The sequence below is a fragment of the uncultured Kushneria sp. genome (genome assembly GCF_947497025.1).
In the GTDB taxonomy this organism is placed as follows: domain Bacteria; phylum Pseudomonadota; class Gammaproteobacteria; order Pseudomonadales; family Halomonadaceae; genus Kushneria.
Genome location: NZ_CANMFC010000006.1, coordinates 226624 through 313417, shown reverse-complemented (window position 1 = coordinate 313417; position 86794 = coordinate 226624). Strand labels below are relative to the sequence as shown.

The following is an 86794-nucleotide window of genomic DNA, read 5'->3' as shown; positions in this document are numbered from 1 at the left end:
GCGATGATCTACCTGATCGGCAGTCCGGTGGGCCGCCTGCTCGATCAGGCCAAATCCACATGAAGTGACGAAGAACCATTTTTTTTGCTCCTTTTCTCGAGCTCTAAAGCGCTGACCTGTTTTGAAATCAGACCAAATCATGTTAAACGTCGGTTGTTTATTGTCAGAAATACTAAAAGTCTAATGATAATGAAGTTTTTTCCGATTAAGTGAAAAGTATGCGCCATACCACCCAATCTGCACATATACATCTCTAATGTAAGCGTTATCATTTTGTGAAAAACAATGAAAAGGCATTAATACAGGGGGGTCATGACAGTCTTTAGTCTGTTCTTTTAATGTCAATTGACCTGTAAAAACCTGATTGATGATGATATGCACGGATGAAACGCTGCTTCTTGAGCATTTGATGCTTATGCCGTGCAGGCATGATGGACGTCTCATATCAGATCACCGCTGATGAGATGCGCCGATTCATGCTGCCCGTGGTAGCTGGAAGTGGCTTTTGTCTGGCAGGGGCCGGGAGCCTGAAAAATGCCGAAAGGCATGATGGTACTTGTATCGATAGCCATATTGCTGCTCTGTTGCGGCCAGGCGGCGTATGCTCAGGAATCGGTGGTTTTGATCGCCAACCCATCGATCCCTCCAGGCAGCATGACCCGGGAAACCGTGCGTGCCATTTTTGCCATGCGCCAGCGCACCCTGCCCAATGGCGAGGCGGCACATGTTTTTGTGCTGCCGGACAAGCATCCTCTGCACGAGCGCTTTACCAAGGAAATTCTTGGCGTTTACCCCCACCAATTACGCCTGTCCTGGGACCGGCTGGTCTTTTCCGGCACGGGACAGGCGCCCAATGAAGTTGGTTCGATTGAAGAGATGCGACAACGTGTGGCCAGTACCCCGGGCGGGCTGGGCTATCTGGATAAAGGAGCCGTGGATGATAGCGTCAGCGCTTTCTCAGTGGAGTAATTGCGGCTGGCGCGCCCTGTATGCCTCCACATTGGTGATAGGCGCCATGGCCGCCGGCACTGCACCGGCGCATGCCGATGTTCTTGATACCGTTCAGGTGCACGGCTTTCTGAGTCAGGCGCTGATCGTCAGCCGGCACAACGATTTCTTTGGCCCCAGCAGCCAGGATGGCGGCAGCCTTCAATACACGGAAGTTGGCGTGAATGCGTCAATGCGTCCGACCAATAATTTACTAATCTCTGCTCAGGTTCTAAGTCGGCGAGCAGGTGATGATAATAGCCATTATGAGCCCAAACTGGATTACGGGTTACTGGATTATCAGTTCATTACGGGTAATAAGCGTGTAGCCGGTGTGCAGATCGGGAAGTTGAAACAGCCCTTTGGCATTTACAACCAGACGCGCGATGTTGCCTTCACAAGGCCCAGCATACTTCTACCTCAATCAATATATTTTGATCGTACCCGTGCGCCGGCCCTGTCTTCAGAGGGAATTTCCGTTTACGAGGAAGAGCATTTGCCTTCCGGCATTCTTCATTTTCAGGCAGGCGTCGGCAAGGCCAATACGGATCGTAACGTCAAGGAAACCATCTGGGGATCGCGAGTTCCGGCCTCGATCGATGGTGCCTTGTCTTCGATTGGTCAGGTTGCCTATGAGCATGGTTCAGGCAGCATCGTGGCCGCCCTGACCGTGGCAGAGGCCAATATAGATATTGATGGGCCGCCTGGTGCTCCTGACCGGTATTCCTTTCAGCCAATTATCATGTCGCTTCAATACAACCATGGTTATTGGAGTATCACTGGTGAATATGCGCTAAGGCGTCAGTCTTTTGAGGGCGGCGCTTCTGACCAGAGTATTACTGGAGAAAGCTGGTACCTCCAATATACCCAGCGTTTTCTTGAAGACTGGCAGTGGCTCTTGAGATATGACTCTCTCGTTAATGATCGAGCCGATCCAAAGGGAAAGAAGTTTGAATCTGATGGCAGAGGAGTCGACCACTCACAGTTTGCCAAGGACTGGACTCTGGGACTGCAATGGAATGCCACGTCCGATTTGTTACTTTCGACCGAATATCATCATGTCGATGGCACAGGCTGGCTACCCAGAAATCAGGACGAATCAGACAGGTATTGGGATATGCTTCTTTTCCAGGCTTCATGGCGCTTTTAAAAGTCGTTATTCATGAAGGCGTATTTAACTGCCACAGACATTCTGAGAGAGTCATATGAATTTCAGTCTAAAGTGGCGCGCCATTATATTGACCAGCCTGGTAATGGTGGGCCTGGCAGGTACCTTTACGTTATTTAGCTACCAAAATCTTTCGGAGCAGTTTACATCTGCACAAAGAGCCAGCTATAGCAAACGCATCGAAGATATTAATATGGCTCTCGATCGTTCCTTCAACGATCTTCAAAAGATTGCCAGCATTGTTGCCTCATCCAATAATCTTGGACAGGCCCTGAAAAGCAGAAACTATTCCTTCGTTGATCAAACACTGCATTCTCAGTGGCCAACGCTTCAAATCGAAGTGGGAATTGAAAGCCTTTCCGTTCTGAATATGGAAGGCCAAAGCGTTTCTACCTTTGGCAATCCACAGGAAGGCATCCCCGGTGATTCAATGAGGGCGTGGGAGCAAAATGTCATCCTTGATGAAATGCCTGCCAAAACCCTGATTTGTACAGATGTCTGCCGTCAGTATATTGCTGTACCGGTCCTCGAGGACGGCGAAAGCGTCGGTATTGTGGTGGTTACAAGTTCAATGATTGATGTCATCTTGTATACCAACAAGAGTTCGGGGGGAGATGTCGCTCTTTTAATCAATGGTGGAGAGGCTGGAAGTCGTTCACATTATTTGCCCTCTTGGAAAAGCTCTATTATCGCTCTTACGAACGAAAAAAAGGAGTTGCCGCTTATTAGAAAGGCGGCTCGTTCAAACTCTCTTGAATCAATGACATCAAGATCTGTTCGTCTGGATCTCGATCATGGGAACTACGAAATATTCGCCATGCCGCTTGAAAGCTTCCAGAGCAGTGGTGATGTTAGCCATCTTTTGTTGATATCCGACATTACCCCTCAGGTAAAGGGGATTATGGAGAATACGAGAAGCACTTTTATTATTGCAGTGTTGGGCTGGCTGGTGGCTGAAATATTTATTTTCATGATCCTCTGGAAACCCATGGCTAGACTCAGACACTTGTCAGGTGTTTTACCTTCTCTCGCGCTTGGCGAATTTGATCGAGTCAGACGCAAGACGAAAGTAAAGGATAAAAAATGGAAAGACGAAATAGATGTTTTGGACAAGGCCGCTTTTGACCTTGCCGGTCAGTTGGAAAACCTTGAAGACAAGGTGTCCGCACGTGACCAGGAATTATCGGAACGCTTAAGAGAACTTGCACGTGAAAAGGACTTTATCGGCGGACTTCTTGATAATGCTCACGTGTTAATACTGACCCATGACAGGCATGGAAATATTACGTTGGTCAACCGTCACGCTCAGGAAGTAATGGGTAAGCAACGTACGCTGAAAGGGGCATCCTTTGAGCAGGTTTTCAATCTGAGAATGCGTTCTGCAATACGGCTATCGGGCGGGACCCGACAGCAGGAAAGCACAATAAGGACCCACGGCGGTGCAGATATTATCGTTGCCTGGGTTCATGCTCCGTTGGAGCCCGATGCCAATGAAGCCACTTTTATTTCGGTCGGGCTTGATATTACGGCTCGCAAGCAGGCCGAAAAGAGACTGGCCTGGCTTGCCAATCGTGATCCTCTGACAGAGCTCTATAATCGTCGCTTTTTTGAAAACAAGTTAAAAAGCGTTATGGGGGACAAGAATAATAAAGGGGGCGTACTTTATCTCGATCTTGATCAGTTCAAGGATGTTAACGAACTGGGAGGTCATCATTCCGGTGATCAACTGTTAAAGCTTGTCGCTCAGGCGTTGATTGAAGAAGTCGGTGACAAGGATGTTGTGGCCCGTCAGGGGGGGGACGAGTTCTCGATTTTGCTTGAAAACGCCAGTGTAGATGACGCATGTCATATGGCCTCCCGAGTGTCCCGCAAGCTCGAAAATATTGTTTTTTATGAAAACGGTCGTCGCCATCGTGCCATGGCAAGCATTGGCGTGGCGCTTTATCCAGCGCATGGCACCGATCATGTAAAGCTCATGGCCAATGCTGATTTCGCAATGTATAAGGCAAAGGAGGCAAGCGGCAATAAGTGGTATCTGATTCCCGATGAATACGATACCAGTGAACTACAGGAGCGTGTTTATTGGCAGGACGAAATACGTCGGGCATTGAGCGAAAAGCGATTTGAGCTTGCGGTACAGCCTATCGCAAGTATCGAAATGAACACCATACAGCACTATGAAGTATTGCTTCGTATGCGAGATGAACATGGCAAACTTGCCATGCCCGGTCTTTTTATACCTGCTGCTGAAAGAAGTGGCCTTATTGTTGAAGTCGATAGGTGGGTCTTGAATGAAAGTCTCGATTTACTGAAAAAACTACAGGATCAGTCTGTCAATCTTGCTGTCAATATCTCTGGAACAACGCTTCAGGATGAGAGCTTTAGAGCTTTCGTGGAACAGGCGTTGAGTTCCAGAAGTCTTGATCCGGCTCGTCTTATTCTGGAAGTAACTGAAACTGCCGCTGTTACCGATTTTTCGACTGCCAATAATCTTTTGAAAGGGGTTCAGGCGCTGGGTTGTAAAATTGCGCTGGATGATTTTGGTGTTGGGTTCAGCAGTTTTCATTATCTTGGGCAAATGCCGAGCGACTACATCAAGATAGATGGCTCGTTTGTCAGCACCATGCTCGAATCACAGGAAAATAGATTGGTCGTCAAGGCCATTGCCGATGTGGCAAAAGGGTTTGGGAAAAAAGTGATTGCCGAATTTGTTAGTGATCCTCTGATTCTTGAATCGTTAAAAGGACTAAATGTTGATTATGCACAAGGATATTATATTGGACTACCTGTCAGGCCAGAAGAAGCATTTAGTATGTTAAAAGAATCGAGAGACGCATGAACAGGGAAAGTTTTTCAAATGATTACAATGTCATTTTTGCCGTAAGTGAAGAAGAGAAAAAAAGGGTTTATTCGTTAAGACATGCTGTTTATTGCGAAGAATTGGGTTTTGAGCCTGTCAATATCAGAGAAGGCATTGAAAAGGACGACTTCGATGAAAGATCGCTGCATTGCCTGATCGAAAGAAAGGATAATCAACAGGCCGTTGGCTGTGTCAGGCTTGTCTTGCCTTCTAGAGATAAAAATTCGGTCTTTTACCAGATGCCGCTTGAGAAAAAATTTGCCGCCCTGCTTGAAGACAACGAGCAACATCCAAATCTTTTAAAAAGACAGGAAGTTTGTGAAATATCCAGAGTAGCCATACTGAGTGATATCAGGCGAATCAGTAGTGCAAGGTCCCATACAAGTGATGTTGCCGAGGCCATTAAAACGGCGTCTCTTTTAAAAGCAGGTCTGTTTTTATCTGTTCTGGCGTTGGGCAAGATATCCCGACGTCGATATGGTTTTGCGATGATGGAACCGTCTTTGGCAAGACTTCTATCATATTCGGGCTTCAAGTTTTCAAGAGTCAGTCAATATCTGGACTTTAACGGTAAAAGAGCCATTTATTATAGCGACTGGCAAGAAGCAGTGGGAAAACTGCATCCTGAAATGTATGAGTTGTACGAGTATATTGTTGAGTGTTTTAGCCTCAGTATTGTCAATCATACCCGGGATATTGCAGAGATCGCCGAATGGCAAAATGCCTGAGCCTGCCAGCCGGCGATCGATGAAACTCTAGCGCGTCAAAAAAAGATCCTTGTACTGATGCGGCTGCGAGCGCAAATACTGACTTGGCGCAGCCACCTGAGCCCCTAATGTCGCAGCGGCATGCCACGGCCAGCGCGGGTTGTATAGCATGGTTCGAGCCAGTGCGACGGCATCGGCGTCTCCGGTCGCCACAATGGCTTCTGCCTGTTCCGGCTCGGTAATCAGCCCTACTGCAATGGTAGGCATGTCAACGACCTCACCAATGGCGCGTGCCAGCGGTACCTGATAGTTTGGGCCTATCGGAATCTGTTGGGCTGAGGTCAATCCGCCACTCGAGACATGAATGAAGCTGCAGCCGCGTGCATCGAGCTCGCGGGCCAGCATCTGGCTCTCTTCTACACTCCAGCCGCCGTCGGCCCAGTCCGTCGCGGAAATACGGATGCCTACCGGGCGCTCCTGTGGGAAAACATCACGGACCGCATCGAAGACCTCGAGCGTCAGGCGCATGCGGTTTTCCAGACTGCCCCCATACTTATCGCTGCGCTGGTTGGAGAGCGGCGATAGAAATTGATGCAGCAGATAGCCGTGGGCAGCATGAATCTCGATCGCCTCGATGCCCAGGCGCGCCGAGCGCTCGGCCGCCGCTCTGAACTGCTCACGAATTCCGGCGATCTCTTCGATGGAAAGCGCCTGCGGGGCGTTTTCTTCCTCGCTGTAGGCGACACTCGAGGGGGCGACGGTCTGCCAGCCGCGCGGTGCATCCGGTGCAATCTGGGCGCCGCCTTCCCAGGGCACATGAGTGGAGGCCTTGCGTCCGGCATGGCCGAGCTGAATGCCCAGCGGCATGTCTGAATGTGCCCGTACGGCGTCCAGGGTCCCTTTCAGAGCCTGTTCGTTATCATCGTTCCAGAGTCCAAGATCGTCAGGACTGATACGCCCTTCCGGTGACACGGCCGTGGCTTCAAGAATCAGCAGCCCGGCGCCTGACAGCGCCAGATGGCCGAGGTGAATGGTATGCCAGTCGGTGGCGTTGCCATCGCATGCCGAGTACTGACACATCGGTGCGATCAGAATGCGGTTGGCAAGCTCAAGCTTGCCGAGCGTCAGGGGTTCGAAAAGGCGAGGGGAGGGCATTACAGTTCTCCTTGGAATGGGGGAGCCAGCAGAGGGTCAGGAGTCTGGCACAGACCAAAGCCATTAGCACGCTATCAAAATCGATAGGAGGCATCGAAAATTTTTTGCCTCTATCAGGAACTCTTCACCACAGGGGGACTCAAAGTCAGTGTTCCCTTGAATGATCCCTTGCAAGAAGTATTCTTGTCGCCTGCCATCCTCTGGCAGGCTTTTTTTTGCCTGTTTTTTGGCTTGCCCTGTCTAACCACGGTGTCTTGGACGCGTGGGCATACGCTGTGTGCCAGTCCAGTACCTGACCGTTGCATCACTGGAGCTCCACTGATGATTCAATCCTCGCTGCTGTCCGACATACCATCGATTGCACACGGCTTCGGCCATCGGCAGATGCTCACGCCCGAGGTGCTTGTCGAGTTCGAATCAGCGCGACCGAAAAAACAGCAGGAGCACGGCACGCGCATTGTCACGGTCAGCACGCCGGACCAGGCGTGCGGACGTGCGGACGGATTTCTGACCGACCGGCCCGGCATTCCCGTATCGATTGTCACGGCAGACTGCCTGCCGATTCTGTTCGCCCACCGCAGCGGGCGCTATATCGGCGCTCTGCACGCCGGCTGGCGTGGCCTGCTGGATGGCATTGTCGAGGCGATGCTGGCGAAAATCATGGTCCAGCACTGGGGCGATCTTTCCGAGTGGGCGGCAGTGGTCGGGCCGGCCGCCGGCCACCAGGCCTATGAGGTCAGCGAGGCGCTGGTCAATCGGTTCAGGGCGGCTCTGGCGGTGCCGGAGGCGGTCATGTCGCCGCGTTCGTGCCATCTGGCGCTCGGCGCCATCGCCTGTCACAAGCTCGAGGCGGCAGGGGTGGGGGAGATTGTCCATCTTGATCAGTGCACGATCACTACGCTGGTCGACGGCAGTACCGGGCCGCTGGACGGTTCTGACCCGGGGGCCTATCGATTTCAGAGTCATCGGCGCCATACGCTGACCCATCCCGACCCCGAGCAGCGGCCCAAACTGCCCAATCAGCATTCGGGGCTCGTAATCCTGCCCTGAACCCGGATGTTTCACGTGAAACAATGCCGCTGTTCTTGAGGACTTCAAAACGACGAGCCAGGGGTGGTCAGAAAGGCCGTTTCTTCCAGCGTACTGGTACGGCCCAGAGTGTCATTACGATGCGGGTAGCGGCCAAAGCGCTCGAGAATCGCCAGGTGGCGATGCTCCACGTCGAGGTGGCGTTCAAGCCCGGGCTGATCGAACAGCCGCACGGCGTCTCGATGAATGACCAGGGATTCACTGTGCATCCAGGGCATGTAGAGAAAGGGGCGCTCCCTGAGCGACAGCCGTCGGTCACAGCACAGGCGCACGGCTTCCTGAGCCAGCACCAGCGCCTGCGGGTCATGGGAGAAGGCGCGTGGATCATTGCGATACACGTTGCGAGAAAACTGGTCGATGACGATGATCTCGGCCAGGCGTCCGCGGTCGCTGTTACGCCAGTGAGAAAGTTCGCCCTGGCGTGCTGCCGCCAGCAGCGCGCCAAAGCGTGCGGCAATGGTGTTGTCCAGAGCCTCATCGCGTCGAAACCACTGCCCGGGCGTCAGTTCCTCAAACCAGAAGGTGAGGACGTCATCGCTGTCGTGACGATGCGTCATGGTCCGTGGACCCCTTGCCGGTGGTCAGCGGCTGACCGGTGGCCAGTGACATCATGAAGCGCTTGACCGGCCCCATGCGGTCCGCCCCTCTTAACCCTCTTTCTGCCAGCGTGCGCAAGGGGGCAAACGGCAGGGTGAAAAGATGGTGAAGCTGCTCGACACCGGTCAGCATGGCAGCGTTGCGCGGCCACTGGCGGCGCTGATAGCGGCTCAGCGCCTGGTCGTTGCCCGGATCACTTTCATGCTCAAGGGCCTCGGCCAGCGAGACCACATCGGCCAGTCCCAGATTGATGCCCTGGCCGGCCATGGGGTGAATGACGTGGGCAGCGTCGCCGATCAGTGCCACACGCTTGCCCACGTAGCGCTGGGCATGAAGACGGCGAATCGGGAAACGGCCGCGCTCGATGATGGCCTCGATCTGTCCAAGGCGTGTTGGGAAGGCCTCGATGATGGCCGCACGCAGCGTGTCATCACTCATGCTCATGCGCTTTTGAATCTGTCCCGGACGGTCATACCAGATAAGGGAGGCCTGTCGGTCATGCAGCGGCAGCAGGGCGACCGGGCCGTCGGGCGTAAAGATCTGCCAGGTGGTGTGACCCGGTGATTCGGTCAGGCGCACGTTGATGATCATGGCCTCCTGGGCGTAGTCGCGTTGCTGGCTGCTGATACCGGCCAGATGGCGCACATGAGAGCGCGCGCCGTCGGCGCCGATGACCAGGCGGATGTCCAGCGCCCGACCATCATCGAGCAGACCGTCAACGTGGTCGTCATGGCGCTGAAGCGATGACAGACGTGCTTCGCTGATGAGGGTGACCTGCGCCATCGTGGTCAGCGTCTGCCACAGCGCCGCCCGCAGGCGGTCATTTTCAACAAAGACGCCAAAACGGGGGAGGTTGATGTCCTCGGCGCTGAAGCTCAGCGCATCCGGTGCGTCGCGGCTGCCGGCTTCGAGTCGATTGAAGTCGGTGAGAAAGCGCGCCGGCAGATGCGCCATGACGCCGGCCTCTTTCAGCAGATTCAGCGCCGCGCTATTGAGCGAGGTGGTGCGAAGCTGCAGCGCATCATCAGGCATTTTGGGGGCATGGTCACCGTCGAGCACCGTGATGGTGAACGTGGTGTGCGTCGCCAGGCGGGCAGCCATGGCCAGCCCTGCAATGCCGCCGCCGACAATGACGATGTCGGATTTGATCGTGCTGGTGTCTGTCATGGTTGCGCCATCCGTGTAAATAATGCCGTATGAAGTCAAGGCTCAAGTATAAACGACGCCTGCCGACCTCGCGTGGAGCGTGCGCGTCGGTGCCGCAAGCCGTTACTGACGGCCGTTACTGACCAGAGGCGGTCATGGCCGGATCATCGGAGAGCAGCCGATTGGCAAAATCGAGCAGCGAATCGGCAATCACGACGTCGTCGGGGCGGTCGAGCTGGTCCAGATCTCCCCGGGTGATTTCCCCCTTGCCGGTCAGCACCAGCGCCGTTCTGCATCCCGCGGTCTGGCCGGCCTGCAGATCGCGCAGGCTGTCGCCGACCATCCAGGCCTCATCCAGGCACTCGAGCCGGCACAGATCGCGAATCTGATACAAGAGCCCCGGTTTGGGCTTGCGGGTGTCACTGTCATCCTCCGGGCCATGGGGGGAGTAGACGACATGATCAATCTTCCCACCGGCCGCCTCGACCTCGCGATGCATTCGCGCATGCATCGCCTCAAGGGTCTCTTCGGTGAAGTAACCGCGCGCAATGCCGGACTGATTGGTGGCCACCGCCAGCGTCCAGCCGGCCTGATGCAGGCGGGCAATGGCTTCCAGTGCCTGGGGGAAGGCCAGCCACTGCTCGGGGCTTTTGATGAACTCGATGGAATCCTCGTTAATCACGCCATCCCGGTCGAGAATAATCAGTCCTGCACTCATGTCGTCACTCTCTGCAATGATCCCCGAAATCGGGTGTTGGTGTGAAATCGCGAGGGTCTCCGACACTGCGTTCACAGTTGGTTTCTGGACGCCCTGCAATGACTACATTACATTGAATCAAATTCTTTTTTCGGAGTTCACCATGAAAAAGCCTGTTTCGATGCTTGGCGCGGCGCTCATCACGGCCGGCATGCTGGCCGCCCCAATGGCCATGGCCGGCAGTCAGGGCACTTCGCAGGGCCAGCAGCAGGCACCTGCGCAGATGCAGCAGCCCCAGCCCGTTGAGTCTGGCACACTGTCAAAGCAGTACAAGGATGACGAACTGCGCTCGTTTCTGGACGTCAATCGCGACATGATTCCGGTCATCAAGAACCTCTCCACTCAGGACGTGCAGGACCAGCAGCAGGCGCAGTCGTTGATGCAGGAGTTCCAGAGCAAGACGGAAGATTCCCTCAAGGAGCATGACCTGTCCGTGCAGCAGTATCAGCAGATCGGTACTGACGCCTCGCGTGACAAGGCACTGGAAAAGCGCTTGATCGATATGGACCCGCAGCTCTACAAGCAGCTTCAGTCCATGCAGTCGCAGGCGCAACAGCAGCCGCCGGCACAGTAACGCTTGATACCCCTGCGGGGTAGTACGTTGCAGCAGGGGAAGTAAAAAGCCGGCCCGCCATTTGGCGGGCCGGCTTTTTTGAGCCTGATTCACGGCTTTTTGAGTCCGGTCCAGACCATGAATCGATTACGCCGGCAGGCGGGCCTCATGGCGATGCCCGCGCCACCAGATCGCAAGCCCCACAAGACTTGTGATCACCCCGAAGGCCGTGACCCCGGTCCAGCCGCTGTGACCGTAAAGCCAGGCCGAGGCCAGCGAGCCGGTGGCCCCGCCCAGAAAGTAGCTCACCATATAGGCGGCATTGAGACGGTTACGGGCGTTCGGGTCGATGCGATAGACCATGTTGAGATTGGTGATGTGGACCAGCTGCACAGCGATATCCAGTACCAGCACGCCGATGATGATCGCCACCAGGGAATGTTCGGCCCGAAACAGCGGCAGCCATCCCAGCAACAGCAGGACAAGCCCCGACGTGGTGGTCAGCCGCGCCCGCCCGCGGTCTACCTGACGGCCGGCCCAGGGGGCGACCAGGGCCCCCGCCGCGCCCAGAAGCCCCAGAAGGCCGATGGTGGCGTCACTGAACTGCCAGGGCGGCGCCGAAAGTAGAAAGGCGACCGGTGTCCAGAAGGCGGCAAACAGCATAAAGGTCAACGCCCCCAGCGCAGCGCGCAGGCGCAGCGCTGGATGCGTTGCCAGCAGTGTGCCGACCGAGCGAATCAATGCTGCATAGCCAAGTCCTGCATGGGTGTTGAGCCTGGGCAGGGCACGCCAGAGCAGCAGGGTCGTGATCAGCATCAGTACAGCGGCCACCATGTAGACCAGCCGCCAGTTGCCCAGTGTCGAAAGCGCTCCTGCAAAGGTGCGCGCCAGCAGGATACCGATCAGAAGGCCACTCATGACGGTGCCCACGGCGCGACCGCGCTGTTCCGGAGCGGCAAGCGTTGCCGCAAAGGGCACCAGCACCTGAGCGACCACCGAGAAAACGCCGGTAATGGCAGTGCCCAGCAGCAGCACGGCGAGATTGGTGGAAAGGGCGCTGACCACCAGACCCGCGGTGGCCAGCAGCATCATGGTGACCACCAGCCGGCGCCGCTCGATCATGTCGCCCAGCGGTACCAGCAGTAAAAGCCCGGCGGCGTAACCCAGCTGCGCGGTGGTCACGATAATGCCGGCCCCCGACCAGCTCAGATCGAGCTGTTGGGCAATGGTGTGTAACAGCGGCTGAGCATAGTAGTTGCTGGCCACCGAGATGCCGGTGGCCACGGCCATCAAGAGCAGCAAGGGGGTGGGCAGGCCCCCTGGGGTGTTATCCCGGGATGTCACGGCAAACGCCTCTTTTAGTCGAAACTGAACAGGAGTGGCGCAGTGTGAGCCGGTTTGAATCCGGGCGCAAAAGAAGAATGGGCCGACAATGTCAGCCGCATGGGCTATGACCGCCGGGCATGCTCGGGCAGCGGATAACGCCGGCTTGAGCGCCCGGCCTTCACTACCTGGCCCGGCACCTCATGACCCACCAGATCAGGCAGGGTGCCGGAGACCGCCAGCAGGGCGTCGAGATCCACGCCGGTCTCGACACCCATCTCCTCGAACATGTGAACCAGGTCCTCGGTGCAGACGTTGCCGCTGGCGCCGGGAGCAAACGGACAGCCGCCCAGCCCGCCCAGCGCCGCGTCAAAGCGGGTGACCCCGGCCTGCCAGGCCGCGAAGGCGTTGGCCAGGCCCATGCCGCGGGTGTTGTGCACATGCAGGGTGAGGGCAAGCTCGGGCCAGCGGGTGAGAACCTGCTCACACAGTGCCCTGACCTGCACCGGGTTGGCCATGCCGGTGGTATCGCAAAGCGACACGCCGCCAATGCCCAGCGTCGTCAGCCGCTCAACGATCTCGATCACCCGTAAGGCGGGCACCTCGCCATCAAACGGACAGCCAAAGGCGGTCGAGATCGAGGCGTTAATGAAGACCTCATGGCCACGCGCCCGCTCGACGATCGCTTCAAAGCGCTCAAGCGACTGCCAGGGTGTCATGCGCAGATTCGCCAGACCATGCCCGTCACTGGCCGACATCACCAGGTTGAGTTCATCGGCGCCGGCGGCCAGCGCCCGCTCGGCGCCACGCTCGTTGGGCACCAGCGCCACGTACTCCACGCGCTCATGGCGGGTGATGCCGGCCATTACCTCGGAGGCATCGGCCAGATTGGGAATCGCTTTGGGCGAGGTAAACGAGGTGGCCTCGATTTTTGCCACACCGGTGCGGGAAAGGGCATTGATCAGGGCGATCTTTTCAACCGTGGGCACGAAACGCTGCTCGATCTGCAGACCATCGCGCGGGGCGACTTCCTGAATATAAACGCGCTGGCTCATGTCACGCTCCCTTTTTCGCATGGGGTGATGTCGGCGTGTCGGTGTCATGGAGCACGCCGCGCTCAAACAGCGCCTGCTGGGTGTCGGCATCAATGCCCAGCTCATCAAGCACATCACGCGTATGCTGGCCCAGCCACGGGCCACCGCCCTCGATGCGCCCCGGCGTGCGGCTGAGTTTTGGTATCACACCCGGCACCTTCAGCTGGCGTCCTTCGGCGGTAATGATGGTCTGGATCATCTCGCGGGCCTGATAGTGCGGGTCATTGACGATATCGCGTGCGGTATAGGGAAAGCCCACCGGCACCCCGACAGCGTCCAGCGTGCTCAGCACATGCTCGCGTTCATGACGGGATGTCCAGTCGGCAATGGCGCCATCGATACGCTCGGCGTGGCGCGAGCGGCCATCGTTATGGGCAAGCTCGGGGTCATCGGCCAGATCGGGACGCTCGATCGCCTGCATCAGTCGCCGATAGATGCTGTCACCGTTACCCGCGATCAGCACATGTTCACCGCCCCGGCACGGGTAGGCATTGGACGGCGTGATGCCGGGCAGGGCGCTGCCGCTGGGTTCACGGATCACATCGGCGCCATCGTATTCGGGAATCAGGCTTTCCATCATGGCAAACACCGATTCATACAGTGCGACATCGATGTATTGCCCCTGGCCGCTGGCGTGGCGCTCCTGTAGTGCCAGCAGTGCCCCGATCACGCCATAGAGCGCCGACAGGGAATCGCCCAGACTTACCCCCACGCGCACCGAGCGCTCGCCGGGATGACCGGAGAGGTAGCGCAGACCGCCCATGGCTTCCCCGATGACGCCAAAGCCCGGACGGTCACGGTAGGGGCCGGTCTGGCCGTAGCCGGAGATGCGCACCATGATCAGCCCCGGATTGGCCGCACTCAGCGCCTCCCAGCCCAGCCCCCATTTCTCCAGCGTGCCGGGACGAAAGTTCTCCACCACGATGTCGGCCTCACGGGCCAGCCGGCGCACGATCTCCTGACCCTCCTCGCTTCTCAGATCAAGAGAGAGCGAGCGCTTGTTGCGGGTCTGGACGTGCCACCAGAGCGAGGTGCCCTCCTCGACAATGCGCCAGCGGCGCAGCGGGTCACCGGTGCCGGGCGGCTCGATCTTGATCACGTCAGCGCCGAATTCGCCGAGCAGCTTGGTGGCAAACGGGCCGGCAATCAGCTGGCCCAGCTCCAGTACCTTCAGGCCGGTCAGAGCATGGGGCTGTTCGGTGGCAGAGGTGGCGTCATGGGCTGTCATGGGGTGTCCGCTCCCGGGCATGGTGATGACCATGAGGATGGCCGAGCGGTCCTCGGCGTCACAATTGGGGTTTGACCAAGGCAGTGTTCGCAACCGGCGAAGACAGTGTCAGACTGTCAGGCCGACCGAGCGGATCCCCCATGAAGCGTCTTGATTTTGTCACCCTGCGCCTTTTCGTGGCGATTGCCGACGAGCGCAGCCTGACCCGCGCGGCCCACCGCGAGCATCTGGCCCTGGCAGCGGTCAGCAAGCGCATCAGCGATCTGGAAAATCAGATCGGCATTTCGCTGCTCTATCGCCGCCCGCGAGGGATCGAGCTCACGCCGGCAGGTCACGCCTTTTTGCATCACGCCCGGCTGCTGCTCGAAGGGCTCGCGCGTCTTGACGCCGACATGAGCGAATACAGCGTCGGCATCAAGGGTCATATCCGCCTGCATGCCAACACCTCGTCGGTCATCGAGTTTCTGCCGGATGATCTGGGCGATTTCATGAACCGCTTCCCGCAGATCCGCATCGACATGAAGGAGCGGCTGAGCCATGAAATCGTGACCGCCGTACGCGACGGTCTGGCCGACATCGGCCTCTATGCCGGTCATGTGCCGGCCGAGGGGCTGGATGCCCGGCTGTGGCGCCGCGACCGGCTGGTGCTGGTCGTGCCACAGCAGCATCCACTGGCTGAAATGCCGGCAGTGGCGCTTGAACAGGCCCTCGATAACGACTTTATCGGCCTTGAGCAGGATGCCTCGCTGCAGGCGCTGTTACAGGACGGGGCGCGTCGCTTTGATCGACCGCTGCGCATGCGCATTCAGGTGCGAAGCTTTGAAGGCATCTGTCGCATGATCGATCGTGGCATGGGCATCGGCGTGCTGCCCTGTCGAGCGGTCGAGGCCGAACGCCTCGGGCTTCATCTGGCCACGGTACCGCTGACGGATGGCTGGGCACTGCGCGAACTGCACCTGGTCATGCGCGACTACCACGGCCTGGCCGTGCCTGCCCGTCAGCTGGTGGATCATCTGCTGCGCTGTGGCGAGCGCGACTGCCACGCCGAGTCATCGGGTCAGGGATAGCCGGGCCTGCGACCAACGTCGTGGCGCTTCGCCACTGGCGAAGCCGCGCTTGTTCAATGATCAATATTCAGCTCTGGTGAGCGCTCGCTAGAGTCCCTTCTGGACCCTGTCCGTCGCGCCCGCGACGGGATCACTGCCCGGGAGAGCGTCTCATGAAACCCAGAATGTCCGAGCCCGTTCGAAAGCGTCGTGTCTGGATCGGCTTTATCGTGCTCTTTGTGCTCATCAACCCCTGGTACTTCGCCAGTGACGCCGGCTCGACGCTGGTCATGGGGATTCCGGTGTGGGCACTGACCGTTCTGGGGGCGTCACTTCTGCTGTCGATCTTCATCACCTGGACGATCAGAACCCAGTGGCAGACCGACAGCGACGAGCTTTATGGCTGTGGAAATAAGGGCGGCCGTGGAAAAGACAGCGGCTGTGGAAAACAGAGCGGCGATGGTGGCCATGACCACAGCAGCGGCGTCCGCCGTGGCGAGGAGGTGTAATCATGGAAGTCGAACTGGCGTTCAGCGGCTGGTCAGGCATCCTGGTGCTCGCCCTTTATGGCGCCCTGATGCTGGGGGTGGGCGTGTTTGCCTATCTGCGCAATCGCGGCATGCGCGAAAGCCTGGATGAGTACTACCTGGGCGGGCGCGGCCTTGGGGTGATGGTACTCTTTTTCACCTTCTTTGCCACCCAGTACAGCGGCAATACCGTCATCGGCTATCCGCCGACGGCCTATCGCATGGGCTATCAGTATCTGGTGTCGGTGCCGTTTTTCATCATGATCATTATGGTGTATCTCTTCTTCGCACCCCGTCTTTATGCGCTGGGGCGGCGCTTTTCACTGCTCACGCCGGTGGACTGGATCGAACTGCGCTTTCGCTCCAAAAGCGTCTCGATTCTGGCGGCCATCCTGATGCTCTATGGCCTGGCCAACTATCTGCTCGAGCAGTTCGTGGCGATCGGGCAGGGCGTGTCGGGGCTGACCGGCGGCACCATTCCCTATCAGGTCGGCGTGATCTTTTTCATTGTCATCATGGTGGCCTACAGCTGGCTGGGCGGCATGCGCTCGGTGGCCTACACCGACACCATTCAGGGCATCGCACTGCTGTTCGGGGTGTTTACGCTGTTGATCGGCTCGCTGTATTACTTTGGCGGTCTGCCGTCGGCGGCGGAGTACATGCAGGCCAACTCCCCCGAGAAGCTCAATCCGCCTGACGCCGCCGGGCTGACCCGCTGGTTCAGCCTGCTGGTGCTGGTCGGTATCGGGGCGGCGATCTATCCCCACGCGGTGCAGCGCATCTTCTCGGCGAAAAGCGAGATCACGCTCAAGCGCTCGTTCATTCGCATGGCCTACATGCCGTTTCTGACCGCAGGCGTGGTGTTCACGGTCGGCATCATCGGGATTGCGGCCTTTCCGGGGCTCTCCACGGCGGACTCCGAGCAGCTGGTCGGGATCATGGCCAATGCGCTCGCCAATCAGAACACGTTCTTTTACTGGGCGATGGTGCTGCTGTTCGGGGGCGTGATCGCCGCCATCGTCTCGACGGCCGACTCGGTGCTGCTGACGTTTTCCTCGATCATCTCCAACGACCTGTACGGGCGCTATATCAAGCCCGATGCCAGCGAGTATCAAAAGGTGCTGGCCGGCAAGCTGGTGGGGCTGGTGGCGGTAGCCATTCTGATCGTGATCGCCTGGTATCCGCCGGCCACGCTCTATCAGATTTTCGTGCTCAAGTTCGAGGTGCTCATCCAGGTCGCGCCGGCGCTGATTCTGGGACTCTACTGGACCCGTCTGAACGCTCGTGCCGTGTTTATCGGCATGCTGGCCGGCGCCGTCATGGCCGGTGTGTTCACCTTCATGGGCTATCGGCCGCTGGGCATCTACAGCGGGCTGTGGGGCCTTGTGCTCAATACCACGATCTGTGTGGTTGGCACGCTTCTGGCAGGTGTTGATACCGCCAGCCGCGAACACGCGCGCAAGGTCATCGGCTTCGAGTATTGAGCCGTACGGCGATTCCACAACATCCCGACCACGCGCGTCGGGTGAGGAGCGTGTCATGGCACGGACATTGACCCACAAGCTGATCGAGGATCATCTGATTTCCGGGCACGCACGGCCCGGAGAAGAGATTGCCCTGCGCATTGATCAGGCCCTGTTACAGGATGTGCTGGGCAGTCTGGTCATGCTGGAGCTGGAGGCGATGGGGGTGGAGCGGGTCGTGACCGCGCCCAGCGTTCAGTACATCGACCATGCTCTGGTGCAGGCCGATGGCCTCAACGCCGAGGCCCATCTGTTTCTGGAGCGGGCCTGCCAGCGCCTGGGGGTGATCTATAGCGGTCCGGGCAACGGCATCAGCCATCCGGTGCACATGGAGTACTTCGGCCGTCCCGGCGAGACGCTGGCCGGCTGTGACAGCCATACCACCGCAGCCGGGGCGCTGGGCATGCTGGCACTCGGTGCCGGCGGCATCGAAATCGCTCTGGCGATGGCCGGTGAGCCGCTCTATATCACCATGCCGGAGGTGATGGGGGTGTATCTGGAAGGCACGCTGCCCGACTGGGTCAGCGCTCGCGATGTGGTGCTGGAGCTGCTGCGTCGTCATGGGGTGGCCGGGGCCAAAAACTGCATCCTTGAGTACTACGGCCCGGGACTTGCCGGTCTCTCGGCAATGGATCGACATGTTATGGCCAACATGGGCACCGAGATGGGGGCTACCAGTAGCGTCTTCCCCAGTGATGAGGCGGTGCGCACCTTTTTGAAGGCGCGCGGCCGCGAAGCGGATTTCCGGGCGCTGGCCGCTGATGACGGCTGTCGGTACGACCGCCATGAGCGTATTGATCTCTCAATGCTCGAGCCGCTGATCGCCCGACCTTCAAGTCCGGATAACGTGGTGCCGGTTCGCGAGGCGGCTGGCGAGCCGCTTTATCAGGCCTATATCGGTTCATCGGGCTGTCCGGGCTATCGCGACTTTGCCATCACCGCTGATATCGTGCGCGGTCAGATGGTCGCCCCGGGGGTATCGCTGGACATCAATCCCTCGAGCCGTCAGGTGCTGGCGACCCTGACCCGTGAAGGGTATCTGGGCGATCTGATCCAGGCGGGTGCGCGTCTTCATCAGGCTGGCTGCAATGGCTGTATCGGCATGGGCCAGGCCCCGGCCGCCGGTCGCAACAGCCTGCGTACCGTGCCCCGCAATTTTCCCGGACGCTCCGGCACGCGTGAAGACAGCGTCTTTCTATGCAGCGCCGAAACGGCGGCGGCCTCGGCCTTGACCGGGGTGATCACCGATCCTCGCACGCTGGGGCGTCCGGCGCCGCGTATCGAAGAACCCGGCGAGATGGTGGTCGATCCGCGCATGTTCGTGACCCCCCCCGAGGTCGGCGTGACTCGCCCGGTCATGCTGGCTACCACGCACACGCCAGCCCTGCCAGAGATGGCAGCCCTATCCGCGCGTATTGAAGCGCCGGTGCTGTTGCGGGTTGGCGACAACATCTCCACCGACGACATCATGCCGGCCGGTAACCGCGTGTTGCCGCTGTGGAGTGACGTGCCGGCTTCGGCGGCCTTTACCTTTGAAGCCGTAGACAGTGGCTATGCCGAGCGTGCCGGTGCCGGCTCATCGGGGCATGTCATCGTGGCCGGCCACAATTACGGTCAGGGGTCGAGCCGCGAAAACGCCGCACTGGTACCGCGCTATCTTGGCCTTGAGGTGGTCATCGCCAAAAGCTTTGCGCGGATCCACTGGCAGAATCTGGTGAGTTTTGGCGTGCTGCCGCTGACAGTAAGCGATGACGCCGATCATCAGCGTCTGATGGACAGTCGCGATGTGACGATCGAGTCACCCGGCGAACAGATCGAACGGGGCACCACCGTCGAGGCGTATTTGAGTGACGGGACAACCGTGACGCTTGAGCATCAGCTCAGCGAGCGTCAGCGCGATATCCTGAGAGCAGGCGGGGTCATCAACCATCTGAAGATGAAGCGAGAAGAGACTCGGGTCTGATGTGGAAGGCTTGGGTGGTATGGGGGAGGGGGCGGGTGTTTCACATGAAACACCCGCTTTTTTTGAGGACAGCCCTTGGAGCTGTCTCAGTCCAGCGTTTTCTCAAGCACGACAAAGCGCAGGTCATCGCGCTTTGGCGTCCCAAAGCGCTCATCGCCGTAGGGAAAGGGCAGATACTCACCGGTGCGGTGATAGCCCCGACGCTCATACCAGGCGATCAACTCCAAGCGCACATCGATCACCGTCATACGCAGTCGTTCAAGGCCCAGTTCCTCACGCGTCATCCGTTCAGCCTCTGCCAGCACGGCCTGACCGATGCCATGGCCCTGAAGCCAGGGGCGCACGGCAAACATGCCGAAATAGCCGGCATCCTCGTCACGGGCCACATGGGCACAGGCCACCAGCTCATGGGTGCTGTCCCCCGGGCGCTCGGCGATAATGACATGGCTGTCAGGGCGCTCGATGTCGGCACGCAGCACCTCCGGCGCAATACGTTCACCATCGAGCAGATCCGCCTCGGTGGTCCAGCCGCTACGGCTGGACTCGCCCCGATAGGCGGACGTCACAAGACTCGTCAGCGCTGCCACATCGCTTGAGGTGGCTCGGCGAAAACGGATGGTGCTGCTCATGACTGACCCAGCAACGCGATATCGGCGACTTCGAGGAAAAGTCCCTGAAGACCGGCCAGCAGAGCCAGACGGTTGCGCCTGAGCGCCTCGTCATCGCTCATCACCATGACCTGATCAAAAAACGCATCGACCGGTGCCTTGATGCTGGCCAGCGCGTCCAGCGCACTGGCGTAGTCGCGTCGGGCGATCAGCGGCGCAGTCTCCTCGCGCTTAACGGAAATGGCATCAAACAGTGCCTTTTCAGCCGGCTCGGCAAGGTGAGTGGTATCGACCTCGGCCGGCACGTCGCCGGACTGCTTGGCCAGAATGTTGGCCACACGCTTGTTGGCCGCGGCCAGCGCCTGCGCTTCTTCACGATGGGTGAAGGCGTGCACGGCGCGCAGACGACGCTCGAAATCGAACGGGTGGGTGACGGGGCGGGCCCGCACGGCCAGGTAGGTCTCCGCGCTCATGCCGGCTTCCAGTGCCCAGGCACGGAAACGGTCCAGCATGTAGTCCTGTACTTCATCGACCAGTGCCGTCACATCGGTAACGCTTTCGTGCTGGCCGGCGGCGACGGTCAGGAGCTCGCGCAGATCGAGATCCAGCTCGGCCTTGACCATGATGCTGATCACACCGATGGCAGCGCGACGCAGGGCGAAGGGGTCTCGCGTGCCGGTAGGCCGCTGACCGATGGCAAATATCCCGGTCAGGGTATCAAGACGATCGGCAATGGCCAGGGCCTGGCCGGTCGGCCCGGAGGGTACTTCATCGCCGGCAAAGCGGGGCAGATACTGTTGATAGATGGCGCTGGCAACGGCCTCGTCCTCACCATCAAAGCGCGCGTAGTAGGCGCCCATGATGCCCTGCAGCTCCGGGAACTCGAGCACCATTTCGGTGACCAGATCGCACTTGGCAAGCGTTGCGGCACGACCGGCCTGGTCACTGTTGCCGCCCAGCCTTTCAGCGATGGTCCGCGACAGCACTTCAACCCGGGCGCTCTTGTCGGCCAGCGTCCCCAGCTTTTGCTGGAAGACCACGCTTTTAAGCGGTTCGATGCGAGCCGCCAGCGGTCTTTTGCGATCGGTTTCAAAGAAAAACGCGGCATCGGCCAGGCGCGGACGAATGACGCGCTCATTGCCCTCGATGACCTGACGCGGGTCGCGGCTTTCAATGTTGCTGACAGTGATGAAGGCCGGAATCAGGTTGTCCTGCTCATCAAGCAGGTGGAAGTACTTCTGATTGGCCTTCATCGATGAAATCAGACATTCGGCCGGCACTTCCAGAAAACGCTCGTCAAAGCGCCCGGTCAGCGCCACCGGCCATTCGACCAGGCCCGTGACCTCATCCAGCAGGGTGTCTTCGATCACGGCCGTGGCCCCCAGTGCCCGCGCCTGCTCGCGGACCTGCTCGACGATCATGCTGCGCCGCCTGACCATGTCGACGATCACGTGGCCCGGGGTTTCGAGCTTTTCGACATACTCATCGGCATGAGACAGCTCGATGGGCTGATTGTAATGATAGCGGTGACCGCGGGTGGTACGGCCGGACTCGAGCCCCAGCAGTTCACAGGGGACGACCTCTTCACCGTAGAGCATCACCAGCCAGTGTACCGGCCGCGAGAATTCGACCCGCGAGGCGCCCCAGCGCATGCGCTTGGGGACCGGCAGGGCATCGACGGCGCGACGCACAATGTCAGGCAGCAGTGCCGTGGTGGCCTCACCCGGCTGGGTGTAGCGATGGCCCAGTCGCTCGCCCTTGTCGGTCTCAAGGCGCGAAAGCTCACCCACTTCAAGACCCAGCGAGCCGGCAAAGCCCTGGGCGGCCTTCGTGGGGTTGCCTTCCTTGTCAAAGGCAGCCGCTACAGCCGGACCGAGGCGCTCGATCTGCTGGTCGGGCTGATATTCGGCCAGGCGGGTGATGCTCACGGCCAGGCGGCGCGGGGTAGCCAGCGGCAGCACTTCGCCGTACTGGACACCGGCATCACGCAGGCCGTTTTTGACGCCGAGGGCCAGCGCATCGACCAGCCCGGCCAGGGCGCCGGGCGGCAGCTCTTCACAGCCCAGTTCGATCAGAAGCGTTCGGGTGGATGCCACGGCGTTGTTGGCGGCCATCGTGTTGTCAAAAGCCATCAGATCGCTTCCTTCTGACCGAGAATTTCAGCACGCACTTCAGGCGAGGCCAGCGGGAAACCGGCCGCCTCGCGTGAGGCGTAATAGGCATGGGCCACGTCGCGGGCCAGTGTGCGTACGCGCAGGATATAGCGCTGACGCTCGGTCACCGAGATGGCGTGACGGGCATCGAGCAGGTTGAAGGTGTGCGAGGCCTTGAGCGTTTTTTCATACGCCGGCAGCGGCAGGTTGGCCTCCAGCAGTGCCCTGCAGTCGCGCTCAAGGTGGTCGAAATCGGCAAACAGCGTCGGCACATCGGCGTGCTCGAAGTTATAGGTCGACTGCTCGCGCTCGTTTTGCAGATAGACGTCGCCATAGGTGACCGTCGAGCCGTCGGGCGCGCGGGTCCAGACCAGGTCATAGACGCTGTCGACGTCCTGCAGGTACATGGCGATCCGCTCAAGTCCGTAGGTCAGCTCGCCCATGACCGGGTAGCACTCGATGCCGCCGGCCTGCTGGAAATAGGTGAACTGGGTCACTTCCATGCCGTTGAGCCAGATTTCCCAGCCCAGCCCCCAGGCGCCCAGCGTGGGGGATTCCCAGTTGTCCTCGACAAAGCGGATGTCGTGGACGAGCGGGTCGAGTCCGAGATGGGCCAGCGAGCCCAGATAGAGTTCCTGGAAGTTCTCCGGCGACGGTTTCATCACGACCTGAAACTGGTAGTAATGCTGCAGACGGTTGGGATTTTCCCCGTAGCGACCGTCGGTCGGACGGCGCGAAGGCTGCACATAGGCTGCGTTCCAGGACTCCGGACCGATGGCGCGCAGGAAGGTCGCCGGGTGAAAGGTACCCGCGCCGACCTCCATGTCCAGCGGCTGCATGATGACGCAACCCTGCTGCGCCCAGTACTGTTGCAGGGCCAGAATCAGGCCCTGAAAGGTTTTTACGTCTGGCGTTGACGCATTTGTGGATGAAACCGTCATCGGGGAACCACCGTTGGCCCATGAATTCAATAGCCCACAAGTATACAATCAGCGCCATGCGGGTTATAGGGCTGCGTCGATTCGACGATGCCCATGCCATGGCAGACGAGCCGGATATCCTGTCTCTGGAGCGCTACGCTTGTCACAGGTCGACAGGCGCCTTCGGCGTCGCTGCCTTTTGAATTCAATGCAGGAGTACGTTTCATGATCGTCGTTACCGGCGGGGCCGGCTTTATTGGCGCCAATCTGGTCAAGGCACTCAATGCACGCGGTCGCGAGGATATTGTTGTCGTTGACGACATGACCGAGGGCACAAAATTTCGCAATCTGGCCGACTGTCAGATTCAGGACTATCTCGACAAGGACGACTTCCTTGAGCGGGTCCGACGCGATGCCAGACTGCCGCGGATCGAGGCCATCTTCCATGAGGGCGCCTGCTCGGCCACGACCGAGTGGGATGGCAAGTACATGCTGGAGAACAACTTCGAGTACTCGAAGGTACTGCTCGAGTACTGCCAGACTCACCGGATTCCCTTTCTCTACGCCTCTTCTGCCGCGACCTACGGGGGCAGCGACGTCTTTATCGAGGCGCGCGAGCACGAAAAGCCGCTCAACGTCTACGGCTACTCCAAGCTATTGTTCGATCAGTACGTGCGTGCGCGCTGGGATCAGCTGACCACTCAGGTGGTAGGCTTTCGCTATTTCAACGTCTATGGACCGCGCGAGCAGCACAAGGGGTCGATGGCAAGCGTCGCTTATCATCACTACACCCAGGTCATGAACGGGGAGAACCCAAAGCTGTTCGGGGCGTATGACGGCTATGATGCCGGGATGCAGAGCCGGGATTTCATTCATGTCGATGACGTGGTGGATGTGAACCTGTGGTTTCTCGACCACCCCGACCGGTCCGGCATCTTCAACCTGGGCACCGGGCGCGCCGAACCCTTCAAAACGATTGCCGAGACGGTGATCGAGATGACCGGGCGCGGCGAGATCGAATTTATCGACTTTCCCGAGCACCTCAAGGGGCGCTACCAGAGCTATACCTGCGCGGACATTTCGCGGCTGCGCGAAGCCGGCTACGACCGGGAATTCCGCGGCCTGGCCCAGGGCGTTCAGAACTACATGCACGCGCTGGGCGTGACGGGGAACCAGGGTTCGTGAGTGATCTGTCCCCACGCAGTACCACCGGTGAGCGCATTCTGGTCGTCGGCCCCTCGTGGGTCGGCGACATGGTCATGGCGCAGAGTCTTTTCATCACCCTGAAAAATCATGATCCCGACTGTGTGATCGATGTCATGGGGCCGAAGTGGTCAGCGCCGATGCTTGAGCGCATGCCGCAGGTGCGCCGGGCCATCGTGCTCGAGACCGGCCACGGCCAGACCGGCCTGCGCACGCGCTGGCGGCTGGGGCGTTCACTCAAGGGGGAGTACGATCGGGCGATCGTGCTGCCGCGTTCGCTCAAGTCCGCGCTGGTGCCGTTTTTTGCCGGCATTCCCCGCCGGGTCGGTTTTACCGGCGAGCAGCGCTATGTGCTGCTCACCGAGCGACGTCGGCTCGACAAGGCGGTGCTGGATCAGACCGTCAAGCGCTTTGTCGCGCTGGGGCTACCGGTGGAGGGCACATCGGACGCCATTCCGGAACCGCATCTGCAGGTGGACGCTGCGCGACAGCAGGCGCTGCGGGAGGCACATGGTCTCAATCAGGCGCTGATCGCGATGATGCCCGGCGCCGAATATGGCCCGGCCAAGCAGTGGCCGCTGGCCTATTTTCGTCAGGTCGCCGAGGCGATGATCGAGCGCGGTTATCAGGTGATCGTGCTGGGCGGGCCAAGGGATGTCGACGCGGGGGAAGAGATCGGGCAGGACCTCGAGGGCGTGATCAATCTGTGCGGTCAGACCACGCTGACGGATGCCGTCGATCTGCTGGGGGCCTGTGAACAGGCGGTGAGCAATGACTCCGGGCTGATGCACGTCGCCGCCGCTGTCGGCACCCATGTGCAGGCCATCTATGGCTCCTCCACGCCCAACTACACCCCGCCGTTGACGCAGGCCCGGGATATTCACTGGCTCAACCTGTCATGCTCGCCGTGCTTTGAGCGCACCTGCCCGCTGGGCCATACGCGCTGTCTCAATGATCTGGCGCCGTCGCAGGTCATCGAGACGTTAACCGTTGACTGACCGGGAGCGTCGATTGACCGGCGCCCGGACCGGCAAGTGAGCCGTCGAACGCCTCAGCGGGTCACGGTCAACAGGCGCAGTCCCAGACCGATAAAGACCGTGCCCAGCAGCTGATTCATCCACTGCGTCAGACGCGGCCGGCGGCGTAGCCCGTCGGACAGGCGCGCCGCCCCCAGGATGATGGCCAGCTCAATGGGGATCGCCACGGCCACCGTCAATGTGCCCAGCGCCAGTAGCTGCGCGGCCACCGGACCGGCCTCGGGGCGCACGAACGGGGGCAGAAAGGCCATGAAAAAAAGTGCCGTCTTGGGGTTGAGCAGGTCTACCAGTACGCCCTGTCGAAAGGCGCCCCATGCCCCGATGGCCCGTCCACCTGTGGCAGGCGGCTGAAACTGGCTGCCGGCGCTGCGGATCGCCTGTACACCGAGATAGAACAGATACAGTGCGCCCGCCAGCTTGATGGCGGTAAACGCCGTGGCGGAAGCCATGACAATGGCGGAAAGCCCCAGTGCGGCGGCCAGTACATGCATCATGGCGCCGCACCACAACCCGGCGCCGGCGGCCAGCCCCTCACGCCGACCGCCGCTGGCACTTCGGGCCATGAGATAGAGCATGTCCGGACCCGGCGTCAGATTGATCATTAGCGCCGCGCCCAGAAAAAGCCCCCACCAGGTGATGTCCATGGCCGTCTCCCGTGATGGCCCATCAGGCAGGCCATGGCCTGTTCGTGTCTCAGTCGTGGCGGTTGCTGTCCAGCGCCTGATCGCGGGTGTGGCGCTCAAGAGCCAGTTCGATCAGGCGCGTGACCAGCGCCGGATAGGCCATGCCGCTGGCCTGCCAGAGCTTGGGATACATGCTGATGCGGGTAAACCCGGGAAGCGTGTTGACCTCATTGATGATCACGCGATTGTCCGGCGTCAGAAACACATCCACGCGGGCCAGGCCCGCGCACTCCAGCACTTTGAAGGCCTCCAGCGCGATGCGGCGAATCTCGTCGCTGGCGGTGGCGTCAATATCGGCCGGTACGGCCACGGCGGCCCCGGACTCGCTGATGTATTTGGTGTCGTAGGAGTAAAAGCCGTCATCATTGAGCACGATCTCGCCGCACACGCTGGCCTCGGGGGTGTCGTTACCGAGAATGGCGCACTCGATCTCGCGTCCCTGGATGGCCGATTCCACCAGCACCTTGTGGTCAAAGGAGAGCGCCAGTGCCAGTGCCTTTTGCAGTGACTCGGCGCTGTCCACGCGGCTGACCCCGACCGAAGAGCCCTGGTTGGCCGGCTTGACGAACAGCGGTGTGCCCAGCTGCTCGCACAAAACGTTGAAATCGGCGCTGGCGGCACTCTGGCGGGTGAGGGTGACAAAGGGGGCCACGGCAAGGCCGGCGTCCCGCAGCAACCGCTTGGTGACATCCTTGTCCATGCTCACCGCCGAGCCCAGCACGCCACTGCCGACAAAGGGCAGATTGGCCATGCGCAACAGCCCCTGCAGCGAGCCATCCTCCCCGAGCGTGCCGTGGACAATCGGGAAAATGACGTCGAGCTGTTCCAGCGCTGCCTGACAGTCGGGCTCGATCAGCTGATCACGCGCGCGACCGGGCATGACCGCCAGATCACGCTGTGAGTGATGCAGCGCGATGCGGGCCGGGTCATCGGCATTATCCAGATAGCGGTCGGCATCGTTGACGTGCCACTGCCCCTGCTTGTCGATGCCGATCAGCGTGACGTCAAAGCGCTCGCGGTCCAGCGCATCGACGATATTGCGGGCGGACTGTAGTGACACTTCATGCTCGGCCGATTTGCCGCCAAAGATGACCCCAACCCTGATGTTTCCCATGATCCCTCCCGATAAGCCTTCGTCTTCACTGCGCGCATGATGCCACGTTCAGGCACCGGTGTGCGTGTTCGGCGCGCGCGAGCCGCCTCAGGCCGTATCGGTGCCGAGCAGCCGCGTATAAAGCGTGCGGTACTGGCTGGCCATGGCCTCGGGGGTAAAGGCTTCCAGCCGCTGGCAGGCGCCGCGGGTCAGGCAGGCGCCGCGGGCCGGGTCACCTTTAAGGGCCAGCACCGCATCGTGCAGGGCCTCACTATCGTTGGGGGGAATCAGCACGCCGCTTTCATTATCGATGACGATATCGGGAATGCCGTCGACATTGCTTGCAATGATCGGCACCTCGGCGTCCATGACGTCCAGCAGTGTCGAGCCCAGCCCCTCGTTACGCGACGGGAAGACGAACAGGTCCATTGCGGCCAGATAATCGCCCACATTGGACTGAAAGCCTTCCCAGATGACATTGTCGAGCCCCTCGCTTTCGCGCTTGAGGCGCTGCTCATCCTCGCCGCTGCCCAGCAGCAGAAACACGATGTCGGGATGGGTGTCGGCCAGCCGGCGAGCCGTTTCGATGATCAGGCGCTGGCCCTTGTGACGATCCACCAGCGCGCCCACATGGCCGATGACATAGCGCCCTTCAAAGCGCTGACGTAGTGTCTCGACCACGGTTGTATTGCGGGTAAAGTGCGACAGGGCACTGGGGATCCGCGTGACCGGGCACCAGTGGCGCGCCTCGAGATGGGCCTCGATGGGTGAGGAGATGGCCACTGCCGTCGCCGCCCCCCGGTAGGTCTGACGATTGAACCACTTGTCCCTGACGGGCTGCGGTACGCGGCGGGTCAGAATGTAGGGCGTGCCGTTGAACCGGGCGTGCAGCCAGGCCCAGTGGACGGCGCGGGCCTCGTGGGCGTGCACCAGATCCACCGGGGGCACGCGCCGGTGGCCGACCCACATCTGATCGGCGGCCACCATGCTCAGGTTTTCGACGCCGGACAGGGCCTGACGCAGTGGAGAATCCTGGCGGCATACCAGCGTCTGGACAATGTCATGGGCGGCCAGTTGCTCGATCAGCAGCTGGGTCTGGCGCTCGCCGCCGCGAAAGTCTCGCGCCAGATTGACGTGACAGATATGCAAGGGATCACTCACCTGTAAAGGAATCGATGGGCCAAGGGTGGCGCATGAAGGGGCAGCAGGGCCAGTGATGATGCAAAACGGCGTCGATCGGGTAACCCCATCGTCGCCGCAGCAGGGGAGGAATTACCAGACCCGGTTGAAGTCCTCGCGCTCACGCACCTGCGGGTCGCGCTGAAACTCCAGCAGCTTGGCGTACTTCAGATAGGCATTGACGCCTGCCGACAGCGATACCGACAGGCCATCAGGCCCTGCCATGAAGCCACGCTGAAACAGATACTTGCGCACAAAGGCGTTGGCACCGTGGATAAACGGTGAGCAAGCGTTCACTTTTTTGCCCTTGAGATACATGATCTTGGCGGCGCGGGTAGAGAATCGGCCGCCGGCCTTGGTGAAGAGCTCGGCCAGATTGGCAAAGGAGTAGTGCTCGATATCGGCGTCCAGACGCGCGGGGTGGCTGGCCTGAACGCTTGAGTGCTGGCGCGACTCGGAAAAGCCCGTGCGCTCGCGGTCAAAAAGCCGGAGGCAGTAATCGGGATACCAGCCGCAGCGCTTCACCCAGCGTGAGCCGATAAAATTGCGTCGGCGCAGGGCAAAGCCATCATGCTCGGTGGTTGAAAGCGACAGCGCCTGTACCGTGCTCACGGCCTGCTCGGTCAGACGCTCATCGGCGTCCAGCGACAGCACCCAGCGATGGGTAGCGGCCTTTGGACCCACGTTCTTCTGCGGCCCGTCGCCCAGATAGGGCTGCTCGATCACCCGGGCACCGAAGGCTCGAGCGAGCGCGCAGGTGTCATCCGTGGAACCCGAATCCACCACGATCAGCTCATCGCACACGCGCGCCAGTGAGGCCAGGCAGGCCTCGATGTTCGCTGCTTCATTGAGCGTGATCACCACACCGGTGATCGGCGTGCGTGAGGTGGCCGTCATGTTCATGGGTTCTCCTCCTCGTCATTGGGGAGGGCGGTGGTATCACGTTCGGTCGGGTCAACGCTGTCATCGATGGCCGGTCCGTCGTTCCGGTCGCGCTGGGTGGCGGCTTCACGGGCCTCGGGTACCGGGGTGGCGGGCTCGCCCATCAGCGTTTGGCTGTCGCTGTCCTGCGGATGGAGAACGGCGGTCTGATCGGTGTCGGTGGCGATATCGATGCCCACGCTTGCCATCAACAGTACCGGCATCAGCAGCACCAGACTCCAGACCGGGAAGGTGATGCGTCGCGCGCGGGCCATGATGCGCCAGGAGAGCCACAGCTCGACCAGAGCGATCAGCACAACGCCACCACCGGTGATGGTCCACTGTGCGATGGACAGCACCGGCTTGTTGTCACCCGACAGAGCCACCAGATGCTCGCCGACGGCGCTGAATATCCGGGTGTCCATCCACAGCGCGCCCAGCCCCAGCGTGCCCAGCACGGCACATGGCCAGATCAGCATGCGACGCTTCAAAAACAGCGACAGCACTGCCGGCAGCAGCCAGATCGCCACGGCCAGGGTGCCAAAGCCGCCCAGCCAGGCGCAGGCCAGCCAGAGGATGCCCATCCCCTCCTGGGGCATCTGGACGATCGGCAGATAGCGCAGCGACAGCAGCCATATGAAAATCAGGTTAAAGAGGGCAAAAAAGGCCGTGGCGCGTAGTCTAAACCGCAGGGAATCTTCACTTGAACGAGGCATGATCTAACTCGATTGGTATCCGTGGTTGATGGGGGCCATGAGGGTTTTGGCCTGTCCGGGCGCAAACTTTTCCAGAGAACGCTCAAGACGTGCAAGATTGTCCGCCTGCCAGCGACCTGCGCGGCGTAATCGGCAACGGTCCAGGTCGATCAGCCAGGGCGTTTCCTGATCATCGATCAGAATGTTGCGGGCATTGAGATCGACATGGTCAAGCCCTTCGTCATGAAAACGACGGATCATGCGGCCACACGCTGTCAGCAGCGCGTCATGATGGGTAGCAGCCTGAGGGGTCTGGACCAGCGAGGCCAGCGGTTGCGCGCCATCGATACGCCGGGTGATGAGGGCGGCCTGATAGAGCGCCCCGGTCCGCCAGGCACAGGCGCCGATCGGTTGCGGTACCGCCAGTCCGCGCTCAAACAGGGTGGCCAGCAGCCGGCATTCGCGAAAGGCGCGGTTGCGCTCAGGGCCTGTCCAGACATAATGCTCGGCGCTCAAGCGTGCAACAAGGCCGCCGCGGCGATAATGACGCAGCACCCATGCCTGATCACCGGCCTGCACGAACAGGCTTTCACCGCGTCCGGGTGCCTGTCCGGTGACGGCATCACGCGAGCGCCACCAGGCGCCGGTGAAGTGTTCGGGCATCAGCGCCGGCTGGCCGGTTTGTGGGGCCGTTTGAGCATCATATAGAATGTGCGCATTCGCTTTTCGGGAAGTCATCATCCGCATGAAGCATCCTTTGCCCGCGCAACCCGCGCATATCTGTGTATTGCGGTTATCCGCACTCGGCGATGTCTGCAATCTCGTACCGACCGTTCGGGCGTTGCAGCGCCAGTGGCCTGACGCCCGAATCACCTGGATCATCGGTCGGGGGGAGCACAGTTTACTGGCCGGCCTCGCCGGGGTCGAGTTCGTGGTGTATGACAAGTCCACCGGACTTGCCGGCATGCGCAACATCTGGCGCGAGCTGCGTGATACGCCCTTTGACGTGCTGTTGCACATGCAGCAGTCCATTCGCGCCAGCATGCTTTCGCTGGGGCTCAAGGCCCGCGTGCGCCTGGGCTATGATCGCGCCCGCGCCAAGGACTGGCAGACCTGGTTTACCAACCGCCAGCTCAGTCCGCATCCGCATGCTCATGTGCTCGAGTCCTTCATGGATTTTGCCCGTGAGCTGGGCGTTGACGATGATCGGCTCGAGTGGGGAATCCCGTTGCCGGACGCTGCCCGGGAGGAAGCCCGCCAGTTTCTGGCCGGTCGACCGGCGCTGGTGATCAGTCCGTGTGCCAGTCCGCGGCTTCGCAACTTTCGCAACTGGTCGGCCGAAGGCTACGCCGCCGTGATCGAGCACGCCTGGCGCCACCACGGCCTGACCACTTTCCTGACCGGCGGCACCAGTGCTCAGGAAGTCGAAATGTGCGAGCGCATCGCCGCCGGACTCAACGAGGCCGTGCCGGTCAACCTGCTGGGACGCACCTCGCTCAAGGGGCTTTTGGCCATGATCGATGAGGCACGCATGGTGATTGCGCCCGATTCCGGGCCGGTCCACATGGCCAATGCAATGAATACGCCGGTTCTGGGGCTCTTTGCCACGACCAATCCCGAGCGCGCCGCCCCCTGGTGCTGGCGCGAACACGTCGTCAACCGCTATCCCGATGCCGTGGCCACCTATCTGCACAAGCCTCTGGACCAGATCGTCTGGGGCACCCGCGTACGCCATGAGGATGCGATGTCACTGATTACCTTCGAGGATGTCATCAACCGGCTTGATGCGCTGCTGGCACTGACCGCCGACCATGAAAAGTCGACCGGGGGAGCCCCTCATGATGTTTGATCCTGCCCTGCTGGCCGGCGCCCGCGTCACGGTGGTCGGCGATGTCATGCTCGATCGCTACTGGCACGGCCCGACCTCCCGGATTTCGCCCGAGGCGCCGGTGCCGGTGGTGCGGGTTGATGACAGCGAGGATCGACCGGGTGGCGCGGCCAACGTGGCGCTCAATATTGCCGCACTGAACGCGCAGGTGACGCTCTCCGGGCTGATCGGCTGCGATGACAATGCCGCCATTCTGGATGATCTGCTGGCCCGCGCCGGGATTACCTCGCGCTTTCAGCGCAGCCCCGAGATCCCCACCATCACCAAGCTGCGGGTGATGAGTCGCAATCAGCAGCTGATCCGGCTGGACTTCGAGTCCTCGCTCGAGGAGGTCAATACCGATGCCATGATGAATCAGGTCAGTGAAGCGCTGGTCGATACGGACCTGATGATCCTGTCCGATTACGGCAAGGGGACGCTGGCGCAGGTGCAGGCGCTGATCGATGCCGGCCGACGCGCCGGCAAGCGGGTATTGATCGATCCCAAGGGCAGCGATTTTCACCGCTATCGGGGGGCGAGCATCATTACCCCCAATTTAAGCGAGTTCGAGACCGTGGTCGGACGTTGCCACAGCGAGGAAGCACTGACCTCGCGCGGGGAAGCGCTGCGCGCCGAGCTCGAACTCGAGGCGCTATTGATTACCCGCAGCGAGCGCGGCATGACGCTGATTCGTGAAGGCCATCCACCGCTGCACCTGCCGACCCGGGCCCAGGAAGTCTTTGACGTGACCGGCGCCGGCGATACGGTGATCGGCGTGCTGGGGCTTTCGCTGGCAGCGGGGCAGAGCCTGCCGGATGCCATGGCGATGGCCAACCTGGCCGCCGGGCTGGTGGTCGCCAAGCCCGGCACCGCCACGGTGTCGGTGGCCGAGATCGAGGCGGCGTTGAGTGCCGATCATGGCGTGGCTGCCGGACACGGCGTGATCGATGTCGATACTCTGACGGCCGCCGTACGCGCGGCTCAGGCCCGCGGTGAGCGCATTGTCATGACCAACGGCTGCTTCGATCTGCTGCATGCCGGTCATGTCAGCTATCTGGAGCAGGCGCGCGCTCAGGGTGATCGTTTGATCGTGGCCGTCAACGATGACGCCTCGGTCACGCGGCTCAAGGGCGAGGGCCGCCCGATCACGCCGCTGGCGCATCGCATGGCGGTGCTGGCCGGCCTGCGTGCCGTGGACTGGGTCGTGCCCTTTGGCGAGGATACCCCGGCCGAGCTGATTGGTACCGTGCTGCCGGATGTGCTGGTCAAGGGCGGCGATTATCGCGTCGAGGAGATTGCCGGCGGTGAGGCCGTCATGGCCAACGGCGGCGAAGTGCGGGTGCTGAACTTTGAAGAAGGCCTGTCCACGACCGGCACCATCAGCGCAATCGTCTCGCGCAGTGCGCGTCGCAGCGAACAGGAGTAGCGCCCTCGTGGGAAGACGTCTCTACTCGGCTCTGTTGTATGCGCTGTCTCCGCTGATCTGGCGTCGTCTACGCCGTGAGCGTCTGGAGGATCATCCTCGCGGCGAGCGGCTGGGACGTATTCCGTCCTATCAGGACGAGCGTGTGCTGTGGGTACACGCCGCCTCCGTGGGGGAGGTGGTCACCGCCCGGCCGCTGATCCGCTCGCTGATCGATGACTATCCCGAACACCGGGTGGTCGTGACCACCATGACTGCTACCGGTGCACGCCAGGTGCAGACGCTGTTTGGTGATCTGGTGACACATCATTTCGTGGCGCTGGATTTTCCTGGTGCGACCCGACGCTTCGTGCAGCGGCTGGCGCCTGAAATCGCCATCATCGTCGAGACCGAAATCTGGCCCAATCTGATTTATGCCTGCGCAATGGCAGGTATTCCGGTCACCATCGTCAATGCCCGCATTACCGAGCGCGGTTTTGCCCGCTATCAGCGTTTTTCAAAACTGATGGGGGAGGCGATCCGCCGGCTGGCCTGGGTGGGCGCCAAGTCCGCCGAGGATGCCAAGCGCTTTCGCGCACTCGGCGTATCGGCGCGACGCCTCAACGTGACCGGCGCGCTCAAGTACGACCTGCACGTCGATGAAGGGGTTTTCGATAAAGCCGATGCGCTGCGTAAACTCATTGGTGATCGCCCGGTCTGGGTGGCGGGCTCCACCCACGAGGGAGAAGAGTCACAGCTTCTGGCCGCCCATGAGCGCGTGCTGGCACGCTTTCCCGAGGCACTGCTGATTCTGGTGCCCCGTCATCCCCAGCGCTTTGACGAGGTGGCCGAGCTGTGTCTTGACAGGGGCATGTCGGTGGCTCGGCGCAGTGAGAACGCGCTCGTCGAACGGGACACTCGGGTCTATCTGGGCGACACCATGGGCGAGCTGATGATGCTCTATGCGGTGGGTGATATTGCCTTTGTCGGCGGCTCACTGGTCGACATCGGCGGGCACAATCTGCTGGAACCGGCCGCGCTGGGGCTGCCGGTCGTCAGCGGCCCTTCACTGTCGAGCCTGGGCGATGTGGTCGCCACGCTGGATGAGGCCTGCGCTCGGGTTGAAGTAAGCAGCGCCGGCATGCTGGGCGAGACGCTGGTGTCGTTGATGCTCGACGAGACGCGCCGGGACACGCTGGGGCGCAACGCTCTGGCAGTGGTGGAAGCCAATCGCGGGGCGCTGGGACATACCCGGGACTATCTGGGGAAATTGATTCGGGCCCGCGAGCTGCACGAGCCCTGGCCGCTGGCAGATGACCGGCAGCCGGGCAGCGGACGCTAGTGTCGGGGCTGGTGTTTCAGAGCTGAGGCCTGACGCCAGCCGAGCTGACAGGCATGGTGACTGAGATATTCGGCCAGGCGGGCACGGGTGTCGCTCATGGGGCGACCGGGGTCAAGAATGGTGGTGCGACACATCAGCGTATACTGGTGCCGCTCAACGTTGAACCAGACACTCATCAGTGGCCTGATCGTTTCACTGTGTGCCAGTTCGAAATACAGGGAGTGGTCAGTGCCTCTAACGCGAACGCCTTCAATGCCCAGCGCATCATGGGCCTCCAGCAGCGCTCGGCGCAGCTGATGCAGGGAGGCCGGCGTATTTGACCGGGCGGAAAGATCACTGCTCTGTCGCATGCTGAACCCTTTTTTATCATTACACGCTTGAGATGAGACGTCTTGATGGCCCCCAAGGATCCGCCATGTCATGACACGCTCACGACAGGTTCCATCAACGTTACGGCCGGGCATCCCCTGATGGATGCAGCGGAACCATGGCGTGCAGATAATAGTGATAAACGAGGGTAATATTCTGCGGTTAAAATGTGATCAAGTGTTGTTGAACGGCAATGGGTCGTAAGCTTTTGGTAACTTACGACCAGGTCAGGCAGTGGCGGGAGAAGCGGTGGGGTCAAGGGTGCGGGTGTCAGGGTGTCAGGGTGTCAGACGTTGAACATCCTCAGCGGTACCCAGCAAGAGCAGGTCAGCGCCCCGGTGCGCAAACAGACCATTGGTCACGACCCCCGCAATCTGATTGATCCGTGTTTCAAGGTCCTGCGCATCATCGATGAGCTGATCATAAAGGTCGATGATCTGATGGCCGTTGTCGGTCACGACGCCCTGACGATAAACGGGGCTGAACCCCAGCTTGACCATTTCACGCGCCACATACGAGCGCGCCATGGGGATGACCTCGACCGGCAGCGGAAAACCGCCCAGCTGGCGGACCAGCTTGGAGCCGTCGGCAATACAGATAAACTGTCTGGCGCAGGCGGCCACGATCTTTTCCCGGGTCAGGGCCGCGCCCCCCCCCTTGATCATGGCGAAATCATTATCGATTTCGTCAGCACCATCGACATAGACACTTAGTGTGCCAGCCTGATTAAGATCAAACACCTCGATACCGGCGGCCTTGAGTCGGCGCTCGGTTTCCGTTGAGCTTGCAACGGCGCCGGCGAACTCGTCGCGAAGTGGTGCCAGGGCCTCGATAAAAAGGTTGACGGTCGAACCCGAGCCCACACCCAGCACGGTATCGCGGCGCAGGGTCGAACGAATTTCCTGTACGGCTGCCTGCGCCACCGCCTTCTTGAGCTCTGACTGGTCCTGGGATGTCATGGTGTCTCCGAATCTGATGATGTTCTACAGCGGCCCATCAAGCGTATCATGGACAGTACGGCAGGCACTGTCGATTGTTACATGCGCTTTTCCCGCCTCCGGTTTTTTTGTTTCACGTGAAACATCGGGCGCGCGTGCCATGTGACCCGGTGCCCTGCAGCACCGCCCTCAAGTCACTGCCCAGGATATGAGAATGCTGGAAGCCTACGCCAAGAGAATCCTTCAGGCCCGCGTGTATGAAGCGGCTGTTGAAACGCCCCTTTCCGACATGCCGCAGATGTCCAGGCGCCTGGGCAATCATGTTCTCCTCAAGCGTGAGGATCTGCAGCCGGTCTACTCCTTCAAGATTCGGGGCGCCTACAACTGCATGGCACAGCTGGATGCCGAGCAGCGCGCGAAAGGGGTCATTACCGCCTCGGCCGGCAATCATGCCCAGGGGGTATCGCTGGCGGCCAAGCGCATGGGCATTCACGCCACGATCGTCATGCCGCGCATTACGCCCGAGATCAAGGTGTCGGCCGTGCGTGCCCGGGGGGCGAAGGTGGTGCTCAAGGGAGATTCCTTCAACGATGCGCTGACGCATGCTCAGACCCTGATGAAAGAGCACGGCTACGCCTGGATTCCGCCCTTTGATCATCCCGATGTGATTGCCGGTCAGGGGACGGTGGCCATGGAGATTCTGCGCCAGCATCAGGGCCCGATCGATGCGGTGTTTGCCCCGGTCGGCGGCGGTGGCCTGCTGGCGGGCATGGCAGCTTATATAAAGTATCTGCGCCCGGACATCCGGGTGATCGGCGTGGAGCCCGAGGATGCGGCCTGCCTCAAGGCCGCACTTGAAGCCGGAGAACGGGTAACGCTGGATCAGGTCGGACTGTTCGCCGAGGGCGTGGCCGTGTCCCAGATCGGCGAGGCGCCGTTTGAAATCCTGCGTCATCATGTCGATGAAGTCATCACCGTCAATACCGATGAGATGTGTGCTGCGGTCAAGGATATCTTCGAGGATACTCGTGCCGTCTCCGAAACTTCCGGGGCGCTGTCGCTGGCCGGGCTCAAAAAATATGCCCAGCGTGAAGGCGTGCAGGACAAAACGCTGATTGCGATCAACTCGGGCGCCAATCTCAACTTTGACCGTTTGCAGCACATTGCCGAACGTACCGAGCTGGGGGAGCAGCGCGAGGCCATTCTGGCGGTGACCATCCCCGAGCGCCCCGGTAGCTTCAAGGCGTTTTGCAAGGCACTGGGCCGGCGCATGGTCACCGAGTTCAACTACCGCTATGCCGACGCTCGCCAGGCCCACATCTTTGTCGGCGTGCAGGTGCAGCCCGGTGGAGAGGATCGGCTTGACGTGGTTCGAAAGCTCGAGGCGGCCGGCTACAGTGTGGAGGATCTCACTGACAACGAGCTGGCCAAGCTGCACATCCGCCATCTTGGCGGTGGCCGCCCGCAGGAGCCTTTCAGCGAGCGACTTTATCGTTTCGAATTTCCGGAGCGTCCCGGGGCACTGATGAACTTCCTGAATCATCTACCCGGCGGCTGGAACATCTCCCTGTTTCACTATCGCAACCACGGCGCGGCCTATGGTCGGGTGTTGATCGGCATGCAGGTTCCCGAGACAGACTGCGCCACGCTCGAACAGCGTCTTGACGACATCGGCTATCGCTACTGGCATGAAACCGATAATCCGGCCTATCGGCTCTTTGTCTCATGACGCACGCGGTAACGCATCAGGCCCTGTCAAAATGCAACATTATGTAATGTCATGGCGAGCGTTATTGTGCTGGTTCAGCGGTGCCACTATGATGGCGCCGCTGCGACCTTCCCGTGTCGCTCCCTCTTGCGTTTTTCTGTTGTGATGGAGCAGTAATGAGACGTAAACCCGATCTGGTCTTTACCCTGGTACTTATTCTCGGCTTTGGTGTTGTCGCCACGGGTTATGCCCAGAGCGTCATGGGCTATTAGTCGTGTCATGATTGGTCACGAAGCGGTTTCAGATCAGGGCGAGTCGGGATGGATCGCGCGACAATCGCACAGCAAAAAACGCATCCACCGGGATGCGTTTTTTTATGGTGTCCATGTCCTGATTGAAACCGGCACAGGAGCGTTTTGCACCAGTATCAGAGCGCAGCGGTGCGCGGTTGCAAAACCTGTTGGTCGCTGACGATCATATCGAGATTCACATCCCATGGCTGATGCGGCAAACGTTCCACCTGCTGGCAGTGATGCGCCACCCCGATCAGCGTTGGACGCGGACCATGTTCGCGAGCGGCAAAGGCAAGCGTGCGGTCGTAAAAGCCGCCGCCCATGCCAAGGCGATGGCCCTGATCATCAAATCCTACCAGCGGCATCAGCACCACATCCATGGCCCAGGGCGCAAGGCGGCGAATGCGATGGCCACTCTGGCGCAGATCGGGCTCGGTAATGTTGAAGCGGTTGAGCACCATGCGAGTATCAGGGCGCCAGTGCACGAACCACAGACGATTTTCGACCAGCGGGCGCAATACCGGCAGATAAACCTGCGTGCCGCGTCGATGCAGCCAGTCGACCAGCGGGGTCGGGTCAATCTCGCCGTTTTCAGGCAGGTACAGGGCCACATGTCGCGCTCGGCGCAGCGATGTCAGCTGCATCAGCTGACGTGCCAGTGCCATCGAGGCCAGACGCTGGGTTCGATCATCGAGTACGCGGCGTCGCCTGCGCAGTTCGCGGCGTAGCGCTCGTCGATTATCAGAGGCAGGCAGTGGTGACGTGTTCGAGAGCGCATGACGCGATAGCAGGGGAGAGAAAAAACGTCGCCCGGGGCGAGGGGTGCGCAATGATAATGCGCGGGGTCTGCGAGCGCGCGGTTGATCCGCGGGAAGTGCGCAGCGCACTGACATGAGGGTTCTCCAGAATGCCGCTGTTGTTCTGGCCCTGAACCTACTGGTTCAAGGTGGGTGACCGCAAGTGGGCCATCAGGCTTTCCGTCGCGCGGACATGCACACAGGCCCACTTATAGTGGCCCCCTGGGTACTGCGCATAGGCTCGAGGGACTATAACAACTGGCAAACATCCCAGAGAACGAATCAATTCTAACAGATATCCCCGGGGGCTGCGCTACCCTGACCTCCAGACGTTCGGAAAGTCCTGATCAGGAAGTGCGGTTGCGTTCCAGCGCCTTTTGCAGGCGAGCGTCGAGTCCGGCAAGCCTTTCTTCGAGCTCCTGACGGCGGCGGGTCTCATCGCGTAGCTCATGGGTAATGTTGAGTCCCGCCATCATCGCCACCTTGTCGATGCTGATGGTGCGACCGCGGGTCTGGATGCCGGCCATGGCCTGGTCGAAATAGCGGGCCGCTTCATGCAGCGCCTGCTCTTCGCCGGGTGCGCAGCTGACAACAAAATTCTGACCCATCAGGGTGATTTCGGCGGTCTGACGAGGACCTTGCGGCATGACATCACTTCCGATATGGGCCAAGCTCTGGCCGTTACGCTAAGATGGTGGGCAGCCATTCATGGCCTGTCGGTGAGGGTTTTACTCACGACCGGGCCATGCCGCTGCACTCGCAGCACCACTATAGAGAGACGACCGGGGGCGGTCAACGCGCGGCCCCCGGGCGATAGTTCATGATTCCCGTTACGGGAACGACCAACCAGGGAATGCAGTATGCCGTCCGGTGATAACGCCCTCGACTTCGCTACCATCAGCGATATTTTCCTTGCCCATGGCAGCCTGCAGTCGCCGGCCTTTTTTGACGGCTATCTATGCGCGCGTCTGGCGCTTGAAGACATCAGTGCCGAGGACTGGCTGGGTCTGATCTGTGCTGCACTGGGTGTGGAAGAGCCCGCCACTCGTGAAGATGGTGAAACCCTGCTGGCATGGCGAACGCTTGCCAAGGAGCGTCTGGACGCCCAGGAGATGAGTTTCGAGCCGCTGCTGCCGGATGAGCTGTTCTCGCTGGCCGAGCGTGCACAGTCACTGGCCCTGTGGTGCCAGGGCTTTCATGAGGTGGCCGGCGAAGTGGACCCGGATCAGCGCAAGGCATGGTCAACGCCGCTTCAGGAAGGCGTGGCCGATATCGAGCAGCTCATGCAGATTGATGCCGATATCGAGGACAACAGTGAAAACGAAAACGACCTGTTTGCCCTGACCGAGCATGCCCGAATGACGGCGCTCATGTTGTATGTCGAGCAGCACCCGGGGCGTCCTGACGTCGAAAAGCCGGCGCAGTCGTTTGAAGAGGGCATGAAGGAAGAGGGTCTGAGCGGCGACGGCGAGACACGTCACTGACCATAAGAGGTCAGCAACGGGCAGATGCCGGAGACGGACGCCATGAAAACAGCGGTTACGGGAGACAGGACTTGGTAGCACAGGCAGAGCAGGAGAGTACGCCGGCCCCCATCACCAGTGAGGCGTACCGAAAGCGCCGGGAACGGCTGATGGCCGAGGTGCCACCGGACAGTGCCATTCTCATTCCGGCTGCCCGGCTTTCGGTGCGCAATCAGGACAGTGAGTACCCGTTTCGCCAGGACAGCGACTTCCACTATCTCTGCGGCTTTCCCGAGCCGCAGGCCTGGCTTTTGTTGTTACCCGGTCGGGGCGCCGGTGAAAGCGTGCTGTTCTGCCTGCCACGTGACCCGGCTGCCGAGGCCTGGACGGGTCGACGGGTCGGCCCGCGCCGGGCCGTCACCCACTATGGGGTAGACGAGGCCTGGCCGCTGGAAGCGCGCGATGAGCAGCTACTGGAGCTGCTGGAAGGACGCCGGACCATTTACCTGTCGCTGGCCGATGACAGGGCACTGTCCCTTGCCGGGCAGATACGCGAGGGGCTCAAGGCGCGCGAACGGCGTGGGCCGCCGGCACCGTCGGCCTACGCCGACATCGACGTGATCCTCCACGAACAGCGCCTGATCAAATCCGATGACGAACTGGCGCTGATGCGTCATGCCTGCGAGATCACGGCCCGCGCCCACGCTGATGCCATGCAGGCCGTCAGGCCCGGCATGTTCGAGTATCAGCTGCAGGCCAGGCTGGAACACGGTTTTGTCATGGCCGGGGCGCGCGCGCCGGCCTATCCCACCATTGTGGGCAGCGGCGCCAATGGCTGCATCCTGCACTATACGGAAAACGATGCGGCGATGGCCGCCGGCGATCTGGTGCTGGTGGATGCCGGCGCTGAATACGAGCTCTACGCCGGTGACATCACCCGCACCTTCCCGGTCAGCGGGCGCTTTAGCGAGCCACAGCGCCAGCTTTATGAAATCATGCTCGGCGCTCAGCAGCGCGCTCTGCGCGCCGTGCGTCCCAGAGCCACGCTCAGGGGCATTCACGACGGCGTGGTGCGGGATCTGACCGCCGGGCTGGTGGCACTGGGGCTCGTCGAGGGGCCGGTTGAGGCCGCCGTCGAAAAGGGCTATTACAAGCGCTTTTATCTGCACGGCACGTCCCACTGGCTGGGGCTGGACGTGCACGATGTCGGCGCCTATCAGGCGCAGGGTGAATCCCGGGCGCTGGCGCCCGGCATGGTGCTGACCGTTGAACCCGGACTCTATATTCCCGATGACCTTGATATTGCCGAGCAGTGGCGCGGCATCGGTATTCGTATCGAAGATAACGTGGTCGTCACGACACAGGGTTGTGAGGTGCTGACCGACGGTGTGCCCAAACGGGTTCGGGAGATCGAGGCACTGATGGCACAAGGACAGACATGAGCGAAACTCCGGTAGACATTGCCATTATCGGCGGCGGGCTGGTCGGTGCCAGCCTGGCCGTGGCGCTGGCGCCGCTGATCGAGCGTCATGGGCTTCGAGTCGCGGTCATCGAGGCGAACGAGTTGAGTGCCACCGGTGCCCAGCCGAGCTTTGACGAGCGCTCCAGCGCCATTGCCTACGGTTCCAGAGCCCATTTCGAGGCCATGGGCATCTGGTCCCGACTGGTCACGCGTGCCGCACCCATCCATGACATCGAGGTCAGCCAGCGCGGCGCCATGGGACGCACCCATCTGTCATGTCGGGAGGTGGGCACGCCGTCGCTGGGTTATGTTCTGCCCAATGCCTTTCTGGGACAGGTGCTGCATGAGCGCCTCGCCTGCATGTCGATCGATTGGCACTGCCCGGCGCGGGTCGAGGCCATTACCCCATCGGTGGCGGGTCATCAATTGACGCTGGACAACGGCTGCGTACTCCATGCCGGGCTGACCGTGCTGGCCGATGGCGGACGCTCCGGTCTCAAGGCCTCACTGGGGATCGACACCGATCGTCACGACTACGAACAGCATGCGCTGATCGCCAACATTGAAACGGCGAAAGCGCATCACGGCTGGGCCTTCGAGCGGTTTACCTCGGAAGGTGCCATGGCGCTGCTGCCCTTGCAGGACCGTCGCATGGCGCTGATCTGGACGCGCCCACCGGAGGCGATCGATGCCACGCTGGCACTGGATGATGACGCCTTTCTGCAGGCGCTGCAGTCACGGCTCGGCACGCGGCTGGGGCGTTTTCAGCGCGTGGGCGCCCGCCATGTCTATCCTCTGGCGATGTCGCGTGCCCGCGAGCAGAGCCGGCCGCACCTGGCGGTGCTGGGCAACGCGGCACATGCCATCCATCCGGTGGCCGGTCAGGGCTTTAATCTGGCGCTGCGCGGCGTCATGGACCTCGGGGCCGCCATTGAGGCGGCGCTCGAGGCCGGGCGAGCGCCGGGCGAGGCACTGACCATGGCGGATTTCGAGCAGCGCCGCCAGAGTGATCGGGATCTGATCATGCAGGCCAGCGACACGTTGGTACGCCTTTTCGGCCTCGAGCTGCCCGGCATCAGCAGGGCACGAGGGGCAGCGCTGGGGCTTTTCAATCTTGCCACGCCGCTCAAGCGCGTTCTGATTCGTCGTGCCATGGGCATGGCCCGGCATTAAGCGGGCCCTGTGGCACCCATGATTGTCCAATGGAGTATTTCATGAAGCTCGACACCGCACCGTTTGACATGGCCATTGTCGGGGCAGGGCTGGTCGGTGCCACCCTGGCGCTGGCACTGGGCCGGCAGGGGCATCGTGTGGCTCTGCTGGACGGTGGCGACCTTCAAGGCACATGGCAGGTCTCGGACATTGATGCCCGCGTCAGTGCCATTACGCCGGCCTCGCAGCAGTTTCTGACCCATCTGGGCGTCTGGCCCGGCATTGTGCGTCGTCGCATCAGCCCCTATGGCCATATGTCGGTATGGGACGGCGAAGGCACCGGCCATATCGACTTCAACGCCGCGGAGGTCGGCCGCGAGGTGCTGGGACACATCATCGAAAACGGCGTGATTCGCGATGCCCTGCTGGACGCACTTGGCGAGTGTGACCACGTCACCCTCATGTCCAGTGCGCGGGTCACCACCCTCTCCGGGGTGGAACAACACCGGCGCTGCCTCACGCTGGAGGATGGTCGCACCCTCGAGGCCAGCCTTGTGGTCGGTGCCGATGGCGCCAATTCCTGCATTCGTGCGCTGGCAGAGCTGGGGCATCGTGAATATGCCACCGGCCAGCGCGCCGTGGTCGCCACGGTGTGGCATGAGCATGATCATGAGGCCACGGCACGCCAGCGCTTCATGAGTACCGGGCCGCTGGCCTTTTTGCCCCTGAGCATTGATGGACACCAGAAGACCTCTTCCATCGTCTGGTCGGCGGATACGGCACTTGCCGATGAGCTGATGGCCATGACGGATGAGGCCTTCATGCGGGCGCTTGAACTGGATTTTGAGCATCGACTGGGGCACGTCGAGCGCGTTAGCCGGCGCCATGATTTTCCATTGATTCAGCGCCATGCCAGACGCTACGTTGGTGACAGCGTGGCGCTCGTGGGGGATGCTGCGCACAATATTCATCCGCTGGCCGGGCAGGGCGTCAATCTGGGGCTGATGGATGTGGCAGTACTGGCCGAGGAGCTGGGCCGTGCCGGGCGGCGCGGGGCGCCGCTGGGAGATATTCGCATTCTGTCGCGTTACGCGCGTCGGCGCCGCGGTGACAACACGGTCATGCTGATGGCGATGGACGCCTTTCGTATCGGCTTTGGCGTGACCTGGCCTCTGGTGCGGGTGCTGCGCAATCAGGGGCTGACCACTACCGGCCGCTGGCCATGGGCGCGACGGCTGCTGATCGAGCAGGCGATGGGGCAGCGCCAGGGTCTGCCGCAGAGCATGCGCCCGTCACCGCCCTGACGGACATCGTGGTTCGCTCCAGTGTGTTTCATGTGAAACAAAAAAGGCCCGCCGAAACGGCGGGCCTTTTTCTATCTGTCCATCATGCAGCCATTGCTTACATACCGGACTGCGTGTTGGCCGGGTTGTCATTGTTGCTGCTTTCGATGCCGCCCCCGGGGGATTCCACCGTAGAGCCAGCATTGCCGGTGCCCGTCGGTGTTTCACTGGCGCCGGACATTGAACCGGACTGCTGCGAGCCGGACGGTGACATGCCCTGCTGCTGGTTTTCCGGAGCACCGCCGGAGGAGGAGCAGCCTGCTGCCAGCAGAACGGCAGCGGCCAGCGCGCCCATCGTCAATCCTTTCTTCATGTGATGTTTCTCCTTATCAAGGCGGATGGCGTTATCAATTTGCCTCCTCAGCGTAGACGCTTTTAGGGAGTCGTGTCATCCGGCGTGTCATCGGCTGGCACACTGTCACCATTTGAGTGATTGTCATCACCCGGGGCCTGGTCATCGGGCGATGCCTGATTATCGTGACGTCGCATGCCGGGCTGCTGAAATACGTTGATGCCGCGCAGCAGATTGAGCGCCTCGCCCAGCTGATAGTCGTCAGCGGCCACGGGAGAGTCGGGCAGTGCGGCCTTGTCCTGCTCGCTTTCGCCACGGGCATTTTGCAGGTGCCCGCGCAGGTTGGCCTCGCGAATTTCAAACCCGCCCTTTTCAAGCTCCAGCCGGCCGCGTTGCACCGTCACATCCGGCTCGATGCCCTCGGCCTGGATGGAGCGGCCGCCCGGCGTATAGTAAAGCGCGGTGGTGAGTTTGATGCCGGTGGTATCATCCAGCGGCATGACCGACTGCACCGAGCCCTTGCCAAAGCTTTCGGTGCCCAGCACCACGGCGCGATGATGATCCTGCAGGGCACCGGCCACGATCTCGGCGGCCGAGGCACTGCCACCGTTGATCAACACCACCATGGGGGGTTTGGGCAGCGCCGTCTCGGCATTGGCCTCAAACTGCATGTCCGAGTCCTTGAGACGCCCCTTGGTGTAGACCACCAGCCCGCTGTCGAGGAACAGGTCGGCCACATTGACGGCGCCTTCCAGCAGCCCGCCGGGGTTGTTGCGCAGGTCCAGCACCACGCCGGATAGGCCGTCGTCGCCGGCCTGCTTTTTCAGCGCCGCAATCGCCTTGCCGGTCTCTTCGGCGGTGTTTTCCTGGAACTGACTGATGCGCAGATAGCCATAGCCGGGGGAGAGCATACGCGAATTGACGCTGGCGGCCTGAATGTTGTCGCGCTCAAGGCTGACATTGATGGGGGCCTCTGCCCCTTCGCGCAGCAGAGTCAGATCGATCTTGCTACCGGGGTCGCCGCGCATCATGTCGACCGCTTCTTCCAGCGACATGCCATCGGTACTCTTGCCGTCAATTTCGATGATCAGGTCCCGCGGCTGCAGGCCGGCTTTCGAGGCCGGGGTATTGTCGATCGGCGAGATCACCATCAGCTGGTTGTCCTCCTGGCCCACCTCGATGCCGATGCCGCCGAACTCGCCCTCGGTCATCTCGTGCAGGGTGCGAAAGGCGTCCTCGTCAAGATAGTTCGAATGCGGGTCCAGCCCTTCCAGCATGCCGCGCATGGCATTGCGCAACAGCGTTTTATCATCGACATCATCCACGTAGGCCTGCTTGATACGCTCAAACACCTGGGCCAGCGCCTGAATATCTTCCAGCGGCAGTCCGCTCTGAGCGGCTGCCTCGCTTTCGGCATCATTGGCGGCGTCATCGCTGTCGGCAGGCGCGACCGGCGTGTTTTCCGGTGTGCTTTCTGCCGGCGCCGTGTCCGGGGTCGGTTCGGCAGCCGGGGCCGGCAGTGTCAGCAGCAGGGCGGATGACAGGGCAAGCGATAAGGTGACATGGCGCATCAACATGCAAACTCCTTCAGCGGGGTGGGCCGGACGCCGGGACGCCCGATACCTTCAATGGGTGATGCGTTGGCCGTGCTAGCGCGAGGCCAGCCAGCTCTGCGGATTGATGGTCTTGCCACCACGACGTACCTCGAAATAAAGCGCCGGACGCGACAGGCCGCCGGTATCCCCGACGTAGCCAAGTGTTGCACCGCGTTCGACCCGATCACCGGCACTCACGGCAAGGCGCTGCTGGTGAGCATACAGCGACAGTATGCCACCATGATCGATGATCACCAGATAGCCAAAGCCTCGCATCCAGTCGGCAAACACGACCTGACCCTTTGAGGCGGCATAAATCGGGGTGCCGGCGGGAGCGCTGATCAATACGCCATTCCTGTTCAGGCCATCGCCGCTGCCGTAACCCGAGACCACCGAGCCATTGACCGGCCACCGGGAGCTGCGGGCATTCCGGTCGGCCTGATGGGTCACGCTTGCGCGTGATTCGGCGCGCCGCTCGGGCGCCGGGTCGGCGCTGCGGGTCGGTACGCTGCGGGCATTGTTCGAGCTTGCGTTCATTTCGTCGCTGCTCAGGCCCTCATCGCTCGAGGGGCTCTTTTGAGGCGACGACGATGACTGCGCCTGCTGCCTGGCCTCGCGGGCCCGGCGTTCGCGCTCGGCCCGTTCACGTGCCTCGCGCTGTTCACGGGCACGGGCCAGCTGCTGTTCGATCCGGCTGACCATGTTTTCGGCTTCGGCGCGGTCGGACTCAAGCCCCTGAAGGTTGCTTTGCCCGCTTTTATAGCGCGCCTCCAGTCGTGCCAGCGCCTTTTCGCGCTCCTGGCGCTGTTCATCGAGGGTCTGCTGGCGGCTTTTGAGTTCGCCTTGTAGCTGGTCCAGCGTCTGCTGCTGCTCAAGGGTCTGAGTGCGGTTGTCCTGAAGTTCCTGATTGAGCGACGCAAGGCGGGCGAGCTGTTCGGCCCGGGCGTCGTTGAGCCGGTTGAGATAGTGCTGAAAGCGATCGATTTCGCCGGGGTCCTGATTATCGAGCAACAGCTTCAGGCGCGGCTGTTCGCCCAGCTTGTAAAGCGCCCTGACCTGCTCGGCCAGCGCCTTTTGCTGGGCATCGCGCTGCTCGGTCAGGCTCTTCTGACGCTGATCAAGGGTGCTCAGCGCCTCGGTGGTTTGTTTGCGGGCCTGCTGTAAGGTTTCCAGCCGTCGATGAGTCTCGGCCAGCGCCTTTTCGGCCTGCTCGAGCTCCTCTCGGGCATCGCCGCGCTGGGCATCGGTCTTTTCCAGCTGGCGCTGGGTCTGTTCGATGTTCTGGCGAATACTGTCCAGCTCGGCCTTTGAGGCATCCAGGCTGGCGGCGGCGGCAGGCACCGCCACTCCCAGGCTCAATGCCAGCAGCCAAAACCGGCCCGCAGGCCGGTGTGATGTGAATGGCACCGAAAGGCTCCGATCAGCTGTGGTCGATCAGCACGCGACCGGTCATTTCTTCCGGCGGGGTCTGTCCCATCATGGCCAGCAGCGTCGGGGCAATATCGCACAGGCGCCCGCCTTCCAAGAGCGTTGCCTTGCGCTGACTGACGTAGACCAGCGGCACCTGGAAGGTGGTATGGGCCGTCTGCGGCTTGCCGGTATCGGGGTCCACCATCTGCTCGGCATTGCCGTGATCGGCGGTAACCAGACATTCGCCGCCGGCGCGCTCGATCGCCTCGACCACGCGACCCAGACACTCATCCACTGCCTCGATGGCCTTCGTGGCGGCCGCCAGATCGCCGCTGTGGCCGACCATGTCGCCGTTGGCGTAGTTGCACACCACCAGATCAAAGCGGCCGGAATCGATGGCCTCGACCAGTTTATCGGTCACCTCAACCGCGCTCATTTCGGGCTTTTCATCGTAGGTTTTTACGTCGCGCGGCGAGTCGACCAGGATGCGTTCTTCGCCGTCGTAGGTCTCCTCGCGCCCGCCCGAGAAGAAAAACGTCACGTGGGCGTATTTCTCGGTTTCGGCGATGCGCAGCTGGGTCAGCCCCTTTGAAGAGACGTATTCCCCCAGGGTGTTGGGCAGATCAGCGGGCGGAAAGGCCACCGGCACGCCCAGGTCATCGGAGTACTGGGTCATGGAGACGAAATGCACCTTCGGGGTGCGATTGCGCTGGAAACCGTCGAAGCCCGGATCCACCAGCGCGTGGGCGATTTCACGGGCACGGTCGGCGCGGAAGTTGGCAAACAGTACCGCATCGCCATCCTCGATGGTGACCCGGTCGTCATCACTGTCGCGCAGGCTGGTGGCCGTCACGAATTCGTCGGTTTCATCGCGGTCGTAGGCAGCCTGCAGGGCGCGTTCAACGTCATTTTCAACATGCTCGCCCTCGCCGTTGACCATCAGCTGCCAGGCGGCCTGGACGCGATCCCAGCGGTTGTCACGGTCCATGGCGTAGAAGCGCCCGATCATCGAGGCGACACGGCCCACGTTCATCTTGCGCAGCAGGGCATCGGCGCGCTGGAGGCTTTCAAGCGCACTCTGGGGTGCGGTATCACGACCGTCGAGGAACGCGTGGATATAAACCCGCTTCGCGCCGCGCGCCTGGGCCAGTTCGGCCAGCGCCAGAATGTGATCTTCATGACTGTGGACGCCGCCCGGTGACAGCAGGCCCAGCACGTGGACGGCACGGTCATCGCTGACGGCCTGGTCGATGGCATCGGTCAGGGCGGTGTTGTCGCCCAGCTCGTTGTCACGGATCGCCTTCGAGATCCGGGTCAGGCTCTGGTAGACGACACGCCCGGCGCCGAGGTTCATGTGGCCGACCTCGGAGTTGCCCATCTGGCCTTCGGGCAGGCCGACGTTTTCACCGTCGGTATTGATCAGGGTATGGGCGTAATCCGCCTGCAGCCGATCCATGACCGGTGTATTGGCGGCGGCCACGGCATTGTTGGCCGATTCCGGATTGTGGCCATAGCCATCAAGAATCAGCAGGGCGACGGGACGTGGTTGCGATGTAGACATGATTTCGCCTCGAGAACACGGACATGTAAGCCCCGATATCGGGTCGCGCTGCTGGCGTGTGATCACGCAGCGAGGGCGCTATCAGGGCGTCGAAATGGTCGTCATCATAACCCAGCCGGTGCATGCCAGCATTGATCATCGGGGACGGACGACGGCCGGGTGCTTGTGTATACTGGGCGCGCGCCGGATTCCAGCTACCGAGCGGCTTCCCCGAACTCGCAGGGTAGACCAGGCATGACCGTGCGCCGAGCCATTTTAAACAACCAGGGTCAAGATATTTCCATGATCGATCAGCTGCTGGAGTTTGCCCAGAATCACCCCTTGCTGGTAGGCGCCTTTGTGGTGGTATTGCTGGCCTGGCTGGCCTTTGAATCCCGTCGCAGTGCGACCGGCGGTGTCAGCAGCGGTGAGGCGACCAGCCTGATCAACCGCGAGGACGCCATGGTCCTTGATATTCGCGAGATCAAGGAATTCAAGGCAGGCCATATCGCCGGTGCCATCAACGTGCCCGCTGACAAGCTCGACAACAACATGCAGCGCCTTGAAAAGCACAGGGAAAAGCCGATTATCGTGGTGGACAAGATGGGCCAGCACAGCGGCGCCGTGGTCACAAAGCTGCACAAGGCCGGCTACAATGGCGCCCGTCGGCTCAAGGGCGGTCATTCACAGTGGGTGGCCGATAGCCTGCCCGTTGTGACACGCTGATGTCACCTCTTCAAGCGATAGTTATTACCTGTTTAAAGCAGTAGTGATTACTTACTCACAGACCGGGAAACCAGCATGTCAGACAACAACGCCACCAGTGAGCAGGCCAATATCCAGTTCGCGCTGCAGCGCATTTATGTCAAGGACATCTCCTTTGAGGCGCCCAATTCGCCGGCGATCTTTCAGCAGCAGTTCAAGCCGCGGGTCAAGCTCGATGTCGACAATGGCCACAAGCTGATCAGCGAAGGCCTCTATGAGGTCAGCGTGCGAGTGACGGCTCACGTCTACAACGGTGACGAAGAGTCCACGGCCTTTCTGGCCGAAGTTCAGCAGGCCGGTCTTTTTGCCATCTCGGGTCTCAGCGACGCCCAGCTTGATCACACGCTTGGCGCCTTCTGCCCCAACGTGCTGTTCCCCTATGCGCGTGAGTGCATCGATAACCTGGTCGGCCGTGGCACTTTCCCGGCGCTGATGCTGTCCCCGGTCAACTTTGATGCGATCTACGCCCAGAAGCAGCAGGGCACGCCCCAGGCTGACGCCTGATGCGTCAGGGTCGCGAGTAACCTTATGCGCATTTACGTTCCTCAGAAGCTCAAGCCCGGCGCCACGCTGAGACTGCCTGACGCGGCAGCCCATCATGTGGCCCGCGTCATGCGTCGCCGTGAAGGTGATGCCCTGATGCTGTTTGATGGCAAGGGCAGCGAAGTGAACGCTCACATCGCCGCGGTTTCAAAACGTGGCGATGTGCAGGTCACGCTCGGGGAGCGCCAGCCGATACTGCCCGAGTCGCCGCTGGCCGTGCATCTGGGGCTGGCGGTGGGCAAGGGCGATCGAATGGATTTTGCCATCCAGAAGTCGGTCGAGCTGGGAGTTGCAGCCATCACTCCGCTCTACACCGAGTTTGGTGATGTGCGGCTCAAGGCCGAGCGGGCGCAGAAAAAGCGCGATCACTGGCAGGCCGTGGCCGTCAATGCCTGTGAGCAGTGTGGCCGTGCTACCGTGCCCGTCATCTATCCCCCCGCCGCGCTGAATGACTGGCTGGCAGACCGGCAGGAGCCGCTCAGGCTGGTGCTGCATCCCTACGGTGCCACCGAGCCCATGAGTGATGGCGCTTTTGAAGGCGCGGCCCTGTTGGTCGGCCCTGAAGGGGGCCTGAGCGATCAGGAAGTGGCTGCCGCGCACGCGCATCGATTCACCTCCTGGATCATCGGTCCGCGCATCCTGCGCATGGAGACCGCCCCGATCGTGGCCCTGTCACTGTTGCAGGCGCGCTTTGGCGATTTTGCCTGAGCGCTGTTTTTTCCCCTGACGATGCCTTCATGTCTTCGGGGACGTACCGCAACGGTGCGTACCCGATGCTGCTTTTCCGGTCTTCCGCTGGTCTGATTTGCCCTCCATAGCGCCTGTGTATTGGCAGAAATGGCCGTGAGCGTCTGTAATGATTGCCAGGTTTATTGAACCAAAGTTTAACGATCGGCAGGCCGGCGATCGCCCCGCCATGATGTGTGGCGGGAACTGCCTGCCGGGTCCGTCAACTACCACAGGGAGTGTTTCATGGCCGACTATAGTGTTGCCGACATGCTGGTACGAACGCTGGCCCGCGCCGGCGTGGAAAATATCTGGGGGCTGCCGGGGGATTCGCTCAATGGCCTGACCGAAAGCCTGCGCCGGCAGGAGCTCATTACCTGGCGCGGCGTGCGTCACGAAGAGGTGGCGGCGCTGGCGGCCAGCGGCGAGGCCGAAGCGCGTAACGGTCTGACCGTCTGTGCCGGCTCCTGCGGACCCGGCAATACGCATCTGATCAACGGGCTTTTCGAAGCCAAACGAGCGCACACGCCGATGCTGGCCATCGCCGCTCAGATTCCCTCCAGCGAAGTGGGCTTGGGCTATTTCCAGGAGACCCACCCGGAGCAGCTGTTCAAGGAGTGCAGTGACTACTGCGAGCTGATCTCCAACCCGTCCCAGGCGCAACGGGTAATCGAAACCGCCATGCGTACCGCGATTCTGGAAAAGAGCGTGGCGGTGGTCGTGATCTCCGGGGATGTGGCGCTCTCACCTGCCGTCGAGCAGAAAATGCAGTGGAGTACGCCGGTGGCGCCCGTGACGGTCCCCCCTGAGCCCGAGCTTGAGGAACTGGCCGAGCTGCTCAACGACAGCCAGAAGGTCGCCATGCTCTGCGGCGCAGGCTGTGCCGGCGCCCACGATGAGGTCATGGCACTGGCCGAGCGGCTCAAGGCGCCCATCGTGCATGCGCTGCGTGGCAAGCCGCATCTTGAATACGATAACCCCTATGACGTGGGCATGACCGGTCTGATCGGCTTCAGCTCGGGCTATCACGCGCTCAAGGAGTGTGATTTTCTGATCATGCTGGGCACCAGCTTTCCCTATCGGGACTTCTTCCCCGAGCACGGTCGGATTGTCCAGATCGATCTGCGTCCCGGGCACCTGGGTCGGCGCAGCACGCTGCTCAAGGGGCTGGTGGGTGATGTGAAGGCGAGCCTTGAGGCGCTGCTGCCCCGCCTTGAGGAGAAAACCGACCGCACCTTTCTCGACAAGGCGCAAAAGCACTATCAAAAGGCCCGCGAGGATCTCGACGAGCTGGCCGGGCCGGCTGCCGAAGGCAAGCCGCTGCATCCGCAGTATCTCACTGCCCGTGTGAGCGCGCTGGCCGATGAGGATGCCTGGTTTACCGCCGAGGTGGGCACGCCCACCGTATGGGCGGCGCGCTATCTGAAGATGAACGGCAAGCGGCACCTGACCGGCTCCTTCATGCACGGTTCCATGGCCACGGCCATGCCACAGGCGATGGGTGCTCAGGTCGCCCAGCCCGGACGCCAGGTGATATCGCTGTCCGGGGATGGCGGCATCAACATGCTGATGGGGGATCTGATGACGCTGGCCGAGCAGAAGCTGCCGGTCAAGGTGATCATCTACAACAACTCGACGCTGGGGTTTGTGGCAATGGAGATGAAGGCCGCCGGCTATGTGGATGAGGTGACCAATCTGCCCGGCACCGACTACGCCCGGCTGGCCGAAGCGCTGGGTGTCAAGGGACTGACGGTCTCAAGCTCCGAGCAGCTCGATGGCGTGCTTGAGGAGGCCTTTGCCCATGACGGCCCGGTCATTGTCGATGTGAAGGTGGCCAAACAGGAGCTTTCCATGCCGCCGACCATTGAGGCTGCCCAGGCGAAGGGCTTTAGCCTCTATATGCTGCGCGCGGTCATGAGCGGACGCGGTGATGAGGTGATGGACCTGGCCGATACCAACTGGCTCAGCCGGCTTGGCCGCAAGAAAAAATAGTCATGCATTGAAAGTGAGTACTTGCTTACTTGCTTGAGCGTGACAAAAAAAGCCCCGGCATTGCCGGGGCTTTTTGCGAGATGACGAGCAAGCGATCAGCTTTTCTTGTCGATCAGTTCCTGACGGGCCTTGCGCTGCTGTTCTTCCTCATACGTCGGGAAGTCGACATAGCCGCGGGCATCGCCACCGTAGAAGGTGGACGGGTCAAAGTCCGCCAGCGGCCAGCCGTTTTTCATGCGCTCGACCAGATCCGGATTCGAGGTATAGAGGCGGCCAAACACCGGCAGATCGATGGTGCCGTCGTTGACCAGCTTCTCGGCCTCGGCATGGTCCAGATTGCCGGCCAGCAGCAGATTGCCCTCGTAGGTATCACGAAACTTTTTGAGATAGTCACGCGGCATCGGCGACATGCCCTGGCCACCCTGATCATGCAGGTGCACGTAGGAAAGTCCGCGCTTGTTGAACTCGCGTGCCAGATACAGATAGGTTTCGCCGTTGTCATCGTACTCCGGCATGTCAAAGAGCGTGCCGTGCGGTGACAGGCGCACACCGACGCGATGGGCGCCGATCAGCGCGCTGACCTCATCGACCACTTCGATGAGCAGGCGACAGCGGTTTTCACGCGAGCCGCCGTACTGGTCATCACGGTCGTTGACACCGGGATTGAGAAACTGCTCGAAGAGATAGCCGTTGGCACCGTGAATCTCGACGCCATCAAAGCCTGCCTCGCGCGAATTGACGGCGGCCTGGGCGAAATCGCGCACGATGTCGCGCACCTCATCAGTTTCAAGCCGACGCGGGGTGCTGGCCTTGAGCATGTCGGGCGTGCCCTGCTCGTTATAGCCAAAGGCCATGCCACCGGGCTTGTCACTCGGACCGACCGGGGCGGCACCCGCGATCTGTACCGAAGTGTGCGAGACGCGCCCCACGTGCCAGATCTGGGCAAAGAAGACCCCGCCGCGCTCGTGAACGGCGCGTGTGGCCTTTTGCCAGCCCGCAATCTGGTCCGGGCCATAGATGCCGGGGTTATACAGATACCCCGTGCCCTGACGCGACACCGGCGTGCCTTCGGAAATGATCAGCCCGGCGCTGGCCCGCTGGCGGTAATAGAGGGCGCCCAGCTCGGTGGGAATATCCCCCGGCGCACGCGAGCGGGTCATGGGTGCCATGACAATCCGGTTATCAAGTTGAATGCCGGCGAGGTCAAAGCGTTCAAAAAGTGATGACATAAAATCCTCTCTGCGAAACGGCTGGACACTGTGTTTTAGCAAAACCGTGTTCCAGTGATGTTCTGCTCCACAAAAGTCTAGTCGCTCAACCGCGCGGCTCTGATAGTTTTCAACCATTCCTGCGATTGGAAGAAACAATCCGGCCTGCGGGCACCCGGTCGGTTCGGCCATGGTCGGAGGATGAGGCTTGCGTCATACTGGCGTGATGGATGGCCGCCACAACATCACCCGGCCGTGTTCTGGAGTTTTAAATGAGTGAACGTGCATTGAAGATTGCGGTGGTCATGGACCCTATCGCCAATATTGCCTGGAAAAAGGATTCGACGCTGGCCATGTTGTGGGCGGCCAGGCGGCGTGGCCACACACTGTATTATCTCGAGCCGGGCGATCTTTACCTCAAGGATGGCCGCGCGATGGGGCGCCTGCGCACCCTGGAGGTGTTCGAAAACGACCCTGAACATTACTACGCCCTGGGCGAGGTCGAGGCTGGGCCGCTGTCAGAGATGGACGTGATCCTGATGCGTCAGGATCCGCCGGTGGATGTCAATTTCACCAATGCTGTCCACCTTCTGGGCTTTGCCGAACGTGAGGGCGTGCTGGTGGTCAACCCGACCCGGGCACTTTTGACCTGCAACGAAAAGCTTTACGCCCAGCAGTTCCCCCAGTGTCTGGTGCCCAGCGTCGTCTCCTGCAATGACAGGGTACTGCGCGAGTTTCACGCCGAGCAGGGCGATACCATCTTCAAGCCGCTGGACGGCATGGGCGGGACTGGCATCTTTCATATTGCCCCGGATGGTCGCAACATCGGTGCGGTCATCGAGCAGCTGACCCAGCGCGGCACCGAGCAGATCATGGCGCAGCGCTACATCCCCGAGATCAAGCAGGGGGATACCCGTATTCTGCTGATTGATGGCGAACCGGTGCCCTATGGTCTCGCCCGCATCCCTTCGGCGGGTGAAGTGCGCGGTAATCTGGCCGCCGGCGGCCGCGGAGAAGCCCGCGAGTTGACCGATCGTGACTACTGGCTGGTCGATCAGGTCAAGGACTCCATCAAGTCGCTGGGACTGATCTTTGTCGGCCTGGATGTGATCGGGGACTACATCACCGAGATCAACGTCACCAGCCCCACCTGCGTGCGCGAAATTGACGCCCAGAAGGGCACCGATATCGCCGGCCTGCTAATGGATGCCATTGAGCGCCGCTTCACCTCGTAAGGTGTTGACGTCACGCCCGCCTGCCGGTGTTACCATGCACGCATTCCCCACCAACGGCGGATGAGCGTCGGCCATGGCCGTGCTCTCATGACCCATCGATCTACGCCCCTGCCGGCCGGCAGGGGCGCGTGCTTTTATCCGGGAGGCCCATGCAAGGCTTACGCGATCACTTTCTCATGGCGATGCCCCATCTCGAAGACGAAAACTTTGCGGGCTCGCTGACCTATATCTGCGATCATGACGACAACGGCACGCTGGGGCTTAAACTCAATCAGCCCATGGAGCTGACGCTGGAAGCGCTGTTCGAGCAGCTCGAAATCGATGCCAGCGAGTGCACGTCGCTGGATACGCCGGTGCTCAATGGCGGCCCGGTGCATCGCGAACGCGGTTTCATTCTGCATTCGGGCAGCCCCGAGCACTGGGATTCCAGCATCCGCACCGGTGAAAATCGGGCGCTGACCACGTCGATGGACATCCTGCAGGCCATTGCCGCCGGCGAAGGGCCCGAGCAGTTTCTGGTCTGTCTGGGTTGCGTGGGCTGGGAGCCCGAGCAACTGGCCCAGGAGATCAAGGACAATACTTGGTTGACCGTGGAGGCCAGCGATGAGGTGCTCTTTCGCACACCTGCTCCGGCGCGCCTTGAAACCGCCGCGGGGCATCTGGGCGTTGATCTGAGCCTGCTCTCGCGTGAGGCCGGGCATGGCTGAGACGTCCGGCCAGCGGCTGGTGCTGGCCTTTGATTTTGGCGTGCGGCGCATTGGCGTAGCCGTCGGCAACGAACTGCTGGGCTCGGCCACGGCGCTTGATCCGTTGACGGCGCGTGACGGCATTCCCGACTGGAACGTGATCGCTCGCCTGGTCGATGAATGGCAGCCCGATCTGTTTGTGGTCGGGCTGCCCCTCAACATGGACGACACCGAATCCGGGATGAGCCTGCGCGCGCGTAAGTTCGGCAAGCGGCTGCACGGACGCTTTGGCAAGCCGCTGGAAATGTTCGATGAGCGCGGCACCACTCGCGCTGCCAAGGCGATTGCCCGCGAAGAAGGTCATCGCGGCAACTATCGCGAGCACGGTGTCGACGGCATCGCCGCCGAGCTGATTCTCACTGGATGGTTTGAGCAGCAGGCCGGCGGTGCTCGCCTCGATATGCCCTCGCCCCGCCAGTAAGCGTCCTGCTGCCGGAACAGGAAAGTTTTGCCCCCCTCAGCCGTGATGCCCGCTCGTCAGCAGCGCATCATCGACCCCCACCTGGTGCGGCGGCTTCCAGCCTACGTCCCTGAGATTCCGATCAAAGGTGTCATCCACGCCCATGAGCGTGGCAAAGATTGCCATGCGCACTGGAATGCCATTGTCGGTCTGACGAAAGATGGCCAGTCGCGGGTCGCCGTTGAGGTCCACGTTGAGATCATTGGCGCCGGGCCGACTGTCGCGCGGCAGCGGGTGCATCGCGATGGTATGAGTGCTGCAGCGCTGATCCAGAAAGGCGCGGTCCACGCTGAAATCGCTCGACAGACTGAAGCCTTCCACCATCTCCTGGGTAAAGCGCTCCTTTTGAATCCGTGTGGCATAGACCACGTCGACGTCGCTGTAATCGGCCTGCAGGGTATCGCGCTGTTGCACCCGATGGCCGGCATTCTCGGCCTGGTCGATCAGTTCGAAGGGCATTTCGAGGCCCGGCGGCGACACCAGCGTGATCTGCATCGGCGGATAAAGTGACAAAAGCTTCAGCAGCGAATGCACGGTACGCCCGTACTTGAGATCGCCGGTCAGCAGCAGATGCGCGCCGGGCAGCGCCTTGCCGATCCGCTCGAACTCCTTATTGATGGTATAAAGATCCAGCAGTGCCTGGCTGGGGTGCTCGCCAGGGCCATCACCGCCGTTGATCACCGGTACATGGGTGGCCGCGGCAAATTCTGCTACCGAGCCCAGGTCGGGGTGACGCATGACAATGGCATCGACATAGCCGCTGATCACGCGGCTGGTGTCATACAGTGACTCGCCCTTGGCCATCGAGGAGAAGGTGAAGCCAGTGGTGTCACAGACGCTGCCGCCCAGGCGACTGAAGGCCGAGTGAAAGCTCATGCGCGTACGGGTACTGGCTTCGAAAAAGAGATTGCCCAGCACGGCGCCCTCCAGTACCCGGGTGATCTTCTGGCGCTGGGCGATGGGCTCCATGCGCCGCGCCACGTGAAACAGATGATCGACGTAGTCGCGGGACAAATTATCAACGGACAACAGATGGGCACTCATGGCACTCGCCTCTGGCTGGGAGGGACAAAGCCACACAGCAGGCACTGTGGGGCGCAAACGCGCGCTAGTGTAGCGCGACAGGCCCTTGCCCTTCATCGGGGATCAGGCGTGCGACAGACGCTTTTTCAAACAGCCCCTCTCTTTTGGCATGACAGGATGGGCGAGCGTTGAACGGCGCGCTACACTGCGCCCGCTTTTTTCCATCAGGGCGAGAGCCTCGCGTCAGGACGGCCATTACCCATGCATGCACTGCTGGAATCCATTCTCGATGAGGTGCGCCCGCTGCTGGGCCAGGGGCACGTGGCCAGCTACATTCCGGCACTGGCGGATGTTGATCCCCATCAACTCGGCATCGCCATGCTCGGCACCGGTGGTGCGCTTTATCAGGCCGGGGATGCCGATACCCCCTTCTCGATTCAGAGCATTTCCAAGGTGTTCAGCCTGGTGCAGGCCATTTCACATGGCGGCGAGAGCCTCTGGGAGCGGCTGGGGCATGAGCCTTCGGGGCAGGCCTTCAACTCGCTGGTGCAGCTCGAGTTCGAAAAAGGGCGCCCGCGCAATCCCTTTATCAATGCCGGTGCGCTGGTGATCGCCGATATCAACCAGTCGCGCTACGCCGCCCCGATACTGTCCATGCGCGATCTGGTGCGCCGGATGACCAACAACGTTCATATCATTTCCGATCGGGTGGTGGCCGAATCGGAATACCAGCATCGGGCGCGCAATGCGGCCATGGCCTATCTGATGCAGTCCTTTGGCAACTTTCACAATGATGTGGAAGCCGTGCTCAAGAGCTACTTCCATCACTGTGCGCTCACGGCCAGCTGCGTGGATCTGGTACGCGGCTTCTCCTTTCTGGCCAACGGTGGGCGCTGCCTGCACAGTGATGAGCACATCCTGACGCCGCGCCAGACCCAGCAGGTCAACGCCATCATGGCCACCAGCGGGCTCTATGACGAGGCCGGCAACTTTGCCTATCGTGTGGGGCTGCCGGGTAAAAGCGGCGTCGGCGGTGGCATCGTCGCGGTGGTGCCGGGGCGCTACAGCATCTGCGTGTGGTCACCGGCGCTCAACGCCAGCGGCAATTCGCTGGTGGGTATGGCGGTGCTGGAAAAGCTCAGTGAACGTATTGGCTGGTCGGTGTTCTTGCCGCTTTCCTACTGAAATAACAGGCGCTGTGCCCTTGGGTGGCGCCTTCTGGATCAAACCCTTCTTGAACGCTTGTCAGGGCGCTCTACGCTTGGAGAGACGTGCGTCGGGCCGTGCCCGGCGTAAAGATTGATCCATGTTTCAAAAGGAGTTTGAGCAGTGGCCAATTCAACCGATGCACCCCAGTCACAGCCGGGTGATGAATACAGTATGAACCCGCAGCCCGAATACATTCGAGCCCGGTATCAGGGCACCGGCAAGCTCAAGGGCCGGGTGGCCCTGATTACCGGGGGCGACAGCGGTATCGGCCGCGCCGTAGCCGTCCATTACGCCCGCGAAGGCGCCGATGTGGCGATCAACTATCTCCTGGAAGATCGCGACGCCGAGGATACCCGTGCGCTCGTCGAGGCCGAGGGGCAGCGCTGCCTGGTGCTCAAGGGCGACGTCGGCAGCCCGGATTTTTGCCATAACATGATCGAAAGGACCGTCAGTGAACTGGGTGGGCTTAACATTCTGGTCAACAACGCCGCCGAACAGCACGACTGGGACGACATCACCAAAATTCCCGACGAACAGATCGAGCGCACCTTTCGCACCAACATCTTCAGTCACTTCTATACGGTCAAGTACGCGCTGGCGCATTTGAAAGAGGGCGACAGTATCATCGAAACCTCCTCGATCAATGCCTTCAAGGGCAATAACACCCTGATCGACTACACCGCGACCAAGGGCGCCATTCAGGGCTTTATGCGTTCGATAGCCATGTCATTGGTTGAACGTGGTATTCGCGTCAATGCCGTGGCCCCAGGACCTATCTGGACGCCACTGATTCCCTCGACCATGGATGACGAGAAGGTGGAAGGCTTTGGCGAGCAGGTCCCCATGAACCGTGCCGGTCAGCCCAGTGAGATAGCGCCGGCCTATGTCTATCTGGCAAGCGAGGAGTCCTCCTACATGAATGGGCAGACCATTCACCTCAATGGCGGCGTTATCCTTAATACGTAACGTTACGATATAAATTACAGATAGAAATCCCAAGCCTGCGCCGCTTCCCGTGGTGCGGGCTTTTTCATGCCGTGCACATGACCTCTTGCATCGATCCATGACAGTATTTTTTGGTTAACCCGTATTGGATTATCGTCAGAATTTAGCCTTGTCATCTTGAGGCTTTTTTGACTGGATCGGAGACGATGCCTTTTCTTTATTGCTTTTTGTATTGAGCATTAAAAACGTAGGGAGTAGTGAGCTTCATGCGGGGATGTCTCGCATGATGCCGATTTTTATTGGGCTTTTCATGGAGGTTTTTGTGCATTTTTTAAGCAGGTTATATTTTGCTCATTCATGATTTTATCAAATGGCCATTATTGTTACGTAATAAGATTTTAGGATAGATGATTCAGCAGGGCAGCCCCTGAGGCTGCCCGGCTACGGTGCCTTGCGTCTCAAAACGCCGAGCTCGGCAGGCTTTGAAAAGCCGAGTTAGAGGCCAAACAGCCTGCGGGTATTGGCTCGGATGGTGTCGGCAATCTCTTCGGGGGACTCCTTGCGAATCTCGCACAGGCTCTGCCAGATATGGTTGATCCGCTCGGGGCGATTGGGTTCGCCCTGAAACCCCTGCACGGGCATATCCGGCGAATCCGTTTCCAGCAGCAGCGACGAGAGCGGCAGGCGCGCCAGGGTGCGGCGGGTCTTGGAGGCGCGCTCGTAGGTCATGGTGCCGCCCACGCCAATACAATACCCCGCCCTGATAAAGGCCTGAGCCTGCTGTTCGCTGCCGGCAAAACCATGGACCACACCTCGCCGGGGCAGGTCGATGCGTCTTAGATGCATCGCGAGCTTGTCGTGCGTGCGGCGCGAATGAAGGATCACCGGTAACTCATATTGGCGGGCCAGGCGCAGCTGGGCATCCAGCAGGGCTTCCTGGCGTTCGAACTGAGGGTTGTCGATAAAAAGATCCAGCCCGATTTCACCGATCGCTACCAGCTTGTCGGGCCGCTTTTTGAGCCACGTTTCCAGCTGCTCAAGATGCACTTCCTGAAAATCATTTATCGCCATGGGATGAATGCCAAGCGCGGCATACACCGGCGCGTATTGATCGGCCAGTGCCATGACGCCCGCGAAGCGATCCGCCGTGACGCCCACGGCAATGAGCTTCTCGACGCCGGCCTCCCTCGCCTTCTGCAGGCTTTGCGCCTCATTGCCGCAAAAGGGCGGAAAATCAAAATGGCAGTGGGTATCCACAAATTGCGAGGGCATGCCGAGGCTCCTTGGCGCTTGATGACGTGGTTGATCGATGACCAGCGGTTTTACGATGCTGTATGGCGGAGTGTAGTGCCCTGGTGTCAGGGGTGAATTGCAGGGGCTGCAGGGCGAACTACGCTTTAGCCATTCGTCGTAATGCGCGCAGCGCAGGGCCGTATTCACCTTTGGACGCGTGGCCGCGGCCACTCAATGACAGGGAGCATCATCGTCATGGCAGAACATATTCCCCCGCAAAAGCAGGATCGTCAGCCCGGTGTCGAAGGCGAAATGACCCCGCCGGCCGAATTCATGCATCCCGATTATCGTGGCAGCGCCAAGATGCAGGATCTGGTGGCCATCGTCACCGGCGGCGACAGCGGCATTGGTCGCGCCGCGGCGGTGCATTTCGCCCGCGAAGGTGCCGATGTGGCCATCCTGTATCTGGATGAGCACGACGACGCCGAAGCCACGAAGCAGATGATCGAAGCCGAAGGTCGTCGCGCGCTGCTGATCGCCGGTGATGTCGCCGATGCCGATTTTTGCCGCAGCGCGGTGCAGCAGACGGTCGATACCTTTGGCAAGCTTGATGTACTGGTCAACAACGCCGCCCAGCAGGTGCTGCATGATCGCCCCGAGGAGACCTCGGATGAAGAGTGGCGGCGCACCTTTGACGTCAATATTCACGGCTACTTCTACATGGCCAAGGCCGCCATCCCGCATCTGCGTGAGACGAAGGGCGCGGTGATTAACACGACCTCCGTCAATGCCTTTGCCGGTAACGCCAATCTGCTGGCCTATACCACCACCAAGGGCGCCAACGCCGGTTTTACCCGCGCGCTGTCAAAAATGTGTGTCGGTGACGGTATCCGCGTCAATCAGGTCGCACCGGGCCCGATCTGGACGCCGCTGATCCCCGCCACCATGGGCCAGTTTGACGAGAGCCTGGTCGAGGACTTCGGCAGCCAGTCGCCGATGGGACGCGCCGGTCAGCCTTCAGAGCTGGGCCCTGCCTATGTCTATCTGGCCTGCCGCGACAGCAGCTACGTGACCGGCCAGACCATCCACGTCAACGGCGGCATGATCGTCAACGGCTGATGTGCATTACACCGGGTGAGGCAGTTTTCCGGTGTGTCCGGAACGCTCTCCCGGATTTTAAGGGGTTGGCATGAGGCCTGCCCGGGCGCATATCGAGTGCGCGCATCGAAAAGGAGAGTTCAGACATGGCAGAGCAGTTTCCAAGGCAGTCCCAGGATCGTCAGCCGGGGTTTGAGCATGAGATGACCCCGGCGCCCGAAATCATTCGCGATGACTATCGCGGCAGCGGCAAGCTTGAAGGCAAAAAGGCGCTGATCACCGGCGGCGACAGCGGTATCGGTCGCAGCGCCGCGGTGCATTTTGCCCGTGAAGGGGCCGATGTGGCCGTGATGTATCTCGATGAGCATGACGACGCCGAAGAGACAAAACGCCTTATCGAAGCCGAAGGTCGCCAGGCGCTGTTGACCAGCGGCGATGTGCGGGACAGCGCCTTTTGTCACCAGGCCGTCGATCAGGTGTTAAAGGAATTTGGTGCGATCAACATTCTGGTCAACAACGCCGCCGCCCAGGTGGTGCGCCAGGATATTACCGACATCCCCGATGATGAATGGCGTGACACTTTTGACGTCAACATCCACGGCTACTTTTATATGGCAAAGGCCGTGCGTCCGCACCTCAAGGCCGGCGACACCATCATCAATACGACCTCGATCAATCCCTTCGTGGGCAATGCCATGCTGATGGCCTACACCTCGACCAAGGGCGCGATTACCGGCTTTACCCGCTCGCTGTCGGAGTCGCTGGTGGGTGAGGGCATTCGGGTCAACGAAGTGGCGCCGGGGCCAATCTGGACGCCGATTCAGCCCTCGACCATGGGCCGTTTCGATCCGACTCTCATGCAGACCCTGGGCGAGAAGATGCCGATGGGCCGTGCCGGCCAGCCCAGCGAACTCGGGCCCGCCTACGTCTTTCTGGCCTCGAAGGACGCCTCCTATATCAGCGGCCACTCGTTGCACATCAACGGCGGCGCGATTATTAATTAGAGCGCCTTCATCAACCAGGGCGCTGCGCTGAAGACGTCAAAAACCGCCTCCGGTCCGGCCGGAGGCGGTTTTTTATGCCACACCATTTCGGTGTCAGGGCGAGCCGTCCGGCGTCGAGCCGTTGGCCGCCACACGCTGTTCCTGCGGTTTTGAGGCTGACGCCGGTTCGGGCGCCAGCGGCGGCATCGCCACCCCACCGGCCGGCAGCGTTACATGCCGTGTTTCATCAATATCGGTCGCGGAATCGGCCAGTGCCACCTGATAGTCACCGCCCTCAAGGCGCCACTGGCGCTGATCGCTGTTATAGCGGGCAAACTGACGTGGATCGATCTCAAGACGCACCTCCCTTGATTCGCCGGGGGAAAGCTCAACGCTCTGCCAGCCGCCCAGCCGGGCCGGCGAGCCATCGGGGGCGTGAACGTAAAGCTGCGGCGTGGTGCGGCCCTTGCGATCCCCGGTGTTGGTGACCGTGAAGTGAGCGGTTACTTTTTGCCCATCCTTCTCGAGCGCCAGCCCCTGGCGCTCAAAGGTGGTGTAGGAAAGCCCATGGCCAAAGGCGTACAGTGGCGTCTCATTCTGACGTTCGAACCAGCGATAGCCGACATCGGCGCCTTCGCGGTTGTAATCGACATCAAAGAAAGCGCTGTTACCGATGGTCAGCCCCGGGACCTGTGGACGGGGCAACTGCTGATCATTTTGTGCAAAGGTCACCGGCAGCCGGCCCGAGGGGTTTTTCTGCCCGAAGAGCACATTGGCGATGGCCTCACCGCCGCGCTGGCCCGGGTACCAGGCCTCCATGATGGCGGCGACATTGTCCCGCCAGGGCATGGCCACCGGCCCGCCGGTTTCCAGCACCACCACCGTACGCGGGTTGGCTTTCGCGACCGCCTCGATCAGCGCGTTCTGGTGGCCTTCCAGCGCCAGGCTCTGCATATCCATGGTTTCCGAGGTCCATTGCTGGGCAAAGACTACGGCGACGTCGCTGTCACGTGCCTGGCGTACCGCCTCATCGATGTCGTCACCCGAGCTGAAGGTGACACTTGAGTCCGGCGCGTGCAGGCCGATCGCGCCCAGCGGTGAGGATTTGGGATACAGACGCTGGGTGTTGACGCCCCTGGGCGGATTCAGGTCGGGCAGGGCGTCTCCGTCCATCGGCACCACAGCGGCCGAGCCGCCGCCGGCAATCACGGCGCGGTCGGCATGTGCCCCGGTCACGCTGATGCGTTTGTCCTGCGCGCCGTCCAGCGGCAGCACGCCCTGATCATTTTTCAACAGCACCATGGCGTTTTCGGCGATGCGCTGGGCAACGTCAGCGTTGGCCTTTTTATTGATCGGCTCACCGGCGGGGGGATGATCGACCAGCCCGGAGGCAAAGGTGCTGCGCAGGATGCGATGGGCCATGTCGTCGATGCGTTCGCGGGGCACTTCGCCGCGCTCGACCGCCTTTTCCAGCGGGGCGCCAAAATAGACCACGCCGTCAAAGTCCGCTGCGGCGGACTGCTGATCCAGCCCCGCATTGGCCGATGGGGCGCTTGAATAGACCGCCCCCCAGTCGGACATCACAAAGCCCGGGTAGCCCCATTCCTTCTTGAGCACCTGATTGAGCAGATAGCCGTTTTGACAGGCGTACTCCCCATTGATCCGGTTATAGGCGCACATGGTCGCCCCCGGATGGCTGTGTTCCAATGCATAGCGAAATGACAGCAGGTCGGATTCCTGCAGCGCCTGATCGCTGATGTTGGCACTGAGCTTGTGGCGTCCGGTCTCCTGGGCGTTGAGCGCAAAGTGCTTGATGGTCGACATCACATGCTGACTTTCAATGCCGTTGATCTTGGCTGCCGTCGTCAGCCCCGACAGCAGCGGATCCTCACCTGGCATCTCGTAGTTGCGCCCGGCGCGCGGGTCGCGCACCAGCCCTGCCGTACCGCCCAGCAGCACGTTAAAGCCGTAGTGGCGGGCCTCGCGGGCAATCATTTCACCGCCCTGACGGGAAAGCTCGGGCTGCCAGGTGGCGGCGGCGGCCAGCACCGAGGGCAGCGCCGTGGCCTGGCGGTCCGGGTCGATCCAGCCGGGATTGGTCACGCCAAGATCAGCATCGGTCTGCTGCTGGGCGGGAATGCCCAGCCGGCTGATGCCGGGCACAAAGCCGGCCGAGCCGATGGCGCCGCGCACGCGCTGCGACGCCTTCATGGGCGCGGCAAAGTCACTGGCCAGCAGCTGCATCTTCTCGGTGGTGGTCATCTCGGCCAGGGCGGCGCGGGCGCGATCGTCGGCATTGCGGCTCTGATCCATCCAGGGCGCCTGTGCCAGTCGCTCATTCAGGCTCTGCTCGGCCTGCGCCAGACGCCCGGGTCGCTGATCCGGTACCGGCGGCATCTGTGTGGCCAGCACCTGAGCACTGAAGACAACAGACAGCGTGATCACGGGCAAAAAAAAGCGTTGGCGCATGCGTAAGGCGTCTCCGGAAGATCAGGGTGCCAGCCCGGGATCGCAGCGATCATCGGACATGGGACAGTCAACAAACGGACTACCTTAGTCGTATCGAGAGTGCCTTACTGTGTCAAAACGTCAGCATTTGCCAGCGAGTGCCAGCAATCATGAGCGAGTGTGAGCCGGCGTCAGTGCACGCAACCCAAAAGCACAGGGCCGCTGTCCGAGAGGCAGCGGCCCTGGCGTATCAGAGCACCTTGAGATCCAGATATCGCTCGCGATTTAAAAGGGGTGCAAGATTTAAAAGAACGTCGGCTCGACAGCAGTCACCGACAGCTTCTCATCGATCCACAGTCCCTGGCGCCACTTGTCGAAGGTCAGACACGGATGGGAGGCGCCAAAGGCAATGATGTCCTCAATGCCAATGTCGGCGTCTTCGGGCACGCGCAGGAAGGTGTGCTGATCCATGATGTGAACCACCTGCCAGTCGGTGACATCGCGCACGTATGCCCCGTCGCGGTACAGGCGCAGCGCCATCGGTAGATCCGGGTCGCAGGAGATATCGCGCTTGCCCATCGCCACGATCGCAAGGCCGGGCTCGGGCAGGGACTGCACCTGAGCGAAGACTTCCAGCGCCGGCTCAAGCGCGCCTTCAAGGTCGGGGCGGCGTTCGCTGACGGCCTCCATCGCCTCGCGATAAAGCCGGTGATCATGGGCCACATAGCAGCCCGGGCGCAGCACCGGGGTGTAGTGCTCACGCAGTTCGGCCTGATCAAAGGCCTCGGCAATCAGATCAAACCATTTCGAGCCGGAGGCGGTCACGATCGGCGCCGGTGTGGCCAGCACGCCGCTGTCGTGAAGGTGTCTGACGGTCGCTACCAGCCGCTGGCCATAAGCGCGCACCTCTTCCAGCGCGCTGTCGCCGCCGATCATGCCTTCATACCCTTCGATGCCGGCCAGTGCCAGCGCCGGGGCCTGCCGGATGGCTTCGACCAGTGCGGCCAGTTCCTCATCATCACGGACGCCGCAGCGACCGCCGGGGACGCCCAGCTCGATCAGCACCTGCAGGCGCTGGTCGCGGCCTGCAAAGAAGTCATTGAGCATGCGCACGTTGTCGGCGTGATCCACGGTGCAGTAGTAGTCCAGTCCGCCCCCGATCATTTCTGACACCAGCGCCATGTTGGCCTGACCGACCAGCTGATTGGCCATGATGAGCCGACGCACGCCGTGTTCAAACGCGGCTGCGCACTGGGTCGCGGTGGCCAGCGTAATGCCCCAGGCGCCGGCCTCGATCTGACGCGCAAAGAGCGCCGGCATCATGGTGGTCTTGCCGTGCGGGGCCAGGCGCGCGTGATGGTGATCGGCAAAGCGCTGCATCCAGGCAATGTTGTGCTCCAGCACCTGCTGGTGAAGCACCATGGCCGGCAGGCTCACGCCCGTAAGCAGGCTGTCGCCCAGCACCGGGCTGCCCTTTTGAAGCGTCTGGCCATCGGCAGGGGAAAGCGAAGAGATTGGCATGGTATAGCGCTCCTGACGGGATGTTGATGTTGTTGTCACCAGGCGCGGGACAGGCGCCTTTGGTGTCCGTAAAGCGTTAGTGTCCGTAAAGCGTTCTGGCGGCCTGTTTCAGGGCGTCCAGCAGTTCGTCGCGGCGTGTCTCGGGCGCGTCGCGGCCGATGGTGAAACACAGTGTGGCATGGGCATGGCCGCCCTGATCGAACACCGGTACGGCCAGGCAGCAGGCAAAACTGTCCGCCAGCCCTTCGGTGATGGCATGGCCCTGGTCGCGGGCCTTCTCGATCTCGGCGAAAAAATCCTCGCGATGGATTTCGCGCCCGTCCGGCAGGACGAAATCCTCCGCGGGGATAAAATCGGCGATCGCCTCCAGCGTCATGTCGCCCAGCAACACCCGCCCCGACGCCGTCCAGGGGATCGGAATGCGCACGCCCGTATCAGCGCTGATGCGAAAGGGGCGAGTGCCGTTGTCATCGAGCACCACGGTGTACTTGTTGCCTTCCAGCATGCAGAACTGGCTGGTTTCGTTGAACTCGGCCGCCAGTTGGCGCAACACGCTGCGTGCCCGGCTGATCAGGTCGTTGTGGCGGGCGTAGTCCAGACCGAACAGATGCATGGCGCGACCAAAAAAGATGCGCCCATCGCGGTCCACCTCCAGCCAGCCGGCCTCACTCAGGATACTGACCAGCTCATAGACGCTCGAGCGCGGTGCGCCGGTGGCCTCGACCAGCTCGCGCGGCGTCATGGGCGCCTTGTGGCGATGCAGCTGGGTACACAGATCGATCACCCGATCCACGCCCCGGGCGCGCTTGCCGGACGAGCCCGCGGGGGCGTTTGGGGTAGTGAAAGACTCCGACATGACAGCTCGCTCTTGATTCAACGGTAGTCCGGCCATCGTGCACCGGATGGCGCCATTTGACGACTTGCATTCGGTCTCGATATGGGAGCAGGATAAGCCTGTCCAATAAAACAGACAAGTGTCCGATATATCGGACAAAAGAGTAATGGCCACGATCATCCGGAGCTGCGCATGTCCTCATCTCGTCATTTCGATGTTCTGATTCGCGGTGCGTGGGTGCTGGATGGCACCGGTGCCCCGGCCCTGGAGACCGATGTCGCCATCAGCGGGGAGCGCATTGCCGCGCTGGGTGATCTCGAGGGCGTTAGCGCCGGGCAGGTGATCGACGCACATGGGCGCTATCTCGCGCCCGGCTTTATCGATGTTCACACCCACGATGACACCAACGTGATTCGTACCCCCGAGATGCTGCCCAAGCTCACTCAGGGCGTGACCACCGTGGTGGTGGGCAACTGCGGCATCAGCGCCTCGCCGGTGCGGCTTCGCAGCGAGACGGTGCCTGATCCGATGAACCTGCTCGGGCGGCGCGAGGACTTCGTCTACCCGAGCTTTGCCGACTACGCCAATGCGGTGAACGCCGCCATGCCCAGCGTCAACGTGGCGGCACTGGTGGGGCACACCGCGCTGCGCGCCAATCTGATGGATGAGTTTGACCGCCCGGCAACGCGTGATGAGATCGAGGCGATGCGCAGTGCGCTGGCGCAGTCGCTGGATGAGGGCGCCATCGGCATGAGTTCGGGGCTGGCGTACAAAAACGCCCGCCACGCCCCGCTGGAGGAGATGCACGCGCTGGTCGATGAGGTCGGCCGTCATGGGGCGCTTTATACCACCCATCTGCGCGATGAGTTCGCGGGTCTCCCTGAGGCAATGGAGGAGGCCTTTGACACCGCCCGCCACGGCAACGCCGAGCTGGTCATCTCGCATTTGAAGTGCGCAGGCGTGGGTAACTGGGGCAACGCACCGCTGGCGCTCGAGCGCCTTGATAACGCCGCACTGACCCAGACCTGCCACTTCGACTGCTACCCCTATACCGCGGGTTCCTCGACGCTGGACCTGGGCCAGGTGACCGACGAGATCGATATCTTTATTACATGGTCGGAGCCGCATCCGGACATGGCGCGTCAACCGCTCGACGAGATCGCGCGCGCCTGGGAGGTGTCATTGATGGAGGCTGCCACGCGGCTGCAGCCGGCCGGCGCGGTCTATCACAACATGTCGGAAGCCGACATGACCCGTATCCTGGCCCACCCGCTGGCCATGGTGGGCTCGGACGGTCTGCCCAACGACCCGCATCCGCATCCACGCCTGTGGGGCGCCTTCCCGCGCGTGATCGCTCACTACTGCCGCGACGAGCAGCTTTTCGAGCTGCCGGAGGCCGTTCGCAAGATGACCGGGCTTTCGGCGCGCAATTTTGGACTGACCGACCGCGGCGAAATTCGGGAGGGCGCCTTTGCCGATCTGACGCTGTTTGATCTGGCAATGCTTGAAGACGTCGCCACCTTCAGTGACCCGATCGCGCCGGCCCGCGGCATCGAGCTGGTGATGGTCAACGGACGCATCGCCTACCAGGGCGGTGTGCCCGGCGAGCGTGCCGGCCGTCTGCTGCAGCGCCGTGCGTCCTGAGTCCTTTCAGGGCATCAAAAACATCCACAGGGCATGACAGCCCATAACGGATTCAATCCTTTATTCAGGCAACAGGAGTAACCCATGAGCATCAAGCGTTATGGCACCGGCGGCGGTATCGGCACCGGCGGGCAGAAACTGCCGTTTGCGAAGGCGACCGAGGCCGATGGCTGGCTGTTTGTCTCGGGTCAGACCCCGATGACCGATGGCGAAGTGGTCGAGGGCGGCATTATCGAACAGTCACGGCTCGCATTCGACAACTGTCTGGCCATCATGAAGGACGCCGGCTACGGCGTGGAAGATGTGGTGCATGTCACAGCAGTGCTGACCGATGCGCGCTATTTCAGCTCGTTCAACAAGGTGTTTGCCGAGATCTTCGGCGACCACCCGCCGGCGCGGATCTGCAGCGTTCAGGACCTGGTGGTGGACTGCAAGGTCGAGGTCGACATGAAGTGCTTCCGGGCCGACCGCAAGGGCTGAACCCTCTTCCCGGGCGTTGAACCATCTGCCGGGTCAGTGGGTATTCACTGACCCGGCAACGCTTACGTATCCGCATCATGGCGTTAAAAGACCTGCCCAATAACCACAAGAGGTCCTTCCATGCATACCACCTTCTTTCTGATCGGATTTTTCGCCTTTTTGCTGGCCATGATCGTGTTCGGCAGCGTGATGTCGCGCCGCCATCGCGGTGATGGCGACAGCTTTCTGCTGGGCGGGCGCGGTGTGCCCGTCTTTCTGACCATCGGCACAACCGTGGCCACCATGGTGGGGACGGGCTCGAGCATGGGCGCAGTCGGCTTTGGCTATAACAATGGCTGGGGCGGGGCGCTGTATGGGATCGGTGGGGCCATCGGCATCCTGCTGCTGGCCTGGTGGTTCGCGCCCATGCGCCGGCTTCGTTTCATGACCATGAGCGAAGAGCTTTCATACTACGTGGGCGGCAGCCGCCTGGTGCGCAATGTGGTGGCGGTGCTGATCTATGTGGCCAGCATCGGCTGGCTGGGGGCGCATATCCTGGGCGGCGGCATGTATCTCTCCTGGATTGCCGGCATTGATCTGGGGCTGGCCAAGGTGATTGTGGCCATCGGTTTCGGGCTTTATTGCGTGATCGGTGGCTACATGGCGGTAGTCTGGACCGATACCGTGCAGGCCGTGCTGCTCTTCCTGGGGTTTATCGCCATGGCGGTGTTTGCGCTGGTCGATATCGGTGGGTTCTCGCATCTGGGAGACAACATGAGCCCGGGAACGGCCGAGAGCTGGTTTGGCGTGGCGCAGCTGGGGCTGGTGCCGGCACTGTCGCTGGCGGTCGTAGTCGGTGTGGGCGTGTTGGCCACACCGTCCTATCGTCAGCGTATCTATTCGGCGCAGTCGGTGAGCAGCGTACGCTACTCCTTTCTTTTCACCGGCGTGCTCTATCTGGCCTTTTCCATTATTCCGGCGATTGTCGGCATGGCGGCCCATACGCTGGCCCCGGATCTGGAGAACAGCAACTACGCCTTTCCGTATCTGGCCACTCAGGTGTTGCCAATGGGACTGGGCATGCTGGTGCTGATCGCGGGGCTTTCAGCCACGATGTCAAGCGCCAGCTCCGATGCGCTGGCGGGGGTGGCCATCATGATGCGTGACCTGTGGGTCATGGCGACCGGGCATGTGCCTGCCCCGGAAAAGGTGGTGCTGTTTTCACGTTTCGCACTGATCGTGACCATTGGTCTGGCGCTGGCCTTTGCGCTGATGACCGATAACGTCATCACCTACATCACCACCATGATTGCCACCGTCATGTCGGGACTTTTTGTCTGCGGCCTGCTGGGGCGTTTCTGGACGCGCTACAACTGGCAGGGAGCCGTGGCCACGCTGGTGGCCGCCTCGGTGACCTCGCTGGTGGTCTCGGCCAGTGCCGGGCTCAAGGCTTTCTGGGGCAATCCCAGCATTCCGGCAGTCGTGGTGGCGGTGCTGGTGGGTGTGGTGGTCACGCTTGCCACACCACGCTCAAACGTGACACGCGAACAGGCACTGGCCATTCTGGATGAGGAGCGGGCCCGCATGGAGATGCCTGCTGCGACGCCTTGAGGTTGCTATAAAAAAGAGGCGCCTCCGAGCCTTTTGGCCGGGGGCGCCTCCTTCTTTTAAAGGCATCGCATCAGGCGCGGCTAGATCATGCTCGCCAGGCCAGTGAGCAGCTCCCGTGGCTCTTCCATCAGCGTGGCAATGGAGTAACAGCCTACAAAGGCCAGAGGGTAGAACCACTGGGGATGCGTCTGCCCAAAGCCGGCAACCCGGGCCCCAATGCGTCAAAAGGGCGTCAGCAGAGCAAGTTCGATCACGATAACGCTCAAAAGGCCGCCGGCAATGATATCGGTGGCAAAGTGAAAACCCATGTAGGCGCGTGAGAAGGACACCAGCACGGCAAACATCAGCGCAATAACGCCCAGCGGGCGACAGAAGCGCCAGATGACATAGCCAAGGCCAATAAAGACGGCGGCGTGGTCGCTGGGGAAGGAAGTGAGGTCGTGAAACTCCGGCGAAATATCAAAAGGCGGCGTCATGCCAAGCGCTTCATCCTGCAGGGGGCGCGGGTTGTCCGGAATGAATATCTGCATCACGCGGCTGACCAGCGAGGTGAGAAAGGCAGCCAGAGTGCAAATCAGAATATCGCCGCGACGCGCGATCAGGGAGGGCATGCACCAGATGGCGCAGATGCCGGCCAACAGCGGCACGCCGGTAATCAGCTTTTGATAGGAAAACGCATTCATCAGATAGTCCAGCAGCTCGTTATGCTGCGCCGACTGATTGATGAAGCTCATGAAGGCATATTCCGCCGTCGTGCCTGACAGCGCCAGTGGTGCAAGGATCGCAAAGGCGACCAGCGCGATTGCCATTCTGAGCTAGGCGGGTGAGTCGGCGGGCGGATGGACGTTTACACTGGCGCGATCAGTGTCAGGTGAGGTAGCGATAGCGGTAGTAAAACGAGACAACATGAATACTCATTGGAAGTTTTTCTTAAGGGTGTCGAAGTATGGTTAACAAACCTGCCACTCACTGTATCAACGAGATTTTCTTTGTATCGTTGGGTAAATAAACCCTTCAGGTATTAAAAAACCGCCCGAAGGCGGTATGAATTTTCGAAAAAATCAGAGCTTACAGAATGAATCGCAGCAGGCCGCCGACTATTTCCCTGAGCTCTTCGGCCAGGGTGGCGATGCCATAACAGGCCACAAAGGTCAGCGGATAGAACCAGTGAGGCGCCGTTTGGCTGAAGCCGGTCAGCCAGCCGCCAATGCGCTGAAAGGGCGCCAGCAGGGCGATCTGAACCGTCAGGATGGCCAGTGCGCCGCCCCCAACGATATCAGTAATGAAGTGATAGCCTAGGTAGATACGGGTAAAGCAGAGCAGAGCGGCAAAGGCGATCGCAACCAGACCCAGCCTGCGATGCAAACGCCAGATGACGTAGGCCAGTCCGATAAAGACGGCGCCATGATCACTGGGAAACGAACTGAAATCGTGCAGCGTCTGCGCATCCACGCCGGTGGGCGGTGTCATGTTGAGCGCTTGATCCTGCAGCGGGCGCGGATGCTCTGGCGTCAGCTGCTGCATGATGCGACTGAGCGCGGCCGACCCGAAGGCGGCCACACTGCAGGTCAGAAGCTCGGTACGGCGCGCTAGCAGCGAGGGCATGAACCATAGCGCCCAGAGGCCTGCGACCAGCAGCACACCCGAAATCAGCTTCTGGTAGCTGAGTATGTGCATAAGGTAATCAAACAGCGCGCTGTCGCGGGCCATTTGATTGATGGACAGCATGATCCTGTCTTCCATACCCAGCGGCATGACGAAGGTGATAATGGTGGTGAGTACCACCAGCGCCAGTGCCACAAGGGCCACAAGACTTTCACGGATGATGGGAAAGGAGGGGCTCCCGCTGTCATATCGAGAGGATAGGGACGTCATGAATTACCAGATTAAAATTAAGTTAATGTGACAGCAGTATGAAGGTTCAAGCATCAAGGAATTGTGTTGTTTCGTGCATGTTGTGTTATTGATCGACGAAAAAAGGACCCGAATGCGAAGGTCCGGGTCCCGATTCGATAGCACGGCAGTTTCAATCAACTGTCTCGTCGACGCAGATAGTCATGCACGGCGGCGATATCCTGCTCACCCAGCCCCGCATCGACGGCGTCACGCCAGATGTCACTGATACGCACCAGCCCCGGCAGGTTGGTCTCACCGGCGGCTTCCAGCGCGAGCCGAGCGTCCTTGAGTCCCCACGCCAGCGCCATCTGGGCGCTGTACTCATCATTGCCGATCTTGTCGAGCTTGGCCTTGACGTAGGGGGCGGCCAGCGGGCCACCGTCGAGCACCGACCAGAACTCATCGGTGGAAAAGCCAAGCGTTCCAGCCAGCCGCGCGCTTTCGGCAATGCCCTGCATCATGTGGATCAGCCAGGCGTTGACGACAAGCTTCATGCGCGAGCCGCGCCCGGCCTCTCCCAGCCAGACCACCCACTTCGAGATGGCGTTGAAGACCGTCTCAATCCCGTCGGCCGCCTGTTGGTTGCCGCTGGCCAGTATCGAAATGGTGGCCTGCTCGGCGGGCGCTTTCGTTCCGGAAACCGGCGCATCAATAAACACCACATCCGGGCGCGCCGTTTTGATCTCGCGAATCAGCGTTTCGGTCTGTTCCACACCAATGGTGCCCATCTGGATCACCACGCCCTTTTCGGGCAGGTGTTCAAGGGCATTGCCCTCACCGAGCAGCACGTCATGGGTGGTGTCAAAATCCGGCAGCATGGTGATGACAAATCGTGCACCACTGACGGCCTCAACGGCGCTGTTGGCGTTAATCGCGCCACGTTCGGCCAGATCATCGCCCCGTGAACGGGTGCGGTTCCAGACCCGTACCGACAGATCATTGTTTAAAAGGTTGGCGGCAAAGGCGTGGCCCATGGCGCCCAGGCCAAGAACGGCAACGGTGGTGTTGTGTGACATGTGGCAATGCTCCATCGGTGGTTGCGGACAGGTCGCACCAGCGTAGCGCGATGAACGTGAAAACGGGAACGCAAAAACGCCCCGGCGGGGCCGGGGCGTTGGCGTGATGGCGCAGGCTGTCTTACGGCGTCAGCACAATCTTGCGGCAGTCATCTTCCTTGGCATCAAACATGCGATAGCCTTCGGCAGCCTGATCGAGCTTCATGCGATGGCTGATGATCGCCTCGGGCTTGAGTCTGCCCTGGTCGATGGCCTCCATCAGGGTCGGCAGATAATCATGAACGTGGGTCTGGCCGCCCTTCATGGTCAGCCCCTTGTCGAAGAAATCCCCGATCAAAAAGCCATTTACGGCGCCGGCGTAGACGCCCGGGATGCTGATGCTGCCGCCGCGACGGACGGCCGCCAGGCACTGGTGCAGGGCGATATCGCTGCTTTCGACCTCAAAGTTGTTCATGGCCGGCATTTTGCCGCCGTGACCCTTGGACTCATAGCCGACAGCATCGATCACGGCATCCACGCCACGACGGCCTTCGCTGAGCTGAATGATCGCCTCGGCCACGTCCTCGACCTGATCGAAGTTGAGCGTTTCGACGCCGTAGGCCTTCTTCGCGAAATCAAGACGGTACTGCTGATTGTCGATCATGATGATCTGCTCGGCGCCTTCCATGCGCGCGCATGCTGCCGACATCAGCCCCACCGGGCCGGCCCCGAAGATGGCCAGGCTCGAGCCCGTTTTGACGCCGGCATTGAGGACTGCCTGATAACCGGTCGGCAGGATGTCCGACATGAACAGCACCTGTTCGTCGTCCAGGCCGTCCCGGATGGCATAGGGGCCGGCATTGGCGTTTGGGACGCGCACGTACTCGGCCTGACCGCCGGGAATGCCGCCGTACATGTGTGAAAAGCCAAACAGCGCCGCCGGCGCCGGAATCGACTTCTTGTTCAGCGCCGCGCCCTCGTTGGGGTTGGTGGTCTCACACGCCGCATACAGCGAATGCTGGCAGAAAAAGCAGCTGCCACAGGCGATCACGAACGGTACGACCACGCGGTCGCCCTTCTTGACGCTGGTGACGGCGGAGCCGGCTTCCTCGACGATGCCCATGAACTCATGGCCGAAGATATCGCCAGGCTCGGTGGCCGGCATCGAGCCGCGATAAAGATGCAGGTCGGAGCCGCAGATGGCCGTCGAGGTCACGCGCAGAACAATGTCATCGTCCTGCTGGAGCGTGGGTTCGGGAACATTTTCAACGCGAACGTCGTTGCTGCCCTGATAAACCAGTGCCTTCATGATTTCTTCTCCCTAGCATACCCGGCCACTGATGATTGAACCATCATGGCAGTGCAGAAATGATTGGCGATGGCCGACATCCTGCCAGCCAGTGGTTTAGTGTAGAAAGCGAAGCGATAGGCGGCCAACGATTTATCGATACGGGATGTAAACGGAGAGGCAGGTCAGACGGACAATGAGGGTCATACGTCATGAAAAGGGGAGAGAAAGTGGCGAGGACGCCGCTGACACGACAGCGGGCGCCTCTTGAAGAGCGCGCCCGCTGATGGCCCGTGGTGACCTGCCTGTCAGGCACTAGGCCAGCGCGGCAAAGACAAAAAACAGTACCAGGACGATGCCGGCCACGATCACGATTAAAAGCCGCGGATCCTTCATGGCACTGTTCCCTCCGGGCCGGTTGGCCACGAATTATTCACTATCGGTCTGGGAATAAAGCACGCGCGTACGCAGGGTATGGTTGACCTCACGCAGAGCGTTGAGCGCCTGTTCACCGTAGGCCTTGTCGACATCGATGACCACGTAGCCGACCTCTTCATTGGTCTGCAGGAACTGGGCAGAAATGTTGATGCCTTCGTTGCCCAGTACGTGGTTGATCTCCGAGAGCACGCCAGGCACGTTGGCGTGAATGTGCAGTAGACGGTGCTTGTCCGGGTGTGACGGCAGGGCCACTTCGGGAAAGTTGACCGAAGTGATGGTCGTGCCGTTATCGGAGAAGGTGATCAGCTTCTCGGAGACCTCAACACCGATGTTCTCCTGCGCCTCGACCGTGGAACCACCGATGTGCGGGGTCAGGATGACGTTGTTGAATTTGCGCAGTGGCGAGACAAACTCCTCGTCGTTGCCCTTGGGCTCGACCGGGAAGACATCGATGGCCGCGCCCAGCAGCTTGCCGGACTCCAGCACTTCAGCCAGCGCCTCGATATCCACAACCTTGCCGCGCGAGGCGTTGATCAGGTAGCTGCCCTGTTTCATCAGGGCCAGTTCGTCACGTCCGATCATCCAGGTCGTCGAGCGCGTTTCCGGCACATGCAGGGTCACGATGTCAGCGCGCGCCATCAGTTCCTGAAGGCTGCCGACCTGCCGGGCATTACCCATGCCCAGCTTGGTAATGGTGTCGTAATAGATAACGTTGAGGCCCACCGACTCGGCCAGTACCGACAGCTGCGCGCCGATGCTGCCGTAGCCGACGATCCCCAGCGTCTTGCCGCGGGCCTCGAAGGCGTCGTTGGCAGACTTCAGCCAGCCGCCCTGATGGGCACGGGCGTTTTTCTCGGGGATGCCACGCAGCATCATGATGCTCTCGGCCAGCACCAGTTCGGCTACCGAGCGGGTATTGGAGTAGGGCGCGTTGAACACCGGGATGCCACGCTTGAGCGCTGCCGGCAGATCCACCTGGTTGGTGCCAATGCAGAAACAGCCGATGGCGACCAGACGCTCGGCGGCGTCCAGCACACGTTCGTTCAATTGCGTGCGCGAGCGAATACCTATGAAATGGGCGTCGCGGATCTTTTCAATCAGATCCTCTTCGCTCAGCGACGTCGTCAGACGTTCGATATTGCTGTAACCGGCATTTTGAAAGTTGTCCACGGCGGACTGGTGGACGCCCTCGAGCAGCAGAACCTTGATCTTGCTCTTGTCCAGAGACGTTTTAGCCATGTGCGCATCAACCCTTTAATCGGCTGGCCTGAGGGAAAGTAGAAGTAGGGATAGCGGGCGCGGCCCGATATCGGCCGAAACCGTATGGGCATCGATACAACAGCGGGAGAGGCTGCCCGGATGGCCCGGCTCGGCGGGGCGCTTATCCTATCATGGCGCCGGTCATGGTGCATGGGCCTGCAGTGCGCGGCACATTGAAACGTCTGCGTCTGCTGGATGAATTCGGTGCATGTGGTCACCTTTCACAAACGTCTGTACCGTGCCTTGAGACGCGGGTCGGGCGGCGTCAAAAGCCTAACGGATGTGTATACTTGCAGGTTGTCGGCGCCTGATGATTGCCGGCGCCTTGATCTCAAGCCATGTACCGGCGTTAACAGGATGACGCATGACACCACGGTCCGAGTCCGCGCATTTAAATGATCAGGCTGCTGCGGCGTCATCGACGCCCGCGGCGCAAACCCCGTCCGATTTTGCCGGTGCCCTGACCGCGCTTGAAGATCTGGTCAGACGCCTGGAATCGGGGGATCTGAGTCTTGAAGCCTCGCTCGAAGATTTCGAGCAAGGCATCGCGCTGGTGCGTGACGCTCGTGCGCGGCTTGAACAGGCCGAACTGCGGGTACAACAGCTGTTGGAGCAGGGCGATGGGTCGCTGAAGGCGCCGCCGCTGGATGACAACTCGCACGAGAGCAATGACGCATGATGGGTGAGACATGACTGTGGATACGGCGGGGTTAAATGTCGCAGCGCTGATGACAACGCTGCGCAACCGGATCGAGATGCAGCTGGACACGGTGCTGGAAAACGCAGCGCCTGCGCAGGCCGGGCGGCTTGAAGAGGCCATGCGCTACAGCGTGCTGGGCGGTGGCAAGCGGTTGCGTGCCATTCTGGTCTACGCCGCCGGTCAGGCACTGGAGGCAGATGACGCGCTACTGGATGCCCCGGCCGTGGCTATTGAGCTGATCCATGCCTACTCGCTCGTTCATGACGATCTGCCCTGCATGGATGATGACGATCTGCGCCGCGGGCGTCCCACCTGCCACCGCGCCTTTGACGAGGCCACGGCGCTGCTGGCCGGTGATGCCCTGCAGACGCTGGCCTTTGAGGTGCTGGCCGATACCGGACAGCCGCGGGCGGCCGAGATGGTCGCAACGCTTGCCCGCTGTGCCGGGCGTGCCGGCATGGCCGGGGGGCAGGCGCTGGATCTGGACGCCGTGGGTCGCCAGCTCGACGTTGAGGCGCTGATGGCCATTCATCATCACAAGACCGGCGCCCTGATCGAGGCGGCGCTGTCGCTGGGGGCACTGGCGGCTCCCAGCGTGCAGCCGGTGCATCTCAAGGCCCTGAGCGAATACGCCAGGGCCATTGGGCTTGCCTTCCAGATTCAGGACGACATTCTGGATGTGACCGGCTCGACCGAGGTGCTGGGCAAGACTCAGGGGGCTGATGCGCTGCGTGACAAGCCGACCTATCCGGCGCTGCTGGGTCTTGAAGAGGCCCGTCTCCGGGCCCGCGACCTGCTGGACCAGGCGCTGGCGGCGCTGGCCCCGTTGGGCGAGCGCGGCGAGACGCTGGCAGCCCTTGCCCGCTACATGATCGAGCGGGATCACTGAGACGACTCCCGGCTGCGTGCCGGACAAGATACCCTTTGATGTCCCGGGGCAATACAGGGCCAGGGACAGGACCCTGACAGGCCATTGAGGCGCTATGAAGCTGTTTGACAATATACCTACTACAAGACCGGCCACGCCGCTGCTGGATCGTATTGAGGCGCCTTCGGATCTGCGCAGTCTCGATGAGCAGCAGCTTTTGCGTCTGGCCGACGAGCTCAGGGCCTATCTGCTCTACAGCGTCGGCTGCACGGGCGGTCACTTTGGCGCCGGCCTTGGGGTCATCGAGCTGACCATCGCACTGCATCAACAGTACAACACCCCCCACGACCGGCTGGTCTGGGACGTGGGGCATCAGACCTATCCTCACAAGATTCTGACCGGACGGCGCGAGTCAATGGACAGCATGCGCCGCTATCAGGGTCTGGCGGCCTTTCCGCGTCGAGAGGAGTCGCCCTACGACACCTTTGGCGTGGGACATTCCAGCACCTCCATTTCGGCAGCGCTGGGCATGGCGCTGGCGGCACGCACCCGCGGTGACAATCGGCGCGTATGTGCCGTGATCGGTGACGGGGCCCTGACGGCCGGCATGGCGTTCGAGGCGCTGGCGCATGCCGGTCATGTCGATGCCAACATGCTGGTGGTGCTCAATGACAACGAGATGTCGATCTCGGAAAACGTCGGCGGCATGGCCACCTACCTGGCGCGTATTCTCAACAGCGGCCCCTATGTGGCGGCGCGTGAGGGCAGCAAGCGGGTGCTGTCGCATCTGCCCGGCGCGCTGGATATCGCCCGGCGCACCGAGGAGCACGTCAAGGGCATGCTCACGCCGGCCACGCTCTTTGAAGAGATGGGGTTTAACTACGTCGGTCCCATCGACGGCCACGATCTGCCATTGCTGATTCGCACCCTGCGCGAGCTGAAAAACCGCAAGGGGCCGCAGTTTCTGCATATCGTCACCCGCAAGGGCAAGGGCTTCGAGCCGGCCGAAGGCGACCCGATCGGTTATCACGCGATCACCAAGCTCGAGAAAGACAAGACCGAGGCGCCGCCCGTGCCCGCGCCGAAAAAGTTCAAGTTCTGCAATGTTTTCGGCCAGTGGCTGTGCGATACCGCCGAACGTGATGCGCGTCTGGTCGGCATCACACCGGCCATGCGCGAAGGCTCCGACATGATTCGCTTCTCGAAGGAGTATCCGGAGCGCTATTACGATGTGGCGATTGCCGAGCAGCATGCGGTGACGCTGGCCGCCGGCATGGCCTGCGAAGACGTCAAGCCGGTGGTGGCGATCTACTCCACCTTCCTGCAGCGCGGCTATGATCAGCTGGTCCACGATGTCGCCGTGCAGGGGCTGGACGTCACCTTTGCCATCGACCGGGCCGGTCTGGTCGGTGAGGATGGCGCGACCCACCACGGCACGCTGGATCTCTCCTATCTGCGCTGTGTGCCGGGCATGGTGGTCATGGCGCCCAGTGATGAGCGCGAGTGCTATCGCATGCTGACCACGGCCTATCAGTATGAAGGGCCGGCGGCGGTGCGCTATCCGCGCGGTACCGGACCGGGCACCGCCTTTGAACCGGGCCTCGAACCCATCGAGATCGGCCGCGCCGAGCTGCGGCGTGAAGGCCAAAAGGGTGAGCAGGGTGTGGCGCTGCTGGTTTTTGGCAGCCTGCTGACACCGGCGCTCGAGGTGGCCGAGCGGCTGGACGCCACGGTCTATGACATGCGCTTTGTGAAGCCACTGGACAGCGAGGCTATTCTGGCTGCAGCAGGGGAGCACGGTCTGATCGTCACGATTGAAGAGAACGTGATTGCCGGCGGGGCGGGCAGTGGCGTGGGCGAGCTGCTGGCGGCCTCCGGCATGCGGCCCTCCCTTTTGCATCTGGGCATCCCCGATCACTTCATCGAGCACGGCACACCAGGTGAATTACTGACCGAGTGCGGGCTGGATGCCGAGGGCATCGAGGCGTCGATTCGCCGTCGCCTGGGTCGCTGACTCTTTCAAGCCGACTCTCTCAAACAACAGGAAACAGAATCGTCTCATGCTGATTGTTACTTTTATTGCCGCCATGATCGGCTATGCCATAGGTCGGCTGCCCGGGCTTTTGATCGGGGCCCTTGTGGGCTATGCGCTGGTACGCTGGCTGCGTGTCAAACTGATCGGCAAGCTGGCCGAGCGGCAGACCCGTTTTCTCTCCGCCACCTTCTCGGTCATGGGGGCCATGAGTCAGGCCGATGGCGAGGTGTCCGAACATGAACGCCGCAGTGCCGAAGCCGTGTTTGATCGGCTCAATCTCAACGGCGAACAGCGTGAAAAGGCACGCGCCGATTTCGAGCGTGGCCAGCAGAAGGGCTTTGATCTCGAGGCGGAGCTTGCCGGACTGCGCCAGATTGTCGGCGCACAGCGTGGCCTGTTGCAGGTCTTTTTCCAGGTACAGCTTGTGGCGCTGGCCGCCGATGGCAAGGTCGAGCAGAGTGAGCGCGACATGCTAATGCGCGTGGCCAGAGGGCTGGGCTGCTCGCAGGAGGAGCTTTCGCGTCTTGAAGCGATGCTCAACGGGGCCGCCAATGCCGGTGGCACCCAGGAAAGTGCCCAGCCGCTGGAAGAAGCCTATCGGGTACTGGGGGTGTCGTCTGATGCCACCGACGCCGAGATCAAGCGCGCCTACCGCAGGCTGATGAGCCAGAACCACCCCGACAAGCTCGCCGGCAAGGGCATGCCCGACAGCATGCGGCGCATGGCCGAGCAGCGCACCAGCGAAATCAGCAACGCCTACGAGCGGATCACGCAGGCGCGCGAACAGGGTTGAGCATGACCCGAGCCCCGGCGGCCGCCGTCGGGGGGCTATTGAGCGCTTTTGGTCTGTCGAATCTCGCTAAAGCGCTGCTCCATCTCACGACGCAGTTCGCGACGCCTGAGCCCTGACTCGAACCGCTGTTGCTCAACGGGCGTGGCAGGTGCCAGCTGAGGCACTTCCACCGATTTGCCGTCATCGCCCACCGCCACCATGGTGAAATAGCAGCTGTTGGTATGGCGGACCACGCCGGCGCGGATGTCCTCGGCGATCACCTTGATGCCGATCTCCATCGAGGAGCGTCCGGTATAGTTGACCGAGCCCAGAAAGGTGACCAGTTCACCGACATGGATGGGCTGGCGAAACATGACCTGATCCACCGACAGCGTGACCACGTAGTGACCGGCCCAGCGGCTGGCGCAGGCGTAGGCCACCTCATCAAGATATTTCAGCAGTGTGCCGCCGTGGACCTTGCCGGAAAAGTTGGCCATGTCCGGGGTCATCAATACGGTCATGGTGATCTGGTGGCGCGCTGTGTCCATTCCCTCTCTCGCTTTTCGTCATGTTGTTGTGGTCAGGCTTGCGGCGTCGAGCATAACGCATCGGTCCCGGTCTGCGGGCGCTATCGTCATGGCAAATTCGTTCGGAGATGACTAGCATGGCCTCGCCGCTGCCGATACCGGCAGCAGCGTTCGCCATTCATTCATCGGGGAGTGTCATGAAGGTCACCGAGGCAGGAGTTGAGTCACCCACCGCACGCTATCTATGGCTGTATGTGCTGATCGTGTGGGTCGGGCTCAATCTTCGTCCCTCGATTGCCGCCGTGGGGCCGCTTCTCGATCGAATCCAGCAGGAGCTATCGGTGAGCTACACCACGGCGTCACTGCTGACCACGCTGCCGTTTCTGGCCATGGGCCTGGCCTGCTTTCAGGGCATGCAGCTGATTCGGCGCTGGAATCGCCACCGGATCGTCATGGGCTCACTGACCCTGATCGGACTGGCCTCGCTGCTCCGTCTTTTCGGCGAAAGCTTTACGCTGCTGGCCGGCTCGGCGATCGCGATCGGCGCCGGTATTGCCTTGATACAGGCGCTGATGCCGGCGTTGATCAAGGTCACGCTGCCCAACACGGTCGAAACCGCCACCGGGCTTTATATCGGCGCGATCATCGGCGGCGGGGCGCTGGCCTCGGGCCTGGCGCCCTGGTTTGCATCGATAGGGGGCTGGCGTCTGGGGCTGGCCGGCTGGGCCATTCTGGTACCCGTGGCGCTTTTGCTGTGGTATCGCCTGGGCAGTCAGATGCTCACACCAGTGCCGCGCGAGCGCTCATCAAAGGCCACACCGCTGTCGCATATCCCCAGGGCCTGGACACTGGCGCTCTTTTTCGGTTTCGGTACGGCCGGCTACGCCTGTGTCATGGCGTGGCTGCCGCCCTACTATCTGGCACTGGGCTGGAGTGCCGGGGATGCCGGGCTATTGCTGGGGTATGTGACGCTTTTGCAGGTGGTGGCCAGCGTCGGCGCGCCCTTTCTGGTGCGCTATAGCCTGGACCGGCGTCGGGCGCTGTATCTGACGGTGGGAATGTCCCTGATCGGCTTTATCGGACTGTGTTTCAAACCCGACGGCGTGGCCTTTGCCGTGCTGTGGGGCACGCTGCTGGGACTGGGCATCGGCGCGCTCTTTTCGCTGTCGGTGCTGGTTCCGATGGACCATCACCGTGACCCTGCCCGCGTGGGCGATCTGGCCGCTTTTGTGCAGGGCCATGGCTATCTGATCGCGGGGGCAGCCACGCTGCTTTCCGGCATGGCCCGCGATATGCTCTCAAGCTTTACTACTGCCTGGGTGGCGCTGGCGGTGCTTTTTGCCGCCATGCTGGTGATGAGCTGGCGCTTTGATCCGCACTATTATCCACGCCATATCGACTGACGCATCTTCCGGGCGCCTCGACAGGGCGCCCGGGACATGACAAGCCAGATTCAGGGATGCTCGCGGTCGACATCGCTGGCGGCTTCAAACTCATCGAGCGCCATCATGTGGCCCAGCTTGCCGGCCTTGGTCGACAGGTACTGTTCGTTGTGGGCGTTGAGGCCGGTGGTGAGCGGTACGCGCTCGCTGATTTCGATGCCCGCCTTTTGCAGGGCAACCACCTTGCGCGGGTTGTTGGTCATCAGCCGCAGCCGGGAGATGCCGAGCTGTTCAAGCATCGGGATGCAGATGTCGTAGCGCCGCATGTCGGCTTCAAAACCGAGCGCTTCGTTGGCTTCGACCGTGTCGGCACCGCCGTCCTGCAGATGGTAGGCACGAATCTTGTTCATGAGGCCGATGCCACGACCTTCCTGACGCAGGTACAAAAGGGCGCCGCGGCCCTCTTCGGCAATGCGCTTGAGCGCGACCTGCAGCTGATAGCCGCAGTCACAGCGCATTGAAAAGAGCGCGTCACCGGTCAGGCACTCGGAGTGCACCCGACCGAGCACGGGCTCACCATCGGCGACATCGCCCAGCGTCAGGACAACATGATCCTTGCCGGTCTCGTCATCTTCAAAGCCATGCATGGTGAACGTGGCCCAGGGCATGGGGAGACGCGAACTGGCGATAAATCTGATCGTCACGGTAACCTCAATATTGTTGGCAAGCCGTCCTGTCGACTGTAGACGCTATCCTGGCAGCGCAGGTGGCGTTTAGCTACATGTCCCACAAGGGTGCCCGGGTAATGCTCGAAAGAAGGAACTGACCCTACATATTGCACCATGATGGCCTCTCCTGCAGCACGGCTGTCTGAGCTACAATGAAGCGACATTTTTCTGTCGGATGATCTTGTCTGCATGACTCTCGAAAATGATCGCTTTTTGCGCGCCCTGGCGCGGCAGGACGTTGACCGTACGCCGGTCTGGATGATGCGCCAGGCAGGCCGCTATCTGCCTGAATATCTCAGGGTTCGAAAGCAGGCGGGCAGCTTCATGGACCTGTGTCGCAACCGCGACATGGCCTGTGAGGTGACCCTGCAGCCGCTGGAGCGCTTTGATCTGGACGCGGCCATCCTGTTTTCCGACATTCTCACCATTCCTGATGCGATGGACCTGGGACTTTACTTTGTGCAGGGCGAAGGGCCGATGTTCAAGCGTCCGGTCCGTGACGCTGCAGCCATCAATGCCCTCAGAGCGCCCGATGCCGAGCGCGATCTTGACTATGTCATGAACGCCGTCTCGACGATTCGTCACGAACTCAACGGTCGCGTGCCGCTGATCGGCTTTTCGGGCAGCCCCTGGACGCTGGCCACCTACATGGTGGAAGGCGGACCCAGCAAGGACTTCAGGCACGTCAAGGGTCTGCTCTACGGCGACCCGGCCGCGCTGCACCAGCTGCTGGAAACGCTGGCCACGGCCGTGACCGACTATCTCAATGCCCAGATCCGTGCCGGTGCTCAGGCCGTGCAGATCTTTGATACCTGGGGCGGGGCGCTGTCCACGCCGGCCTACAAGGCCTTTTCGCTGGCCTATATGGAGAAGATCGTGCGCGGTTTGATTCGTGAGCACGACGGGCGTCGCGTGCCGGTGATCGTCTTTACCAAAAACGGCGGTCAGTGGCTCGAAAGCATCGCCGACATCGGTGCCGACGGCGTCGGACTGGACTGGACCACCGAGATGAGCGATGCCCGCGCCCGCGTGGGGAATAAGGTCGCGCTGCAGGGCAATCTCGACCCTTCCGCGCTGTTCGGGTCACCGCAGGTTATTCGTGATGAGGTGGCACGCATCCTGGAAAGTTATGGCCCGGGCAATGGCCACGTGTTCAATCTGGGCCACGGCATCTCCCAGTTCACGCCGATCGAAAACGTGCAGGTCTTTATCGAGGCGTTACATGAACTCAGTCCGCAATACCATCAAGGATAGTGCTGCGACACCACCCTCTGATCCGGACTGGCCGGGTCAGCTGGTGGTCTTTGACGGTGACTGTCCGCTGTGTCGCCGTTCGGTGCATGCCATTCTGGCCCATGAGGCACAGCCCGTTACGGGGCTTGTGACCCTGCAGTCCGAGCTGGGTCATCGGCTGGGCGCGCACTTTGGCGAGGATGCCGATGATCTGGACAGCATGTGGCTGATCCGTGACGGTGCCCTTTATCGCGACAGTGACGGGCTCTGGCGTACGGCGCAGTCGCTGACGCCGCCCTGGTCAGCGGCCGCCGGTCTGCGCTGGTTGCCAATACCACTGCGAGACGGTCTTTATAAGATGGTCGGGCGCTATCGTAAAAAGCTGGCCACTGACCCGGGCATGGGTGGCGCCGTTCAGTCACGACAGCTCGAGTCACTGACCCGTGCCCAGTGTGATCATCTCTCCCTGCCGGCCGAGCTGGCCGATGTCTGATACGCGATGTGTCCATACGGCATCATTATGGTGCGACGCCGTGGGCGCCAGCGCCATTTTGGAACAATCGCACTGAGCTGCGGGCAACTGCCTTGCGCCCTGACGTCTGAAAAGATCTTCATGTTTTCTTTAAAAACAGTGCTCTGGCGCTGTTTTTTTACATTCTGGAACACTCCTTGCAATAACGTCATGGACGTCGCTGGCAGGCGCCAGCACGTCGCATCATTCAACAACCCGGAGTGTTGCAATGAACATGACAATAAAAAACCCATGGGCATGGGCCGCCACCGCAGGCGTGGCAATGCTT

79 protein-coding genes and 1 other RNA gene (1 of these 80 cut by a window edge) are annotated in these 86794 nt (G+C 61.1%); 42 read left to right on the top strand and 38 right to left on the bottom strand.

From position 1 onward, the window contains the following. Positions 1–654 precede the first annotated feature (654 nt). From Q0931_RS13170 to Q0931_RS13155, 4 genes are read left to right on the top strand one after another with little or no spacing between them, the layout of a single operon-like run. Positions 655–969, top strand: a complete 315-nt coding sequence (locus Q0931_RS13170; RefSeq protein WP_299260994.1) for a hypothetical protein — start codon at positions 655–657, stop codon at positions 967–969. Further along, positions 938–2137 carry a hypothetical protein gene (locus Q0931_RS13165; protein WP_299260992.1) on the top strand — a complete coding sequence of 400 codons (1200 nt, stop codon included), beginning with the start codon at positions 938–940 and terminating at the stop codon, positions 2135–2137. Before Q0931_RS13170 ends, Q0931_RS13165 begins: the two co-directional genes overlap by 32 nt. 55 nt (positions 2138–2192) lie before the next feature. After that, positions 2193–4994, top strand: a complete 2802-nt coding sequence (locus Q0931_RS13160; RefSeq protein ID WP_299260990.1) for an EAL domain-containing protein — start codon at positions 2193–2195, stop codon at positions 4992–4994. Further along, entirely contained in the window at positions 4991–5743 is a 753-nt protein-coding gene (locus tag Q0931_RS13155; RefSeq protein WP_299260988.1) for a PEP-CTERM/exosortase system-associated acyltransferase, read from the top strand. Before Q0931_RS13160 ends, Q0931_RS13155 begins: the two co-directional genes overlap by 4 nt. A gap of 27 nt (positions 5744–5770) precedes the next feature. Here the strand turns inward: Q0931_RS13155 and Q0931_RS13150 are convergent, their stop codons facing one another. Then, positions 5771–6877, bottom strand: a complete 1107-nt coding sequence (locus Q0931_RS13150; RefSeq protein ID WP_299260986.1) for an NADH:flavin oxidoreductase/NADH oxidase — start codon at positions 6875–6877, stop codon at positions 5771–5773. Between the two features lie 321 nt (positions 6878–7198). Here Q0931_RS13150 and Q0931_RS13145 point away from each other — a divergent pair, with 321 nt between their 5' ends. Next, complete coding sequence (locus Q0931_RS13145; RefSeq protein ID WP_299260985.1) at positions 7199–7927, top strand: polyphenol oxidase family protein; 729 nt, start codon at positions 7199–7201, stop codon at positions 7925–7927. Between the two features lie 44 nt (positions 7928–7971). Here Q0931_RS13145 and Q0931_RS13140 read toward each other — a convergent pair whose 3' ends face one another. The 3 genes from Q0931_RS13140 to gmhB all read right to left on the bottom strand — a co-directional run bounded on the left by Q0931_RS13140 (position 7972) and on the right by gmhB (position 10427). Continuing rightward, a complete protein-coding gene (locus tag Q0931_RS13140) occupies positions 7972–8523 on the bottom strand; it encodes a DUF924 family protein (RefSeq protein WP_299260983.1) in 552 nt (183 codons plus the stop codon). Then, positions 8498–9730, bottom strand: a complete 1233-nt coding sequence (locus tag Q0931_RS13135) for an FAD-dependent monooxygenase (protein WP_299260980.1) — start codon at positions 9728–9730, stop codon at positions 8498–8500. The genes Q0931_RS13140 and Q0931_RS13135 overlap by 26 nt, the downstream gene beginning before the upstream one ends. A 115-nt stretch (positions 9731–9845) precedes the next feature. Then, entirely contained in the window at positions 9846–10427 is a 582-nt protein-coding gene (gene gmhB, locus Q0931_RS13130) for a D-glycero-beta-D-manno-heptose 1,7-bisphosphate 7-phosphatase (RefSeq protein ID WP_299260978.1), read from the bottom strand. A gap of 142 nt (positions 10428–10569) precedes the next feature. Between gmhB and Q0931_RS13125 the strand changes: the two genes are divergently transcribed. Beyond that, the gene (locus tag Q0931_RS13125; protein WP_299260977.1) at positions 10570–11040 is read left to right on the top strand and encodes a DUF4168 domain-containing protein; all 471 of its coding nucleotides are present in this window, start codon (positions 10570–10572) and stop codon (positions 11038–11040) included. A gap of 126 nt (positions 11041–11166) precedes the next feature. Here the strand turns inward: Q0931_RS13125 and Q0931_RS13120 are convergent, their stop codons facing one another. From Q0931_RS13120 to Q0931_RS13110, 3 genes are all read right to left on the bottom strand, one after another. Then, a complete protein-coding gene (locus Q0931_RS13120) occupies positions 11167–12363 on the bottom strand; it encodes an MFS transporter (protein WP_299260975.1) in 1197 nt (398 codons plus the stop codon). A gap of 104 nt (positions 12364–12467) precedes the next feature. Further along, entirely contained in the window at positions 12468–13397 is a 930-nt protein-coding gene (locus Q0931_RS13115; protein ID WP_299260973.1) for a hydroxymethylglutaryl-CoA lyase, read from the bottom strand. 1 nt (position 13398) lies between these two features. Then, complete coding sequence (locus Q0931_RS13110) at positions 13399–14664, bottom strand: CaiB/BaiF CoA-transferase family protein (RefSeq protein WP_299260971.1); 1266 nt, start codon at positions 14662–14664, stop codon at positions 13399–13401. A 140-nt stretch (positions 14665–14804) separates the two neighbouring features. Here Q0931_RS13110 and Q0931_RS13105 point away from each other — a divergent pair, with 140 nt between their 5' ends. From Q0931_RS13105 to Q0931_RS13090, 4 genes are all read left to right on the top strand, one after another. After that, positions 14805–15731: a LysR family transcriptional regulator gene (locus tag Q0931_RS13105; RefSeq protein ID WP_299260969.1), complete on the top strand. Its 927-nt coding sequence runs from the start codon at positions 14805–14807 to the stop codon at positions 15729–15731. 152 nt (positions 15732–15883) lie between these two features. Continuing rightward, positions 15884–16219: a hypothetical protein gene (locus Q0931_RS13100; RefSeq protein WP_299260967.1), complete on the top strand. Its 336-nt coding sequence runs from the start codon at positions 15884–15886 to the stop codon at positions 16217–16219. A gap of 2 nt (positions 16220–16221) precedes the next feature. After that, the gene (locus Q0931_RS13095) at positions 16222–17721 is read left to right on the top strand and encodes a sodium:solute symporter (RefSeq protein ID WP_299260965.1); all 1500 of its coding nucleotides are present in this window, start codon (positions 16222–16224) and stop codon (positions 17719–17721) included. Positions 17722–17776: 55 nt separating this feature from the next. Next, the gene (locus Q0931_RS13090; RefSeq protein WP_299260963.1) at positions 17777–19723 is read left to right on the top strand and encodes an aconitate hydratase; all 1947 of its coding nucleotides are present in this window, start codon (positions 17777–17779) and stop codon (positions 19721–19723) included. 86 nt (positions 19724–19809) lie between these two features. Here Q0931_RS13090 and Q0931_RS13085 read toward each other — a convergent pair whose 3' ends face one another. The 3 genes from Q0931_RS13085 to glyQ are packed head-to-tail and all read right to left on the bottom strand — an operon-like array spanning position 19810 to position 23425. Then, positions 19810–20352, bottom strand: coding sequence for a GNAT family N-acetyltransferase (locus tag Q0931_RS13085; RefSeq protein WP_086900231.1), 543 nt, complete (start codon positions 20350–20352; stop codon positions 19810–19812). Continuing rightward, positions 20349–22463: a glycine--tRNA ligase subunit beta gene (gene glyS, locus Q0931_RS13080; RefSeq protein WP_299260960.1), complete on the bottom strand. Its 2115-nt coding sequence runs from the start codon at positions 22461–22463 to the stop codon at positions 20349–20351. Before glyS ends, Q0931_RS13085 begins: the two co-directional genes overlap by 4 nt. Beyond that, on the bottom strand, positions 22463–23425 hold the full coding sequence (glyQ, locus tag Q0931_RS13075; protein WP_299260958.1) for a glycine--tRNA ligase subunit alpha: 963 nt from the start codon (positions 23423–23425) through the stop codon (positions 22463–22465). The genes glyS and glyQ overlap by 1 nt, the downstream gene beginning before the upstream one ends. Positions 23426–23629: 204 nt before the next feature. Between glyQ and rfaD the strand changes: the two genes are divergently transcribed. Then, a complete protein-coding gene (gene rfaD, locus Q0931_RS13070) occupies positions 23630–24589 on the top strand; it encodes an ADP-glyceromanno-heptose 6-epimerase (protein WP_299260956.1) in 960 nt (319 codons plus the stop codon). Positions 24590–24594: 5 nt separating this feature from the next. Continuing rightward, positions 24595–25605, top strand: a complete 1011-nt coding sequence (gene waaF, locus Q0931_RS13065) for a lipopolysaccharide heptosyltransferase II (RefSeq protein ID WP_299261023.1) — start codon at positions 24595–24597, stop codon at positions 25603–25605. Positions 25606–25658: 53 nt separating this feature from the next. Here waaF and Q0931_RS13060 read toward each other — a convergent pair whose 3' ends face one another. The 6 genes from Q0931_RS13060 to Q0931_RS13035 all read right to left on the bottom strand — a co-directional run bounded on the left by Q0931_RS13060 (position 25659) and on the right by Q0931_RS13035 (position 30962). After that, complete coding sequence (locus Q0931_RS13060; RefSeq protein WP_299260954.1) at positions 25659–26288, bottom strand: LysE family translocator; 630 nt, start codon at positions 26286–26288, stop codon at positions 25659–25661. A gap of 49 nt (positions 26289–26337) precedes the next feature. After that, on the bottom strand, positions 26338–27441 hold the full coding sequence (ddlA, locus tag Q0931_RS13055) for a D-alanine--D-alanine ligase (protein WP_299260952.1): 1104 nt from the start codon (positions 27439–27441) through the stop codon (positions 26338–26340). Positions 27442–27528: 87 nt separating this feature from the next. Then, positions 27529–28569, bottom strand: a complete 1041-nt coding sequence (locus tag Q0931_RS13050) for a glycosyltransferase family 4 protein (protein ID WP_299260950.1) — start codon at positions 28567–28569, stop codon at positions 27529–27531. 123 nt (positions 28570–28692) lie between these two features. Beyond that, entirely contained in the window at positions 28693–29502 is an 810-nt protein-coding gene (locus Q0931_RS13045; protein WP_299260948.1) for a glycosyltransferase family 2 protein, read from the bottom strand. Continuing rightward, positions 29499–30236 (bottom strand): DUF3413 domain-containing protein, encoded by a 738-nt coding sequence (locus tag Q0931_RS13040; protein ID WP_299260946.1) that lies wholly within the window; start codon positions 30234–30236, stop codon positions 29499–29501. The genes Q0931_RS13045 and Q0931_RS13040 overlap by 4 nt, the downstream gene beginning before the upstream one ends. A 3-nt stretch (positions 30237–30239) precedes the next feature. Continuing rightward, positions 30240–30962 (bottom strand): 3-deoxy-D-manno-octulosonic acid kinase, encoded by a 723-nt coding sequence (locus Q0931_RS13035; RefSeq protein WP_299260944.1) that lies wholly within the window; start codon positions 30960–30962, stop codon positions 30240–30242. Between Q0931_RS13035 and Q0931_RS13030 the strand changes: the two genes are divergently transcribed. Genes Q0931_RS13030 through waaA form a run of 3 tightly spaced genes read left to right on the top strand, consistent with a single transcriptional unit; the run spans position 30961 to position 34826 of the window. Then, positions 30961–32064: a glycosyltransferase family 9 protein gene (locus Q0931_RS13030; protein WP_299260942.1), complete on the top strand. Its 1104-nt coding sequence runs from the start codon at positions 30961–30963 to the stop codon at positions 32062–32064. The two genes, Q0931_RS13035 and Q0931_RS13030, sit on opposite strands and share 2 nt — an antisense overlap. Then, on the top strand, positions 32057–33508 hold the full coding sequence (hldE, locus tag Q0931_RS13025) for a bifunctional D-glycero-beta-D-manno-heptose-7-phosphate kinase/D-glycero-beta-D-manno-heptose 1-phosphate adenylyltransferase HldE (protein ID WP_299261021.1): 1452 nt from the start codon (positions 32057–32059) through the stop codon (positions 33506–33508). The genes Q0931_RS13030 and hldE overlap by 8 nt, the downstream gene beginning before the upstream one ends. A gap of 7 nt (positions 33509–33515) precedes the next feature. Beyond that, positions 33516–34826, top strand: coding sequence for a lipid IV(A) 3-deoxy-D-manno-octulosonic acid transferase (gene waaA / locus Q0931_RS13020; protein ID WP_299260940.1), 1311 nt, complete (start codon positions 33516–33518; stop codon positions 34824–34826). Here waaA and Q0931_RS13015 read toward each other — a convergent pair. Together Q0931_RS13015 and rpiA are read right to left on the bottom strand one after the other, a co-directional pair. After that, complete coding sequence (locus Q0931_RS13015) at positions 34823–35176, bottom strand: hypothetical protein (RefSeq protein ID WP_299260938.1); 354 nt, start codon at positions 35174–35176, stop codon at positions 34823–34825. The two genes, waaA and Q0931_RS13015, sit on opposite strands and share 4 nt — an antisense overlap. Positions 35177–35473: 297 nt before the next feature. Next, positions 35474–36154, bottom strand: coding sequence for a ribose-5-phosphate isomerase RpiA (rpiA, locus tag Q0931_RS13010; RefSeq protein ID WP_299260935.1), 681 nt, complete (start codon positions 36152–36154; stop codon positions 35474–35476). A 154-nt stretch (positions 36155–36308) separates the two neighbouring features. On the opposite strand from rpiA, the gene ilvA reads away from it, so the two are divergent. Further along, positions 36309–37862, top strand: a complete 1554-nt coding sequence (ilvA, locus tag Q0931_RS13005) for a threonine ammonia-lyase, biosynthetic (RefSeq protein ID WP_299261019.1) — start codon at positions 36309–36311, stop codon at positions 37860–37862. A 406-nt stretch (positions 37863–38268) separates the two neighbouring features. Here ilvA and Q0931_RS13000 read toward each other — a convergent pair whose 3' ends face one another. The 3 genes from Q0931_RS13000 to Q0931_RS12990 form a co-directional block, all read right to left on the bottom strand. Next, entirely contained in the window at positions 38269–38889 is a 621-nt protein-coding gene (locus Q0931_RS13000; RefSeq protein WP_299261017.1) for a 5-formyltetrahydrofolate cyclo-ligase, read from the bottom strand. A gap of 140 nt (positions 38890–39029) precedes the next feature. Continuing rightward, a non-coding RNA gene (ssrS, locus tag Q0931_RS12995) (6S RNA) lies at positions 39030–39211 on the bottom strand. Between the two features lie 67 nt (positions 39212–39278). Continuing rightward, positions 39279–39578, bottom strand: a complete 300-nt coding sequence (locus tag Q0931_RS12990; RefSeq protein WP_299260934.1) for a cell division protein ZapA — start codon at positions 39576–39578, stop codon at positions 39279–39281. A 213-nt stretch (positions 39579–39791) separates the two neighbouring features. On the opposite strand from Q0931_RS12990, the gene Q0931_RS12985 reads away from it, so the two are divergent. The 4 genes from Q0931_RS12985 (at position 39792) to Q0931_RS12970 (ending at position 44312) form a co-directional block, all read left to right on the top strand. Then, positions 39792–40415: a UPF0149 family protein gene (locus Q0931_RS12985; RefSeq protein ID WP_299260932.1), complete on the top strand. Its 624-nt coding sequence runs from the start codon at positions 39792–39794 to the stop codon at positions 40413–40415. A gap of 71 nt (positions 40416–40486) precedes the next feature. Continuing rightward, positions 40487–41836, top strand: coding sequence for a Xaa-Pro aminopeptidase (gene pepP / locus Q0931_RS12980; RefSeq protein WP_299260930.1), 1350 nt, complete (start codon positions 40487–40489; stop codon positions 41834–41836). Further along, the gene (ubiH, locus tag Q0931_RS12975; RefSeq protein ID WP_299260928.1) at positions 41833–43029 is read left to right on the top strand and encodes a 2-octaprenyl-6-methoxyphenyl hydroxylase; all 1197 of its coding nucleotides are present in this window, start codon (positions 41833–41835) and stop codon (positions 43027–43029) included. The genes pepP and ubiH overlap by 4 nt, the downstream gene beginning before the upstream one ends. Before the next feature lie 41 nt (positions 43030–43070). Beyond that, positions 43071–44312 (top strand): UbiH/UbiF/VisC/COQ6 family ubiquinone biosynthesis hydroxylase, encoded by a 1242-nt coding sequence (locus Q0931_RS12970; protein WP_299260926.1) that lies wholly within the window; start codon positions 43071–43073, stop codon positions 44310–44312. 97 nt (positions 44313–44409) lie between these two features. On the opposite strand, the gene Q0931_RS12965 is transcribed toward Q0931_RS12970, so the two are convergent. The 4 genes from Q0931_RS12965 to gpmI all read right to left on the bottom strand — a co-directional run bounded on the left by Q0931_RS12965 (position 44410) and on the right by gpmI (position 49209). Further along, complete coding sequence (locus Q0931_RS12965) at positions 44410–44664, bottom strand: hypothetical protein (RefSeq protein ID WP_299260924.1); 255 nt, start codon at positions 44662–44664, stop codon at positions 44410–44412. Positions 44665–44726: 62 nt separating this feature from the next. After that, positions 44727–46217, bottom strand: coding sequence for a S41 family peptidase (locus Q0931_RS12960; RefSeq protein WP_299261015.1), 1491 nt, complete (start codon positions 46215–46217; stop codon positions 44727–44729). Between the two features lie 75 nt (positions 46218–46292). Beyond that, a complete protein-coding gene (locus Q0931_RS12955) occupies positions 46293–47579 on the bottom strand; it encodes a peptidoglycan DD-metalloendopeptidase family protein (RefSeq protein ID WP_299260922.1) in 1287 nt (428 codons plus the stop codon). A gap of 79 nt (positions 47580–47658) precedes the next feature. Then, on the bottom strand, positions 47659–49209 hold the full coding sequence (gene gpmI / locus Q0931_RS12950) for a 2,3-bisphosphoglycerate-independent phosphoglycerate mutase (RefSeq protein WP_299260920.1): 1551 nt from the start codon (positions 49207–49209) through the stop codon (positions 47659–47661). A gap of 282 nt (positions 49210–49491) precedes the next feature. Between gpmI and Q0931_RS12945 the strand changes: the two genes are divergently transcribed. The 4 genes from Q0931_RS12945 (at position 49492) to poxB (ending at position 53214) form a co-directional block, all read left to right on the top strand. Beyond that, positions 49492–49914: a rhodanese-like domain-containing protein gene (locus tag Q0931_RS12945; protein ID WP_299260918.1), complete on the top strand. Its 423-nt coding sequence runs from the start codon at positions 49492–49494 to the stop codon at positions 49912–49914. A 75-nt stretch (positions 49915–49989) separates the two neighbouring features. Beyond that, positions 49990–50457: a protein-export chaperone SecB gene (gene secB / locus Q0931_RS12940; RefSeq protein ID WP_108841462.1), complete on the top strand. Its 468-nt coding sequence runs from the start codon at positions 49990–49992 to the stop codon at positions 50455–50457. 24 nt (positions 50458–50481) lie between these two features. Next, the gene (locus Q0931_RS12935; RefSeq protein WP_299260910.1) at positions 50482–51204 is read left to right on the top strand and encodes a 16S rRNA (uracil(1498)-N(3))-methyltransferase; all 723 of its coding nucleotides are present in this window, start codon (positions 50482–50484) and stop codon (positions 51202–51204) included. Between the two features lie 264 nt (positions 51205–51468). Continuing rightward, the gene (gene poxB, locus Q0931_RS12930) at positions 51469–53214 is read left to right on the top strand and encodes a ubiquinone-dependent pyruvate dehydrogenase (RefSeq protein ID WP_299260908.1); all 1746 of its coding nucleotides are present in this window, start codon (positions 51469–51471) and stop codon (positions 53212–53214) included. Positions 53215–53309: 95 nt separating this feature from the next. On the opposite strand, the gene Q0931_RS12925 is transcribed toward poxB, so the two are convergent. Continuing rightward, the gene (locus Q0931_RS12925) at positions 53310–54443 is read right to left on the bottom strand and encodes an alkene reductase (RefSeq protein ID WP_299260906.1); all 1134 of its coding nucleotides are present in this window, start codon (positions 54441–54443) and stop codon (positions 53310–53312) included. 251 nt (positions 54444–54694) lie between these two features. Between Q0931_RS12925 and gshB the strand changes: the two genes are divergently transcribed. From gshB to ruvX, 3 genes are all read left to right on the top strand, one after another. Then, complete coding sequence (gshB, locus tag Q0931_RS12920) at positions 54695–55657, top strand: glutathione synthase (RefSeq protein ID WP_299260904.1); 963 nt, start codon at positions 54695–54697, stop codon at positions 55655–55657. A 149-nt stretch (positions 55658–55806) separates the two neighbouring features. After that, positions 55807–56364: a YqgE/AlgH family protein gene (locus tag Q0931_RS12915; protein WP_299260902.1), complete on the top strand. Its 558-nt coding sequence runs from the start codon at positions 55807–55809 to the stop codon at positions 56362–56364. After that, positions 56357–56824: a Holliday junction resolvase RuvX gene (ruvX, locus tag Q0931_RS12910; RefSeq protein ID WP_299260900.1), complete on the top strand. Its 468-nt coding sequence runs from the start codon at positions 56357–56359 to the stop codon at positions 56822–56824. The genes Q0931_RS12915 and ruvX overlap by 8 nt, the downstream gene beginning before the upstream one ends. A 36-nt stretch (positions 56825–56860) precedes the next feature. Here the strand turns inward: ruvX and pyrB are convergent, their stop codons facing one another. Further along, entirely contained in the window at positions 56861–57907 is a 1047-nt protein-coding gene (gene pyrB / locus Q0931_RS12905) for an aspartate carbamoyltransferase (RefSeq protein WP_299260898.1), read from the bottom strand. A gap of 240 nt (positions 57908–58147) precedes the next feature. On the opposite strand from pyrB, the gene glsB reads away from it, so the two are divergent. Continuing rightward, positions 58148–59071: a glutaminase B gene (gene glsB / locus Q0931_RS12900; protein WP_299260896.1), complete on the top strand. Its 924-nt coding sequence runs from the start codon at positions 58148–58150 to the stop codon at positions 59069–59071. A gap of 144 nt (positions 59072–59215) precedes the next feature. Then, entirely contained in the window at positions 59216–60061 is an 846-nt protein-coding gene (locus Q0931_RS12895) for an SDR family oxidoreductase (RefSeq protein ID WP_299260894.1), read from the top strand. A 474-nt stretch (positions 60062–60535) separates the two neighbouring features. Here the strand turns inward: Q0931_RS12895 and Q0931_RS12890 are convergent, their stop codons facing one another. Next, positions 60536–61312, bottom strand: coding sequence for a TatD family hydrolase (locus Q0931_RS12890; RefSeq protein ID WP_299260892.1), 777 nt, complete (start codon positions 61310–61312; stop codon positions 60536–60538). Positions 61313–61528: 216 nt separating this feature from the next. Between Q0931_RS12890 and Q0931_RS12885 the strand changes: the two genes are divergently transcribed. Further along, entirely contained in the window at positions 61529–62392 is an 864-nt protein-coding gene (locus Q0931_RS12885) for an SDR family oxidoreductase (protein ID WP_299260890.1), read from the top strand. A gap of 125 nt (positions 62393–62517) precedes the next feature. Beyond that, positions 62518–63375 (top strand): SDR family oxidoreductase, encoded by an 858-nt coding sequence (locus Q0931_RS12880; protein ID WP_299260888.1) that lies wholly within the window; start codon positions 62518–62520, stop codon positions 63373–63375. A 93-nt stretch (positions 63376–63468) separates the two neighbouring features. On the opposite strand, the gene Q0931_RS12875 is transcribed toward Q0931_RS12880, so the two are convergent. From Q0931_RS12875 to Q0931_RS12865, 3 genes are all read right to left on the bottom strand, one after another. Then, complete coding sequence (locus tag Q0931_RS12875; protein ID WP_299260886.1) at positions 63469–65823, bottom strand: glycoside hydrolase family 3 C-terminal domain-containing protein; 2355 nt, start codon at positions 65821–65823, stop codon at positions 63469–63471. Positions 65824–66105: 282 nt separating this feature from the next. Further along, positions 66106–67323, bottom strand: a complete 1218-nt coding sequence (locus Q0931_RS12870; protein ID WP_299260884.1) for an amino acid deaminase — start codon at positions 67321–67323, stop codon at positions 66106–66108. Positions 67324–67399: 76 nt separating this feature from the next. Continuing rightward, on the bottom strand, positions 67400–68179 hold the full coding sequence (locus Q0931_RS12865) for an IclR family transcriptional regulator (protein ID WP_299260882.1): 780 nt from the start codon (positions 68177–68179) through the stop codon (positions 67400–67402). Between the two features lie 171 nt (positions 68180–68350). Here Q0931_RS12865 and Q0931_RS12860 point away from each other — a divergent pair, with 171 nt between their 5' ends. The 3 genes from Q0931_RS12860 (at position 68351) to Q0931_RS12850 (ending at position 71872) form a co-directional block, all read left to right on the top strand. Further along, positions 68351–69802, top strand: coding sequence for an amidohydrolase family protein (locus Q0931_RS12860; RefSeq protein ID WP_299260880.1), 1452 nt, complete (start codon positions 68351–68353; stop codon positions 69800–69802). An 84-nt stretch (positions 69803–69886) separates the two neighbouring features. Then, positions 69887–70282 carry a RidA family protein gene (locus Q0931_RS12855; RefSeq protein WP_299260878.1) on the top strand — a complete coding sequence of 132 codons (396 nt, stop codon included), beginning with the start codon at positions 69887–69889 and terminating at the stop codon, positions 70280–70282. A 120-nt stretch (positions 70283–70402) separates the two neighbouring features. Then, entirely contained in the window at positions 70403–71872 is a 1470-nt protein-coding gene (locus tag Q0931_RS12850; protein ID WP_299260876.1) for a sodium:solute symporter family protein, read from the top strand. Between the two features lie 221 nt (positions 71873–72093). Here Q0931_RS12850 and Q0931_RS12845 read toward each other — a convergent pair whose 3' ends face one another. The 5 genes from Q0931_RS12845 to serA form a co-directional block, all read right to left on the bottom strand. After that, positions 72094–72681, bottom strand: coding sequence for a phosphatase PAP2 family protein (locus tag Q0931_RS12845; protein WP_299260874.1), 588 nt, complete (start codon positions 72679–72681; stop codon positions 72094–72096). A 259-nt stretch (positions 72682–72940) separates the two neighbouring features. After that, on the bottom strand, positions 72941–73747 hold the full coding sequence (locus Q0931_RS12840) for a phosphatase PAP2 family protein (RefSeq protein WP_299260871.1): 807 nt from the start codon (positions 73745–73747) through the stop codon (positions 72941–72943). Between the two features lie 155 nt (positions 73748–73902). Then, a complete protein-coding gene (locus tag Q0931_RS12835) occupies positions 73903–74784 on the bottom strand; it encodes an NAD(P)-dependent oxidoreductase (protein WP_299260869.1) in 882 nt (293 codons plus the stop codon). Between the two features lie 121 nt (positions 74785–74905). Beyond that, complete coding sequence (locus Q0931_RS12830; protein ID WP_299260867.1) at positions 74906–76072, bottom strand: zinc-dependent alcohol dehydrogenase; 1167 nt, start codon at positions 76070–76072, stop codon at positions 74906–74908. Positions 76073–76480: 408 nt separating this feature from the next. Beyond that, positions 76481–77728 (bottom strand): phosphoglycerate dehydrogenase, encoded by a 1248-nt coding sequence (gene serA, locus Q0931_RS12825; protein ID WP_299260865.1) that lies wholly within the window; start codon positions 77726–77728, stop codon positions 76481–76483. Positions 77729–78113: 385 nt separating this feature from the next. Between serA and Q0931_RS12820 the strand changes: the two genes are divergently transcribed. From Q0931_RS12820 to djlA, 4 genes are all read left to right on the top strand, one after another. Continuing rightward, positions 78114–78428 carry an exodeoxyribonuclease VII small subunit gene (locus Q0931_RS12820; protein WP_299260863.1) on the top strand — a complete coding sequence of 105 codons (315 nt, stop codon included), beginning with the start codon at positions 78114–78116 and terminating at the stop codon, positions 78426–78428. Between the two features lie 10 nt (positions 78429–78438). Then, positions 78439–79338 (top strand): (2E,6E)-farnesyl diphosphate synthase, encoded by a 900-nt coding sequence (ispA, locus tag Q0931_RS12815; protein WP_299260861.1) that lies wholly within the window; start codon positions 78439–78441, stop codon positions 79336–79338. Positions 79339–79432: 94 nt separating this feature from the next. Beyond that, positions 79433–81331 carry a 1-deoxy-D-xylulose-5-phosphate synthase gene (gene dxs / locus Q0931_RS12810; protein ID WP_299260859.1) on the top strand — a complete coding sequence of 633 codons (1899 nt, stop codon included), beginning with the start codon at positions 79433–79435 and terminating at the stop codon, positions 81329–81331. A gap of 46 nt (positions 81332–81377) precedes the next feature. Then, positions 81378–82145, top strand: a complete 768-nt coding sequence (gene djlA, locus Q0931_RS12805) for a co-chaperone DjlA (RefSeq protein WP_299260857.1) — start codon at positions 81378–81380, stop codon at positions 82143–82145. Positions 82146–82180: 35 nt separating this feature from the next. Here djlA and Q0931_RS12800 read toward each other — a convergent pair whose 3' ends face one another. Continuing rightward, positions 82181–82672: an acyl-CoA thioesterase gene (locus Q0931_RS12800; protein WP_299260855.1), complete on the bottom strand. Its 492-nt coding sequence runs from the start codon at positions 82670–82672 to the stop codon at positions 82181–82183. Between the two features lie 116 nt (positions 82673–82788). On the opposite strand from Q0931_RS12800, the gene Q0931_RS12795 reads away from it, so the two are divergent. Then, positions 82789–84054, top strand: coding sequence for an MFS transporter (locus Q0931_RS12795; protein ID WP_299260853.1), 1266 nt, complete (start codon positions 82789–82791; stop codon positions 84052–84054). Positions 84055–84104: 50 nt separating this feature from the next. Here Q0931_RS12795 and ribA read toward each other — a convergent pair whose 3' ends face one another. Next, a complete protein-coding gene (ribA, locus tag Q0931_RS12790) occupies positions 84105–84737 on the bottom strand; it encodes a GTP cyclohydrolase II (protein WP_299260851.1) in 633 nt (210 codons plus the stop codon). 213 nt (positions 84738–84950) lie between these two features. Here ribA and hemE point away from each other — a divergent pair, with 213 nt between their 5' ends. From hemE to Q0931_RS12775, 3 genes are all read left to right on the top strand, one after another. Then, positions 84951–86015 carry a uroporphyrinogen decarboxylase gene (gene hemE / locus Q0931_RS12785; protein WP_299260849.1) on the top strand — a complete coding sequence of 355 codons (1065 nt, stop codon included), beginning with the start codon at positions 84951–84953 and terminating at the stop codon, positions 86013–86015. Beyond that, positions 85984–86487 (top strand): thiol-disulfide oxidoreductase DCC family protein, encoded by a 504-nt coding sequence (locus Q0931_RS12780; protein WP_299260847.1) that lies wholly within the window; start codon positions 85984–85986, stop codon positions 86485–86487. Before hemE ends, Q0931_RS12780 begins: the two co-directional genes overlap by 32 nt. 253 nt (positions 86488–86740) lie before the next feature. Then, positions 86741–86794, top strand: the 5' end (the start) of a protein-coding gene (locus Q0931_RS12775; protein ID WP_299261013.1) for an amino acid ABC transporter substrate-binding protein. It continues 981 nt past the right edge of the window; only the first 54 of its 1035 coding nucleotides appear in the window; the start codon lies at positions 86741–86743; the stop codon falls past the right edge of the window.

Coding starts and splice junctions, on each gene's coding strand:
- Q0931_RS12945 (WP_299260918.1), top strand. CDS start 49,492: ATGATCGATCAGCTGCTGGAGTTTGCCCAGAATCACCCCTTGCTGGTA.
- secB (WP_108841462.1), top strand. CDS start 49,990: ATGTCAGACAACAACGCCACCAGTGAGCAGGCCAATATCCAGTTCGCG.
- Q0931_RS13145 (WP_299260985.1), top strand. CDS start 7,199: ATGATTCAATCCTCGCTGCTGTCCGACATACCATCGATTGCACACGGC.
- Q0931_RS12965 (WP_299260924.1), bottom strand. CDS start 44,664: ATGAAGAAAGGATTGACGATGGGCGCGCTGGCCGCTGCCGTTCTGCTG.
- Q0931_RS12970 (WP_299260926.1), top strand. CDS start 43,071: ATGAAGCTCGACACCGCACCGTTTGACATGGCCATTGTCGGGGCAGGG.
- Q0931_RS13030 (WP_299260942.1), top strand. CDS start 30,961: ATGAAGCATCCTTTGCCCGCGCAACCCGCGCATATCTGTGTATTGCGG.
- Q0931_RS12990 (WP_299260934.1), bottom strand. CDS start 39,578: ATGCCGCAAGGTCCTCGTCAGACCGCCGAAATCACCCTGATGGGTCAG.
- Q0931_RS13115 (WP_299260973.1), bottom strand. CDS start 13,397: ATGAGCCAGCGCGTTTATATTCAGGAAGTCGCCCCGCGCGATGGTCTG.
- Q0931_RS12795 (WP_299260853.1), top strand. CDS start 82,789: ATGGCCTCGCCGCTGCCGATACCGGCAGCAGCGTTCGCCATTCATTCA.
- Q0931_RS12855 (WP_299260878.1), top strand. CDS start 69,887: ATGAGCATCAAGCGTTATGGCACCGGCGGCGGTATCGGCACCGGCGGG.
- Q0931_RS13140 (WP_299260983.1), bottom strand. CDS start 8,523: ATGACGCATCGTCACGACAGCGATGACGTCCTCACCTTCTGGTTTGAG.
- rpiA (WP_299260935.1), bottom strand. CDS start 36,154: ATGACATCCCAGGACCAGTCAGAGCTCAAGAAGGCGGTGGCGCAGGCA.
- Q0931_RS12880 (WP_299260888.1), top strand. CDS start 62,518: ATGGCAGAGCAGTTTCCAAGGCAGTCCCAGGATCGTCAGCCGGGGTTT.
- Q0931_RS13160 (WP_299260990.1), top strand. CDS start 2,193: ATGAATTTCAGTCTAAAGTGGCGCGCCATTATATTGACCAGCCTGGTA.
- serA (WP_299260865.1), bottom strand. CDS start 77,728: ATGGCTAAAACGTCTCTGGACAAGAGCAAGATCAAGGTTCTGCTGCTC.
- glyQ (WP_299260958.1), bottom strand. CDS start 23,425: ATGACGGTTTCATCCACAAATGCGTCAACGCCAGACGTAAAAACCTTT.
- Q0931_RS13035 (WP_299260944.1), bottom strand. CDS start 30,962: ATGCGGATGATGACTTCCCGAAAAGCGAATGCGCACATTCTATATGAT.
- Q0931_RS12780 (WP_299260847.1), top strand. CDS start 85,984: ATGAACTCAGTCCGCAATACCATCAAGGATAGTGCTGCGACACCACCC.
- Q0931_RS12820 (WP_299260863.1), top strand. CDS start 78,114: ATGACACCACGGTCCGAGTCCGCGCATTTAAATGATCAGGCTGCTGCG.
- Q0931_RS13135 (WP_299260980.1), bottom strand. CDS start 9,730: ATGACAGACACCAGCACGATCAAATCCGACATCGTCATTGTCGGCGGC.
- glsB (WP_299260896.1), top strand. CDS start 58,148: ATGCATGCACTGCTGGAATCCATTCTCGATGAGGTGCGCCCGCTGCTG.
- rfaD (WP_299260956.1), top strand. CDS start 23,630: ATGATCGTCGTTACCGGCGGGGCCGGCTTTATTGGCGCCAATCTGGTC.
- djlA (WP_299260857.1), top strand. CDS start 81,378: ATGCTGATTGTTACTTTTATTGCCGCCATGATCGGCTATGCCATAGGT.
- hemE (WP_299260849.1), top strand. CDS start 84,951: ATGACTCTCGAAAATGATCGCTTTTTGCGCGCCCTGGCGCGGCAGGAC.
- Q0931_RS13045 (WP_299260948.1), bottom strand. CDS start 29,502: ATGAACATGACGGCCACCTCACGCACGCCGATCACCGGTGTGGTGATC.
- Q0931_RS12800 (WP_299260855.1), bottom strand. CDS start 82,672: ATGGACACAGCGCGCCACCAGATCACCATGACCGTATTGATGACCCCG.
- ispA (WP_299260861.1), top strand. CDS start 78,439: ATGACTGTGGATACGGCGGGGTTAAATGTCGCAGCGCTGATGACAACG.
- ddlA (WP_299260952.1), bottom strand. CDS start 27,441: ATGGGAAACATCAGGGTTGGGGTCATCTTTGGCGGCAAATCGGCCGAG.
- Q0931_RS12885 (WP_299260890.1), top strand. CDS start 61,529: ATGGCAGAACATATTCCCCCGCAAAAGCAGGATCGTCAGCCCGGTGTC.
- Q0931_RS13110 (WP_299260971.1), bottom strand. CDS start 14,664: ATGACAGCCCATGACGCCACCTCTGCCACCGAACAGCCCCATGCTCTG.
- gpmI (WP_299260920.1), bottom strand. CDS start 49,209: ATGTCTACATCGCAACCACGTCCCGTCGCCCTGCTGATTCTTGATGGC.
- Q0931_RS13165 (WP_299260992.1), top strand. CDS start 938: ATGATAGCGTCAGCGCTTTCTCAGTGGAGTAATTGCGGCTGGCGCGCC.
- poxB (WP_299260908.1), top strand. CDS start 51,469: ATGGCCGACTATAGTGTTGCCGACATGCTGGTACGAACGCTGGCCCGC.
- Q0931_RS12830 (WP_299260867.1), bottom strand. CDS start 76,072: ATGAAGGCACTGGTTTATCAGGGCAGCAACGACGTTCGCGTTGAAAAT.
- Q0931_RS12865 (WP_299260882.1), bottom strand. CDS start 68,179: ATGTCGGAGTCTTTCACTACCCCAAACGCCCCCGCGGGCTCGTCCGGC.
- Q0931_RS12890 (WP_299260892.1), bottom strand. CDS start 61,312: ATGCCCTCGCAATTTGTGGATACCCACTGCCATTTTGATTTTCCGCCC.
- Q0931_RS13060 (WP_299260954.1), bottom strand. CDS start 26,288: ATGGACATCACCTGGTGGGGGCTTTTTCTGGGCGCGGCGCTAATGATC.
- Q0931_RS13040 (WP_299260946.1), bottom strand. CDS start 30,236: ATGCCTCGTTCAAGTGAAGATTCCCTGCGGTTTAGACTACGCGCCACG.
- Q0931_RS12845 (WP_299260874.1), bottom strand. CDS start 72,681: ATGGCAATCGCGCTGGTCGCCTTTGCGATCCTTGCACCACTGGCGCTG.
- ubiH (WP_299260928.1), top strand. CDS start 41,833: ATGAGCGAAACTCCGGTAGACATTGCCATTATCGGCGGCGGGCTGGTC.
- Q0931_RS12875 (WP_299260886.1), bottom strand. CDS start 65,823: ATGCGCCAACGCTTTTTTTTGCCCGTGATCACGCTGTCTGTTGTCTTC.
- Q0931_RS13015 (WP_299260938.1), bottom strand. CDS start 35,176: ATGCGACAGAGCAGTGATCTTTCCGCCCGGTCAAATACGCCGGCCTCC.
- Q0931_RS12870 (WP_299260884.1), bottom strand. CDS start 67,323: ATGCCAATCTCTTCGCTTTCCCCTGCCGATGGCCAGACGCTTCAAAAG.
- Q0931_RS13105 (WP_299260969.1), top strand. CDS start 14,805: ATGAAGCGTCTTGATTTTGTCACCCTGCGCCTTTTCGTGGCGATTGCC.
- Q0931_RS13095 (WP_299260965.1), top strand. CDS start 16,222: ATGGAAGTCGAACTGGCGTTCAGCGGCTGGTCAGGCATCCTGGTGCTC.
- Q0931_RS13170 (WP_299260994.1), top strand. CDS start 655: ATGACCCGGGAAACCGTGCGTGCCATTTTTGCCATGCGCCAGCGCACC.
- Q0931_RS13150 (WP_299260986.1), bottom strand. CDS start 6,877: ATGCCCTCCCCTCGCCTTTTCGAACCCCTGACGCTCGGCAAGCTTGAG.
- gmhB (WP_299260978.1), bottom strand. CDS start 10,427: ATGAGTGCAGGACTGATTATTCTCGACCGGGATGGCGTGATTAACGAG.
- Q0931_RS13100 (WP_299260967.1), top strand. CDS start 15,884: ATGAAACCCAGAATGTCCGAGCCCGTTCGAAAGCGTCGTGTCTGGATC.
- pyrB (WP_299260898.1), bottom strand. CDS start 57,907: ATGAGTGCCCATCTGTTGTCCGTTGATAATTTGTCCCGCGACTACGTC.
- ruvX (WP_299260900.1), top strand. CDS start 56,357: ATGGCTGAGACGTCCGGCCAGCGGCTGGTGCTGGCCTTTGATTTTGGC.
- Q0931_RS13125 (WP_299260977.1), top strand. CDS start 10,570: ATGAAAAAGCCTGTTTCGATGCTTGGCGCGGCGCTCATCACGGCCGGC.
- gshB (WP_299260904.1), top strand. CDS start 54,695: ATGAGTGAACGTGCATTGAAGATTGCGGTGGTCATGGACCCTATCGCC.
- Q0931_RS12850 (WP_299260876.1), top strand. CDS start 70,403: ATGCATACCACCTTCTTTCTGATCGGATTTTTCGCCTTTTTGCTGGCC.
- Q0931_RS12835 (WP_299260869.1), bottom strand. CDS start 74,784: ATGTCACACAACACCACCGTTGCCGTTCTTGGCCTGGGCGCCATGGGC.
- hldE (WP_299261021.1), top strand. CDS start 32,057: ATGTTTGATCCTGCCCTGCTGGCCGGCGCCCGCGTCACGGTGGTCGGC.
- Q0931_RS12925 (WP_299260906.1), bottom strand. CDS start 54,443: ATGTCATCACTTTTTGAACGCTTTGACCTCGCCGGCATTCAACTTGAT.
- Q0931_RS13155 (WP_299260988.1), top strand. CDS start 4,991: ATGAACAGGGAAAGTTTTTCAAATGATTACAATGTCATTTTTGCCGTA.
- Q0931_RS12860 (WP_299260880.1), top strand. CDS start 68,351: ATGTCCTCATCTCGTCATTTCGATGTTCTGATTCGCGGTGCGTGGGTG.
- Q0931_RS13085 (WP_086900231.1), bottom strand. CDS start 20,352: ATGAGCAGCACCATCCGTTTTCGCCGAGCCACCTCAAGCGATGTGGCA.
- Q0931_RS12935 (WP_299260910.1), top strand. CDS start 50,482: ATGCGCATTTACGTTCCTCAGAAGCTCAAGCCCGGCGCCACGCTGAGA.
- Q0931_RS12985 (WP_299260932.1), top strand. CDS start 39,792: ATGCCGTCCGGTGATAACGCCCTCGACTTCGCTACCATCAGCGATATT.
- Q0931_RS13090 (WP_299260963.1), top strand. CDS start 17,777: ATGGCACGGACATTGACCCACAAGCTGATCGAGGATCATCTGATTTCC.
- Q0931_RS12915 (WP_299260902.1), top strand. CDS start 55,807: ATGCAAGGCTTACGCGATCACTTTCTCATGGCGATGCCCCATCTCGAA.
- Q0931_RS12840 (WP_299260871.1), bottom strand. CDS start 73,747: ATGACGTCCCTATCCTCTCGATATGACAGCGGGAGCCCCTCCTTTCCC.
- glyS (WP_299260960.1), bottom strand. CDS start 22,463: ATGGCTTTTGACAACACGATGGCCGCCAACAACGCCGTGGCATCCACC.
- dxs (WP_299260859.1), top strand. CDS start 79,433: ATGAAGCTGTTTGACAATATACCTACTACAAGACCGGCCACGCCGCTG.